This window comes from Flavobacterium sp. KBS0721 (genome assembly GCF_002007065.3).
Taxonomy (GTDB): Bacteria; Bacteroidota; Bacteroidia; order Flavobacteriales; family Flavobacteriaceae; genus Flavobacterium; species Flavobacterium piscis.
Window position 1 is genome coordinate 5,420,960 of the sequence record NZ_CP042170.1, and the last position, 115,343, is coordinate 5,536,302.

A 115,343-nucleotide genomic window follows, 5' to 3' on the forward strand; every position below is an offset into this window, starting at 1 on the left:
TCATTTAAAATTTATCCTAAGACAAGAAAAAGATATAGCTTTGCAGCTATAAATTAAAGTTAATGATTAACCCATCAGCACCAGGTTGGATAGATAAGTTTTTTAGTGAACAAAAATTTTCAGAAGCTATACCTTTTGAGACTACAGATTCGTTTTACTATAAAGTCAGAGAAACTGGTTTTATCTATGGTCACATCATAACTATCGATTCCCGAATTCCAATTCATATAAAAGGCTGGTTTAAAACCGAAATTTCTAAAGTTGCTTTATTAAATACTTTGTACGGCGTTTTTTGTTTAGAAAAAAGAAGCTTTGAACCCAATAACTTTATCAGCGAAGTTTTAAAATTTTATAAAGAAATGAATCCTGAAGGGTTTAATTTGTTCAAAATTTTACTTCCAAAAGACACTCCTTCCCTTTCTTTAGAAAATATAATTGATCAACGCGTTCAGACAAATGACAGCATCATTAGTAAAAACTTTTCGCATTTAGTAACCAATGCGCTTTTGTTTATTGATGTTTTGGCTTTTAGACAATACCTGGAAAAAGGCGCAATTCCTGAAAAATATTTAAAACGAATCGAAGAAACTGTATTGGGCATTGTAGCTTTGGCCTTAAAAACCAAAACTGTCAAATCACAACACGATGATTTATTAATTAAACTTTTTGAAGCTTCTATTCGATATTCGAAATTCTCAAAAGTTACTGTAGATACTTTAGAAACCTTACAGCTCGACTATTTCAGTAATAAACTGGAACATTATTATTTGATTGATATGGCCGGAATGGCTTTATGGAGCGATGGTGTTGTAGAAAATGAAGAAGCTTATTTTTTATACTCTTTAGGATCAATGATGGGGGTTTCTGATGATTTTGTTACCCAAAGTATCGATACAACAAATACTTTTATTACAACTCATAAAAAGAAAATTCCCTATTTTAATTATTCTAACCCAGTCAAGCATTTCTATGATCAAATGACGCACAGCGTTGTAAAACTTATTGTAAGAAACAAAAACAGACTAGTTAAGGAAATTATTCAGAGTAAGGAATTAATGGTTCTTCTGGCTTATTCTACAACCAGGGATCTGGATGCCAAAGAAAAGAAAAAAGTAAAAAAACAGCTTTTGGATATTTGCAAAACGATTCCGTCACTGACCATATTTTTACTTCCGGGCGGAAGTTTACTATTGCCGATTTTAATCAAGTTTATTCCCACTTTATTACCATCTGCTTTCAACGAAAATCTGGACGAAAACGAATAAAAAAATCGCCCTTTTGAGGCGATTTTTTAATTTTTATAGATTACTTAGCTGATATACCTCATCTAATTCATCATTCGAAGCAATATTTACATTCAAATCGGTTACAAAACCTGAATTCAAACCATAAACCCATCCGTGCAGCATTAAATCCTGACCGTTTTTCCATGCACTTTGTACAATCGAAGTTTTTGCCAGGTTGTACACTTGTTCTTTAGCATTGATTTCAACAAAAGCATTAAAACGTTCTGTTTCATCTTCAATTGAGTTTAAGTATTTATCATGCAAACGATACTCATCTTTAATGTGACGAATCCAGTTGTCGATAATTCCCACAGACATATTACCCATTGCTGCTTTTACACCACCACAACCGTAATGTCCGCAAACAATAACATGTTTTACTTTTAGTACATTTACAGCATAATCCAGAACACTCAGCATATTCATATCAGAGTGTACGACCATATTGGCAATATTACGATGCACAAAAACTTCTCCTGGTTTAGCTCCAATAATTTCATTTGCAGGAACACGGCTGTCAGAACATCCAATCCATAATAATGGCGGAGTTTGTCCTTTTGCTAAATCTGCAAAATAATTAGGATCTAATGCTAATGATTTTTCAACCCACTCTTTGTTGTTTTCTAATAACTGCTTATAAAACTCTCTCATTTTTTTGTTTTTTTTGAATGGTATTTCTACATGATTAAACATATTAAAAATAACTAATGTAAAGTTATCTAATTTTTAATATTTCTCACAATGAAGAAATACCTTAATTAATTTAATTTGTTTAAAAATCTTCTTTTATCGTTTCTTTTTTAACCAATGTTCTTTTTGCAACATCATAATAATGTTCGATGGATACATGATTATTAAGATCAGGTGAATTTTCAAGCTCGTAAGCCTCTTTAAATCCTTTTAGTTTTACCTTGATGTTTTCATCAATTGCTCTCGTTTCTTTAAACTCACGAATTAAATCCAGCACATCATGGGCAATATATTCTGTATCCTGCGCATTGATAATTACTTTAGAGTTTTCCGGAATTTCATTCAAGGTTAATTTAATAGCTGCTTTATTCAAGAATGAAACTTCCTGAGCCAAATCGATATGAATTACATCGCCATCTTCGTATTCTTCTTTTTTGAAACTGTAAGCTCTTTTTAGATTTCCTCTTAGTACAAAAATCACACTAATGATAATTCCTAAAGCAACACCTTTAAGTAAATCTGTTGCTACAACAAACACTAAAGTGGCAACAAAAGGTATAAATTGGTATTTCCCTTTCTCCCAAAAATGTTTGAATGTTGCAGGTTTTGCTAATTTATATCCTACCAAAATTAATACAGTTGCTAAAGTAGCCAACGGAATTTTATTTAGCAATGCAGGAATAGACAAAACACTTATTAGTAAAAGCACACCATGAATTATAGCTGACATTTTAGATTTTGCACCTGCATTATTATTAGCTGATGACCTTACCACAACTGATGTCATTGGTAAACCACCCAAAAGTGAACTTACAATATTACCGATACCTTGCGCTCTAAGCTCAACATTGGTATTGGTATAACGTTTTTGAACATCCATTCTATCGGCTGCTTCAATACATAAAAGTGTTTCTATAGAAGCTACAATGGCAATTGTAATAGCAACTACCCAAACTTGCGGATTTGTAACCGCGGCAAAATTTGGCGTAATTAAAATAGATTTAAATTCATCAAAAGACTTTGGAACTGGCAATGAAACCAAATGTTCTTTTGCAATTGCCAATGAGCTTCCTGTAGCTGTAAAAAATTCATTTAAAGCTATACCTATAACAACAGCAACAAGTGCTCCCGGAATTAATTTTAATTTCTTTAAAAAAGGTACTTTATCCCAAGAGATCAATATTACAAGCGAAACCAATGAAACCACTACGGCTCCTAATTGTATATGATTTAGCACATCAAATAAAAATGAAAAGGAGTTGCTTCCGTCGTTTTGAATAAAAGCCTGATCACCTTCAAAATCTGCATCATAACCAAAAGCATGCGGCAATTGTTTCAGGATAATAATAATACCGATACCCGCCAGCATTCCCTCAATAACATTTGTGGGAAAATAATTCGAGATACTTCCGGCTTTTAAAAACCCTAATGCTAACTGAATTAGTCCTGCAATAAAAACAGACATTAAAAACACATCGAAAGCACCAAAATCAGTAATAGCGGTTAAAACAATAGCTGTTAATCCAGCTGCTGGCCCCGAAACACTAATATGTGACTGACTTAGATAGCCAACAATAATACCACCAATAACACCTGCGATAATACCAGAAAACAACGGCGCTCCAGAGGCCATTGCAATACCTAAACACAATGGAAGAGCCACCAAAAAAACCACTAAACCTGAAGCAAAATCAGATTTAAGGTTGGCAAAAAGATTGATTTTTTTTGTCATAATAATACAATACTAAAAAAATTATTCATTAAAGATTTACCACATTTAGTCAAAAATGTAGTGTAGTTCAAATAATCGGAAGTATTATATCAAGTTGGGAGGTGGAGCAAATATGCTCGGAGAAATATTATCTAATTTTACGATGTTTTCAGAAACAATCGTTTTCTTCTGAATATAGACAGGTAATACTACCTCATGTTCTAATACCACAGGATGTACTATAGATTTAAGTTCCTTATGAACTTCTTCTTCTGCACAATTAAAAGATATAGCCGTATTAGTCCCTTTCTTTATCGCCTGAACAATTGTTGGGGTCGATAAGAAAGCAATAAATATAAATAATAATATACGGGCTAGTATTTTCATCGAAGCAAAAATAGTGTTAAACAAATAAAATCAAAGCTTGTGAGCAAAATTTTTATACAAATTTAACAATAACAAAAAAGCAGAATTATCTAATGTGACAATTCTGCTTTTAATTATTTTATAAACAAGGCTTTACAATTCTTCTTCTAACCATGCTCTCATCATCCAGATTGTTTTTTCCTGCTCTGCAATGAAGTCACTCATCATAGAATTTGTTCCCTCGTCATTAATTTCATCAGATTGATTCAAAATTTCTCTTTCAATTTTCAATAAATCAGATAAAGAATTTACAATAAGATGAACTGCTTTTTCATCATTCGAGATATTTTTTCCAACAGCCAATTTGTTATTTTTAATATAATCTTCGAATGTATGTAACGGAGTCCCTCCTATTGTTAATACTCTTTCTGCGATCATATCAATTTTTAATTGGGCATCTGTGTATAATTCTTCAAACTTAACATGTAAATCAAAGAAACGTTTACCACGAATATTCCAGTGTATTCCTCTTAAGTTTTGATAATATACCTGGAAATTTGACAACAGAATATTCAATTCCTTTACTAACAATTCTGACTCTTTTACAGGCAATCCTAAAATATTTGTTTTCATAGTTTTTCGTTTTATAATAAGTTTACTACAAATTTAATATAAGTTCTTTTAAAATAGTATAAAAAAAAATTATATTTTCTTATTTTTGCATCACAAAATACTATCAAAATGACGATTACTCAATTACAATATGTGTTAGCTGTTGCCGAACACAAAAATTTTACGCTTGCTGCCGAAAAATGTTTTGTTACACAGCCTACATTAAGTATGCAGATTCAAAAGATTGAAGAAGAGCTTAATATTTTAATTTTTGACAGAAGTAAGAAACCCATTCAGCTTACAGACATTGGTCAAAAAATTGTAAATCAGGCCAAAAACATTGTTAATGAAGCTGATAGAATCAAAGATATTGTAGAACAGCAAAAAGGTTTTATTGGAGGGGAATTTCGTTTAGGAATTATACCTACCATAATGCCTACTCTTTTACCAATGTTTTTAAACAATTTTATCAAAAAATATCCGAAAGTAAAACTCTTAATCGAAGAGCTCAACACAGATGAGATTATTATTAAATTAAAAAACGGACATCTTGATGCTGCCATTGCCGCAACGCCGCTTGAAGACGAAAAAATAAAAGAGATTGTTTTGTATTTTGAACCTTTTGTAGCGTATATCCCGGAACATCACGCCAGTTTTCAGAAAGACGAAATTGAAGTTTCGGACTTAAACATCAATGAAATTTTGCTTTTGCAGGACGGACATTGTTTTAGAGACGGAATTTTGAATTTATGCAAAAATGGTACTGATATCGACCAGAATAATTTTCAGATACAAAGCGGCAGCTTTGAAACCCTGATAAAATTAGCCGACGAAGGTTTGGGTACAACGTTACTTCCGTACTTGCACACCTTAGACTTAAAAGATTCCGACAAACTGAAGCTACGAAATTTTAAGGAACCAAAACCCGCTCGTGAGGTAAGTTTAATTTACCCAAAAAGCGAATTAAAAATGCAAATCATCGACGCTTTGCGATCTACAATTGCCGGAGTTGTAAAAGGAGCAATTGTTTTTCAGAACGTTCAAATTGTGAGTCCGCTACAAAAGAAATAGACATAAAAAAAGGAGCCAATTTGGCTCCTTTTTTTTATACTTTGATTAGTAGTAAACTTTGTTTTAGTTCTGGTTTTTCGATAATAAAATTCATTAACCATTCTTGTAATTGCTCCATTTCGTATGGTAACAGCGTTTTGATAGCTTTTTCTAATTCTTTACAGAAAAGTATCGGATCGAAACTTACTCTCTCAAGTATTGATTTCGTGTAATCAAACATCATTTTTGACATAATAAAATAAGATTTTCGGGGGTTATCTATATTTCTAAACTCGCACAAATTTAATCAAATATCATTCATATGCGTGTATTTTAACTTATTATTTTAAAAACTTTAGCAACGAATACGTTTTCTTAATATGCATAAATCAATATAGAATCATTCTAAACAACTCATTTAAACCTTTTTAAAGGCTCGAAACATCTCTCGTTTTCCCGGAGGGCCTGCTAATTTTTCGACAGTAAATCCAACTTCAATCATACTTCTTTTAACAACTCCGCGGGCAGCATAGGTTACCAAAACTCCATTTGGCTTTAAACTGTTGTACATTTTCCTGAAAATTTCAGTACTCCACAACTCCGGTTGTACTCTATATCCAAAGGCGTCAAAGTAAATCAAATCAAAAGTTTCAAAATCGTCTATTTCATGAAAAAATTGTTTCCTTTTGGTTAACGAGAATGTGTTGCAAATTTCATTTTTTTTATCCCATTCACATTTATGCATTTCTTCAAAAATGTTCTCAAATTCCAATGCATCAAGTTCACTGACATAATTCATTTCTAAAACTTCTGATGCCTCAACAGGATACGCCTCTACTCCCACATAATCAATTTTTTGATTTTTTTGATTCGATTCTAAAAAAGTGATAAAAGCATTCAAACCCGTTCCAAAACCAATTTCCAGAAGACTTACCGGTTTATCTTCAAATAATGAAAGTCCGTTTTTTATAAATACATGTTTTGCTTCCTGAATGGCACCGTGTTTAGAATGGTAGCACTCATCCCAATCCTGCAAATGAATTGTCGTTGAGCCATCTAGCGTTTTAATTATTTCTCTCTTCACTTTTTAGAAGTTTATAATGGATATCTCTGGAATTTATTTATTTTTAACAGTCAAATTTAGTCAAAACAAATGCGTAAAGCCTTAAAAAACGGCAGTTTTTTCATAAATTCTTTATAAAATCATCTTAATTTTTTCACTTTATTATAAGATAAATAAATCTCAGTTAAACGCCATAAATAATGCAGTTTTACTAAGGAATTTATATATTTTTACTTAATTTTGCATTCAGTAAATTCTATTTAACACCAAATCATTGTTTTAGAATCCTTCTTTACAATGAAAATTACATAAAAACTTTACATAATTATGAGTACAACTCAAACAAGCAAAATTGAAATCAGAAAAGCAACTTCGTCAAAAATAAGCGGAGTAGACTTTCAAAACTTAAGCTTTGGTGCTGTTTTTACAGACCATTTATTCGAATGTGATTTTAAAAATGGAGAGTGGCAAAATCCTGTCATTAAGCCTTATGCTCCAATTTTAATGGATCCTTCTTCAAAAGTCTTTCACTACGGACAAGCTATTTTTGAAGGAATGAAAGCTTACAAAGATGACAATAATGATGTTTGGTTGTTTAGACCTGATGAAAACTTCAAGCGTTTTAATAATTCAGCAGTTCGTATGGCAATGCCGGAAGTACCTGAAGCTATTTTTATGGATGGTTTAAATGAGTTATTGAAAATCGATCAGGAATGGGTTCAAAAAGGAAACGGAAGCAGCATGTATATTCGTCCTTTTATGATTGCTACAGGCGCTGGCGTTGTTGCAAATCCTTCTGATGAATATAAATTCATGATTTTACTTTCTCCTGCACAATCGTATTATGCCGGCGAAGTAAAAGTAATTATTGCTGAACATTATAGTAGAGCTGCAAATGGTGGAATTGGAGCTGCAAAAGCTGCAGGAAACTATGCTGCACAATTTTACCCAACAAATTTAGCAAACAAAGATGGTTTTCAGCAAGTAATCTGGACAGATGATGCAACGCATACAAAACTGGAAGAAGCAGGAACAATGAACGTTTTCTTCAGAATTAATGACACTTTACTAACTGCTCCAACAAGCGAAAGAATTTTAGATGGTATTACCAGAAAAAGTTTGATTGCTATGGCAGAAAAAGAAGGTCTTAATGTAGAAGTTCGCCCTGTTATTGTTTCAGAATTAGTAGAAGCTGCCAAAAACGGATCTTTAAAGGAAATCTTCGGAGCTGGAACTGCTGCAGTTATCAGCGTTATCAAAGGTTTCTCTTATCAGGATGTTTACTATGAAATGGCTCCGGTAGAAAATTCATACGCTGCACTTTTAAAAGAAAAACTAACCAATCTTCAAAACAAACTTTCTGAAGATACTTTTGGATGGACGGTTAAAGTTCAATAACCAAAAGATCGTTTTAAATATAAAAACCCGACAAATCTAAAATTTGTCGGGTTACTTTTTTCCACAATCTTGTCATTTCGACGAAGGAGAAATCCTCGTTAGAAGCTCGACAAAGATTGGATTCTCATTGCGGAGTTACTTGCGAGGATTTCTCCTTCGTCGAAATGACAAAAATTGCGCAAAGCTTTGCGAACTTCTTGTTCTTATTTTACAAGGACTACCCAAAAAAAACTTTGCGTTCTTTGCGGTTAATCTTTTACAAAAGCTTAGAAAAATCAGGTTTAAAATAATTAGGCCCTTTCATTACTTTTCCGTCTTCTCTGTAAATTGGCTGTCCGTCTTCGCCAAGTTTACTCATATTACTACGTTGGATTTCATCAAAAACAGCTTCGATTTTATCTTGCAAACCATGTTCGATAATGGTTCCGCATAAAATATACATCATATCTCCCAGAGCATCAGCAATTTCGACTAAATCATTATTCTGAACTGCTTCGAGATACTCCTCATTTTCTTCTTTCATTAAATTATAACGAAGGATTTTTTTAGTTTCGCCCAAATCAGCAATTGGTGTTTGACTGTGACCTATTTTAAAAGCAGTATGAAATTCAGTAACCGCATTAAGTTGTTTCTTCATGATTTTATTTACTTAAATGAAATGCCAAATTAGCAACTATTCATATACAATTCTCTAAATTTGTCAAAAATAATTTTCAACTATGTTTAGTCAAGGACAATTAATATTCGCACTCTGTTTTTTTATTGCATTTGTAATCGTAATGATATTTGCTTATCGAAAAGATCTCGCATTACACAGAATTTTTTATAAAGGAAATTACAAAGTATTAATAGTGTTCCTTATTTTTATTGCCCTGTTATTTGTGATCAAATTTTTCTTTAAAAGATAATTTCGAAAATTTATTGCTATATTTAGAATCAAATAATTTCAGAAGTTTTACAATTAAACTGCTGAAAAAACGTTTTATTTAAAGCTTTTATTGACCCACATATAATTTTATAAAGTATACTTTTATTGCTACACAATTAGCGTGACTAGTAATAAAATTTATAACTTTACGACACCAAATAAATGACTCCCAATGAAGATTCTAAAATATTTATTCCTTTTATTATTATTAAGCTTAGTTGCGCTAACTGTTTTTGTCGCTACCCAAAAGGGGATTTTTTCTGTAGAAAGAAGCAAGGTGATTAACTCCCCAAAAGCAACCGTTTATAATTATGTAAATGATTTTAGAAATTACGAAGATTTTGAATCGTGGTCAGTAGCAGATACTTCGATGAAAATGACATTCCCTAATAAAACAGCTGGAAATGGCGCCTCTTATTATTGGGCTGGAGCCGAAGGAAACGGAAATGCCATTACCTTAAAAACCAAAGAAGGAGAAAGCATTCAGCAAAAAATGAAATACGACGGAACAGAAGCTGATGTAAACTGGACTTTTAAAGATACTTTGGGAGGAAAAACAAAAGTAACCTGGAAAGCAACAGGAACGATGAGCTTTTTGTTTAAAGTATACACAGCCCTAAACGGAGGTTCTGATAAAGTTATTGGAACTATTTACGAAAAAAGTCTTGCCAACATTGATAAAAACCTGGATTTCGAAACTAAAACATATGCTATAAAAGTAAATGGTGTGGTAAGAAAAACCGAAACTGCTTATATCAGACAAACTTTTACAAGTGAAATTCCAAAAATAACCAAAAACGCCAGAATTGTTATTCCTAAATTGATTGATTTCAGCGAAAACAATGGCTTGTCTACCAACGGAAAACCTTTTATTATTTACCATACGTACGACACCACAACCGGATTGGCAAAAATTTCGATTTGTTTACCTACAAACAAAGAAATCCTGACCACTGCAGGAAGTGATATTTCGGGAGGAAAACTGGATGGTTTTGAAGCAGTAAAAACAACTTTAACAGGTGATTACACGCATCTAAACGAAGCAATGGCAAAAACCACAGCTTTTATAAATAAAGAAAAAATAATGCCGGATTTAAGCTGGTCTCACCTTGAAATTTTAACTATTAGCAAACTGGATGTAAAAAGTCCATCTAAGCTGATGACCGAAGTTTATTATCCTATTAAACCAAAAGTTGTTCCTGTTGTAAAAGCTCCTGTTTACAGAGCCAATACAGAACCAACATCTGTAGAACCTACAGAAACAGATCCTGCACAAACACCAAAAGCAGCACCAAAACCAAAAACGGTTCCTAAAACAACAACTCCTAAAACTACTGAAGAAGAATCAGAATTCTAATTTATTTAGAGCTGATTAAACCTTTTGTTTAAAATTCATTCTAATAAGATAAATCAAGGAATTTGACAGACGAGAAGGAATTTATACAAGAATTATTAAATCCTAAAACGCAGAACACAGCGTTTCAAAAACTCGTGTCTGATTATCAGAAACCTTTATATTCTCATATTCGAAACATTGTTTTGAATCATGATGATGCAGATGATGTATTGCAGAACACTTTCGTGAAAGTTTTTCAGTATTTAAAAAATTTCAAAGGAGAGAGTAAACTCTTCTCCTGGATGTATCGAATCGCCACCAATGAAGCTCTGACTTTTTTAAACCAAAAAGCAAAACTAAGCGGAATAACATCTGAAGCTTTACAAAATAAAACCATCGACAATTTGAAAGCCGATGTTTATTTTGATGGAGATGAAATTCAGATCAAACTTCAAAAAGCTATTGTAACCTTGCCGGAAAAGCAACAATTGGTTTTTAAAATGAAGTACTTTCAGGAATTAAAATACGAAGAAATTGCTGAAATCCTCGGAACTTCAGTTGGCGCTCTGAAAGCATCTTATCATCATGCTGTAAAAAAAATTGAAATATATGTTACATCAAATTAAACCTTTTGTAACAAAACCTGTCTTATAGATATTATGAAAGCATTTAAATTAGAAAACGAACCGAAAATAGCCACTGGATTTAAAACTCCGGAAAATTATTTTGATAATTTTTCGGCAAAAGTTTTACAGCAGCTAAACGAAGAGAAAGAAGTAAAAGTAATTCCGATTTACAAACGTAAAAAGGTACTTTCTATGATTGCTGCCGCTGTAGTTTTTATGGCGTTAATGATTCCAATCATAAACAACTATAATAATACCTCTAAAGAACTTGACGAAGATACTTTGGAAACCTATTTATCCTATCAGTCTAACCTAAATCAGTATGATTTAATTAAAGAACTGGATACTAAAGATATTGACAAACTTAATAAAAGTGTTGCCCTTGAACAGGAAACACTAGAAGATATTTTGGCTTCAAATCCAAACATTGAAAATTTAATTTCAGAATAAATAAAAATATCAAAAGATGAAAATTAAAAATATATTACCAATAATTCTATTCTTTGCTACTTTCTCATTTTATGCCCAAAACGATAAAACAGATGAAAAGCGAGAAAAAATTAAGGCTTATAAAGTTTCTTTTTTAACTACCGAGCTGGAACTTACCTCTACTGAGGCGGAGAAATTCTGGCCTGTTTACAATGCGTACGATGACAAACAATTTGAATTGCGTCACGAAAAAATGAAAGTGTATTTACGCAAATTAGATGATGATAATATTAGTACGATGTCAGAAAAAGAAGCCGCTACTCTTTTATCGCAAATAGAAAGCACAGATAAGGAATTATATCTTTTACGTGATAAATACAATACCAATTTAAAAAAGATACTTTCGGCAAAGAAAATATTAAAGCTTAAAAAATCTGAAGACGATTTTAATCGAAAATTATTAAAACAATACAGAGATAAAGCCGGCAACAAATAAAAAGCCACATTTAAAGAACAACAGCGACAGGAACACTATATAATAATACTTACTTTATTATTTAGGGTTCTTGTTATTTTAAGACTATTTAAAACGAAGTCTTACTACTTTATTATGACCTGCAGCAATCGCAGTATTTCTATTTATAAAACGAATCGTAAAAAATTTTGTATCCGTTGATAATTGCGTCCAGTTTTCGCCACCATTCTGAGAGTACTGAATACCTTCAGAACCCACACAAATAATTTCCTTACCATTTCCGCCCGGAACGTATTGCACGCACGACGCGTATCCAAAACCCATTTCCTGCCCTATTAACTTCCAGGTATTTCCTCCATCAGTAGTAAAAGCTTTGTTGTCTGTTTTTTTGTTTGGAAGTTCATAATCTCCACCGGCAATAAATCCGTGTTTGGCATCGTAAAAATCAGCTGTAAAAATACCGGTCATTGTTTTTCCCTGCACAATAGGAGTTTCGATTACTTTCCATGTTTTAGCTTTATCGGCAGAGTAAAATACTCGTGCTTTTTTTCCTCCTGAAACCAACCATGTATCATTTCCTTTTATCACGATATTCGAATTACTTGCGGCAAAAGCAGCTTCACCCTCAGCATTAGTAGGTAATTTATCCGATAATATTTTTGTCCAGGTTTCTCCTCCGTCACGTGTTACAATAATCGAAAAAGTATCTTCGGTAGGATCACCAATTGCTATTCCTTCCTTATCGTTCCAAAATTGCATGCTGTCGTAAAACACCTTAGCGTTCACTTCTTTATAAACTAATTTTACTTTTTGTGTTTTTTTAGAAACCTGATAAAGCAGTGCAGGATTTCCTACGCTTAGTAAAAATATACTTTGAGAATTTTGAGCAATACTTCTAAATTCCAGATTCAAGGTATCACGATAAATACGATCTTCAAACTTCTCTTTTTTATCTAAATCATAATAGCCAAATCGGGAATTATCAGCTCCGTACCAAACTTTATTCTTGTCTATTGAGATCGCTCTAATACTAATTTTATCCTGAAATAAAGTATCTATTTGTATTGAAGTAAAACCACTGTAAAACGGTCTTTCATCATTATGATTCAGCGCTTTAAAAGACATTAATAAAATTAAAGCACCGAAAAAAAATATTACTTTTCTCATATAAATCAGTTTTTTTTATTGCTAAAATACAATTATTTATAACATATAAAATAAGTTCCTTGTTTTTTTCTGGCACAGTAATTGGATATCTCCCAGTATTAATCTTTAATATGATTTTATCATGAAAACTAATTTACTTTTAATAGCGTTTGCAGCTTTAGTTTTTGGTTCTTGTTCAGCACAAAGCCAAACTACTGTATATGCAAAAAATTCAGATATAAGCGATAACTTAGACTTAAGAGCAGTAGCTTCTATCTTTGGTGAATCAGCCAATCTTCAGGATTTCGAAAGACGTTTGAATGATCCAAAATACCAAATCTCGAATCTTGATTTAAATGGCGATGATCAGGTTGATTATTTACGTGTGATAGAATCTGTAGAAGACAGAACTCACGTTGTAATTATCCAGGCAGTTCTTGATCGTGATGTTTACCAGGATATTGCAACAATCGATGTAGAAAGAGATAATTACAATAAAGTAAGCGTACAGGTGGTAGGTAATACTTATTTATACGGAGACAATTATATTTATGAGCCGGTTTACAGTGTTGCGCCAGTAATATATACCTCATTTTGGGTAAATAATTACAGACCATATTACTCTACCTGGGGATGGAATTATTATCCAACCTACTATGCAGCGTGGAGCCCTTACCCAATTTACAGATATAGAAACAACATTGGAGTTTATATCAATGTAAACAATCATTACAATTACGTAACAACAAGAAGAAGTTACAGAGCTCCGGTTTTATACGCATCAAGACGTACTTACGGTTACGAAACAAGACGTCCTAACTATAGCTTTGCTCAAAGACATGCTAATGTAACAAACAGGTATGATTTAGATCAAAGACGTACTGCAAGCAGAGAATCTAACAGAAATCAAAACACTTACAATACAAACAGATCTAATACAAATAGAACATCTGCAACAGACAATAGAACTACAAACAGAAACTATGCTGAAAACAGAACTAATACTGACAGAAGTTACAACACTAATCGTTCAACTCCTGTAAACAGAGGTAATTCGGCTACGGTAAACAATAACAATGCGGCAAGAGTTGAAAACACAACTAACAGAACCGAAAACAGAAGAGATTACAGTCAGAACAATTCTAATGTTTCAAGAGAAAGTACACCTAGAAATACAAATAATAGAGGAACTTATACTCAAAGAACAGAAACTCCCTCTCCGCAGAGAGCAGAACCAACAAGAAACTACTCCCAAAACAGAGGAAGTTCAGAAAGCAGATCAAGCTCATCAAGAGCTCAAAACACTCAGCGTTCTGAAGCTCCAAGAGCAAGCCAGGAATCAAGAAGCAGCCAGCCACAAAGAGAAAACAGCGCAGGCACAAGAAGTTCAGGCGGAAGAAGAGGTTAATATTAAATTCGCATTTCTAAATAAAAAACTAAAGCACAATTTGACGATTGTGCTTTTTTTTATCTTTTTTCTTATAATTGACTCTAATTTGTTTTAAAACAGTAAATTTGCAACCGTCTTTTATAAAAACATACATGAGCGCATCGCATAAAAACTTACATAGTAAGTTGTCTATAGGGGGTTTATTGATCACATTAGGGATTATTTATGGGGATATCGGTACTTCTCCATTATATGTAATGAAAGCCATACTTGGCGAACATATCATAAACGCGGATATTGTATTAGGAGGTATCTCATGTGTTTTTTGGACTTTGACTTTACAAACTACAATAAAATACGTACTTATTACCTTAAGTGCTGATAATCATGGCGAAGGTGGTATTTTTGCATTATATGCGTTAGTCAAAAAAACAAAAATTCAGTGGCTCATTGTGCCCGCCATAATTGGAGGAAGCGCATTGCTTGCCGATGGAATTATAACGCCGCCTATTTCGATATCATCAGCGGTAGAAGGAATTAGAGCATTTTATCCTAAAATGGAAACCGATACAATAGTATATATTGTAATTGGGATTCTATTTATTTTATTTACCATACAACAATTTGGAACCAAGCTGGTTGGAAAGTTTTTTGCACCAATGATGCTAATTTGGTTCGCTATGCTTGGCACATTAGGATTCATTCAAATTTTACAACATCCTGAAGTTGTAAAAGCCATTAACCCATATTATGCTTATCATTTATTACAAATACATCCTGAAGGATTTTTTGTTCTTGGATTAGTATTTTTATGTACAACAGGAGCTGAAGCATTGTACTCTGATATGGGTCACTGTGGTCGAAAAAACATCAGAATCAGCTGGATTTTTGTAAAACTGACTTTGGTATTAAATTATTTTGGACAGGCTGCGTATTTAACGCACCATGAAGGAAGTACTTTGCAACAATTAGGTGGAGAAAACGGAAATCCATTTTATCTTATTATGCCGCATTGGTTTTTACCATTCGGAATTGTTGTAGCGACTTTAGCAGCGGTTATTGCTTCTCAGGCCCTTATTAGTGGTTCATTTACATTGATCAACGAAGCAATGCGTCTGAATTTCTGGCCAAAAGTAAAAATCAAATATCCTACCGAAGTAAAAGGACAATTATACATTCCGTCAATTAACTGGTTGTTGTTTTTTGGTTGTGTTGGAATCGTTTTGCATTTCGAAAAATCAAGTAATATGGAGCATGCGTACGGTTTAGCGATTGTACTATGTATGATCATGACTACTATTTTGCTTAATTATTACTTAATCATGAAGCGTGTAAAATTATACTTCATGGTGCCGCTTATTACCATTTATTTATTAATTGAATTCAGTTTCCTGATTGCTAATATTACCAAATTTGCAGATGGAGGTTACGTGACTTTAATCATTGCGTCTGTACTTATCTCTATCATGACGATCTGGTATTTGGCTAAGAAAATTAATAAAAGCTATACTAAAATCATCAAAATTGACGATTATAAGAAAGTATTAATGGAGTTGAGCGAAGACTTATCTATTCCTAAATACGCAACACATTTGGTTTATATGACCAATGCTAATCGCGTAGATGAACTGGAGGAAAAGGTAATTTATTCGATATTACAAAAACGACCAAAAAGAGCTGATATCTACTGGTTTGTTCACGTAAATATCTTAACTGAACCATATAAAACACAATATAAAGTTACCGAAATTGCAAAAGATGACATTTACAGAATCGATTTTAATTTAGGATTTAGAGAACCTACCAAAATCAATTTGATGTTTAGAGAAGTAATTCGCGATATGGTAAAACGTGGCGAAGTAGATATTACCAGCCGTTACGAATCATTAAACAAAAACAATATTATTGGTGATTTCAAATTTGTATTGTCTGAGAAATTCTTATCGAACGATAATGATTTAAGATGGCACGAAAATATCATCATGAACTCTTATTTCTTTATCAAGAAACTGAGTTTGTCTGAAGAAAGAGCATTTGGTCTAGATAGTAGTTCAGTTAAAATAGAGAAATTCCCAATGGTGCTTCACGCTCCGGAAAACATCGGACTAACCCGAATTATCAAATAAATCAATTCTAAAATACATTCAAAAAACACTCTTTTAAACTTATTAGAGTGTTTTTTTTCTTTTTAAAGGAAGTTAAAACAACAATCAAAATTAAAAATTTAACTTTCAATCAATTAATAGTACCTTTGCAACTCAAATAATTAAAATGAGATTACACAGAAATTTAGTTTATACTACCATCGATTCTTTAAATGCAATTTTCAATGAAGGAGAATATGCAGACAAAGTGGTAGCAAGAGCATTAAAAAAAGACAAACGTTGGGGAAGTTCTGACAGGAAGTTTGTTGCTGAAACGATATACGAAATTGTTCGTTGGAAACGATTATACGCAGAAATTGCCGAAGTAAAAGAACCTTTCGACAGAGAAAATCTATGGAGAATGTTCGCAGTTTGGGCCGTTTTAAGAGGATACCCAATCCCGGATTGGAAACAACTGGAAGGAACTCCCGAAAGAAAAATAAAAGGACGTTTTGATGAACTATCTAAAGTTAGAGCCTTAAAAGAATCTATTCCGGACTGGATGGATGAATTAGGTGTAAAAGAACTTGGAGAAAAAGTTTGGGCTACAGAAATTGCCGCTCAAAACCAGCCTGCTAAAGTTATTTTAAGAACCAATACGCTTAAAGGAACTAAAGAAAGCCTGAGAAATACGTTGATGGATTTGAATATTGAAACAGAATATTTAAAAGATCAGCCTGAAGCTTTAGTATTAAAAGAAAGAGCCAATGTATTTTTGACTGACGCTTTTAAACAAGGTCTTTTTGAAGTTCAGGATGCCAACTCACAATTAGTAGCCGGTTTTATGGATGTAAAACCAGGAATGCGCGTTGTAGATACCTGCGCCGGTGCCGGAGGAAAAACACTGCACATTGCTTCTTTGATGGAAAACAAAGGACAATTGATTGCAATGGATTTGTACGAAAGCAAACTGAAACAATTGAAATTAAGAGCCAAAAGAAATGGTGCTTTTAATATTGAATACAGAATCATCGATACTACAAAAGTGATCAAAAAATTACACGAAAAAGCAGACCGTGTTTTAATTGATGCACCTTGTAGTGGTTTAGGAGTTCTTAAAAGAAATCCGGATGCCAAATGGAAACTGAAACCTGAATTTATTGATAATATTCGTAAAGTACAGGCAGAAGTTTTAGAAAGCTATTCTAAAATTGTAAAACCAGGTGGAAAGTTAGTTTACGCAACTTGTTCTGTTTTACCATCTGAAAATCAGGAGCAGGTAGAAAAATTCCTGAAAACCGAAATCGGACAACAATTTACTTTCATAAAAGATCGTAAAATTTTAGCTTCTGAATCTGGTTTTGATGGATTTTATATGGCTTTAATGGAACGCAAAGACGCTGTTATAAAAGAATAGTTAAAATTTAAATTCCAATTTTTAAATCCCAAATTCCAATTGTAAGGCTGGAATTTGGGATTTATTTATTTTATCACGAGAGAAGTATAGGGTCTACGGGATATTTTTACTTATTGAGCTCTCTTTTTTTACCAACATTAAATTCCTAACGGAGTCAACTTACAGAGATTGAAACCTTTTTACAAGATAAATATTCAAAAAGAAATATCTCTTAGAGATTAAATATTGGTGAAAAAGCATACCGAAAAAGGCTATTTGTCCCGTAGGGACTAAAAACAGCAACCTATTTTAAATTCATTAAGCCATGCTTGGCTTACGCAACAACTTCCCGTTTTCGTTTTCTTTAAACTTCGGAACAAAAACAATCTCTTTTGGTTTTTCATATTTATCTAAAACATCAAAAAACTCTGGCGCAAATTCTTGTTTCTCGCCTTCGATAACCAAAATTAATTTTTCGCCCAAAGAAGTATCCGGAACTCCTGTTACAAAAAATCTGGTATTTATTTTACCTATCAGTTTTGCTTCTATCTGTTCTGGAATGAGCTTTACTCCTCCACTATTAATAACATTATCAATTCTTCCCAGGAAAATAAATTGATTCTCTCTTATCAATTCGACCAAATCATTGGTCACAATTGGCTCATCAGAAATAGCAGCAACAGTAATCACCAAACATCCGCGATCATCCAGACTAATTTTTGCATTTGGCAAAACAGTAAAAACATTCTCTCCCACTTTTCTCGCAGCGATATGAGTAATGGTCTCCGTCATACCGTATGTCTCATAGACTTCGGTTTTTATCAATGGCAAAACTTTTTCTTCAAGAGCAGTATCCATTTTAGCACCGCCAACTATCAGTTTTTTTACATTTTTTAAATTATCAATCGAATTCTGAACCTGCAAAGGCACCATAGCAACAAAATCATACTCTTTTGTATTTAGCCCTAATGGTTGTGTGCTTGGCGCAACAATATCCAATTCGAGACCTAAAATAATAGCACGAACCAACATCATTTTACCGGCAATAAATTGCACAGGCAAACAAAGTAAAGCCTTATTTCCCGGCTCTAATTCGAAAAAATCTCCAGTGCCTAAGGCAGACTGAATCATGGCTTGTTTTTCTAATCTTACTAGTTTTGGAAGCCCCGTGGTTCCGGAAGTTTTCATCTCGATATAGTCCTTATCATCGAACCAATCGAGCAGAAACTCCCCTATTGCAGCTTCATTTCCGTCGCCTTCTTTTATATAATCATAAGCAACACGGCGCAACTCGTCAGCGTTTAAATGAAAACCATTTATCTTAAAATAGTTGTGAACATTTTTGTGTGTTAATTTTGACATTTTATAATTGATTTGAAATTTCTACAACATTTATTTTACCGGTTAATTTTTCTTTCCAGTTACTCCAATTATATTTTTTACTAAAAATAAAAAGTAAAATAGGATAGATTATGACAACCGGCAATATAACATCAAGGCCGGCAGATGGCTCTGATAAATCTTTAAAAATAGAATGAGTCTGAAAGACAGACCAATCTGAAGTAACTAATAAAGCTCCGATTAAATTATTGGCAGCATGAAAACCAAGAGCCAATTCTATTCCCTCATCCATAAGGGTAATAACGCCTAAAAACAAGCCAGTTCCTATGTAATAAACCATAATAACGTAACCCATTTTAGCAACTTCCGGATTAAAAATATGCATTAGCCCAAATATAAGAGAGGTCATCATTAACGGAAACCATCTATTAAGAGCCAAATTAGCAAAACCCTGCATTAGATATCCTCTGAAAATATATTCTTCGGTACTGGTTTGAATGGGAATCAATATCGCTCCTAAAACCAATAAAATCAAAAAAGGAACCAGTTTAAAATTCCATACAAAATTTTCAGGAGCGTTTAAATACACTACTACAAAACTTAGTATTGTAAAAAAAGACCAAAGAAAGAAGGAGAAAAAAATACGTTTCCAATCGACCGCTTTTCTTGATGTTGTAACCGATAAAAGGGTTTGATGATGCAAATATTTGAGTACAAAATAAATACCGGCAAATGCAAAAGCAAACGAAATCATAACCAAAAACAAGGTAAGATTTGGCTCGAATATTTTCATAACGGCAGCATTATCTGTTGGAATTGCTTGTTTCCCGGTCAAAGTTTTTCCCAACACCGCAACAGAAAAAGGAATCTGACCTATAAATGACGCGATAATAATTAAAACTGATCCAACTAGATACAACCAAAACTTATTTTGAGATTTAATTCCTTGCTCTAAAAACATATTTATAATAATTTAAAAATGAGAATTCGATTTAACAACTAAATCTTACTTTTGGTCTTGCTAAAATACCGAATTTTTAATTTAATTCACTTAACACACTTTAAATATAACAAAATGATACAAATTTACCACAATCCACGCTGCGGAAAATCAAGAAGCTGTGTGGCTTTTATTGAGCAAACCAATCAGGAATACCAAATCATTCCGTACCTGACAGAAACTCCTGATTTTAATGAGCTAAAAGCATTACTCAAAAAATTAAATCTTGAGGCCATTGAATTAGTTCGAACTAAAGAGAAAATATGGATCGAAAATTATAAAGGAAAAGAATTAACCAATGACAAGATTATTCAGGCCATGACAGATTATCCCATTTTAATAGAACGTCCAATTGTTATAAAGGACGGAAAAGCAATTATAGGACGCGATTTAGAGAAAGTTGCTTCTTTTTTAGATTGATTATAAAGAGCATTATTAACATTTTTTTGTGATTTCTCTCTTTAAACCAAAAGGTACATTTGCGGTCTAAAAGAAAAAGAAACCAGAAATTAAAATGAAAAAAATCAAATTTGCTGTATTACTTGTATTCCTATTTACAAGTTTTTACAATTACGCGCAACAACCACCAGGTAAAAACAAAGTAAAAGTTACAGGAAAAGTTTTCGAAAAAATAAGCAAACAACCTCTTGAATATGCCACTATTTCGATCACAGCACCAAATGACACTAAAGTCATTGCAGGCGGAATCACAAATCCTAAAGGGGAATTTGATGTAGCAATTGCTCCTGGAACTTACGATATAAAAGTTGAGTTTATTTCGTTTAAAGCAACCGAGATTAAAGGAAAAAATATTCAGGATGATACTAATTTAGGTGTCGTAAATCTATCTGAAGACGCAGCACAACTGAATGAAGTTGTTGTTCGTGCAGAAAAATCGTCAGTAGAAATAAAACTGGACAAAAAAGTATACAATGTAGGCCAGGATATGATGGTAAAAGGCGGAACTGTAAGTGACGTTTTGGACAATGTTCCATCGGTTTCTGTTGACACTGAAGGAAACGTAAGCTTAAGAGGAAGTGATAATATCAGAATTTTAATTGACGGAAGACCTTCAAACGCCATCAACGTTGCCGAAGCTTTACGCCAGCTTCCGGCAGATGCTATTGATAAAGTAGAAGTAATTACAAACCCATCAGCACGTTATGATGCAGAAGGAGGATCAGGATTGATCAACATCATTCTTAAAAAAGGAAAAAATCAGGGACTAAACGGAACTTTTATTGCCTCAACAGGTATTCCTGAAACGTATGGTGCAAGTGCCAACCTGAATTATAAAACCGAAAAATTAAACTACTTCACAACTGCAGGTTACAACTACAGAACCAATGAAGGTGGAGGATTAACCAATACGGAATATTTTAATGCCGATAAAACACCTAAAGGATATTTAGATGAAGATCGTGACACTAAAAGAACCAACGAAGGATTCAACGGAAGAGCAGGTGTAGAATGGACAGTTGCGCCAAATACATTTTGGACAAATGCTATTAATTACCAAAAAAGTAATGGAAATAGCAGAGATTTAATTAACTACAATAATTTCGACGCTAATCGAGCTTTTACAGGAACTTCTTTCCGTTTGAACAATGGAGATACAGATAGCGAAAATGTAGAGTATACTTCAAATTTAATTAAAAACTTCAACGACAAAGGACACAAACTTACTGCCGATTTATCGGTTTCAAGAAATACAGATGACAGTAATAGTCTTATTACAGCATCACCTAATTTTAATAATACTTTAAACGATCAGGTTCAAAAACAAATACAAGTTCAGGCTGATTATGTTTTGCCTTTAGGCGAAGGAAGCCAGTTCGAAGCCGGATACAAAGGTAATTTTGGTGACTTAAACAACAAATACATAATAACCGACAATAGTGGTATTGCTAATCCCAATCTTTCAAATACTTTAGAGTACAAAGAAAACATAAATGCGATTTACACGCAATACGGTTTCAAAGTAAACAAATTCTCTTATTTATTTGGTTTACGTTGGGAAGACACCAACATTCAGGTGAACTTATTAGATAATAATGATTTCAATACTAAGAAATACAACAACTTATTTCCTAGTGCTTTTATTAGTTACGAAATTTCAGATCAGAGTAATTTTACGGCAAGCTACAGTAAACGTTTGTCAAGACCAAGAGGACGTTTCATGAATCCTGCAACAAATTACTCCAGTAATGTCAATATTTTTCAGGGAAATCCGGATCTTGATCCGTCTCTAACTGATAAATATGATATTGGATATCTTAAACGTTGGGACAAAGTAACTTTTAATACTTCGGCTTATTTCGAAAACACAAAAGACGTTTTTAGTTTCGTAAGAACTCCTACAGGCGACGTTGTAGATTATGATGGTCAGGTCGTAACTCCTACACCAGATAATCCAGTTGAGGGAATTCCGGTTATTTTAAGCCGTCCAATTAACTTAGGAAGAGAGCAAAAATTCGGTTTTGAATTTACATTGAATTATACTCCATTCAAAAAATGGAGAGTAAACAGTAATTTCAATATTTACAACGTAAAAACTACCGGAGAAAACACGTACACTGATACTAAAGGAAACGTTGTTGTACAAAATCTGGACAACCAAGCCACAACCTGGTTTGCCAGAATCAACTCAAAATTAACTTTACCATACAAAATCGACTGGCAGTTAAGCGGAGTCTACAATGGGGAACAAAAAACAGCTCAGGGTAAAAACCTTGGACAATTTGCCATGAATACTGCTTTTAGTAAAGATGTTTTAAAAGATAAAGCTACTATTGCATTCAATATTAGCGATATTTTCAACTCAAGAATCATGAAGTCATACACTTACCTTCAAAATGATACAACTCTTGAAAGCCAGACATCATATGGTGAAATGCAATTTCGTAAACGTCAATTCAACTTATCGTTTACCTATCGTTTCAATAAACCTAAAACCGAAAGAGAAAAACCGGGTGCGCCAAGAAATGATGGTGACGGCGGAGGAGAATTTCCTGGATAACACTTCGTGAAATTCCAAAAATAAAAAATTCCAAATTCCAATCTCATTGGATAAATTCCAAAATTTAAAATCCAAATTCCAATTTAAAAATTGGAATTTGGTTTTTTTTTTGATAAACTGTAAATGTTGTTGAAAACATAATATCTACATTTTTTTACCGCAGAGAATACAAAGATTTTTATCTAAGAATGTTTAAAACACAAAGTTCGCTAAGCTAAATCAACATAAAGCTTGCGAACTTTGCCTTTTATAAAAAGCTGATAGTAAGAAAACCTTGGCGTTCTTTGCGGTAAATTTTTTCTTTCTGTATAGGTTTTGGGATTGGCTTTTTGGATTTTTTTATTTTTGGAATTTCATTTTTTGGAACAAAAAAAAGGACTCGTAAAAACGGGTCCTTTTTTTATAAAGTCAACTTAAAATTAAATTGCTTGTTCTGCTTTTTTCTTTGCTCTTTTCTCTTTGATCATTTCCCAGCTTGCTCCCGTAACCCAATAAGATACGAAACCAACTAAGAAAAACATCAACCAAAACCCTATAGTTAGTATGGTCAAGAAAAGTAAAAAGCCTAAGTACTGTGAAAATTCAAACATGTTTTCCGGAATTTTTGAATGTAAGGACAAATGTATGTTTTATATTTTTCCTTAGCAATAAAAACCAAATCAATTTTCATAAAATCACAATAATCCGTATATTTAAACTCATTTTAAATAAGGGATTTTTTCGAATATTATTTAACTAGCTAAACTATAAGAACATGAGTATTTTCAGGAGCTGATTCCTGCTGTCCACTATATCTTTTGTGTCCGCCGCCGCGGACACAAAAGGATGCCGCTCCCATCAGGGCTCATATCTTTACATTATTATATCAAAATCTTATCTTTGGATATAAACTATTGATAAACAGAACTAAGTTGCAAAATTCTATCGGGGCGAAATACATCATTGATGATATTGTAAACACTAGGTAAATCCTCTTAGTTTTAATTACATTTTAAGTCACAATAGTACTTAAGCACTTTATTTTAGATAAAGATGCTGTATAAAAAATGAGCAAAGACCAGTGTAATTTTTTGTTTATTATTCTAAAATATGGAATTATGAATTTAAAGTATTCTGTGGGACTAGACGTTTCAAGCAAAAAGATCAATGCTTGTATGAGTTGTATTGATGAAAAACAAAAAGTAATTGTAAAATCAAGTACTGTAATTTCCAATAATAAAAAAGGATTTAAAATTTTACAAGATTGGGTATTAAAACACGTAAAGGAAAATGTTCCAGTTGTTGTATGTATGGAAGCTACAGGGATTTATCATGAAAATTGCGCTTATTATTTATTTGAAAAAGGATTTTCGGTTTCTATTATTTTACCCAATAAGGCCAAAAAGTATTTGGAAGCAATTGGATTAAAATCAAAAAATGATAGTATCGATGCCAAAGGATTATCCCAGATGGGAGCCGAGCAATGTTTGGATACCTGGCAGCCTATGGGAACATTTTTTTATGAATTACGACTATATACCAGACAACATCAAAATGTAACCGAATTAAAAACGGTTTTAAAAAATCAATTCGATGCATTAAGTTTTGCCATGCATCAAGTCGATCCAGTAACAAATCAATTAAAAGAAACCATAATTTTATTTGACAAACAGCTGAAAGAATTGGAAAAAGTAATCAACAACCACATAAAATCAGATGCAAAAATAGCTGAACGTGTTGCTAATATTTTAGAAATAAAAGGCATTGGGATTTTAACTTTAGCAACAATTTTAGCCGAAACTAATGGTTTCGAACTCTTCAACAACTACAAACAATTGGTTTCTTACGCAGGTTATGATGTTGTAGAAGCCCAATCAGGAACCAGGGTTGGAAAAACCAAAATATCAAAAAAAGGTAATTCCAGAATTAGAAGAGCAATGCACATGCCATCACTTGTTGTTATAAAATGCGAAGTAAAACCATTTAAGGAACTATTTGAACGAACTTATAATAAGCACGGAATCAAAATGAAAAGCTATGTTGCCGTTCAAAAGAAATTACTGACAATGATTTATTATATGTGGAAGAAAAAGGAACGCTTTGAACCAAATTATATAAAAAGCATCCAAGAAAAGGAGCAGAAGTCTTTCTCTCTGTTTGCCTTTGAAAAAGGCATAAAAAACAGCCCCAATAAAATTGAGGCTGCACAAGGTAAACATCCAGCGAATGATCACAGTAAGTTTCCTCTCTGTTAAAACAAAGATAAAAAATATTAAAATTAATTAGGTAATTAAGATAGTACCTAGGGCAATAGTTTTCCAAAAGAAGTTTTTATTAACTAAAGAAATAGTAAGCATACCAGTAAAAAATGCGTGTAAATCCGCGACTTAACGAATTAAATCTGTTTCATCCGCGTTCCATTTACCATACAAACATTAAACAACAAACATTAAACAACAAACATTAAACAACAAACAATAATCACACATATATAACATCATGAAATACAGAATAGAAAAAGATACCATGGGCGAAGTACAAGTTCCAGCCGATAAATATTGGGGAGCACAAACAGAACGTTCAAGAAATAATTTCAAAATTGGCGCTTCGGCATCAATGCCACAAGAAATCATAGAAGGTTTCGCTTATCTAAAAAAAGCAGCCGCCTACGCCAATGCCGATTTAGGCGTTTTACCAGCCGAAAAACGTGACGCTATTGCAGCCGTTTGCGACGAAATTCTTGCCGGGCAATTAAAGGATGAATTTCCGTTAGTGATTTGGCAAACCGGTTCGGGAACCCAAAGCAACATGAACGTGAATGAAGTTGTCGCCAATCGCGCACAAGTTTTAAAAGGATTTAATATTGGCGAAGGAGAACCTTTTATTAAAGCCAATGACGATGTAAACAAATCGCAATCATCAAACGACACCTTCCCTACCGCCATGCATATCGCAGCGTATAAAATGGTAATTGAAACCACCATTCCGGGAGTCGAAAAATTGCACGCAACTTTAGCTGCAAAAGCAACCGAGTTTAAAGACGTTGTAAAAATTGGCCGTACGCACCTCATGGACGCTACACCATTAACTTTAGGACAGGAAATTTCAGGTTATGCCGCTCAATTATCTTTCGGATTAAAAGCGCTTAAAAATACTTTAGCACATCTTTCAGAAATTGCTCTTGGAGGAACCGCAGTAGGAACCGGACTAAATACACCAAAAGGTTACGATGTAAAAGTTGCCGAATACATCGCAAAATTCACCAACCTGCCTTTCGTTACAGCCGAAAATAAATTTGAAGCGCTGGCTGCACACGATGCGATTGTTGAAACACACGGAGCATTAAAACAATTGGCAGTTTCACTAAACAAAATAGCAAACGACATCAGAATGCTGGCTTCAGGACCACGTTCCGGAATTGGAGAAATTCATATTCCCGAAAACGAACCAGGATCCTCAATCATGCCCGGAAAAGTAAATCCAACGCAATGCGAAGCCTTAACCATGGTATGCGCACAAGTAATAGGAAATGATATGACAATTGCCGTTGGCGGAATGCAGGGACATTATGAACTAAATGTCTTTAAACCTGTTATGGCTGCAAACTTCCTGCAATCAGCAAGACTGTTAGGAGATGCCTGCGTTTCATTCGATGAACATTGCGCTCAGGGAATAGAACCCAACTATAAAAGAATCAAAGAATTGGTAGACAATTCATTGATGTTGGTTACGGCTTTAAACACCAAAATAGGTTATTATAAAGCAGCCGAAATTGCTCAAACCGCTCACAAAAACGGAACAACGCTTAAAGACGAAGCTGTTCGTTTGGGTTACGTAACTCCAGAGGATTTTGATGCGTGGGTAAAACCGGAGGAGATGGTTTAGATAATTATAAATTGTGAATTGTTAATGGTAAATTATTCCAAACAATCGATGCATATACTTTATCCATAGTTAACAAAAAAGAGCTTTCTAAATAATAGAAAGCTCTTTTGTTATATTCAATACTGTACTCTGAAGATTAAAATCAATTAACAATTCATAATTAACAATTTATAATTATGAATTATTTCCCGTCTACATAATCTTGCAAATAGGCAAATCTTTCCGTCAACTTACCATTTTCGGTGATTTTAGCACGTTGTAAAATTCCGTCTTTATCTCCATTGAAGAAAGCAGGAATAACATGTTCCATAAATTGCTCTCCAAAACCTTCGCTGGCATCTTTAGGGATTTCGCAAGGTAAATTATCGACTGCCATAACTACAACAGCTGCAGGATGAAACACCTCAACTTCTCTGTCTTCTAAAGGAAAATAACCATAGATAGGCTCTTCAATTGTCGACGAACGCAAAGTACAGGCAATTGGCCCCTTCACATCACAAGAAATATCAGCCACAACTTTTAGTTTGCAATCACTGGCATTCAACATTTCTCTCGTTAAAATCATTGGAGCGCCAGTAGCATAAAAATGCCCGGCAAAATAAATATCCGAAACTTTAGTAAACTTTTCAAAATCAGAAACGTACTCAGCAGGATGGGCTACAAAATCTCTAAAATCAATAACCTCTCCGTCTATCCTTTTATTATATTCTAAAACATCCAATTGAACATAGACAGGTTGAGCATAGTTTTTAGTCAGATAATTTTCGATTGTAATTTCCTTAACTTTAATAGCATCCAGAATTTCTTTGGCGCCGCTGCCTACTTTTCCGGTTCCGGTCAGGATGAATTTTAATGCAGGCAAATTAAGACGCTTCAAATGCATGATCAAGGCATCTTTTCCGGCAAGAGTTTCTGCTTTGGGCAATTTAAACAATTCAAATTTTATCCCAAAAGCACGAATTCCATTATAAACACCAACCATTCCGGCGTATTTTCCAAAACCAATTAAGCGACGATTTTGATCATCAACAATAGTTTCATGATCGTACAAATCGATATTTTTTTCTAAAATTGCTTTCAATAATTTCTGATTATAAGGCTGTTTCTTTATCGTATGCGAAAAAAAGAAATACGCTTTATTTGGAATCAAATTTTCTACAGGAACTTCTTTTACGCCAAATAAAACATCAGAGCCAGAAACATCGTCTGTCACAGTGATTCCCATACTTTTATATTGAACATCAGAAAAAATCCTAATATCAGAACTTTCTACCTCAACAATAGCATCATGATAGGTTTGTTTCAGTTTTGCAAGTTCATTTGGTGAAAATACAACACGTCGATCCGGTGGATTTTTTCTTTCTTTTATAATTCCAAATTTCATTTATAGCAGATTAAAATAATTATTAATATAACTTTTTTACTTAAATTTGTTTCAAATGTAACAAATTTAGTTAAATTTTTGTTGTGAAAATACAACTAAGAATGTTTTAAAACCGTTAGAAGCTGAATAACAATCAACTAATTAAACTACGTCTTAATATTTTGTTAAAATAGTCTTTTTAAACAGTAAAAAAAGACAAAACATAAATATTGAATTCTATATATTTGTTTTTAAAGAATGATGAAAATGAGCCTCCTTAAAAAAACAAATATACCACAAATACTTTTCTCAATACTAGTTTTAACCTCTTGTGGTAAAGACAAAAAAACACAAACAGATACAACAGCAGAAGTCGAAGATACTTTACCTAAAATGAAACCATTAGCAAATGAAACTAAAATTTCACAAGCTTATATCAATTCAGTTGCCGGAAGAATAAATCACTTTTACACAAAAAACTGGCCGAACAATAGTATGAACGGAAGTTTTTTAGTGGCCAAAAATGGTCAGATTATCTTTGAAAGATATAATGGTTTCGCCAATAAAAATAAAGAAACGAAAATAACAGCAGAAACTCCGGTGCAAATTGCTTCCGTAAGTAAAGTTTTGACTGCAACAGCAGTTTTAAAATTGGTGAATGCCGGTAAAATCGATTTGGACCAAAAAGTAAACACTATTTTAAAAACATTTCCCTATCCGGATTGTACGATTCGAATGTTATTATCTCACAGAAGCGGAATGCGTAATTACGCTTATTTTACAGACAGAGACAAGTCGGTTTGGGACAGACACAATCAACTAACCAATAAAGATATTCTTGATATTTTGGCTACAAAAGATATTGGATTAGAAGCTAAAACCGGAACACGTTTTAGTTACTGCAATACCAATTATGCAATGCTTGCGCTTATTATCGAAAAAATTACAGGTCTGTCATACAAAGAAGCCATGTCTGAAATGATATTCAAGCCTCTTGGAATGACGCATACTTATGTTTTTGATGATGATAAGGACAGAAAAAAAATCGTTCCCTCTTATAAAGGTAATGGTGTCGAAATTGGTTTTGATTATCTGGATAATGTTTACGGAGATAAAAACGTATTTTCGACTGCAAGAGATCTTTTAAAATTTGACCGCGCCAGAAATGCTCCCGGATTTTTAAAACCTGAACTTTTAAAACAAGTTTATACCGGTTATAGTAATGAAAGAAAAGGTACCAAAAACTACGGTTTAGGTATTAGAATGATCAATTGGGAAACGGGCCAAAACTATTACTTTCACAACGGTTGGTGGCATGGTAATACATCATCTTATATTCCGTTAATGAAAGAGCATGTTACCATTATTGCTTTATCGAATAAAATGACAACGAAAACCTATGCAGTTCGTAAATTGGCTCCTATTTTTGGCGATTATCCGTTTAATTTCAAGGATGAAGAATAATATTATTTTTCTGAAAAATTTATTACAAAACTAACTTCAAATAGTATAAATTTGCAAACTCATTTTTGGGGTCGACTGGTTTTGACAGCAAGTCGAATTGAAAAGTAAGCACGTCGAGCATTGAGACCTTGCTCGTAAATATAAGATCTTACAATTTTACACGGCGAAAATAACTACGCTTTAGCTGCATAATCCGAATTATAGTAAGATTAAGCCACGTCCCTATCAGATAGGGAAGCTGGATTCTCCTTGAAAGCCTTGGTTTGTGGCGGTCAGTACAGGGGAACCGTAAAAATAGACCTAGATTTCCATGAGCTTCGGGTGGATTTCGAAATTAAGAAGATAAGTGTTGAGTGGTTGTTCCTGACCTAGCTTAACATCGAAAATTCAATCAGGAAATAAACGCGTAGAAAGCTCTTTAGTTGCTTGTTTGGACCCGGGTTCGATTCCCGGCGACTCCACAAAAAGGAAGATATTTAGATATATCTTCCTTTTTTTTATTTCAGATCAAACCATAAATAATAGCTGCATTAAATTACCAATCCCAAGAACTTTGTTATAGATAAATTAAATTCAAAACTTTTATCTAATATTATTTATACTTTTGCACTTTACTTTCCCATAGAATGAACAATTCCCAACCTACACCCCACAACGAACTTGAACGTCTGGCAGCATTAAAACGCTATAACATTCTTGATACGTTGCCCGAACATACTTTTGATGATGCAACCAAACTGGTTTCTTATATCTGCAGTGTGCCTATCGCTCATATTTCATTTATAGACCGGGATCGACAATGGTTTAAATCTGAAATAGGAATTGGCATATCTGAAGTGCCTCGTGAAATTAGCTTTTGCCGCTATACTATCATGGAATCTGAAATGGTTGAAATAAGCGACACTCATTTAAACGAAAGATTTAAAGACGATCCTAATGTTGTTGAAGGTTTCAAAGTTAGGTTTTATGCCGGGGTTCCGCTTACAACTCCTGACGGATATAATATAGGAACCATTTGCGCCATAGATCATGTCGCTAAAGAACTTAATGAAAGCCAACGAAATGCACTTTCTATTATTGCAAGGCACGTTATCAACCAGTTAGAATTAGGAACAAAGAATAATGAACTGGCTAAGCAGAAAAAAATTGCCGAACGTGCAGTGTTGGCAAAAGATAGTTTTTTGGCCAATATGAGCCATGAAATCAGGACGCCTTTAAACGCGATAATTGGTTTTACAGATCTTTTGGCTCAAACAAAACTAGACGATGTTCAGCGTGATTATATTAATAGTGTTCAGGTTGCAGAAGAAAACTTGCTCTTGATCATTAATGATATTCTGGATCTTTCGAAAATTGAATCAGGTAATTTGATGATTGATGCACAGCCATTCAATTTAAAAAAAACACTTAAACATGTTTATGATTTATTAAAAGTAAAAGTTCCCGCAGCTGTAGAATTTAATCTTTTTCTGGATGCCGATATGCCTGAAATTGCAATTGGCGATCAGGGAAGACTCAACCAAATACTAGTAAACCTTGCCGGTAATGCGCTAAAATTTACTGAAGAAGGGGAAGTAACTATCTCTGTAAAAAAAGTGAATGAAACTGCCGATAATTATTCACTTAGATTTTCTGTTAAAGATACCGGAATAGGTATACCGGAGAAAAAACTTAAAACGATTTTCGAACGATTTACACAAGCAGAAGAAAGTACGACAAGAAAATTTGGCGGTACAGGGCTTGGCCTTAACATTGTAAAACAGCTCATTGAATTACAAAATGCCGAAATTTATGTAAAAAGTAAACAAGGCGTTGGTTCTGAATTTTTCTTTGTAATTACTTATAAAAAAGCAAATTACATTGAGACAGCAGACGAACCATCAGCAGAATATAATCCCGGTAAACTAAAAATACTTCTTTGTGAAGACAATGCTTTAAATCAGAAACTGGCAAAAATCGTTATTCATAATTTTGGTTTTGAATTGGATATTGCCGAAAATGGTGAAATAGGCATCGATCTTTTATCAAAAAATAAATATGATTTAGTTTTAATGGATCTTCAAATGCCTGTTAAAGACGGTTATCAAACTACGCATCATATTAGAAATAAAATGAATTTAAGCATTCCTATTATTGCCATGACCGCACACTCTCTTGTAGGTGAGCAAGAACGTTGTTATAAAGAAGGAATGAATGCTTATGTGCCAAAACCTTTTAAACAGGAAGCACTTTTAGAAGCTATAAAAACAGCACTAAATAAAGACATTTCTCCTGTTTTGAAGAGAAAAATAGATTTGTCATTTCTGGATGAAGTATCGGGCGGGGACCCTAAATTTAAGCAGGATATGATTGGTCTTTTTCTGGAAAAAATTCCCAATGAAGTAATTCTACTAAGCGAGGCATTTCATAACAATAATAATGATGAAGTACTCAGACTTTCTCATATTATGAAATCCAGTTTAGACATCTTTATGCTAAATGACCTTAGCAATTATTTATCGATTATTGAGAAAGAAGCTCAACTTGGGCAATTTAGCGCTGAAACTGTCACTATGATTACTGTCTTAGATCAGGAAATCAGTGAAGCAATTAAATCTTTAAAGGAAATATAAATCCTACTTTAGTACCAACTTAAATAAAGCGTAAAGCAAAAAAGTGGAAAATCAACAAAACAGCTGGACTACTTGTCCGGAATGTCAGGGACGCGGCAAAAAAAGCCGAAGAATCAGCAAGAAAGCGCGACTGCTCTACCAGATTGCTCTCGATCAGTTTGAAAAAACAAAAGAAGGAACGGCTCCGGTTTATCCTAAAGGTAATTTATACGTATGCCTGAACTGTAATGGCTCAGGATTGATTCGGTCAGCTAGCGCACCTGTTGCGGATAAAGAAAATTATCCACATGTTGCTATAATTGGTGGTGGTATTGGCGGTGTGGCTTTGGCCGTTGCCTGCTTACATCGCGGAATTCCTTTTACTCTTTATGAACGTGATCACAACTTCGAGGCACGATCTCAGGGTTACGGACTTACTTTGCAGCAAGCCAGTAAAGCCATAGAAGGATTGGGTATTTTCTCTCTGAAAGATGGTGTGGTTTCAACAAGGCATTTGGTTCATACTACAGAAGGAAAAGTCATTGGGGAATGGGGAATTAGAAAATGGTTACAATCCGATACTAAAACGGCGAATAAACGAACCAATGTGCATATTGCAAGACAATCTTTACGATTGGCATTATTAGAACAACTCGGAGGTCATGATTTTGTAGAATGGGGACATCAATTGGTTGATTTTAAAACAAACAAAAACGAAGGTATTGATTTAAAATTTCAGGTTAATGGTGAAATAAAAAACGTAAAAGCTGATCTTTTGGTTGGAGCCGATGGTATTCGAAGTTCCGTACGAAGATTACTGATTGGTGAAAACATTACACCTTTGCGTTATCTGGAGTGTATCGTGATATTGGGCATTTGTCCATTAAAAGCTCTTGACGGAATTGATAGTGATTTATTGGATTCAGCAACCGTATTTCAGACCGCTAACGGCAATGAGCGTATTTACATAATGCCTTATACGGCAGATTCTGTTATGTGGCAGCTTAGTTTTCCAATGCCGGAAGAAGAAGCAAAAACGCTTAGTGCTCAGGGAACTCAGGCGCTTAAGGACGAAGCAAGCCGAAGAACGCAATGGCACGATCCTATTCCGCAGATTATAGCAGCGACTCAGGAAGCGCAAATTTCCGGTTATCCTGTTTATGATAGGGAATTACTTAATTCTACATTATTATCGAAAGCCAAACAAGTAACTTTGATTGGAGATGCAGCTCACCCCATGAGTCCGTTTAAAGGACAAGGTGCCAATCAGGCGCTGTTGGATGCCCTTGCTCTCGCTCGTGGCATTTCAAAAGGATGCAGACCAGTGTCTGAATGGAGAAAAGTAGGCATAAGAGAAAGTGTCATAAATGAATTTGAATCAGAGATGTTAGAAAGAAGTGCCATTAAAGTAAAAGATTCTGCAGAAGCTGCACAGTTCCTGCATTCAGAAATTGTACTTCATGAAGGTGACGAGCCAAGAGGAAGGTGTATAAAGAAAAAAGAAGATGATTTAAAACAATAAAATCTTAATATAATTCACAAAAAAAAGTGCGGTCGTCTTTTCAGGCAACCGCACTTTTTTAATTATTTAAACTTTCTGTTATTTATAGTCTTTTTCTTTTTGAGCATACCAATCCTTCATGACATAAAAAGCTTTCTTTTTAATTCCCTGATCAGAAATTAATCCTTTACGGTTAAAGAAATCCTGAATATTAGGCAACTGTCTTCTTGGTGATCTAAAATCGACTAAAATCCAAGGAGAAACTCCCGCCAAACCTTCTATACGATTGAACATTTGAGTGTTTTGAACATACAATTCTTCCTGATATTCTTCGTTCCAGCGCTCTTTTTTATCACCATGCAAACCTTGTAAAGCTTCTCCACCAAACTCACTGATAATAACGGGTTTGTTATACGGAATTATCCATTGCATGTCTTTACACGATTCGTTGGTTCCTCTGTACCAGCCCAAATATTGGTTGAAACTTACAATATCTACATATTCGTTCATATTATCGTGAAGTGTATTTACGTTGTTCGGACTTTTGGTTACTTCCATCGCCATGCTTATTAAACGCGAATTATCCTGAGTACGTGCATATTTAGCCAGTTTACTCAAAAAGATATCTCTATCGTCACCATGCGGTGTTTCGTTTGCAATGGACCAAATTACAATGCCACAACGGTTTTTATCCCTGTAAATCATATCATGTAGCTGACGTTCGGCATTGGCGTAAGTATCCGGATTTGTCCACGAAATAGTCCAATACACCGGAACTTCAGACCAGATCATTAAGCCCATTTTTTCGGCTTGTTTTACCATGTTTTCGTTATGCGGATAATGCGCCAGACGTACATAATTACAGCCCAATTCTTTTGCCCAGGTCAATAACGTAACCGCATCTTCTGTAGACCAGGCTCTTCCTGATCGAAATGGAGCTTCTTCATGAATACTGATTCCGCGTAAAAAAACTTTCTTTCCGTTTAACAAAATTTCTTTTCCTTTTGTTTCAATGGTTCTAAATCCTATTTGATCCGCAATACTTTCATCTGCTTTGTCAATGGTTACGTCGTATAATTTTGGTTTTTCAGGCGTCCATAAAATAGGATTGGTTTTAATCTCAAAATACGCCATTCCTTTGGCATCTGTTGTAATGTTTTTCTTAATTTTAAGTTCCGGAATTTTAATCGAAACCGACTGATTTGCCGTTTCACTGTTTAATTTTACCCAGCCTGAGATTTTTGTTTTGTCTTTTTTATCCAGCTGCACCAGATAATCTTCAATATACGTATTCGGAACCTGGGCCAAAGTAACGTCTCTGGTAATTCCGCCATAATTCCACCAATCCATGTTTACCGTTGGCACATTATCTTTATGGCGTTTGTTATCTACTTTTACAACCACAAAATTATTGCCGTCGACCAATAAATCGGTTACATCAAAATTAAATGGTGTATAACCGCCAACATGACTTCCTGCCAATTTTCCGTTTACATACACTTTCGCATCATAATTGACTGCTCCAAAATGAAGAATACCTTTGCTTTGAGAATTCTTTTTATAATTAAAATCTTTCTCAAACCAAACCGTTCCTTCGTAAAAAAACAATCTTTCGTCTTTAGAATTCCAATCAGAAGGAATATCCATAGTAGCAGAAGTTGCAAAATTATATTCGGTCAACTCAGTGGTGTTGAATTTTTTATTTTGGAAAAATCCATTGTCTTTAAAGGGCATAAGACGATAATCGTAATATCCGTTTTCAAGCGGATCTACAATATAACTCCATTTTCCGTTTAGGTTGATGTTGTTTCGTGACGCAATATTCGCAAGTAACGGAATTTCCTGCGCCATCGTTTTCCCAAAAATCAGAAAAGTAAAACACAGCATTATTATTTTTCTCATAGCTTAAATTATTTTTTATTTTTAATTATCTGGCGTAATATTTTAACACATAGAAAAATAGATTTTCTTTGTCTTTAAAAAAGGCGTTTCACTTATTTAAATGCACATAGCTGGATTTCTATTCTCAATTTTATCTGCTAATCTGCTAAATCTGCGGGAAAAATTTTTAGCTCGCAGATTAGGCAGATTGAGCCGATTTTACTTGTTTAGATTCACAAAGCTTAGTCTATATATTAGAAACTAGTTTTTTTTATTATACTTTTTTCAGTCTAAAAAACCTATGTTTCTATGTCTTTAAAAATTTATTTCTTATCAAAATACTGCGTTAATTGATACGCATTATCATTGATGATTTTCATCTCTTTTAGTAAAGGCGTATACGGTTCAAATGCACTGTTTACAATTCCTTTATTCGAATCTCTGTTCGAATAATCAGTCGTTAAATCTTCGGGATCATTATCCATATATTTAAACCAATGCCATCCCACCGAATTTTTATTTTTCAGTAATTCCAACGTGAAATTCTGATAGAAAAGTCCTCTCTCTTTCTGCGTTCGAACGAGCCATCCGGCGCCGGTATTGTTAGGCAATCCAGAATCTTCTCCTTTCGTATACCATTCTGTAATTAAAAAAGGTTTTCCTGACCATTCGCCCCAATTGTTCATTAAATCCTGACTTGGTTCCCATTTCCTGTAATGGTTGATCGAAACAATATCCATGTATTTTCCGGCCACTTTAAAAATCTCCGGATTTGTTAATTCCTGTTCTTTATCCTGATTAAAACGACATCCTAAATAAAGATGATTGGGATCTGCTTTTTTAAGCGCCGCTGTTACCTTTTTCATATAAGTTTCAAAATAAAAAGCAGTAAATGCCATTCTATCTTCCTGATTTACATCTGATATCGAAGCATTAAAACCTTTTCTTTGATCCAGCCATTCTTTTGCAGCGAGATAACCTTGTTCATCTTTGGCCAATGAAGTTAAATGTTTATCTAATGCGTCGTTATACCACGGCAGTTCATTATCAGTAAAATAACCCATCAAATACTTATCATTTTTGTACTGAGAAACGTCTTTGAATGCTTTTTCGATATACGCATCAAATTCTTTGTCAAAAACCATAACCAAATCAAAACGGTAATTTTGCCAGCTGGCTTCTTTGTATTTTCCACCGTATTTTTTAATATGATCAGAATGATACATTCCCATTGGGGAAACAATAACCGTATAAACCAGCGGATTTTCTCCTTTTCGAACTAAGTCTGTATTCGACCACGCGCCTACTCCGTTAAACCCATTATCGCGAAGTAATTTTGATTCTTGTTTGAGCCAATTTTCCTGACTTCCAAACTTTTTATCAAATGCTTTTTGCTGATTTACAGAACGGCCCGCATTAAAAACAGCAACTCCTTTATAGATAAACGGATAACCTTCGGGATCGATAATCCACCATCTGTTGTTTATCTTTTGAGTTCTAAAAAATCCTGTAGCTTCTTTTTGCCAGACTTTTGATCCTCCATAAATCGAAATTGGTTCTTGTTTTCTAGTTTTAAATCCGGGTAGCTTATCAACCGTTTTGGCTTCATACGATATCCATTTGGGATCTAAAGCGTTTTGTCGGGCTTCGACTTTTTGATATTTAATACTATTCTGCGCCTGCAAAGAAATCAGGTTTACTAAACAGAATATGAGATAAAGGAAATGCTTCATTACATTAGTTTTTATTTTTTTAAGAGGTGTTTTTTAGTATTCAGTCGCAGTACTCAGTTCTCAGTCGCAGTCCCAGTTATCAGTCATGTTAAACTGAAAACTGAGACTGAAAACTGAGACTGAGTTCACTCTAATTATTTAGATAAATAGATATGATCAATATCGAAAATGTAATTATTTAAAGCTCTTACATCTTCCGGATCAACGCTTCTTAAAACCAAAATATCTTTAATTTTAGTAAGATCTAATGCCGAATTCTGTTTTTTGTATTCTGCAATTGGGATCTTAACCATATTCCAGCTTCCATCTCTTTTTAATCCGTATAAATTGCTTGTGGCATCAAATTCTACATAACCTGTATTCGAGGCATCTTTCATTCTAAATCTGATTTTTCCCGTGCTAGTTGTTCTTACCGCCATATTGATATAAGTGTAAGAAGTGATATCCGTGAAATTTACAAACGACAGAATTGCCATTGCCCATTTGGCTTCAGCTGCAGGCGGTGTGGCCGGAAGAGAAAAATTTCTATAAGCTCCTTCATAACCATCAGTAGCCACTTCTTTAAGTACAAACTGATTGCTTGAAACCCAATTTAAAACAGGTGCTGTTTTGGTAAAATCAGTATTATCAGAGTAAATTTTAAGCGCATCAGCCGGAATAACAATTGGTGGCGTTGCAGGAGCTTCGACTTCTACAGTAAATGTTTTCTTTTGTATCGTATTATCAACAAAAGTGATTTCGAGAGTTGTTGTAAAAGTTCCTCCTTTAGTATATTTTACCTCAACATTTGGTTCGATTGAAGATCCCGGAGCCCCGCCCTGAAAAGTCCATTTTACAGCACGTACTTTTGTTGACGCATCGGTATAAGTAACTGTTTCTCCTGCTTTAACAGCAGTATTGGTTGAAGTTGCTTCTAATTTTCCCTGATTATAAAGATATACTTCACGTATATCATCATCGCAGGAAAGCAAACCTATCGAAAGTACGAGAAACAAGTATTTTAATTTGGCTATATTATTTAGTTTTATGTTCATGATTTCTTTTTTTGATTATTTTTTTTTAACAGAATAGACGAAAGAGTAGACAGAAGAAAGAAGAAAGAAGAAAGAAGAAAGAAGAAAGAATAAAGAATAAAGAATAAAGAACAAAGAATAAAGAACAAAGAACAAAGAGAATAGACCTCTCAGCAAATCTTGATTCTTGTTTTTTTTAAGAGAATAGAATAAAGAATATACAGAAAGTATTCCTCATCTAATCTTGCTTCTTGTCTCTTGCTTCTATTCTATATTCTCTATATTCTATTCTCTATATTCTATATTCTATTCTCTATATTCTATATTCTATTCTCTATATTCTAAAACTCTATTTTAAACCGTCTAAAAATCCCTGATAAGCCTGTTTCTTATTATAATCAGCATCTAAAAGCAACGGATATTCTTTTGGGTGCCAAAAACTTGTCAGCCAGGTATATTTATCGGTTACACCCCAGGTTGAGATCGCAAATTTTTGATTTTGAGGCAGTTCTTCATACATTGTTGTAATGTATTTATAGGTTTCAGATTGTTTTTGCTGTTCGACATCATTAAACACATACGAATCTGATTTTCCTGTATTTACTTTTATATCCAATTCTGAAATATGAATTAGCAATCCTGTTGAAGCCAGATCTGTAAAACCGGTTTTCATGGTTTGTCGGTTGGTATCGGTCGCATAATGAAACTGATCTCCCAGCCCGTCAATTGGCACTCCGTTGGCTTTGAATCTTGTGACCATTTTTTTAATAGCGGCCCTTTTTCCTCCATCAATAACAACGCTGTAATCATTATAAAATAATTTAGCATCCGGATCTGCTGCTTTTGCGTATCTAAAACATCTTCCGTAAAATCCAATTGGGTCTTTAAAAAGCGAATTAATAACCGTTTCGTTTCTTAAAGCTCCTCCATCTGCAAAAACCTCGTTTACAACATCCCAGCTTTTTACTTTTCCTTTATAATGTCCCACAACATCTGTAATATAAATTTTGACTTTGGCTTCGAATGCAATTGAATCGTATTTGGCATTTTTAAACCATTCCGGAAACGAATCGTACCAAACCAATGTATGCCCGTGAACTTCCAGACTATTGTCTTTGGCAAAATTTACCAAATAATCTCCCGCTGTATAATTGTATGCTGTCGAAGAAGTCCAGATACTTGCCATTTTCATTTCGTATTCGGCTGTAATTTGGCTGTAATGTTTTACGACTGCATTTTTAAAATTGGCTTCGTTTTGCAAATCTTTCATTTTTACTGCAGCGCCAATTTTAAACTTTGCTTTTTCTTTTAAAGTCAATGTTGGAGTCGGATTCACCGGAGCTCCATTATCATCAACATTAATGAAAACTGTTTTTTCGTCGTTGCTGCAAGAAGCAAACAACAAAGCGGTTAACAGACCTAAAATATATTGTTTCTTTATCATCGTGTTATTTTTTATTTGATCTGGAAATCAAAACCAAATTCAATTTCCAGCTCGATTGTTACTAACAAAAACTTGATTCCAATTAATTATATCCCACATTAAATCCTGCAGGTTTTCCCATTAAATCGATCTGAGTTTGCGGTATAGGCATATTGACCATTACTGGTGTCATTTTCAAAGGCACTTCTCCGGCACTCGTTCCGGATGGACTTGAACGGAAATATAGATTTTGTCTTTCTACCAAAAGTCCTAATCGTTTTAGCAAGAACCATCTGTTGTTTTCAAAAGCCAATTCTCTGGCTGATTCATCCAAATAATTATTTAATGTCCAGGCTGTCAAATCAAAAGTGGTTACCGTACTTTCCGGATTTCCGGTGTAACCTCTTCTTCTCACTTTATTCAAATAAGCCAGTGCTTTTGTGTCATTACCCAGATTGTGATATGCTTCGGATGCCAATAAATAAGTTTCGGCCAATCTGTAATACATATAATCTTTGTAACTGTTGGATGTCATAGGCAGTTTTTCTGTATCGTGGTATTTTTTCAAACTCCAGTGCCAGGCTCTGTAGTTTCCGTTTGGAGCCGCAATTGCCGGATTGGTAATCGGCTGGCCAAATTTCGGATTTCCCGGAACATTGATTTTATAATCCTGGTAATTATCTGAGTAATAGTAGGTTTTAAACCTCAAATCGTTGGCCTGATCATAAAGTGATTTCAAATAATTGTTGGGATAAAACCATCCTAAAGACTGACCTCCATAAGCCACATCCTGAATCATTTCACTTGCATTTAATTCATAAGGTCTATGTGTAAAAACGCTTCCCAGCCAGAAACCGCCACCGCCTGCTAAATCATCACTAGGACCTAATAGAAAATCTCTTTGATAGGTAAAAAGTGATTCTTTATGATTTGCATTTTGTCCCCAAACCTCAGCCAGTGGCACTAAACCGTGCGTTCCGTCATTGATAATCGCATCAAATTGTGCTGCTGCTTCTGTCCAGTCTTGCTGCCACAAAGCGCTTTTACCGCGTATGTGTCTTGCAACACCTTGTCCGTAACGTCCTGCATCTACCTTAAAAGGAAGATTTGCTATTGCATAATCCAAATCGCCGTCGATTAATTTGTAAACATCGGCATCGCTGGCAACTTTATATTCTGCTACATCATTAATGTTTTCCGGTGTTGTTGGAATGGTATCAATTAAGATTCCGCCGTACATTTGTTTTAAATCCAAGTACAATTCGCCTCTTATAACACGTGCTTGTGCCACAAGTCTTTTCTTCGCATTTTGATCCATATTGATAGATCTTGCCGAAGTTATAATAGCAGAACATCTGTCGATAATTTTATATCCCTGAATCCATTTTGATCCTGTAAAAGATTGTGGATTATGTCCCGTACCATAAGGTGTATTCCAGGTTCTGTGCAATCCCAAATCTGTTGCAACCATAAAGAATACATTGGCCCACAAATCGCTATTATCTTCGGATGGCGAATTATAATACCTCATCTGGTTGTAAAGTGCATTTACTCCAACTTCTAAACCTGCCGGAGAAGTGTAGATATAATCTACAGAAATCTGATCTTTTACGTTTTCTTCCAGAAACTCTTCGCACGAAGTCAGTCCTAAAGAAAGTCCGAATATCAAAACAAATAGAAAATTTATATTTTTCATAATCTTGTTATTTTTATTTTATTGATGTCTTAAATGTGCTGTTAGAAACCTACTTGTAAGCCTATAACACAAGTAACAGGTTCCGGATAGTCGTTGATATCTTTTTCAGGACTGTACGACTGATAATCTGTAATGGTAATTAAATTACTTCCTGTTACATACAATCTCATATTACTCAATCCTAATGATTTAAGTGTGTTTTCAGGAAACTTAAATCCAAGTGATACATTTTGTAAACGCACATATGAAGCATCCTGCAATCCTAAAGTGTTGATATACGGCGGATCATTTCCGTCTCTTGGTCTTGGCCAGTTTCCACCCGGGTTTTCCGGTGTCCAGTAATCTTGTTTAATACCGTTTTTAACTCCTCTTAAAGACCCTCCTTTTACATAATCGTATAAAAATAAATTGTCTCTGGTAACTCCCTGAACGGTATAAATATCTGCCGAGAAATCGAAACGTTTGTATTCTAAACTCACTGAAAAAGTTCCGAACCAATCCGGCAGTTTTGAAGTAATCACTCTATCCTGATCCGGATTTGGATTTGCACCGTTTGACGGATCTGCATCGTATAGTTTTATATCTCCCGGATACAAAGTCGTTCCTGTAACAATGGGGATATTTTCTCCCTGCTGATAAATCCCAACAGCTTTATAGCGGTAATACACATCAATTGGTTTACCAATGAACCACAGGTTTCCAACAGAATCATCTTCTTTTCCGTCTCCGTTGGCATCTTTACCATAAATGCTTACGATGCTGTTTTTATTTTTAGTGAAAGTTGCGCCAACATTCAATCTAAAATCTTGTTTTTTGATCAAATCTCCATTCAAAGTAATCTCTAAACCTTTGTTATTTACTTTACCAAGATTAGACAATTTGGTTGTATATCCTGTATTGGCATTTAGCGTTTCATAGATCAACAAGTCTGATGTATCAGTATTATACACCTCAACAGTTCCTGTTAATCTGTTTTTGAATAAACCAAAATCAGCAGCAAGGTTTAACTGTGTTGACGTTTCCCAGCGCAAATCCGGATTAGACAATTGTGAACCCGGAACATAACCGGATACTTTTATTCCGTTGATGATATAATCTCTCTGATCTGCCACTGCCATACTTTGGTACGGATCTTTGGGCTGATTCCCTACTTTACCATAACTGGCTCTTAATTTTAAATTGCTCAAAACAGGAACGTGCTCTTTCATGAAACTTTCGTTCGAAACATTCCAGGCAGCATTTACAGCCGGAAAAAATCCCCATTTATTATTTTTACCAAATACTGATGATCCATCGGCTCTGCCTGAAACTGTAAAATAATATCTGTTGTCAAAATCATATTCCAGTTTTCCTGCAAATGAAATTAGCGATCTTTCATTTCCGCCAATTTCAGGTGTATTCAAAAAAGCACTTTCTAAACCGTAAATTCCCAAAATATCACTCGGAATCCTGTTTGATGAATTTTTAAATTCATTGTATTCTGATGATGTTATTTCGTAAACTCCCGTTGCGCTAAAATGGTTTTTCTCTGCCAGTTTAAAATTGTAATTCAAAATATTACTAAACTGATATTCTACATTATCCTTAAAAAGAATACTCCCGCTTCCCTGTCCTGAATTTGCGATTCCTGAAAGTGATCTAGAAGAATTAAAATTCATTGCTTTGTAATTCCACGATCTTCGGCTGGCATTCAATTTATAGGTAAAACCTTTTAAAATGTTGATGTCTAAAAACACATTCATGATGTCGTTTCTGTTTAACTCATTTGTATTGGTTTCGTAAATATCAATTAGCGGATTTGGTGTTTCCTGAATTCCGCCCGGAAGATGGCGGAACGAACCATCATCATTGTAAATTTTACCTAGTGGTGATGTATTAATGGCATTATTTAGAATATTACCCACATTTGGACGATTTGACTCTGAAAACTGAAGCGAAAGATTCATTCCCACTTTAAGCCAGTCGCTAATTCTTTGGTCAACATTAATTCTCATGGCTACTTTTTCGAAGTCGGTATTAGGTACAACTCCCGAAGTATTGATGTAGTTTAAACTCGTAAAAATGCTTGTTTTATCTGTTCCTGATGAAACACTCAAACTATGGTTGTTCGTAACGCCGGTTCTTAAAGCATATTTTTCCCAATCGATATATTTTCCTGATTGAACCGATTCTAGCTCAAGCGGAGAAAAAACCTGATTATCTGGTCTGTAAACACCATTATTGCTTGTTCTATAAGCTTCTCTTTTTAACTGCGCAAACTCTTCGCCGCTATAGATATCAAAATTTCGGTTGATTGTCTGCACTCCGGAAAAACCATTATAAGCAATTTTTGCCTTTCCTGTTTTTCCTCTTTTCGTAGTAATCAAAATCACACCATTTGATGCTCTTGCTCCGTAAATAGACTGCGCGGCGGCATCTTTTAAAATTTCTAAAGAAGCAATATCATTAGCATTAATATCATTGATGTTTCCTATTACGATTCCATCAGCAATTACGATAGGTTCGTTACTTCCGTTGATCGATTTTTTTCCTCTAATTTGTATTGTTGAAGAACTTCCCGGTCCGCCATCAGCCAATGATACCTGAACCCCTGCTGCTTTACCTCTTAACATTTCGGCCACATCAGAAGTGGCAACTTTAGTCATGTCACCTGGCTTTACTGATGCTACAGAACTGATTACGTCACTTTTCTTTTTCGTACCATAACCCACTACTATAATTTCGTCCAGCGCCTGAGAGCTTGCTTTCATCACTACTTTTAGATTCTTTTTATTTTCAGTTTCCACCGAAACCTCATCCATCCCAATAAAAGAGAATACCAATATGCTCTTTGCCGGAACATTGATACTGAAGTTACCATCAAAATCGGTCTGAACGCCTTTTGATGTTCCTTTAGAGAGTACATTTACTCCCGGTAAAGGCAGGCCTTGATTATCGACTACTTTTCCTGTGATTGAAGTTTCCTGTGCATTCGTTGTGGTAGCGAGCATACACACAAATAGCAGTAAAATTAGTTTTAGATAATTTCCTTCAAGAAAAAACATCTTTTCATGTTTGTTTTTTTTCATAAGTTATTTTTTGGTTAGTTAGTGTAAAATCAGTCATGATTTCATTGCAAATGTGACCAATAAATGATGGTTTTAGGGGAGGAAGATATTCGTTTTTAGGGGGATTAATGTGTTTGTTTGCGGTTTTAAGCTTTAAAAAAACGGTATTCGTAATAAAAATCTTAAAAAATTGAAGTTCGATTAATTTGACAAAAAAAATTAACCGCAAAGCGCGCAATGAAGTGAAAACGCAAAGTCCGCAAAGCTTAAATTAAACTTTGCGGACTTTGCGTAAATCGTAGCGAACCTTGCGGTTAAACCTTAGCTGTTAATTTTTCGACCCTTTATATTCAGTAGGCGATAAATTATAAAACTTTTTAAACTCTTTGCTAAAATGTTTTCTATCATTAAAACCCACCATATATGTCACTTCAGACACTGAATAACTGGTATTTGTCAACAAACTGGCTGCTTTCTTTAATCGCATATTTTTTATCAAACCAGCAACAGATTGGTTGGTAAGCGTTTGTACTTTTTTATAAAGAACGGTTCTGCTCATTCCTATTTCCTTAACCAAATCATTGACATCAAAATTAGTATTATCGATATTTAATTCAATGATATGCATTAGTCTTTTTACAAATAAACCTTCGGGCGTGTTGACATTTTCCTGTTCAGCATCTGTAATAAATCCTTCCCCGTATTTCTGACGCATTATCTCTTTGGCTGATAATAAATTTGCAATCGTAAGCTTCAATTCCTCAATACTAAAAGGTTTCGAAATATACGCATCTGCTCCTGTCGAAAGTCCTTCGATCCTGTTTAAAATAGACGATTTTGCGGTTAAGAGAATAACGGGAATATGATTGGTATTGAGATTGGTTTTTAAAATTTTACACAATTCAAAACCGTCCATTTCAGGCATCATAACATCACTTACAATAAGATCCGGAATTTCTTTTTCCATGTATTCCAGTGCTTTTATTCCGTCTGTAAATTTGAGGACTTTGTACTCGGGATATAAAATATCATACACAAAGGACAATACTTCTTCGTTGTCTTCTATAACGAGAATTGTTTTTTTCGCACTGTTTTCCGGTTCCTCATGATCTTCTGCTTCATAGGTTTCAATTTCGGTTTTCACATCCGAAATTGGACTTGCGTTCTCTTCTATTTTTATGGCATTTTCAACGATCTGTGATTTTTTAAAATGATCTTTTCCTTTCTTTAAAGTAATGGTAAATATGGTATTAAAGTTGGCATCGGCTTCTGTTTGTACTTTAATTTCTCCGTGATGCAGTTCTACAATACTTTTGCTTAAAGCAAGACCAATTCCGCTTCCCAAATTCGCGCTTCCGCGATCGTCTAATTGAAAAAAGTTTTTAAAAATTTTCTTTTTCCTGTTTTCCGGAATACCAATTCCGTTGTCTTTTACTTTTATTTCTATACAATCTGAATCTTCTTTTTGTTCTACAGCTAATGTGATTCGGCCATTCTTACTGGTAAATTTAAAGGCATTCGAAAGCAGATTATAAATGACTTTCTCCATCTGATTTTTATCAAAATAAATCAAAGCAGTATTGATATTAAGCACAAATTTGTAATCGATTTTTTTCTCGACTGCAAATCCACGAAACGATTCGTAAATATCAAAACAGAAGGAAACGATATCCTGCTGTTCGCAATAAATTTTCATACTGCCTTTTTCTGCTTTCCTGAAATCCATTAATTCATTGACTAATTTTAATAATCGGTCAGAATTATTTTTGATGACTTTGAGTTTGTGTTCGAGATTCGAATTCTTTTCGGCACTATTTAAAAGTTCCTCAACCGGTCCGCTTATCAGTGTTAACGGCGTTCTGATTTCATGCGAAACATTGGTAAAGAAATCCAGTTTCATTTTATACAACTCTTCTTGTCTTTCTTTTTCAACCTGTTCGAGATAAAATGCCTGTTTTAATAATTCCCTATTTCTAAAAAATCGGAATAATAAAACAGAACCGGCAAACAATAATCCGAAATAGAAAATATATGCCCACCAGGTTTTCCACCACGGCGGCAGCATGATAATTTTTAAGGTTTTTACTGCTGGATTCCATTTTCCGCCGCCATCTGAAGTTTTAATTTTTAAAAGGTACGTTCCTGAATTTAGATTGGTTAGATTGATATAATGCTGTGAACCAATAGTATGCCAGTCATCTTTATTAAAAGAACTTTCCAATTTATAGGCATATTCATTTTTCTCTGGCGTTACAAAGTTCATCGCACTAAATTCAAGACCCACATAACCCTGATCATGACTCAAAGTAATTTCCTGAGTTTCACTGATATCTTCTTTTAAATCTACCTCTTTATTTCCGGGCCTGATTTCTTCATTGTTGACAATCAGTTTTGTTAGAACAATCTCGGCATTATCCGGAGTCTTGATTAGTTTGAACGGATTAAAAACGATCAATCCGTTTGAAGATCCGAAGATCAACTCATTATCATTTAATCTCAAACTACTGTTGTTTGAAAACTGTTTTACCTTTAAACCATCTTTTGAGGAATAAGATGTAATTTCAAAATCTGAAATATTGGGAATCGTTTTAAACTTCTTTGTTCTTATTTTATACAATAAATTGTTATCGCTGACCCAGATATTTCCTTCTCCATCTTCTGAAATGCTTTTTATGGTTTCATCTGTAAAACCCATTGCGCGGTTGATTTCGAAAAAATGTCCGGATTTTTCATTCAACAAATTGATACCCCCGCTTTCAGCTCCTACCCAAAATCTTTTCTTGGAATCGGTAAACATTACGGTAAGACTGTTATTGGGCAATCCGCTCGCTTTACCTGATTTATAGATTTTGGTAACTCTTTTCAGTTTTTTGTCGAAAAAATTCAGACCGTATTGTGTGGCGATCCATAAACCATTTTCGCGATTTGCGATATCTGTAATAAAATTATCGCTGAGTGCATTTGAAGTCCCGTCGGCCATGTAACTTTCAATAGTACCGTCCGGAAGTATTTTTTTTAACCCGTTTCCGTTAGTTCCCACCCACAAATCTGCGTTATCAATCAATAATGAAGTTATGGGTCTGCTTCGTTCTTTTGGATTTGGAGAAAGTACTATTTTACTGAATGTTTTGTTCCTTTTATTGAATTTAAAAAGTCCGTTAAAAGTTCCGCAGAATAAATTCTCATTTTGATTTACTAAAGCAGTAATCATGTTTACGCTTTTATCAAAATCATTAGTATCAATTAAATAAGCAGTATTGCTTTTGCTCCTGAAATCCAGAAAGTTCAAACCTCCGCCATTTGTTGCTACCCAGACAGCATTATTATTTTCCTTGGAAACGGCATTTACGAGTGCACTGTTTAATCCGAAATTAGGTTTTATAACCTCTCTTACATTAGCAAAATTGGTATTGGTTTTCTGGAAAAAGTTCACACCTCCGCCATTGGTTCCAATCCAGATATCGTCGTGTCGGTCTTTTAGAAAACATTTTACATCATCATCAGATAAACTGTAACTTGCAAGCGGATTGTGCTGGTATTTTGTGAATTCATTTTTATCCTTTTTAAAAACGCACAAACCGTTTTTTGTGGCAAACCAAATGGTATTGGCATCTACAGCCACAATATCGTTGACCCAATTTGAAGATAAACTTTTCCCGTTACCAGAATTCTGAAGATAGTTTTTTACGGAATTTGCAGCCGCATTATAATGAAAAACTCCGTTTGCTTCTGTCGCAAACCATAAGTCGTTGTTTTTTTCCTTTATTATCTTCCAAATCTTTGATTTTAGTAATGCTTCATTTTCTTTTAAAGCTTTAGGAAGTTCTTTTTTTGATCCATTTTTGGGATCAAAGCATTCCAATCCTTTTGCTGTACCCACTAAAACGCCGTAATTACGATCGTAAAAGAGTGATAAAACCCTGCTTTTTCTAAAAGGAGAATTATGATCGTTGGAGATTTCTTCTAATAAATATTGTTTTTTATTAAGGCGTTTGACACCACCAAAAGTTCCAATCCAGATGCGGTTTTGATCGTCCTGAATGATCGATGAAATGTAGTTTCTCCCGCCTTTTACTTTTTGAACATCGACTCTTAAAAAATCACGTTCTTTTTTATTAAAAAGGTTTAAGCCGTTATTGGTCCCTATCCAGAGTTGTCTTTCGTTATCTTCTAAAACAACATTGATGTGATTGTTACTTATGGTATTTAAAATGTCTTTATTGTAGGCGTATCGTAAAAAACTGTAACCGTCGTAGCTAATTAATCCGTTTGCAGTTCCTATCCAGATAAACCCTTTTTTGGTTTGATGAATGCTTGAGATCATGCTCTGCGAAAAACTCACATCATAATCGATATGATCAAAATACAAATCTGAACTCTGGGCAAGAGAACTCAACGAAATCGAGTACAATAAAATACAACTTAAAAGATACTTCTTAATGCTTTTCATATATAGAATAAAATAAGAGCTCAACAATAAATTTTGAATGGATTTGATACAAAAGAGGTGTCAAACGTCCTGCAAGGTAAATCTAATACAAAAATCAGCAGTCTCTATATTTTCTTTTTAAGGGGTGTATTTGTACTTATTGTCAAAAACAGCAAACACGCATTAAAACTAAAAAAACCTATAAATCAACAATTTAAAGGTTTTTAGTTTTTATAATTCCAAAATAGCAGAAGCTTTACATCATGGTATTAATACGGATACTTGCTTTTATTAATGCCAATGCAGAAATTTTTGAAATATGAATATCTTTTGGCTGATGATGTGAATTTTGGCTGACTAATTTAACAAAGTCAGATCCTTGGTCTGATTTCTGAACATACTTTACGGTAATATATTCTTCCCAGTCATTTAACTTCACACTTAAAAGATACATCTCACCAAAAAAGATATTTTCAAATTCGGTTTCTTTATATAGAACAATATCTCCTGATTTTAAAAGTGGATACATACTGTCTCCAGTTACAGAAATAGCTCCGTCACATTTAGGCAGATTAGGAATTTTTATAGTATCCAGAACTCTTTGAGGTTTTCCGCTGTTAAATAATTCTCGTAAACCTGCCACAGCTTCTAAGTCATATAAAGGTATTTCCTGACTCACCTGCAGTGAATCTATTGTTTTTCGATCATTATTCATAATTATAATATTAGCATTATCCTCTTTTACCATGGGTCCGTTTCCGGTTAAAAGCCACTCGGAATTAATTTCCGGATAGTGATGTAAAATTTTACACGCTTTATCTGTTCCCATGTTACTGCTGTTATCTAAAAACTTATTAGAAAAGCCTAAATCATTACAGAACTTATATTTAGTAATCCCTTTATAATCAAGGTATTCTCTCATTCTTTCCGTTGACCCCATAAAAAGATGTATTTTTTTTACGTTAAAAATTTGTTTTGATGTATTATTTTACATTATATTTGCAAAGTAAAGAAAAATAAATATTAAAAACAAGATAATCACATACAAATTTATGCAACACCGGAATTTCAAACATAACAAAACAATCAGTTAAACAATTGAATATAAAATATTTGAAATAAATTTAAGATATTAAAAAACAAAAAAAACAGCACTACGCCAAATAAGAATAAAACTACGAATAAGCAGTAATATTAATCACTAACTATAAAAAATTTATTCATTATTAATTAAAATATAAAAAATGGAAACACATCAAATCAAGGAAAAAATTCAGGAACTGGAAAATTGGCTGATTGAAAATCCAAACAGTCCTGAGAGAAATTTAATCGAATCTGATATCAATCAATTAAGAACCTTAATCACTAAAAATCATGAATAGAAATCAAATTGAAGAACGTATTGCTTTATTATATCTGGCATTACAATATTGCTCAGAAAGAACAAAAACTTTCACAGCCGGAGAAAGAATCTGCATTAATCAGGAACGTTTTCAATGGATGCATATCCTGAATGATGAAACGGCCTCATCGCGACCAGTTTCTCCGCAAATTGAAGATAAAATAAAAGAGGTTTTGAAACTTGCTCACTTCTATAATTTCAAACCTTATTATGGTGATCCTTTTAAAGAAGAAATTTTATTACATAACTAAATGCCAATATATTATGAATACTCCCTTAACAAACACAATCAACCCAAATATGGATTTATCTCAGTTTTCTGCACAACAATTAAAAGAGGCTCTAAATCGAATTGAAAATAAAAAAAATGAAGAAAGAGATGCTTATAAAAAACTGGTAGCCGAAACGATTCCCAAAGCACTTTCGAGACTGCATGAAACGTCAGAAATGATGCGAAACGCTAAAACAGAAACTTTTAGATTATTTGAAACTATTCTGGATTTAAAAAATCAGGTTTATGGTTTTAAAGAAAAACAAATGTCGCATACTTTCTCTAATGATAAAGAAGAAATTACGATTGGATACCGCATTAATGAAGGTTGGGACGATACTGTAACCATTGGAATTGAAAAAGTACAAAACTATATTTCGTCTCTTTCTACAAGTAAAGAAACTGCATCGCTGGTAAAAATTGTTTTCAATTTACTAAAGAAAGATGCTAAAGGTAATTTAAAAGGTTCACGAGTTCTTGAACTTCAAAAACTAACGAAAGAATTTAATAATGAAGAATTTACAGATGGAGTTGAAATTATTGCTTCGTCATTTAAACCTATTCGCTCAAGCTGGTTTATCGAGGCCAACAGAATTGATGAAAATGGCGTGAAAATCAATATTCCGCTGTCTATGTCGTCTGTAGATTTTTTACAGGGTTATGCTTTTAATTTTTTTAATCAGCAAAACGAGCAAAGTCATGCAGCCTAATAATGATCTTTATGCCTCTGCTCTCTTAGCGTTACTGCTTATTGCAACCAACTTAAAACCAATACTTTTATTTCGTGAATGGTTTTATTTCAGAATCAAAATAATTTTTAAACAATACTTGAATGAGCGTAAAAATAAAACCAATTACAGACCACGAAATTTACAAGGTTAACGAACATACAATTTTTAAAGACGGACTTGGAAACTGGAACTGCAAAAATGATCTTTCGAATAAAGAACGCCAGGCTTTTAACCAATATGAAAGCGTCGTAATCAAAAATCCAAGATTCAAAAAACATACAACAGCCACTTATAAAGGCTGAAAAAATCCCTCACTATCTGCATAAAAAAAAATTAGCAGACATAAAAAATGGTTCCTGTTTATCACTTTTTTTGAAGGAAAACAGGAACCGAAGATGGGCTCTTTTTACCCAAAAAAGCAGCCAAAAACCATTCTTTCTTTAGAGTTCCCAGTCTTAAGAGCTGCGGAACGAGATCATAATAGGAAGAGTACTGACCTCAATTGTTAAAAAAATCTTTAACAAATATTACCTCAGAACGAGGTTCTAAACAAAATGGCATTTGAAGGAGAAAACCATTACTTAAAAAATTAAATGATTTGGCTGCTGTATATCTTATGTCATCACTTTATTATTCAAATAATTTTTAATCATGATTAAATCTTCATTCTAATACTTCTTTCTCTTTTCAAAATCTTTCTTCATTTTCTCTCACTCCATAAATATTATTATCATGCCTATATCCTCCAACAGAAGCCTCGGAATTCAAAAAAATAAATTACTGCGTTACAAACTAGTTAAAGAGTTGTATCAAAAACATAAAACAGAAGATATTCCTACTACCGTAGTATGGCGAAAATATGTGTATCCTGTTTATCCTATTTCAAGAACTACTTTGTATGAAATTCTTTGTACACCTATTACTTCAGAATTGAAAAAAATAGAAGAACTTATGATTACTCAGAAAAAATCTTCTTAATTATTATAAAAGAAAATCAAATCTTTTAATTGTAAAAAAAACTTGTTTTTACAATGCAAAGATGACTCATTTACCTCTGTAAAAATGAGTTCTGTCCGCTTCCTTTACAACTATGTAAAGCCCTAGAATACAAATGTTCGCAGACCTTGCATTCGTTTTTTTTAGGGCTTTTTTTACCCAATCTTTGCAATCTCAAAAGGAAAGAACCCAACACAATCTCACTGTAATTTACAAGATTGTAAATCCCAAAAAAACAACATCCTACTGTTGTTTCTCAAAAAACATATTTAACCTAACATTCAACATTAACATTCGATGGAGCAATTTCTATACCCCTCACTAACCGCATTTTTTGCCGCCTTTATTACTTGGTTTTTTTCAATGCGAAAATCATTGGCTCAGGACAGAGCCGCAGAACTTGACAATGCCGTAAGTGCCGTAAAATATTACCGTGATCTTTTGGATGACCTTACTGCACGACTTACGGCAGCTACCGATACCATAAAAAAAATGGAAATACAACACAAAGAACTCATGCTTATCAACCAGCAATTGGTTGATGAATTACAAAAATTCAAACAACTAAACGGAAAAAATTCATGACACTAATTCAAAAAACCTTAGAAATCGCTACGGCACAAATTGGTGTCGAAGAAATTCCCAGAAACAGCAACTCCGGTCCTGAAGTCGAGATTTATTTAAGAAGTGTAGGACTTTCAAAAGGATATTCCTGGTGCATGGCTTTTGTATACTGGTGCACCCAAAATGCGGCATTGCAGATTAACGCAAAAAATCCTTTAAAGAAAACGGCAGGAGTTCTGGATCAATACAACTCAAGACCACTTTTGGTAAAAAAAATTCCGCAGGCGGGAGATGTTTTTATTCTGGATTTAAAAAATGGTTTAGGCCATACCGGATTTGTAGAAAAAGTAGCCGGAACCATGATTTACACCATCGAAGGAAATACAAATGATACAGGCGGCCGTGAAGGTTATAAAGTAGCCCGAAGAAAACGAGATATAAAAAGTATAAAGGGCTTTTTGCGCCTGCAAAATTAAATTAAAACCAACTATAATGACGACTAAAAAACTAAAATGCTTTGTTCTCTCCTTATTTATTATCCTGATTGTGGTTTCATGCCGGAGTCCTAAACCGTTGCAAAACGAAAACAAAGTTCAAACCATCACTATTACAGAAACTTTGCATGATACTGTTTTTAAAATTGCTAAAGACAGTAGTTCCTATAACGCTTTACTGGAATGTATTAACGGAAAAGTAGTTCTTAAAAATGTTATTCAGGCCGAACCAGGGCGTACATTAAAAAGCCCAAGGGTTCGACTTGATAACAATAAACTCAGCGTAGACTGCGACCTGAAAGAACAAGAACTCTACGCTTTCTGGAAATCGAAACAAGTAAAGGATGTTCAGGAAAAAACAATCACGATTACCAAGTTTGTCAATCATTTAACTTTTTGGCAAAAGGTGCAAATCTGGATGGGAAGACTGCTTCTGCTTGTACTGCTCTTTCTAATTGGGAGATTCGCGTACAAATCCTATAAGCCTTTATGGTTTAAATAAATCAATTTTTAAATAATACATTAAATAAATATGTCTGCACAATCTCATTTTTTCGTGGAGTCAGGAGGCCTTACGCAAAGTCAGGAACAAGCTTTTGGTCCCGTCTCGAGCACTCAGTTTAACCTCACCTCCAAATTCAATTTAGATACTGCTAAAAAAGCCTATTCTATCTGTAAAGGCGTTGTTTTAATACAGCCTCAAACGGACAATCCTAACAAAGTAAATCTAATTCTTAGACCTTATAAACAGCCTTTTCCGGGATTAAACATCAAGTACTTTATCTATAGAGGATTAAAAAAGAGTGACTTTTTTACAAACGATTCTGAGCCACTAGTTATTAAAAATGAAGGGGAATATTCAGATTTTATCGATAAGATAAATAAAGATTTTAAAGCCTTTCATGAAGGGCGTAAAGTCAAAAACGGTGAAACGGTGACAGAAATTCCTGTTCCTCCGTTTACTGCCGCTTATATTAGCTATGATATCTTAACTCCCGACAGTACTTTACTTTCAAATCTCTTTTTTAAAGAATCTGAATTTGAAGACAAAAACGGCACGCTTAAAGAAAAAGATCCTTTTGAACTGCCTATGATTGATATGGGAAAATCTTTAGGGAATTTTGCTGAAGGCGAATGCGGAATTGATGTTGTCTTAAATTACGGCGACTATAAAAACAACCCGACCAATGGCGAATTTATTTTTGATTTAGGATATGCACGTAAAGCCGATGCAAAGATTATTGCAGATGGTTCTACAGATTATAAGAAAAAACTGCAACGTGAGCAAAGTACACAATTTATTGATATCGCTGCCTTTTATGGCTTATTTGTCCCGGAATATGCTGTAGATGTAGTTTCTGCCGGAAGTAAAACAACTAAAAAAGGTACAGAAATTTACAACAGTATTATCAATAGCTTTTATACAAAAAACAATTGGTATATCTACATTCAAAGTGATCGCACGCGCAGTTATGATTTCTACGGAAATTATAAATTAGGCGAAGGGCCGGAAAACTTAAAAACAGGATTATTAGAAGATCCTGCTACTAAAGTCGTCCCAATGACTGCTGCTGTTTATGGCACTTTTGGATGGCCGGTTTTAGTGAATACTCAGAAACAGGCAACTTCTGTTACAACAAACAATTTGTATTTACAGTTCGCAACCGACAATAATAACAATACTGCTTTTTACGGACAAATCGCAAAAGTAGCCAATGCCCAAAAAGATAATTTCATTAATGCCGACGGTTTACGATTACCCCCGGATGAAACAGGAAACTATAGTAATCTAACTTCAATCATTCAGCTTACAACTCCTGCTGTTCAAGGTAAAAATATTGCTGCGATTAACATTTTGCTTTATCAGGGAAAAGTGAATCAATATACAGCCGGAACAACTCTAGATGAAAACGGAGATCTTGTTATTTTATATGGGCAAGCCAACTTTTTTGATAACGTATTCAGCTTAATAGACGCAAAACCTTTATTAAAACTTAGCTCCGATGAAAGTTATTCCAGAATGACTTCTCAAAAACTGAATCTTATCAATGAGTTTTACGATAAAAAACAGCAGGGAATCTCAATAGTACAAACTCTAACTGTTGATGATGTTATCGAAACCGAACTTGAAGAACCTACAGCCGTTAAACGTGTAACCTACCTTACAGAGCCTATCGATGTTATGAACAATGCTGTCTCTGCTACAGGAAGCACCACGCCAGATACCAAAACAACAGCTTCTGCAAGCGGTGCCGTAACAAAAAGTAAAACTTACGAATTACCGGAACCTTACTACTATAACCTCAAAATGTTTACAGACAGTACTCAAACGATTACCGGACTGGAATTAAAAACACTAGATGGATCTACTCCAACTAAAATTATCTTGGGATTAACTCAAACTGAAAATGATGCTATAAAAGCATTAATCAAAGATGACACAAAAAATCCACGTTTGTTTTTGATTGATTTATTTGAAGATGAAAACGAACTAATTTCTCCTGAAGATATCAAATACCAGAAATACAAGGTTGCAATTGTTGCCGAGAATGCCGAGGGTGAAAATGTATTATCTCAACCTGAGGAAGATGTCTTTGTGTATTCGCTTGATAGGAGATATCATTTTAGTAAGGGGTATAGTGAGTATGTAAAAGAGAATTTGAGAAAAGAATTAATGTTAGACCTAGATTTATCTTTATAATGGAGCAAGCAGCAATATTAAAATCAGGGGATGTTATTAAACTAACTGGTTTAATAAACCCAAAATACACTATATACGGCTTTTTGAATTCTTTCGAAGCAGTCATTGACGGAGTTACTAAAAAATTTAAAGAAACAGTAAAAGAAGACTTTAGGGATGTTGATCTTGTTGGACAAATAGATCAAGATGTCATAGGTGGCTTTTATGAAGAAAATTTTTTCCTGGAATATCTTATAGATAAAAAAAAGCTTTATCAACTAAAGAATCATAAATATGATTTTAAACCAGCATCCGCTGGTGATGAGGTAATTGTTAAAAAATTAAAAGTTTCTGCTCCATATACCGATTTCTGTAAAATTGAAACTTTCAAATGGTCCTATCAACCAAGTATACAGATTGTAGATTACGGAACTTGGCAGATTAAAATTCCAAATGGGATTGCACCAGATCCTCTAGAAGGAATAAATGTTCAATTGCTGAGTACTGCAATGCTATTTTATTCAGACAAAATCAGAAGATTTGTAACACCGATAGAGACAGACAGTAAACAAGAAAAGGCTCTCTTAATTGCTAAAATTGCAATTCTTATAAATTCTATAATAAAAGATTTATTCTCGCAATTTTTAACCGAACCTGAATTTCAAACATATCTAAGCCATCAATCTCTAGAGTGGACAGACAACCCAATATTTGTCAATCCTACTGTAGAAATACTAGAAGATTATTTAGCAAACTTGCGTTCATATTACGAAAGTTTTTATGCAAACCAAATTTTAGTTAAAAATGCCTCTACAAAAGATAAGCTTTATTGGTTAGCAACAGTATTATCTGCCGAAGCTTTAGCTACTGTTCCCGCTATTGATAAATTTGATTTGCTCTATAATTTAAGTAAGCAAAATGTCAAGTTAACGGAACGTAATAATGGTGAATCATTAGTGCTAAAAATTATTGAGTCATTTACTTTTAAATCCGTTTCTTCAGCAGATAGAAACGATTTATTAAATGATTTAGTTAATTTTCATAACTACATTACATTACAAGGAGGGAAAGGTCCACGATCCGTAGAATCTGAAACCACACTTTTTGAAATATTATATAAAGATATTGACGACGACAGGTACTCCAGATATACATTTGGATTATGGAATTCGTATAATAATAGAATGAAATTCATCATACTATTATACAAAATATGGTTTAGTTCAACATATAACCCTATATATTCTGATCCTTCTTACACTAAACAACGCAATGCTTGTGGCGTATATGAAGAATCTGAATATATGAAATTAAAAAATAATCCAGACCCAACTAACAGTATAAAAGTTCCTAAATACTATAATGATACTACTACTCCACCTTTTATTATTTATGAAAGTGTTACAGGTAATCGCAATGGGGCAAAAATTGAAACTGTAACCAATTATAGCTATAAAATGGTTGGCAAATCAATTGAAGTATATGAATCTAAAATTGAATCGCGAAAAGGATATGATGATCATTATTCAGATCCAATACTTTATGGTACTTACGAATTTCTACAACCCATAACAGTTATGGGGCTCAAACCTGATTTAGATTTAGTTGAAACGTTAGCAGACTTTAAAGATGGAGAAAGCTTAGGTGACCAAAAGATCCATACAATACCAGGTTTCTTATTGTTTTATATGGAAGATTACAGCAACTTAAAAAAAATCGATTTTGGAGTAATACTCGCTGCTGAAATTGCTTTAAATTTAACTGGCGTAGGTGCTCTAGCTGATTTACGATATTTAGGATATCTATCTAAAATGAGATCTTTGTGGACAGCAGAATCTGTTGTAGCATCAGATGTAGTTTTAAGCTGGAAAGCAATAAGCGGAGTCATAAATGCTTTTGAATTTTCAGCCATTAATGCAATATCATTAAACAATTATGTAATTCACACAACTAACAATTCATTAACAAAAGAAATTGCTGAGAAAGCGAATACCTATCTTATTTGGGCAACCATTGGTTCTATGCTAGCAAGACCATATATACAATCAAAAGTTATTGATTCTGCTTTTCACTTAAATGGTGTTGTAAAACAATTTAATGATGATGGTATTTCTATTTATAGGCCAGAAATGACATCTGCTCAAATTAATGAATTAGATCAGGCTCTTCTTATTGTTAAAAAAGTAGCTGGTGATAGAGAATTAGTTGTAAACAATATAATAAACACATTAACAGAACAAGGATCTGAATATGAAAACTTTTTACAGAAATTTAATCAAATAGAAAGCGAGGCAGAAAAATATGCTTTCTACTTAGATTATGGGACATTAAAAGATTCAAAAATAAGACAACTATTAAACGCAAATAACAGTAAAGCTTTTGATAATTGGAGGCTTTTTTATTCCAACAATGTAATTGTAGATAGAAAATATATTGAAATATTAACTGATCAGACTTACATAAATGACCTATTTCGATATTATAATGAAGACTCTTTACGAAAAATTATAGAACCATCAAGTTTTAATATCAGATTAAAATTTATACGCAAATTTGGAAAATTAGATCCTATTGCATTTAATAATTTGATACAAACTCCTAACGGTGTTATTTTATTACATGAATCCCCTTCTCTTAGAAGTATGCCTGATCTATTAACTTCTGACGATGTTATAGAATTTTTGAAAACAGGTCCAACAAAAAATGATATTGGGTTTCGAATTGAGACGCAAAGATTGAATTGGAGTACTTCAATGAGAATGTATCAAGAAAACATTTCATTTAAAGGAATGTCTATTCAAGAACTTTCAGATTTTCATAGTATTTTTAAAGATTATTTTAGAAGTGATAAAGAGAAACTTAATAGCTATCTTAAAAGTAATAGAGCGAGAATTAAAATTAACTGTTATAACAATTCCGAATTAATTGAGCCAACAATTGTAGAATTTTATATTTCAGGAACCCCCGAATCATTTGTAGAATTATTTAAAGATGTCCCTGATGAGATCAATGAAATGTTTATTCAAACTTCAAATGCAGAAGGCTACAATGCTTTTGCTAAAAATGCCTTTGATTTCCATGGAAGAGCTAGATCTAACGATACCGAAGTAAAATTTTTATATAATTTTTTTCAAAATCATTTCCATAAAGGTAATAAATTTGTGATTGAAATAGAATCAACATTATACACTTGTACATCTTGCCAAAAATATTTACAGGCAGCACAAAATTATGCAAAGACTGAGGGAAAAATATTAGAAATTAAATTTATTGCTCATCCAAAAGCTGATAATTCAGTAGAAGTATTCAAATTAGTAAAGTCATTAAAAAAGTAAATCATGGACATAAAATTTTTAGAACAATTAAAGAATTATCCATCTAAATATCCAAATGATATAGATTATCAAGGAACAATTGAACCCATTTCTTTACAAGAAATAGAAACTTTAGAACAATTATATAATAATGGTAATACTTTTCCAAAGGCATTACGCGAATTACTCTTTTTGGCAGGTAACTATTGTTATGTTTTGGATTATGGCTGGAATGAAACAGAGGAAGAAATACAGAATGAATTGCAAATCTCTGCCAGGAAATGGCTGCTTAAATATAACAAAAACATATCCAGACCTTTCTTTGTTATTGATGTTTATAATGGACCTGAACAATTTTTATATATTTATTTAGATGAAGGGAATAACCCATTTGTTTATCAGGCTTTTCTTCCTGAACAAAATAACATTAAACATTTTGCAAGTTTAAATAAAAGTCTGTCTGAATATATAAACAGTCTTGTTGATAGAGTAAAACAAGGTTATAATCCATTTTAAGTAAATTTAATTTTATCCACGCTCTACGAAGTGTTCGTAATTGCTGTGCGAAGTCTCCCCGCTGGCGCGAGCGTCCCGCTCGTGAACGCAAAGTATTTCTTACATTAGCTCAAAAATAATAAATGAGCAGAAAATAAATTTGGAGATAAAACTGGAGCTTACTTTATAAGTTTTGCTACAGTTTACTGGATAGATGTTTTTACAAGAGAAGAGTATTTTGGGAGCATTGTTGAGTCATTAGATTACTGCAGAAAGAACAAGGGAATGGAGATTTATGGTTATTGCATAATGCCAAGTCATGTTCATTTAATTTTCAGATCTGAAAATGGAGACCCTTCCAGCCTAATAAGAGATTTTAAAGGTTTTACTTCTCGAAAAATGCTCAAAGTAATTGAAGAAAATCCACAAGAAAGCAGAAAAGAATGGATGCTTTGGATGTTTGAAAGAGCTGGAAAGAAAAACAGCAATGTAAAATTCAGGCAGTTTTGGCAGCAAAACAACAAACCCATTGAAATCTGGTCTTTTAAAGTTTTTGAGCAAAAATTAAATTATATTCATAACAACCCGCGAGAGACTGGTTTTGTTACTAATCCTGTAGATTGGAAATACAGCTCTGCTAGAAATTATGGCGATAATGATCAGACCGTCTTAGAAATTGATATTAATTGAAATGCTTCACGTGCACGAGCGGGACGCTCGCGCCAGCAGGGGGGATGAATGAAGATAAGGTTCTTGTTGAAATAACGTATGCCAGACACAATTTAACTTTAAGTGACTGGATTCCACATCGTAGTCCTGGAAGACCTTCAAATACATGGCAAGGCTGGAGTAGTGAAGGAGTAGAACTTCATATTTGTATAGGTTTAGAACTAATGAATCCCCCAACAATAATGCCTAGTCGAGCATTACCTTACGGAACAGTAATTCCAAAAAATAATTAAACATTTAAACAATATATTATGATTTATGAATATCAGATACTCGTAACAAAATATTCAACAAATAGAGCAGTAATGATTGGAGTAAGTACTTCAGATTTAAATCAGGCATCAGCTCTATCAGATATGAATTTAAGCCATATAACAGAAACTTTAGGCGAATTAAATGCGGTTATTGCAGGACAGTTAGATTATTTGAATTGGGGTACAGATTTATTTTATGTATCTTCCGATACTACAATATCTCGGTACGGAGACTTTGACAAAGTAGAAAGATACGAAGTGTCTACCTTAGGGTTGAGAGATTTTTTAATAGAGCTAAAGAATTTTAAAGAACAATGTTATGCAGGGGATTATTATAAAACCATAATTGGTCAGGCATTTACCGCAATAAAAGCCAATCCACTACAATATAAAAGATGGCCAACATCAGATATATACTATTTAATTACCTTGAATAATATAACATTTACTTTGGTCTTGGAACCTAATGATTTCAATTTAACAGAAAGTCAATACGTTGCTCAATTAAAAAGTGAATTTTAACCCCACCGCTGGCGCGAGCGCAATGTCATTAAGTTAAAGAATGTCTTATTCTAAAATAGATTGACAAAAATAAAAACAACTCAAAGAAAAAAATCTTTGAGTTGTTTTTAAACCGAAAGAGAAAACCAAATCTCTTAAACCAGCCGCTCTACGAAGTGTTCATAATTGCTGTACGAATTATTTCTACTTATTATTCGCTCCTGAACAATCAATATATTTTAAGTACAACAACTCAAAGACAAAAGCCTTTGAGTTGTCTTAAAAGTGAGATAATCTAAAGAAAACTCTAAAAACACATTTCAAAAATCCAATCCGGAAACTTAATCTATAAGCTTCCCCACTCTCCTATTGACTTTTTTTTTAAGCCGTACCCATAATTAGGACCTACTTATTTGTTTTACATCTATACAAAACAATGCACACAAATTATTTTAACCCCATAAAAATTAATTAAAAAATGAGTACAAATCACAACAGAATTAAAGTCGCTGATTTAGAAACAAATCACCCAAATAAAATTTTGAAAACCAACCTCGATGGTAAATTGGAGTTTAGCGATGCAGAAAATGATTCTCAGCCAAATCTTACGGATGAAAATTTTGGAGCATTCCAAGACTCACTGCAAACTGTCAATACAATTGCTGACACAGACAAAATGCCGCTTCTAATTGGTTCTCTAGCCCGAATGATGACATGGGCAAACTTTAAATCTCTCTTTAAAACAGTAGGAGGAAATTCAATATTTGGAAGTGGTAATATTGCTACACCAGACATGGACACAACTACAACTCAAACTGTCTCTGGAGTAAAAACTTTTTTGAACTTAATGTTAGGTTTACGAAACACAGCAAACACTTTTACATCATTTATTACAAATACAGCCACCACATCAAGAACCTGGACTTTTCCTGATAAAAACGGAACTGTTGCAATGACTTCAGATATTACTGGTGTAATCAATGCAGGAACCACTAACCGAATTGCTAAATATGTGGGTTCTACAGTGGTTGGAAATAGCAGGATTCAAGATACGGGAACTTATATAGGTATAGGTACAATTAATACTCCAACAAAGGATATTACGTTAGGCTATCAGACCAATAAAATAATTGGAATTGAAGAATCTGACAGTCTTACTGAAGGAAGAGATTTTACAATACAAGCTGGTCGTACTATTAATTACTCTTCTGGATTATTTACAAGTAGTACTTTAATTTTTGCAATGAAGTCGATAGCATTAGACCCTAATGGAGACCTTTATGGCTACACTCATAGTGGAATCTTTTACAAAAAGAGCCCTGAAAGCTCTACTTGGGCTTTACAAGATTTTACCGTACCTACTTATCCAGGTGCAGTAAATAGTTTTGCGATTAACAATGCTGGAGATATGTTTATAATGTCAAGTGGTCAAATATACAAAAGAACTGGTAGAGCCGGAAATTTCATTCCTATGGGAATTAATGCAGATGGTTTAGCCGCTTCAAAAATTAATAATGATGTATACTACTTTGCAAACGGATTAGGAGTTTTTAAATTAGTTGACGGAGTTGGGCCAGGAATAAACCAATCAGTTGCAGCGGCAACTTATTCAGCAATTACAGTTCAATATAATAATGACGTATTTATCGCTGTTTTATTTTCATCATCAGGTTTTAAACAAACTGGAGGTAATGGAACTTTTGTAAATTTCCCTTTTCCAACAACTTCACATATTACATCATTGGCATCTTCTCCTAATGGAAATTTATATACAGTACAAGTCGATGGAACAGTCAGAATTTTTGATGGTTCATCTTGGTCAGCTATCTACAATGCAGTAAATTCATCATATGATAATCAATTAGCCGTTGATATTAACAATGATGTCTATATAAGCAGCAATTCAGTCACTTTGTATTATCAGCAAAATTACGCGCCAGGTATACCAAATCTCAATGGAGGTACACAAAAAATAAAATCTGGTACAGGAAAAGGAACGGGAAAAAGCCGTGTAGAATTTTACACAGGACAAAAAACAAGTCCAGGAACCGACATGCAAGTTGAAAAAATGCGAGTTTGCCTTGATGAAAATGGCAATTTTATTTACCTCACACCTCCAAGTTATGCAAATGATACAGACGCTGATGCAGATTCAAATCTTCCTTCAAAAGCTTTTTATAAAATAACAGGGAATCGTACCCTTTTTCAAAAACCTTAAAATGTAAAATCATAAATTTTACAACCTAATAATCGACTTTTTTAAAGTCACACTTACCCCACTCCCTATTTGTTTTACAGCAATGTAAAATAAAAATCTATTGTGACGCCACTAACACAATTTTTAAAACAATAATTTTTCTGGTTGCCATTTAACAATCAAAAAAGATTAAGTCTTTTTTGAAGTTACCTCAACCAGCATAAATTACGGTACCCCAAAAAATAACTGAATACACGCCCGTAAATTTTTTAAACCCGTAATAATTAATTAAAAATGAGTACAAATCACAACAGAATTAAAGTGTCAGATCTAGAAACAAGCCAACATGACAAAATTTTAAAAACGAATATGAAAGGTGAATTAGAGTTTAGCGATTTAAGCACTCTAAAAACCGAAAACTACAATGCACTTGATTGCACCAGCGAAGGTAAAGCCCTAGATGCCAGACAAGGAAAGGTATTGAAGGAATTAATTGACAATAAAACCGTAAATCTTGCTTCGGATCCGGAAACACAAATAACAACTGCTGTAACAGAAGACAATAAAGTCATTACCCGATTGAAATTATTTAATTGGTGGATATGGATTAAATCCCAAGTTCAAACCATTTCTGGAGCTTGGAGTTTTACAAATAAAGTTACATTAGCATCTGGTACTATAAATACCCCTCCTTTAATTATACCAAATGGTACTCTGACAAATACAGCACAAAACGGAGCTATCGAGAGAGATACAAATGGTCAACTATGGGAAACTCATAATAATCTTCGATCAAGATTATTCACAACATCTGATGGTTTTCCAATAATTTATAAATCAACAAGAATTATTGAAACAATTTATGGTAACGCTGTTTCGGGAACATCTCAGAACATCTCAACAAGTTTAGCTATAGGTACTTTTTCTGATATTTCAATGTATAGATTTAATACGTTTACACAGATCATCGCAACATTATATGAATTCACTAGCAGTAACAATATTAAACCTACATTAATTAAATCCGAAATTTTCTTAAAAGTTAATAACGGCATATTTGGTACAACTTTCTCAGGAACAAATCCGGTAAATCAAGTCAAAATAGCAGAATATAATGGCCTAAATAATAATGGTTATCAAAACTATCAAAATATATTAATTTTTGATCATCACAATCCTTCTTCCATAGATGCAAGATGGTCAAACATCACTTTTCCTGAACATACAATTGATGGAAATAGCGTCAGACAGGTATCTAAAACTTATTACTTACGAGATGCAGCGAACACAAAAACATTGGGAGCGTCAGAAGCTTCTTTTAGTATTGTTTTTCTAAATTCAGTAGAATATAATGACAAAACTAATAGTGCCGGATTAAATGCAAATACAGTTCTTAGAACAGAAAACCGTACAATTTTTATTGAAAACATGAAATAATAATTTTCGCTAATTAATAAATTGATTTACCAGTTGGCGAGATCTGAAAAAAGATAATTATAAAACAACAAGTCATAGATTTTTCTTTGACTTGTTGTGAATTAAATTTTCTCAAAAGAAAAAAATTAATAAAATTCGAATAATTACATTTTACCCATTAGGAAACTAAAAAATACTAATGTCCTGCTCTTTCATTTAGCTTTTTCAACAATGGATCTCCTACCTGTCCTTTTACTTTACAACTCTGTAAAGCTCCAGAACACCCATGTTAAACCACTAAGCACCTGTTTTTTAAACCCCTATTTTAAGCTGACTTTTACACTACCAAAAGGGATAAACAGTGTTAAAAATCCAAAAAAGAACCTTTTATAAAGTGTACTAAACCTGGACAAATCAATGCAGATTACCAAAACCATTAACCCAAAAATTATGCTTTTTGAGCGCTAAGATTGGTTTGATGCTGCCACAACTTAATCATTCAGAATATGAACAAAATCAAAGTCAAAAACACATTAGAATATGCCAACTAATCCTATTCCTGCGGTTCCAATTCCTGCAGCAAGATATTATCCCCGACTATCGGAGATAATCACTGTAGATGATTTACCTGAATTTTTATCGTTTGTCGAAAATGGTTTAAATGCCATTTTTGATAAAATTCACTACAAAAACTTACAATATTCTAAAGGATATCGCGGCGACTCCGCCTTTTATAGTCTTGACATCGTTACCAGCGAAAGACTGGCTCTTCCGCTTCCATTCGGTTTAGGACTTGTTCTAAACCCGGATCCTGACGGAGATTCTACGATTTCCTCATTTCCTATTACGTTAGAATATCAATGGGAAATTTTAGCTTTCCTAAAAACATTCAGCTCAAGCAGTTTTTCTTTCTCTATGAAAGATTTTTATTCTGTAGGCTTACAGGTTTTTCGCATCAGCGAAGAACAAGTTATAGCCCACATGCTGAACATTTTTGTTGAAGCCGAAGAAGGAAAAACAAAATATGAAACCCTTCTGGAAGATATTAACGGAATACTGAATTTGCCTGAAGCACAAAAACTAGAACTTCCTGAAGGCGCTGAACAATCTATTAGTAGTGTAATTACACTTATCAATACCAGTACGGCTATTACAGAAACAATTCCTTTATTGTTGTTCGCCACTTATATTTTAAATGAAGATTTAAGCGCAACGAAACAAAAATTACAGGAATTCTATAACATCATCGCTCCAAATGGTATCGAAGCTTATATTAAAAGAATCATCACTCCAAAAGCCAAAGCAACTTTAGCTTTGAGTGCCGCTATTGAGTTTCCCCAAAGTATATTAAGACCAATAAATGGAGATGGTACGGCATACCCCGACCCTGCTGCTAAATCAATGTTCTTATTTGGTAAGGCACAATTGTATGCCGATACTGAAGCCGGAATTGGTTATCAGCTGGAATTAGGAGGAAGCTTAAGTCCTTCTACATTTGCAATGATTGGAAATACCGGTTTAATTCTTCAATTAGATACTTTAAAAGTCGATTTAAGCAAAAAAACCAACATTCCTGAAGCGGATGCCGATGGGCGTTCTAATGATTTTGTTGGAGTTTATGCCCGTGCCGTTTCGGTTACACTACCTTCAAGATGGTTTCATGATCCTAAAACAAGCCCTGAAAATGAAAACAAAACACTAAGACTTGGTGCTTCAGATTTATTAGTAGGTTCAGGTGGCCTTTCAGGAAATATTTACCTTGAGACCGTTCGAAGTATGGGAAGTACATTTAATTACTTCAACGACAAATTCAATTTTAATTATCCAATCTCTATGTTTGATAGAGATGAAGATGTTGTTGTAACTAAAAAAGAAATTGCCGATTATGAATCTTTAATTGCCTTTTTACAAGAACTAAACAGCAAAGGAAAACCTTATGCTTTTGATTATCCCTTATCGCTGACAACACTTTCTAATTTAGCCTCTACCTCTATTAAGTCTTCGACAACTTATACTTTTAGTAACGCTAAAGAATACCAAAGTTTTTTATCTGAATTAAATTTAGATAATACACTTTGGAAAACCATTGGATCTCCAGAAAGAGGTTTCAAAATTGGTTTTAACAAATTTGATATTTCCTTTAAACAGAACAAAGTAATAGGTTCGAATATTAAAGGAAAACTATTATTTGAAAAGTTTAAAATAAAACGGCCAAATGAACCAGAAAGACCATTTAGTGCCATTCTTGAAGGACATTTATACGATGACGGAGATTTTAATCTTACTGCTTCATTTCCTAAAGAAACAGCTCCTCGTGCCAATTTACTGAATCTTGTCGATTTTGATTTTTACAGTTTTGAACTGGGAAAACAAGACAAAGATTATTATGTAGGAACTTCATGTTATGTTTCGTTTCCTAGTGTTGTCATGCAGCGATTAATGAAAGGACAGGGAATTAACATTGAAAAACTTCGTATTTACAGCGATGGAAGCATCGAGGTTGAAGGAGGTTCAATCCCAATTCCGATCAACTTTTCATTAGAGCTTGGTCCGGTTAAGATGTCGGTTACGAATGTAAATTTTGGTTCTACCCAAATTAACGGACGTAAATATAATTTCTTTGGTTTTGATGGTGCTATCAGTATCAATCCGCTTGGAGTTGACGCTCGTGGAGAAGGTGTTAAATATTATTACTGTACTGAAGACGGTCACGAAGATTCGTTTATCAGAATTCAAACTATCGAGGTTGATTTAATCATTCCAGGAACAGCCACAGAAGCATCTGCAATGGCTATCATCAATGGTATGATTTCGCTTCCTGAACCTGGAAAATCTCAAGAATTTAAAGGGCAGGTTTCCTTAAAACTGCCAAAAGCAAAAATTTCAGGTGGTGTTGGCATGCGATTTATGCCTAAATATCCGGCATTTTTAGTAGATGCTCATATTGAGCTTCCTACTCCTATTCCGTTAGGGTTTCTTGCTATTTCTGCTTTTAGAGGTTTATTAGGTTTTAGATATGTAGCAACTAAAGAAGCCGCAGGATTAAATAAAGATAATTCATGGTACGAGTTTTACAAACATCCAAAACCTGGAATTAATATTAATAAATTCAGCGGTCCACCTGATTCCATGCAGTACAAATCGCCATTCTCTATTGGTGCCGGAGCGACTTTTGGAACCATTGCTGATGGCGGACATGTATTGTCATTAAGGGCGATGTTGTTATTATCTCTTCCTACTCTATTTTATATTGAGGCAGGATTAAATGTTATTGCCGGACGATTAGGACTTATTGAAGATGATCCTAGCAATCCTCCATTCTTTGCCATGGTAGCATTTGGAGATGATTCGTTAGAATTGGCTGCCGGAGCAGAATTTAGTATTCCTAAAGACAAAGGTGAAATCTTCCAGTTGCATGCTTTGCTGGAAGCAGGTTTCTTCTTTAAAAACCAAAAACCGTGGTATGTAAATATTGGATCTAGAAAAGACCCAATTATGGCCAGAATTCTGACTTTATTTTCTGCAAAAGCTTTTATCATGCTTTCGGCTCAGGGAATTGAGGCTGGAGCCCGATTAGATTTTAAACTCGAAAAAAGCTTTGGTCCTGCTAAGGTAAAACTATGGGCTTATTTAGAATTAGGAGGGAAAATTTCTTTTAAACGTCCGCAAATGGGCGGTTATATTACTGCAGGCGGCGGAATTCAAATTAAAATTTGGATTATAAAAGTTGAAATTGCTCTGGACACCGTTTTCTCAGTTGAATCCTTTAGACCATTCTTAATTTACGCTAAACTGCAATTAAGTGTTCGTGTAAAAATTGGTTTTGTAAGAGTTCGTAAAAACTTTCTTATAGAACTTCAATGGGACATTGACCGAACCGTTGATCGTACGCCATACAGTCCGCTGCCAAAAGGAACACTAGGAGATGACGAAGACAACCGAACATTAGAAAATGTAAAAGGAGTTCACATGCTAACTAATCAGGCTTTTGCTCTTGATTATTTCAAATCGACAGATGAGAAAGATTACAATAAAGAACAGTTTGAGGGTGGTATGCCAAAAGCAGATCTTATTACAAACATAATTCCGCTAGACACGTATATCGATATTAAAATGGCAAAAGGCTTATTGCCAAATCCATCATTATCTAAAAAAATTGGCGGTTATACCGGCGATGCAAAAAACTATACAGATATGATGCCGCCAATTGAAAAAGTTGCCGGAAGACCAATTCGTCAGGTTAAACATAAATATGAAATTAAATCAATTAATTTAAAATCATGGAATGGATCTGTCTGGGAAGATTATCATCCGTTTGAAGCTGTTGTAGAAAAAAATGAACGCAGTAAAGTCACAAATTTACCTTGGGCGCAATGGCAGAAAGCAATTGATCAGTACGACAGTATTCGTGTATTAGCCACAAATCCGTTTTCATTTTTAAGCTCGGGAGAACCAGGATGGCATGCACCGGAGCAATTCGGAATTACACCTTCAAAATTGTTCTGTCCATCTGATAAAATTAAAAAAGAACATACTGATTTCCTTAGGCAAAAAATTGGGCAACGTTATTATGTTCCTACACAATATACCGCAGATAAAATTAGCGGATTGTTTTTTAAACTAATTGGAGAAATTCCGGAAGTTCTTGAAAACAGCCAAACCACAGAAGGTGATTTTATGAGTATCACCGGAGAGAGAAATCCTCATAAATTCATTAAATCACTAGCATTCAAAAACTATAATGAATTAGAAGTTATTTTCCCTCAATCTGCCATTGAGCCGGCATTTAAGCTTACAACGCAGGCCAAAGAAGTAAAAATAAAAGCGTATACCTCTGTTATTAAAGAGGGTGCTAAACTAGCTTCTTATGAAATTGTTAATATAAGAAAAACCGCTGGTGGAGAAATTTCTACAGAGTTAACATACACTAAAGCTGAGCTGTTAAATGAAATAACTTTATATCACAAAGAAATTGATGCTAGCTCAAAAACAAAAATCGATAAAATTGTAATTACACCAATTGCGGCTAAGGCAGAAGCTATTAAAGACGTGAGAAACCAAATTGCGGCATTGTTTGACGATACTTATACAAGTGCAAACGGAGATTTTGTAATGTCCGGGCCGCGCGACCTTGAAAAATATGATTTGTTACATGCAAAATTAAACCAATTAAAAACCAATGCCGGAAATGAAAATATCCAGGAAGAAACGCCAAATGCATTGACTTTTACGCATTATTACGGATATAAAGGAAAAGATTTATATGCTTTTGACAAAGTAATAAAATACAACGACACTTATATTATCTCTTTCCATCCGCAGAAAAATACTACCGTGCTTTTACAAATGAACTCAAATGGGGATATTTTAAGAGAACGTCTATTAAACGGTGTTGTTACTTCGATGCAGGTTGTAAATGATAATTTACTGGTAACTCAGGCTCTAGATGCTGATCAATGTAAAGGAATTGGAGAAGCCGTTATTGATCTTGATTTTATTGTGGGATGTGAGTCTCCTATCGATGCAATGGCTATTGTTGAGCTTGATGACGAACTAAATTTAAAAACAGGGACTCAATACTTAAATAGTTATTCTTTAGGATTTAACAAAGTACTGCCATTAGCCAATAATGAATTGCTTTGGGTTAATACATTAGAAAATGAAACTCAAATTAATTGGGTTAACGGAAGCAGCCGCGATCTTATTAAACGTGTAAAAATAAATGGAACGGCAATAAAAGTTCTTCAGCATAGCGATTCGGAATTTAGTCTAATTACAAAAGACAAGAAAATTATTCGCTTTGATCTTAATTTGAGTACAAAAGTAATTTCTGATGCCTCTATATCTGAAATCATTGATGCTGTTATTTTCAACGGAAAAACTTTGGTTACGGTTCAATTTTCAAACGGAAAATTTGGTCTGGCTCAAATTACAGGAAACTCATTAGATATTGTAAAACAAGATACCATTTTCGATTCGGCAATTTACCTATCTAACAAGACTTTAGCCGACAACTCGATTATTGCCTATAATAAAGATTACTTATTTGTTTTTGGTTCAACATTGGAGCTTATCAGATTAATTAAAAGAGGGACTACGATTGAAAATGCATCGATTATCCATATTCAAAATGAACCTTCTGCAAATGAAATCCTGATGCTTTCCTCTAAACCTAAAGAAAAAGGAGTTTACTTCTCGTTGTTTAATAATCAGTTTAATAATTGTTCTTTATATGCTGCAGAAAATGTTACACTTACTTCGTCTGTTGCAGCATTAACAACCGAAGTTACAAGTTTAACGACACTTTCGCTTACTGCCAAAGTGGATTATAACAAAAGACCTAAAAATTCTAAATTAATTACGGTTAATGAGACGATTTGTTCAAGTGGATATACAGAAGAAGATCCGGAGTTAGATTACACCACCAGCGTTCAGAGTATCGAATGGTTAAGCAAAGAAAGCTATTTCCATAACACAACAATTCCTTCAATCGAGGCGGTACAAGAAAACCGAGAAGCGATGGAAGCTGCAGTACGAAATACTGTTCAGCCAATCTGGAGACCTAATACAACCTATTGTTTAGATTTTACTTTGACTGATACTGTAGATGACAATAAACCACTTGATTTTAACTATTTCTATGGATTTAAAACATTAGGACCTGTTGGACACTTTCCTGTTCCAGATCCTGTTCCAGAACCGGTATTGCCAGGTGAACTGCCTCCGGCAAAGAACGAATTGACAGATTTGTCAAAATCACCATTGACGTCGCTAAGACAATATTTAGATTACAATCGTTCTTATCCAAATGCAGATGGTAGTTTACTGCAGTCTAAACCTGTTTTCTACGGACATGAACAATGTAAGATCTCGATGTTTTTTACAAGTCCTTATGTTTATCACATGTTTAAAGGCTGGTCTGCTTATGGCGCTAAAAGCGAGGAAATCCAGGGATCATTGAATCTTATTATAAAAGATCCTCTTAATGACACGCTTATTCCATATCCGCTTCCAGAAGAGACCGTAACTTATCCAAGAGCAACAGAAGGAGATAATGAAGGAGATGCAAAATGGGTAAGTGATAACGATCCTAGAATTCCACTGGGTATTAAATTGATAAATAACTTTATCGGTGCTCATCCTGAAACAAAATGCGGTATTCTTTTAGGAGATCCTTTAAAACCAAAATCTTATGGATATCAAGTTAACCTAACTGATTTACAACCTTCAAAACTATATACCGTTTTAGCTAATAATTATTACGATGTTAACCAAAACAAAGAAGTAGATGAAAAAGAAAATGTTTTAGTACATCAATACGGATTCCAGACTTCTCGTTACAAAAATTTTGAAGAGCAAATTCAGAGTTACAACATCGATGAAGCCACAGATCGTAAAGCAGTCTTTGATGTAAATGTAAATGTCAATCAGGAACAAATTGATGCCTTATATCATTTAGCCGCAGCAAAAACTGAAGCAAATACATTAAGTGATTCAATTGCAATAAAATATCAGCATTCATTTGATCGCGCCATTGAGGGAGTTTTAAAACTGTCTCCTCTTGATCCGGCTCAAAATACTGAGGTAAATAAAATTATTGATACCAATACAGGTAAGGTAATAGCGCTTTTAATTCGTAATCCGGAGCCATTTAATATTCCGAAAATACCGTTGAAAGAAATCCAGGAGACTATTTCTGTGGTAACGATCACGGTCGAAAACGAAAAGAAAAAATATACTAAAAAAGATGATTATAAGGTATTGCATTCCAAAGATTATTCGCAGGTATTGATAATGCATGATGATAAATTCATTTTAGAGCCTAATGTGGATATCATGTTTGATTACAGAATGTGGAATAACGAAGAAATTGCTGTAAATGCAACTAGAGCATTGACTTCATCAATTGACAGGCAAGACATAAAAGTACAACTACAAGCAGAATCAGAAAATATAAATCTTTAAAAAACAATAAAAAATGAGTTCTATAAATCTTCAGGCAATCCCACTCTCGGACTGCGAAAAATATATAGCAATCGTTGTTGACGAATCCGGTTCGATAAACACCAATGAAGCACAGCAAATTAGAGATGGACTGACTTCTTTTATTAATGCTCAGGCGCAAAGCAATATAACACTTTCATTAATCGGAATGTCTGACAGCGATACCGCTGTCAGAACCGATAATGTTATTCAGAAAAAAATTGCAGGTAACAAACAGGATTTTTTAAGCTGGATTAATCTATATGGCAATGGTAAAGTTACGATCCAATCTGATTATTGGGCTTCTGGTTTAAATGCTGCCAAGAATTTAGCTGTAACTCCTGATATTGTTTTCGTTGTAACAGACGGAATTCAGGTAAACAACTCTGAGTTTTTAAAAGATTTATTCACTGATCTAAATCTAAAATCACAGGTCTTTGTTTATGGTGTTACGAGCACTATGGAAGATATTAAGGAATTAACAACGCCATTAAATACTTTTTTAGGCAGAGCACCAAAACTAAAAGAGGATAAAATCTCTGCTCTGGATTCAGATTACCTTAGGGTTCCTGATTTCAGCACTTTAGGAATAGAATTAAACAGGCTTATTACGGATTTGTCTGCTGCTCAAACGGGCTGTATTTCGAATGTAAGTATTGTTGAAAATAAAATCGCTTATCCTGCTTTAAAGAAAGGTGTAAAAGTAAGCCAGCAAGCCGGAACTCTTGTTCTTAGAAACAAAAGCCGTGTTCCTCTTTCCTTAAGCACAGGAACAAAAATACACACTGCGGGCAGTTTAAATGGCTTAACTTTTAAACTTCAAAATGCTGTTACAATTCCGGGCTCAACACAAATTGAGGTTGTAATTCGAATTGAAGGAAAACCATTAGCGCTTGGAAATTTCTTTACTCCAATTGCTTTAAACAATGTTAAAAATCCTTTAGGTTTTACTATCAGCTTTAAAGTTGGCAAAGAATCATCTATAATTGATATTACTACAGGAAAAACTAATCTGCAGTCTACTTATTTGCAAATTGCCGCTTCAGGTTCTAAAGGAGTTGACAGTACCAGAGGAATTCATCTTCGCTGGCTGCTTGCTGGTAAATTAGGTGAAAAACATCTTCCAAAAGGAGATTTATATAAGGGTGAAAAAATTAATTTTAATAAACCGGAGGACTTTGTAAAACTATACAGGGCTCCTTATACAAAAGTAAGCCACACTTTAGATCTAACCAGAGAACCAAATGTTGTAGATAATCAAAGGGCTTTATGGATTTATAAGACAATGGATTCTAAGAGATCTATTTATGTTAGTTTTCAAAATAAAGCAAAGTATAAATCAGTCAAACTTGGTATAGATCCGTTAGCTAACGCTGCCGCTTTTATGCAGGCATACGGAAACAACTTAATTGAAATTGAAAATAAAACCGAATTGTTTTTTGCTGCAGAATTAAACTTTTCACCACCAACATCTTCAAGTAAGGTAAGGTTAGAAACTTTATCTGTTGCAGAGAATACCATTATTGCTGCTAAGAGAGTTACAAATCGTAAAAGTTATTCTTCGACACAATTAAATAACGTTCGTTTGCTTGCAGAGAACGGAAGAAGCATTCGATTTAAGGCTGATAACTGTACTTTGAATGCTATAAACTTTGAGTTTTATTCAGATTTCATTACACATGCCAATACTAATGGCGATTGGAATTTAAAAGGCAAATATGGTTTAAGCAAAAATGATATCGAAGTTTTTGAGCAATTAGAACCAAAACTCAATGCTGTTCATGGAAAATGGCTAAAATATAATGATGGCGAATATGTAAATATTGCCAATTATAAAAGCAAATGGAACAGACCAACCATTGAAGGAGATGAAAGCGATAAAAACATTAAGTCAATTGTTGAACGCTATATCGAATTAAGCGAAAATCCAAATGACCCAACCGCATTAGAAGCGATCAACTTTGGAGATCTTGACGCAGATAAAGATCCTGAACCGGGAGAAGAACAGGACGATGCAGAAAAAATATCTAATCTTGATTTGTTAAATATTGCGGCAAACGATTACCATATTGCACGTATGTTAGGTTTGGGATGTATTGATATTGACGAAGAAGTGCTTTCCGGAGACTATGTTTATCTAACAGAATACACCACTTTTGGTGATTTGGGAGATGGCCTGGGATCAAGAGAGGTTCAGCATCTTTCTATGAGTATTCCAACTTCTACAGCTACAGAGCGTTTTTCTCTGCCGGTTCAATTAAATAAAATTGTGCCTGGTTTAAATGTGGGTTCAGATGAAAATCAAAATGCTCAAATTACAGATCCAAACGGATATAGTTTTGACGGAAAGAAAAGATACGTAAGTTTGTTTATGGATGACGTCATGGATTATGACATAGCATCTACTAAGGCTGATGATTTCTTTAAATCTTCATTAGAATATGATGGAAGCTCCTTTACATTCCCTGTCTATGTAGGTATTAATTTTAAAATTGATGGCGAAACAAACTGGAGAAAACCAGAAATATCATTTGATTTAGAATATCGCAATGTCAATAAAAACCTTAACGAATCATTTTATGAGCCGGTACCGGTTATTATTCCGGATGCTGGGAAATCAATCTTAAATGTACGTCAGGAAGAAGCAGGTAAAAAAACTTATATCTATCAGGGATATGGCGTTAATATTTTCTCCAGAGCATCTGCCGGAAGAAGAATAAGTATTGAGTCTGATATTAAACCGGCAAACAATTTAATGCCGCCAAGCAATATTAACTCACTTTTAATTACCGAAGAAAACCCATTAATGTTCACCTCTCAATCTGAGCAGGACCGTCTTGGTAAAATTATAGGAGATGATCCAACATTGGTTAGAATTTTATTTGACTATTACTCGGCTCAGGAATTATTAAGTTACACTGTTCCTTCAGAAATATCTGCTCAAAAAGCTGAGTTGGACAAAAACAGTATTTTTCCTGATACAGAAGAAATATTTGCAGATCATTTTAAACTATACTACAAAGACAGACTTCCTGAAGTAGAATATGGTGAAATTGCAAGTATTAATAATGATGATGAACTGACCTCAATTGTTACAATAAGAGAGTATAAAGTTCTTAGCAGCGGCGAAGATGTTAAAGTAACATTAACTGAAAGCAATAAAGCAAGATTTACAGGAGGAATTCTAACCATTGGAGATCAAAATTATGTAATTCAGGATATAAATGTTGTTCTTAAACCAAAACAAAAACCTCAGGATCCTGATGAATTTGGCTATGCTAATATCACTGTACTTAAGAAAGAAGTAAGTGACCGTACTCATGCTGACGGAGATGCCACAATAGACTCTGACCAAATTAAGGGCATAGAGATGCCTGAAAGTAAATTATGCACTTTGGTTCAAAACATGTTAACGGACACGAACTGGCATAAACCGGAAATTGATTTTAAAGTGCAATATCCCGAAAGTTTAAATGTTATTCATCGTGAAGTTATTCAGCCTGAAAGCGAAAACACAACAGAGCTGCAATTAGAGAAAACCAGAGGTATCTGGAAAAATGCCCTAATAGAAAAGGTATTGGAAGATGCATATAAAATGGATAAAAACGGACAATATGAATTGGATAAAGATAAAAAACCAATCAAATTGGCTGACAAAAAACATTTAGGTTTATATCAAATCACTTTTTCTGGTTTTAATTTACCTCAGCACCCTCAGTTTAAAGCAGGAAACGAAAACTCTGTAGAATGGTTTAATGGTATTGTTCGTTTATTTACAAAAAGCTCTGTTAAACAAGGAGTTTCGGTTCCTGTAAAAACCAGAAAAGAATTTAAAGTTGTTCGCACAAAGAATATTGGAGAAACAGGAGATTTGGTTTTATATGTTAATGATACAGATTTCAAATTAGGAGATTATGTAAATCAAACAATGCTCGAAAGCCATGATGAAATCATTATTGGAAATAAAGAAGTAAACTATTATCCTAGTTATAAAGTATATCTGTACAAAGACCAAGCTTCTGGAATTACAAAAGAAAATATTCAGCCAAGAGCAGATGAAAGTACACGCTACTCTATTTTCGGAATTAGTTCGCGTGCTGTTCGTCCTACTTTTGAGTACAAATCCAAGATTAGTATTCCGAGTCCTATGTATGCCGTTAGAGTTGAAAAGGCCGAAAAACCAGAAATTACAGAGGGACATAATCTATATGCTACAAGACCGGATTTTTACAATCGTTCGACTTTTACTTTTACAACTCAATACAAAAAAGATCGTAAACCTTATGGCGCATTGCATTATAGAGCCAATGAACAAGATTTCCTGAATCTTTTGTATAAAACAACGACTATAAATACCATTCGTGAAGAACTAAAAAAAATAGGTGGCAATGAAGAACCTGATTTTGAAAAAAGATGGAAAAACTTTTTAGACTTTAAATACCTTGAAATTAATGGGAATTACAAATCCTTCCCTGAAAATGAATCTGAGCCAAACTACAGATTTCCATTACCGGATAATGACGAATTTGTAAAACTAATTAATGATTTTATCAAATGGCATAATGAAACGCAAAAACCTGAAATTAAAGCCAAAACAATAGAGAACTTAACCTCATTAAATCAAGTATTAATTTCTACAGTTAATGGAGTTAAAACCAATTTACTGGCTGTTTATTTTATTGAAGAAGCTATAAAATCAGCCTACGTTCCATTAACAGAAGTACCGGTTATTTATGAATACATTAAAGACAATACGTATGTACCAACCAATAAAAAGCAGACAATTAAAGATAAAAATGGTCATGCCTTAAAACCAACCGATCCCGATTTTGATATTGCGCCAATGATGAAGATCGTTAATGAAACTGAAAACATAACACAGTTTACTGATTTTAATTTGGATGGAAATTCTCAAAGTTTTTATTTCTATGCGGTTCGCGAAATGGATATTAAAATGAATTTTAGTGAACTTAGTGATCCCTTAGGACCTGTAAAACTGGTTGCTTCAAATCCGCCGCAAACGCCGGAAATTAAGAGAATCATGCCAATTCTTGAAAATCAGGTTTTAGGAATTAAACCATCAATTCAGTTTGAAATAAATGCTTATCAGCCGGAATACAAAATCGGAAAAATCAATATTTATCGTGCCTCTTCAATGTTGGATGCACAATCGATACGAACGATGACACTGGCTAAAGAAATTGTAATTGACGAAGATACTTTATCTAATGAGTTTGATAATGTCTGGACGCTTTATGATGAATTTGAAGATTTAGAAGTTGTTCCGTTTGGCGATGGCCTTTTTTACCGAATTACTGTTTCAAGAAAAATCGAATATGCAGATCCAGGTTCAACTACAGAAAATCCTATCATCAATATTGACTATGCGCCTTCGCAGCCTTCAAAAATTACAGCTACTGTAATTGCGGATACTATTTCGCCTGAATCACCTGTATTAGAAGCATCAGGAAATATAACCGGAACAAATGCTGAAATTCTAAAAACAGTCATCTTCAATTGGAAGAAAACAGTTCACAATGGTAAATATCATTTATATAAAATGACCCGATCTGGGAATTGGGAAAAAATTCATGAAGTTACTTCAAACCTGGATGATGTCATTCTTCCGCTGGAAAATGTAAACTCTTATACAGATGAATTGATTATTAAAAATGATGATGGTGAAAGAATCTATCACCATTTCAAAGTAATCTCTGAAAACTCTTCAGGAATGTTCAGCAGTGAAGAAAAAATCTTAACTCTTTAAAACTAGCAGCAAATACCAATGATTAAACTCATTGGTATTTTATTCCGCCTCATCAAACAAAAATTTATAGCAAGAAATAAAATTAAACAACATGGCAACAAGCAGAAATGACTTTCACAACAAATTCAAAGATGGAGATATTCCGTCACACGTTGACTTCGTCGAAATTTTTGACAATTTCGTTCATAGAGATGACGATAAAGCCGATTTTCAAATGGTGGAAACAGGTACAGACAATGAGCATTATATTACTCCGGCACTTTTAAAAAGCATTTTTCAAAATTCAGGAATTCTTTCCGGTAACTGCTATTCTCCATACAAACAATATGAGGACGATTTTACAGGCACAACAATAGAATTAGAATTTTCTCCTGTTGAAAACAGTGTCAAGGTATTCAAAAACGGACAGTTATTAGAAGAAAATGAAGATTACCAATTAAATTCTGACACAGGAATAATCATTTTTAGTGAAGGGATTACGAGCCGAAATATTGAGGTAAACTATTGGTTTAAAAATACCAATCCAACATCTGGTAATTCTGATTCCATCTTTGGTAAAGCATCGATCCCTTACAAAGAAAACTTTAGCGCCGACACTTTTAATGATGATACTATTACACTAAAAGAAACGCCTCTTAAATACAGTGTGAAAATATATAAAAATGGCCAGCTGCTTCGAGAAGGTAAAGATTATTCTATAGCAGAAGACAGTGCCGTTATTACATTTTCTGCCCCTATAAGCGGCCGTAATATCGAAGTCGATTATTGGTTTCAAAGCTCAATTTCATTAACAGATCCTGAGTTGAATACAAAATATGTTGACTTAACCACAAAACAAACCGTTGCAGGAAATAAAACCTTTACAGAAGCTGTTGAAAGTAAAGGTTTTGTAAAAACTGGCGGCACTTCTAACCAATATTTAATGGCAGACGGTTCTGTGTCTAATTCTACAAGTTCTGATTATGATGCCGGACATTCCCCTTTTGGTATACCGCTGACTGGTGGATATCAAAAATTTAGTAACGGCTTAATATTACAATGGGATTATATAATGAATGGTTCTACTAACTATACTTTCCCTATTGCCTGGCCAAAGAGAGTAGGCAGTGTTGTTCTTTCTACCTATAGAAATTCGTCAGGAAATAAAGGTTTTAATCATGTTTATAATGTTACGAATACATCATACAATGCAATTATTGATGGCAGTACCGGATACATGTTTGCAATTGGTTATTAATAATAAAACTTTAAAATAAAAAATGATGTACAAAGGATCATACAACGAAAACGGAGAATACACAGGCTTTTATGTTGAAGGAATTCATGAGAATATTCAACAACCCAATATTGAACTGACCGAAGAAGAATGGCAGCAAGCTTTATCGAAAAATTACAAAGTAATTAATGGTAAACATACTTATTCTGCTTTTGTTGAAAGTCAGGATAATATTATGGAGAGCTTAAGAGCAATTAGAAATTCATTATTAACTGAAACCGACTGGACCCAAGTAGAAGATTCGCCTCTTTCTCCAGAGAAAAAAGCAGAATGGAAAAATTACAGACAGGCACTAAGAGATTTAACTGATGTCGATGATTTAACGACTATTGTCTGGCCTGTAAAACCATTATAATAAAATAATTATTCAATAACTTTTTAATGGTTTTAGAAAACAAAAAAGCAACATTATTACTCACTAAAACATAATGTATGGAAGAAAACACAACATATAAACCCTTTGCATACGGAGATCATCATACTCCGGTAGAAGGCTTAGAGGTTTATTATAATAATGAAAAAACGTTGACGGTTAAAAAAAATGACTGCTTGAAAGGAACCACTGGAAATCCAGTTACTTTAACTGCAGGAGCCAATAAATTTGTATCGACAATAAGCACTGCCGAAGCTGATGAACAAGCTGAATCTTGGCTAAAAGCAAATACTCAGGCTTATGCTAACAACATTGGAACTTGCAGTATTAGACCTACAGCATGGCGTGGAGCAAACCCTTCATGTGTTTTAGAACCGCCAACAACATTATTACCTTTTGATTATATGGTAATAAAATACAAGTGGGCTCCTGGCGCCGGTGTTGATTTAGATACTTTTACAGGTTTTATAAATACAGGTTTCAGTGCTTTAGATAAAAAATGGGTAGGATTTGGACTCGGAAATGAAATTCCGGCTAGCGCAATTGCACAGGATTCTTACATTATGTGGGGCGGTGACATTCAGGATAGGACAGGTACCGAAACTTGCTTGGTAAACTTTAAAAAAGTAAAAGAAGTTTATTCTAATCTGAATGATGTTCAAATTAGAATGGCTGGAGTTTGGTGGAGTTCTAAGGCTAGCGGAAATATTGATGTAGAAATCACCACTTTCCTTGGCGGTACAATGCTAAAAGAAGGTAAAGACATTATAAATAATGACGGTAACCAAGTACAGCAATTAAACTTTTCAAAAAATATTTTAGTACAGGGTACACATCTCGCAATAGACCAAGTTACTCACATTGGATACATTAACTATTCTAATAACCAATCAACTGCAAAGGTTGTAATAAATTATTAAAAACATGGAAAACACAGGATATAAGTCTTTTGCTTTTTTAGAAAAATACTATACAGATGACAATACCTCCACAGAAGAAACAAAACCAAATGTAACATCAGATCCAGATTATATTGCTCCTATTTTAGATATTACGACCTGCCCACCTGTCACTCGACATTACAATAGCCAACAAACTAAAACCGTTACAAAAAATAATTGTTCCCCGGGAGAAACAGGTACTGAAGTTGGACTTATTGCTTATGCAAATCAATTTGTATCCTATGACAGTATAACTGATGCAAATAATCAAGCACTTGCCTGGTTGGAAAATAATGCTCAAATATATGCGAATAATGCGGGAACCTGCATTGCTGATTCAACTCCTCCTACAAGTCCTTTTTTAAGTGTGTCTTCGATTACTCCAAATTCATTAATATTATCATGGACTCCATCAACAGATAATGGGATACTTGCAGGTTATGATATATATCAAAACGGAATTTTACTTACTTCAACTTCATCTGATGTACTTCACTATCCTATCACAGGTCTATCTGCAGCTAGTACGTACACTTTTTATGTAAAAGCAAAAGATGCCAAAGGAAATTCAAGTAATAGTAATATATTAACTAGCACAACACTTCCTTCTATCCTATCTCTGGCTGCTGTAAGATCGGTAATTTTTGAAAAAAGATCTAGATCTTGGGGTACATGTAGAAATGCCCTTGCCTCAGATTTAGAGTATAACGATAATACGTTTATTGGTGCAGCTGTAAGTGCAGATAATTTATTATATTATCTAAATAGATATAGAGGTGTTATTGATACTTCGTCAATTACTATAAAGCCAAAATCTGCTAAAATAAAATTTAAGTTTGCTGAAAACACTGTTGGAAATGCATTGACTTTTAATTTATTTGGATCCAATATTCAGATTCCACTTAATCAAGAATTTCAACCTGCTGATTGGAATGACTGGGACAATACTACCTTCATCAATAGTATTTCTGTTCCTAGCAATTCTACCGCTTATAACGAAATAAATCTAACTAGTTCTCAATTAGATTTACTCGTTTCAGGACAAGCCTATAATTTTTTCCTAATTTCTAATGGTGATAAAGAATCTTATGAACCTAGTTCAAATAGCAGGCCTGTGTTATCAATAAGCGCTGCAACTGGCCAGATATATTTAGAATGTCAATTTTAATAAAGACAATTTCATAATAGAATAAAAGTGGCTGATTTAGAAATAAATCAGCCAAATAAAATTTCAACTAAAATGAGGAACTAAGTTTCACTTATTATAACAACACGCAGTTGATAGTACCAGAGCGTTAGATAAAAAAATATGTATCTAATACTCCATAGGTCCAGTGTAAAAGACCCAATTAAAAACATTCAAAAGATACTCTTAGAACTCATTTCGAAACATTTTACCAAAAATTTAAAATGATTAAAGTGAATTTTAGAATTAAAACTTTTTTGCTCCCAAATTGCAAATAAGACTTAGGAATAAGCGGTGTCAATAGAACCCAAGATAATACACTATATCAATAATACATCTGATATAAAGACATCAATTTACAATTGTCAAGAAAGATTTCAAATTATTATTACAAATTAAATACCACAAAAATGAACACAAATCACAACAGAATAAAAGTATCTGACTTAGAAACAGATGAGCCGGGTAAAATTTTAGTAACAAACGAAAAAGGAGAATTGGAATTCAGCGAAACCATGCCAGGTAAGCAAGATTTACAATCTGTTTTAGAAGCAGGTAATTATGCAACAAAAAACATGTGGATTGGTAACGGTGATGAAGGCATGCAGATTTTTGTTGGAGCAGAAAGTGAAGATGCGGTTCAATTAGGATCTGGCGGTATGGCTGGTCTAAGTCGAAAATCAACTTTTATTGGTAAAAATGCAGGTAATGGGACGATACAAGAAATGGTTACTGCTTTGGGTTATTATGCAGGAGCTGGAAATCAGTACCCGAGAGCTATTATATTAGGAGCTGCTGGAGCAACGGTATACACAACTGCTCCAAATCAATTGGCGATAGGAACAAATGACTCTTACAAAACTATTCGTTTTAATACAGATGTACAGACTGATTTAGATTTAAATTTTCCATCAACAAGCGGAACTTTAGTTACATCTAATAATTTTAAAACTATAAATGGAGAATCTATCCTTGGAACTGGAAATATTGATTTATCTAAACAAGACATTACAACGCAAATAGAAGTAAGTACAAGTCAATCTATTCCGTCTGATTGGTATGGTAAAACAGTATTATTTACTACTAGTTGTACGATTACCGTTCCTTCTTCAATACTAGAAAGCTTTATTTTTAATGGTATCACATTATCAGGAGTAAATGTAACATGGGCAATTACTGCTCCACACACCTGGTTATTTGGAACACCTTCTGTAACTTCGGAAAAACAAATTTTCACATTTACAAAAAGAGGCAATACAAATGGCATTTTATTATTAGGAGTATAATGAGTGCCCTATTACAAAATACAGTTTTTGGACGAAATAAATTAACTTACAAACCTTTTATTTCTACATGGAAAACGGATAACATTACTACTGGTTCTAGTGCTAATAACCAGATAAGACTACCATTAATGCCAAATGGCAGTTATGATTTTAATATAGATTGGGGTGATGGCACTTCATCTGTTATTACAAATTATGCATCTGCAATACATACCTATAGTGTACCGGGAACATATACGATAACTATTTTAGGTAAATGTAAGGGTTGGTCTTTCTATATTAACTCGGGTGAAAGATTAAAAATATTATCGATACAAAAATGGGGAAGTATTCAATTAGGAATATTAAATAGCATATATGGCTGTTTTTATTCATGTAAAAACTTAACATTAACAACTGTTGAGGATACATTACAAACTACTGGATTCACTTCTTTTTATCTTATGTTTTATGACTGCGCTTCCTTAACAACGATTAATAAACTTAATGATTGGGATGTATCAAAAATCGTTAATCTCTCTAATATGTTTTCTAATTCTCCATCATTTAATGAATATATTGGTGGATGGAACACTTCATCCTGCGTAGGTATGAGCGGAATGTTTATTAATACTCTATTTAATCAGGATATTGGAAATTGGGATACTTCTAAAGTCTCAGATATGAGCTATCTGTTTATGACAGCCAAAGCATTTAATCAGGATATTAGTAAATGGAACACATCAAATGTTACTGATACAACTTCTATGTTTAGCGGTGCGGTGGCATTTAATCGACCTATTGAAAATTGGGACGTCTCCAAATCAAAAAATATGTCATATATGTTTTACGGTGTCACAGCATTTAATCATAGCATTAACAGATGGAATACATCGTCCTGTATAAACATGTTTAATATGTTTGGTAACGCCACATCGTTTAACCAAAATATTGGAGAATGGGATACATCAAAAGTAAACAACATGTCTAATATGTTTAATGGTGCCGCAGCATTTAATCAAGATATCAATAGATGGAATACATCCAGCGTAACTACTATGGCAGCAATGTTTAGCAATGCTTCATCATTTAATAAACCTATAGAAAACTGGAATACTGGTAACGTAACAAGTTTTACAAGTATGTTTCAAAATGCAATCGCATTTAATCAAGATATTGGAAATTGGAATGTTTCAAAAGGGGGTACTTTTAACTTAATGTTTGGAAATGCTCAATCTTTTAACAATGGAGGAAGCAATAGTATTAATGATTGGAATTTTAAAACTACAGGAGAAATAAATATGGCTCAACTTTTTGGCGGGGCCAAAGTATTTAATCAACCAGTTGGAAGTTGGAATGTGACAAGGGCAAATTGGATGAACTCAATGTTTCAAGGTGCCGTTTCTTTTAATCAGGATATCAGTTCATGGGATGTTTCAAATGTTACTTTATTCCAGGATATGTTTTCAATTGCTACCGAATTTAACCAAAATATCGGTTCTTGGAATGTTTCTAATGCACAAAATATGAATTCAATGTTTTCAGGTGCTACAGCATTTGATCAAAATATTGGAAACTGGAATATTTCAAATGTAATAAATTTTGTAAACTTCATGCAACACAAAACTGCTCTGACTTTCTCACGTGCTAATCTAGATGCTATTTATAATGGATGGAGTACGAGACCTGTTAAACCCTCAATTCGCATAACTTTTAATGGTGCAAAGCCAACCTCTGCCTCAAGTGTAGGAAAAGCAATTCTAGCATCTTCTCCAAATAATTGGATTATACAAGATGGAGGAATATAACTCGAAAAAATTAACACAATGAATTCTATAAAAAAGGGAATAGTATATCACTATTCCCTTTTTTATTTTTATTGTACTAAAATTTCCAAACCCTACCTCTCTCTATAAATCAAATACTGCTTTCTCATTTTTTTAAATTCCTGCAAACCTTCTTTCCAGCTGTTTCTTATTTCTTGTTCCGAAATTCCTGCTTCGATTTGCTGTTGCAGTTTTTCATTTCCTGCTCTAATAGAAAATTTTCTTTTATCGAAAAATTTCGATTTATCTGCCGTAGTTTGATACGCTTTAATCAGCCATTTAATTTCGAGTTTATTAATTCTCGGTATTGCCGATAAATCCTCTCCATTACATTCTACACCATTATACAAAGGATCTTTGTCTCCAAAATTAGGTTTTGGCGTAAATGCAAAATCGCTTTTTGGTAAATAAGGCGAACCGTAAATCTGAAATTGCTTTTCGGTTCCGCGTCCCATACTTACGTTTGTTCCTTCAAAAAGACACAAACTCACATATAAATTAATCGATTGATCATTTGGTAAGTTTGGCGAAGGGCGAACCGGCAAACTATACGTCATGCTTCTGTTATAATTCAAGCACGGAATCACGGTCAAATTACATTGAATGCCGTCTTTCAGCCATTTTTGACCATTGATCATTTTGGCCTCTTCACCCAAAGTCATTCCGTGAAGCAAAGGCGTTGGATGCATTCCTATTCCACTTTTAAAAGCAATATCCAAAACCGGACCGTCAACAATCGCAATATTTGGATTTGGTCGGTCTAATACAATTAGCGGAATATTATTTTCAGCACAAGATTCCATAATTCTATGCATCGTAGAAACGTAGGTATACAAACGCGTTCCTACATCCTGCAAATCAAAAACCATGATATCAATTCCTTTCAGTTGCTCTGGAGTTGGTTTATTGTTTTTACCGTAAAGAGAAGTAATAGATAAACCCGTTTTTGAATCAATTTCATCAGATACGTGTTCGCCGGCATCGGCTGTACCACGAAAACCATGTTCAGGCGCAAAAATTGTTTTGATTTTGATGTTTTTCTGAACCAGAAAATCAACCAAATGAGTTTTCGAATCGATAATACCGGTTTGATTGGTGACAATACCAATTGTTTTTCCTTTTAATAAAGGCAGATAAGCGGTATAATTTTCTGCTCCCGTTTTTATTTTTTGCGCAAAAGATACTGCTGAAATTAGTACGCATAGTATAGTTAGTCTTTTCATAAAGTTTATGTTTTTTCGTTTGCGACAGATTATATTTTTTTTTTCGCCACGAATTCACGAATTATTGCGAATACATTAGCTTAATTCACGGTTGCTTTTTTCGCTTTCACTCATAAACTAATTCGTGAATTCTTGGCAGAAAAAATCATTTTAATCCTACAATCCTGATAGCTACCGCGAGTGTTTAAATTTCGCCCACAGATTTTTAAAATTTAATTCGTGAAAATTCGTGCAATTAGTGGCAAACCTTTTTACTTATTAATTTGCCTCCAAATTTTAGCAGTAAAATCATCCTTGTACATTAATCTGTTTGTTCTCGTTGGATTTACGCGATTCGTCAGAATGATTAAAAACCTGTTATTTTCAGGATTCATAAAGAAAAAAGTTCCTGTAAAACCAGTATGTCCAAAATCATTTTTCTTGTAAAATTCATCCGGTTTACGTTTATCAAAACCAAGTCCACGGTAGATTCCTTTTTTTACAAGCGGTGATTTTGTAAACTCTTTTACCACTTTTGACTTTAAAATTTGTTTTCCGTGATATTTACCATTATTCAAAAGCATTTGGCAAATCACTGAGATCGATTGTGCATTGGCAAATAAACCTGCGTTTCCTGAAACTCCTCCCAAAATAGCCGCTGCTTCATCGTGCACATAACCTTTGATCGTATCTTTTCTGAAAAAATTATCAATTTCGGTTGGCATTACATTTTCCTCCGAAGTCCATTTTAGCGGATTGTATCCAATTTTTGAAATCCCCAATTCACTATAAATTCCTTTAGCCAATTGATCGAGTTTCTGCCCTGTTTTTGTCTCTATGATTTGTTGTACCAAAAGCAAATTGAGATCGCTATACAAATATTTACCACGTTCATGTGTATTGGCAACAGCAATTTTACCATAAACTGTTTTGTAAAATTCAGGATTGATCCACATATTTTTATACACCTGAACATACTGATCTTTAGGTTCGAAAGAAAGGTAGTTTGAATCGTAAACAATATTTTTATTTACATACATCGTATCAAACAAATCCGGATAATTCTCAGATTGCTGATTGCTTAACAAAGGCGATCCGTCAGGCGTAGAAAGCAAACTTTGGTAAAAAGTAATACTTGGCGTTAATCCTGATGTGTGCGTTAATAATTCAAAAACAGTTAAATCAGCAATAGCCGTGTTTTTATAGAAAGGAACAGTTTCGCCCAATTTATCGTCTACATTTATTTTATCCTCGCCCACCAAACGCATGATTACCAGTGTTGCGCCTAAAACCTTCGACATAGAAGCCAAATCGTACACGTCATCTGTTTTTACTAATTCTTTTTTTGAGTAATCATGATAACCATAATTTTTCAAAATGAAAACAGAATCTTTACTACCCACAATAATTTGTGCTCCCGGAAAAAATCCTTTTCCTAAGGCATTATTCATCATCGAGTCGATGAAAACTTCATTTTGCTTTGTATCAAAAGACTTATTCGATTTTTTAAGCGACTGGCAACTTATCCCTAAAAAAATCAAAAAGACAACTACAATTCTAACTCCTATTTTTTTCATTTGTTTATGGATTAATTCTTAAATCCTGAGCCGCCATCAAAGGTTCGTTGTTTGTGGCCGTTATCATAATCTTAACGGCTTTTACAGGCTGTTTTGGATAAATCGATGCATTTCCGTAATCAAAACTGTCTCCTTTTTCAAAATCGACACCATTGTATGAATATTCGACATGACCATCATTGACAATAAATCTCGGGTGATGCGGAATCCCTGTTAATACATCAATTTTTGAGGAAACAACAGGATTGGTGAAAGTGTATAAAATCCAGTCGCCATTTGCGCAGGCAACATCCGTACGTAAATACGTTTCTATATTATAATCTTCTAATTTCGAAATAGGGAATTTAGGATTCTCCGCCATCGATGAGGTGACTTTTACTTCTGGCTCTAAATAAGGAGAACAATTAAAATTTACCTTCGCCGAAGATTCTCTAGCTTCTTTATTATCCACTACAAAATCTAAACGATAGGTATTTTTTTCGTTGTAATTTTCGATCACAAATCGCAAACGAGGTTTTGATTTCAGTGTTTTTTCTTCTGCATAAGTTTGTATCAATTGATCATTTTCAAAAAGTGAAACAGATCTGATACTTCCATTCGCACTTGCATCAGTTGTTGGTTCAAAAGTGAGGTACCAAATTCCTTTTTTGTCTACATTTTCAGAAATATTCTCCGAAATGTTTACCACTTCAATTTTAGAAGTATTCCAGTTGGCAACCGGCAGTTTTTCGACTTTTACAGCAGGACTCGCCACATCTTCATTAAAAAAAGTACGGAACATATATTGCTCGTATTCTTTGGTCTGAATTGGATTGGTATACAAAGGCGATTGTCTTGTAGGTTCATTTCCTTGCGCATCATAACGCACAACAGCTCCATCATAAGGCGGAGTTACGGTAATAGTTCCGCTTTTGTAAATTGCCGTTGGCGGAAAATCCCTAAAAGCAATTCCCATATTGGCCAAACGCTGTAAATGACTGTGCGTTAATCTTCCGTAAAAATCATCCCAGTTTTTATCTTCTTTCTTCGTCCATCCAATTTCTGATAAAGCAGCAATTCTCGGGTAACTTTGGTACTCCATAATTCTTGCTGGACGATCCAGATATTCGCTCCATAAAGCACCCTGAACACCTTTTATCAGTTTTTGCTGCTCAGATGTTAACTCATTCTCCGGAATTGGTTCAAACGAATACGCCCTTTTGGTATCTGTAATGGCTGCCCAGCGATGCCCGCGTTCATTTTCAGATTGTGCCATATCAAAATACGTATATTGTCCTGGCATCATAATGGTTTCATGTCCTTTTTTAGCCGATTCAATTCCGTAGCTTATTCCCTGCCACGCACTAATTAAAGTGTTTGGATTTATTTCTCCGCCTTTTAAAATTTCATTCCAGCCATTTGTTTTTTTATGATATTTATCCACAATGGTTTGAACTCTTCTAAAGAAATAATTTTGAAGCTGAAAACTATCTGTAAATCCTTCTTTCGCCATCAAAGCCTGGCATTTTGGACAATGCTCCCAGTTGGCACGATTGACTTCGTCTCCTGCAATATGAATATATTCAAAAGGAAAAATTCCCGAAACTTCTCTAATAATCGAATCTAAAATTTGGTAGTTTTCTTCACGTCCTACACACCAAACATTTTTTACTTCACCCTGAACACTTTTAAGTTCCTGCGTTATAGCGCAACCAATCTCAGGATACGCTGCTGTTACCGCACGCGAATGTCCCGGAATTTCAATTTCGGGCATTACAGCAATACCTCGGGCAGATGCATAAGCAACCACTTCTTTCATATCTTCCTGAGTGTAGAAACCTCCATAACGTTTGTTTCCAGAACCGTAGGATGGCAATAACACTTCGCCCGGTCCTCTCCAGGCTCCTTTTGCAGTCAAATCCGGCATTGATTTTATTTCGGCTCTCCAGCCGTTATCATCAGTAAGATGCCAGTGAAAAACATTCATTTTATGTGCTGCCAGCCAATCAATATAATTTTCAACCGTTTGTTTATCAAAAAATTGTCTGGAACAATCGAGCATCATTCCGCGCCAGTCAAAACGAGGATAATCTTCGATTTTTACAAACGGAATTGTTCCTTTTTTTACATCTTTTGCAGAGCAGATTTGTAGCAAAGTCTGAAAACCATTCAGTACTCCATTTGGCGTTTTTCCTTTTACCAAAACTCCTTTTTTATTGACACTCAATTGATACCCATCATTTGGAAGACTCATTTTTTCATCTACCAAAAGTGCTATTGTATTTTTTTCCTGTTTATTTCCGTTAACAACCGATGCCGTAATTCCAGTAATTTTTGAAAAATCACTTGCAATATAAAGGATACTTTTTTCTATTTTTTTGTCAATAATAATCTTCGGCGATGAAGGAATTATAAACGCTTTATCTTTCTGTTCTATTTTTACAGGCCTCGGGATTATATCCAGTTGCTGAGCCTGTATCGTATTCAGGGAACTCAGGAAAATGGCGATTAGTAAAATACTTTTTTTCATCTTTTTAAACTTTTGTTTTATTAAAATTGTATCGGACTGCTCTCTGTTTGTGTATTACTCAAAGCGGTAATGGCGTAGGTATATTGCTGTAAATTAGCGTTCGGAACCTCTAATTTTGTTGCTGTTGTTACATAATAAATGTTCTCCGGATTAGAGAAATCGGTTATTTTTGATTTAGGAAATCTGTAAATCACATATTTTTGATTGTTTACCCCAGCTTTCCATGTCAGAACTGCAGTGCTGCCTTTTTGAGCAATCGAAGCATTTACCGGTGGTTGAGGTTTTATCCTTGTAACCCTGTTCGCTTCGGGCGTTAAAGCGATGTATTTATATTGTTTTTCCATAAGAGGTTTCCTCAGCGTATCTCCTTTTTTCAGAAAATTGGTTGCTGTAAAATGCATCGAACCATCAATCAAAGGCATTGTACGAATCATTTCTATTTGTTTCACAATTTGATCCGGACTTCTCCACTCTACTTCTTTCGCCGTTTTCGAAAGCTTATAAACTCCATGACCTATATAAACATTGGCTCCATATTTGTGCGATGCCCACCATTTTGCCAAAACTTCAAAATTAGCTCTGTCAAAACCTATGTGCCAATACAATTGTGGCGTAACATAATCGATCCAGTTTTCTTTTTGCCATTTCAAAATGTTGGCATACAAATCGTCATAATTGGTTGCTCCGGCCACGGTATTCGAACCTTGCGAATCTTTGGCAATATTTCGCCAGACTCCAAAAGGTGAAATTCCAAATTCGACATCTGGTTTATTCGCAATTATGGTATCGCGTATTTGCTTGATGATCAAATCGACATTATCTCTTCTCCAATCGTCTTTGTCTTTAAACTCCCGTGGCTCTTTGGCGAAAGCCGCCTGATCAGGAAATTCCTGTCCTGCAATTTTATAAGGATAAAAATAATCATCCATATGAATGGCCTGAATGTTATAATTACGGACTATTTCGCCCACTACAGAAGCTACAAAATCTCTGGTTTCTTTATATCCCGGATTAAAATATCTTGTTTTTCCGTAAGTAAGAAACAGTTCAGGTTTCTTAAAAAACAAATGATTTTTTGAAAGCACTTCGTTAGTAGTATCTTTTTGCACACGATACGGATTAAGCCAAACGTGAACACTCATTCCGCGTTTTCCGGCTTCATCAATCATTAATTGCAACGGATCAAAACCCGGAGCAACTCCTTGTGTTCCTGTAATCCAGTGCGAAGCAGGTTCTTTGGTCGATTTGTAGTAAGCATCTGCAGTAGGACGAATTTGAAAAACGACGGTATTCAGATTATAAGATCGTAAATTATCCAAAATCGTAATCATTTCGGTCTTCATTTCCTTGTCTGACAAGCCAGGTTTCGACGGCCAGTCTATATTGTCTACCGTAGATATCCACGCAGCACGCATTTCTCTTTTTGCTGGTTGCTGGCTAAAAATATTGGTTTGAAACAATACTACTAGAAATATTATTTTTAAACTTTTCATAAATATTATTTTTGGTTAGTTAATATGTTTTTATGTTTTTGGCAGAGAAATCAATCGTAATTCCGATACCTCTTCGAGCAAAGTTTTACTCAATATTGTCATTTCGACGAAGGAGAAATCCTCGCAAGCAGCTCCATTCCTAAAAGCCGATCGTTGTCGAGTTTCTTGCGAGGATTTCTCCTTCGTCGAAATGACAAACTGGACGGAATAATTGCAAATAATCATCATTTATAAATAATTCATTTTATTCTTTAACTTAGTAATTTCTGGAATCTTTTTTCTCTCGCAGATTCGGCAGATTTGGCAGATTCAATTCGCAGAAATTTGTGCAATTTGTGGCGAAAAAAAAATTTTACTCCGTAGCGAAAAAATACCTAACAGGTTTTAAAAACCTGTTAGGATAACTAACAACATAACTACTCTAATAAATAAATACCGCCTTCTATAAGAGATGTCCAAACTTTTCCCTGATCGTCAACCGAGAAGCCATTTACACTGGAACTTCCTAAATTGATTTGTTTTATAATTTCAAATTTTTCAGCATCCACCACAACAACTTCACCTTTTCGGCTGCCTGTATATATTTTGTTTTTATTCTCTACTATTCCCGCAGGATTATGTTCGTATCCTAGTTTTAGATCTAAAACTTTGCTTTGGTTTACCAAATTTTCTTCCGTCAGTTCCAGATCATCATTAAGTGGTAATCTTAAAAGTTCGCCTTCCATTGTTTTGGCATAAAACCATTTTCCGTCCTGACTTTTTCCCATCGATTCCCTTACTTTCCATTTCGAAGTTCTTAAAAGAGTTTTACCGGTTTCTATTTCTACAATCGTCAGAAAACGTTCAGGAGTAACCAGATAAAGTCGGTTTTTTGATGCCGCCATATTCACGTTTCCGGCCGAATATAAAACTTGTTTATTATTACCATTATTCCATTTCCAAATGAGTGTTCCCGTATTTTTATTCAAACAATACACATTGGTATCCCATGCACCAAAAATAATTTTATCACCATGTATCAAAGGAGTTCCTTGTGAATAAGACTCAGGTAATTTATTTTGCCAGATCACTTTTCCGCTAACGGCATCGATACAAATAAATGCATTAGAACTTGCTGTATAAAGTTTATTATTTTCGACAACTGGCGAACCTACCAAAACACCACCAACAAGAATATTCCATTTTTGATTGCCGGATTGTGTATCAAATCCCAGTATATTTCCTTCGATTGTACCAATAATAAGGTTGTTTTTTACCAATGTTGGAGAAAAATAAATGGCATTTCCGGTTTCTTTTTTCCAATTCAGTACTTTATTTTTCAAATTAACGGATTGTATCTCCCCAATCGAATTAGCGAAAAAAAGGCTCTTTTTATCAAAAGAAGGAACACTATAAATAGAAGCAATATCTTTTACAAAAGGAGAAATATCTGTTCCTGAATCTTTTGGAATTTCAATTTTTGAAGGTGTCGACGGAACCGAAAATTTAAAAACACCCGGTTGATCAATTTGTTTCTGATAAATACGAATACTGTCTTTACTGATAATTACTTCGTTGTAACTTTTGGTTTTACCATCGCGTGAGGTAATCGACGTGCCCATAATTCCGCTTAAGCCTGAGAAATCATATTTTTTTAAAGTATGTCCGTGACCGCAAAAACTGGCGACAGTAGGATATTTTTCTAAAACCTGAAGCACTTCTTTATAATTACTTACGCTATTATCTAAAGGGTAATGTGCAAAATTCAGGACTTTTTTATTGTTATTTTTAAGGCTGTCTTTTAGGGTTTTATCCAGCCAAAGCACATCTTCGTGTTTTACAAAACCATCTCCCATTTTCATATAAGGACCACACGGAAATCCTATGAAAAGATATTCTCCTTTCGAAAATACAAAGCGATCGTTGCCCCATATTTTTTTATAGGTTAAACCGGCACTTTCGCTCCAGTTGGTTTCGTGATTTCCGGAAATAACATAATACGGAATTTTTAAATTCGAAAGAATAGCATGGACATTTTTAAGTTCATCATCGGCACCACGATTGGTTAAATCTCCCGTTACCACCACAAATTCATTATCAGATTTATTGATTTCTTTTATAATATTCTGCAACAAAAAATCATTTTCATTTCCCGGAGAAACATGTAAATCTGTAAGTTGTACAAATTTTATAATTCCTGATTTTTCTATTTTTTGACTAAAGCCAGACGCAATTATAAAAATTAATAATATTTTGGATAATAGATATTTCATTGCGCTGTTTTTAAATTATTAAACTATTGTTTAAGTTATTTTGTGGTTACGTTGTGTTAGACGCACTGCTGTGCGCCTCTACGATATATCTTGTGTTATTTTTTTTCACGCAGATTTATTTGTAAAAATTTGTGAAATTTGCGGTAAAAAAATCATTTTAATCCTTCTAATTTGTGGCTAACCTTTTCTCTCGCAGATTTGGCAGATTCGGCAGATTTAATTCGTGTAAATTTGTGAAATTTGTGGCGAAAAAAAACCTTTTTAATCCTTCTAATTTGTGGCTAACCTTTTTTCTAGCAGATTTAATTCGTGAAAATTTGTGCAATTTGCGGCGAGAAAAAACTTTTAAATCTGTGACTGAAAAAATACCTAACAGGTTTAAAAAACCTGTTAGGATAGGTAACCAAACCAATTTTTATGTATTGCTAATGTGTGAATTGCAAAACATAATTTCTTACTTCAATTTGTTTTCTTTGAAAAAATTATCAAAAAATAACAATTGAAATTTTAAGGAATTCTCCCAATATTCAATATTGTGTTTTCCCGGACGTTCTATATAATCGTGATTTATTTTTAGGGTCAGCATATTATTATGAAGTTCACGGTTTACATCCATAAAAAAATCATCTACACCGCAATCTATAATCATTTTCAGCTTGTTGTCTTTTACCAGTTCAAGCATATTGGTAACGGTATTTTTCTCCCAATTTTCAGGAAATTCTGTTAGTGTTCCTAGGCGTTTTTTGATATCCCAGTTTTCAGGAAACGGGCGAATATCGACTCCACCGCTCATACTTCCTGCTGCGCCAAATACATCCTTATGTCTAAATGACAAATACAAAGCGCCGTGTCCGCCCATGCTAAGACCGGATATTGCCCTGCCTTCGCGGCTGGCAATGGTTTTGTAATTTTTATCTACAAAAGGAACTAATTCCTTTATTACGTAAGTTTCGTACTTAAAAGTTGGATCTATCGGACTATCAAAATACCAGCTTGAAAAATTTCCATCAACACCAATTACTATAAAACCATATTGATCGACCTGTCTTGCAAGATCCTTAAAGTCTTTTGCCCAACTGCCATAATTGCCGCTGTAACCGTGAAGCAAATAAACAACAGGGAATTTTTTATTGCTTTTTTTATAATCATCCGGCGTTATCACGCAGGTTTTAATGCTTTTATTCATTGAAGGGCTAAAAACCTGAATTGTATCTGTTTTAGCTGCTTTCGCAGAAAAAAATACAAACATCAGAAATAGGGTGCAGATTGCTTTTTTCATAAAATCTTGTTTTAATTATTATGTCAAAATAAGTATCTTTTTTTTACCATTCAGATATTAATTTCATAAAGCCTTAAATTACTTAATCTCTTAATGGTAAAAAGAAAATTAAGCTTCATTTAAAATTCGTAAAATCATCTTAAACAATCTCTTAAAATAGTTACCGGATGCATTGCTTTTCTATTCGTTCCGTCAAAAATCTGATGACGGCAGCTTGTTCCTGCAGCGGCAATTGCTGTTGTGGCTTCGGTGGTACGAATTTTTGGAAACAATGTATCCTCGCCCATTTGCATACTGATTTCGTAATGCTCTTTTTCGTAACCAAATGAACCCGCCATACCACAACAACCTGAATTATAAATGGTAACCGAACTGTTCTTGGGCAAATTCAGCATTGCAAACGAAGCCTCAATAGTACTTAACGACTTTTGATGGCAATGTCCGTGAATTTTTATTGTTTTCTCCGTATCCGAAAATTGTCCCGAATGTATTTTTCCGTTTGTTATTTCTCTTTTAAAGAATTCTTCGATCGTAAAGGTGTTTTTCGATAACTTTTCGGCACCTTCTTTATCGTAGGCCAATCGAATATATTCGTCTCTAAAAGTTAATATTGCCGAAGGTTCTATTCCGATTAAAGGCGTATTTTCATCAATTAAATCTTTAAAAATAGCCACATTTTTATTGGCAATATCCTGCGCTTCTTCCAGAAAACCTTTCGATATAAAAGCTCTTCCGCTTTCTTCGTGATCAATTATAAGTACTTCATAACCTATTTTGGTTAGTAATTCATAAGCATCAATCCCTACCGAAACATCATAATAATTGGTAAATTCATCACAGAAAAGATAGACTTTTCCGTTTTCGAAAGCATTATTTGCAACTGATTTTTTATTTTTTTCGTACCATTTTCTAAAAGTTGTTGGCGCTAATAAAGGCACTTGTCTTTTTGGTGCGATTCCCATACTTTTTTTAACCAAAGGCAAATTGGCTACAAAATTGGTCATAGATGGCGCGATGCTTCCTAACTTATTGAGTTTTGAATTGAAAGCAAAGATTTTATTTCGAACAGAAAATCCGTTTGCTTTTTGGTATTGGTACAAAAACTCCGATTTTAAAGTCGCTACATCAACATTGCTTGGGCATTCGCTGGCACAGGCTTTACAGCTTACGCACAACTCGAATACTTTATACAATTCTTCATGGTCGAATTTATTGTCTTTTTCAGAATGCGTTAGATATTCTCTCAGTGCGTTGGCTCTGGCACGAGTGGTATCTTTTTCGTTTCGGGTGGCGCGGTAACTCGGACACAAAGTTCCTCCTGCCGATGGCAATTTCCTGCAATCGCCTGAACCATTGCATTTTTCGGCAGCACGTAAAATTCCCATACTGTCTGAGAAATCCTGAATTGTTTTTATCTCTGGTTCTATTCTTCCTGCTTCAAAACGAAGATTTTCATCCATTTTAGAAGCATTTACAATTTTCCCAACGTTTAAAATCGTATCAGGATCAAATGCTTTTTTTATTCGTTTTAGCAGTTCATAATTTTTATCCCCAATCATAAAAGGCAGAAACTCTCCTCGCAAAATTCCGTCACCATGTTCACCGCTTAACGAACCTTTGTATTTTTTTACCAAATGAGCTACTTCCGTAGATATATTTCTAAACTGGTGTAATCCTTCTTTTGTTTTTAAATTGATCTTCGGACGTAAATGCAGCTCTCCGGCTCCGGCATGTGCGTAATAAATGGCGCTTTGACCATGTCTTTCCATCATGGCAGCAAAATCGGCAATATAATTAGGGAGATCGCTTAATTCAACCGCTGTATCTTCAATTGAATCGGCTGCTTTATCATCGCCAACAATGCTTCCTAAAAGTCCCAAACCTGCTTTCCGAACCTCATTTACTTTATCAATATCGGTTCCGTAAATTTTAGGCAAAGCATATCCAAAGTTATTAGCTTCAAGATCTTTAATCAAAGCATCGGCTTGCAATTCGGCATCTTCCATGCTAATATGCGATCCTACTTCGAGCATAATAACCGCTTTTGGTTCTCCTACAATAAAAAATCGGTTTTTAGATTGTTCCCTATTGGTTTTCGTACAATCTAAAATCGTATCATCCATCATTTCGCAGGTGTACAAATGATGTTTCATTGCTACAACAACAGCTTCTAAACTTTCTTGAATGGTATGAAAATGCGCCACAACCATAATATTGTTTGTTGGCGGCAAATCATCTACTTTTAAGGTAATTTCTGTAGTAAATGCCAGAGTTCCTTCGCTTCCGCAAAGTAATTTCCCTAAATTGATTGTATTTTCTGTTCCCGAAAATAATGCTGATTTTAATAAGGCATCAATGGCATAACCTGTATTTCGTCTGTGAATTTCAGGTTTTGGAAACTCTTTGTTAATTTCTTCCTGATTTTCTTTGTTCGAAAGTTCCTCGTAAATCGTTTTATAAATTTTACTTTCTAAAGAATCTCCTTTGGTTTTCTCAATAAATTCTTCAGAAGTTAAATCTTTAAATACCGCAAGACTTCCGTCACTCAAAACCGCTTTTATCTCCACAATTTTATCTCGGGTAACACCGTAACGTATTGATGTTGTTCCCGATGAATTATTCCCGACCATTCCGCCAATCATACATCGATTTGTTGTTGAGGTAGTTGGACTAAAAAATAATCCGTGTGGCTTCAAATACAAATTCAACTCATCGCGAATCACTCCGGGTTGCACTGTTATGGTTTTCTTTTCGGCATCAAAAGCAACAATTTTTGTAAAATGTTTAGAGACATCTACAATTATTCCGTTTCCTACCGTTTGTCCGGCCAAAGAAGTTCCGGCTGTTCGGGGTGTAATTGAAATGTTGTTTTTTGCTGCAAAGCGAATAATTTTAGCAATATCTTCTACTGATTTTGGAATTGCAACTGCTTCAGGCATAATCCTATACGCAGAAGCATCTGTAGCATATAATTTCTTATAAAGCTCATCGTAAAAAAGAGTTCCCTCTAATGAATCTGAAAGTTGCTGTAATGGGAGAAGACTGGACATTTTATTGGTTGGTTTGCTTTTGGTTGGTAATTTGAAATAGGTAACCTTAATTTTATTATGCAAATATTTTTAAACACATAGGAACATAGCCCATGAAACTTATTAAAAGGCGTTTCACTAATTTAAATACACATAGTTTGTATGTGAAAAAATTATAATTTTCTTAAATACTCTTTTGTTTTTGTTTAAATCTATGTTTCTATGTGTTTAAAAAAATTAGATGTATTAATAATCAAAACGTTTAAAGGCTTCGATTGCTTCGTATTCTGCCAATCCTAAATCATCGTATAAAATTGCAGTGTTTTTGTTACGGTCTTCGGCTCTCACCCAGAATTCCCTTGAGTCGTTTCCTTGAAACATAACCCTGTCTTTTTGAGATTGGTGGTATAAAATGGCACTGCGTTTTAGCAATACTTCTGATGGAGAAAGCGGAACGGCCATGTCAATTTCGTGAATGTCCCATTCGTGCCACGCCCCTCTGTACAACCATAACCAGCAATCATCCATGTATTTCTCCGGTTTTAGCTCTTTCATGGCAGCAAAAATCGCATTCAGACAAACTTCGTGCGTTCCGTGCGGATCGGCTAAATCTCCTGCGGCAAATACCTGATGAGGTTTTATTTTGGCTATAATATCTTTTACAATGGCAATATCTTCAGGACCTAACGGATTTTTCTTTACCTGTCCTGTTTCGTAAAATGGAAGATCTAAAAAGTGTGTATTTTCATCTTTTAAACCAATATATCTTGTCGCGGCATAAGATTCTCTTCTTCTGATCAATCCTTTTAATTTTCGAACTTCAAGAGAATCAATTTGATTTTCGGATTTACTATTTAAAAAATCAATCACCGATTTAAAGTTGATTTGTGATTCTGCATCACCTAAAAAATCTTTGGCAACTTCAGCAAATTTCAATGCTTCGTCATCTGTAACGGCTATATTTCCTGAGGTTTGATATACAACATGTACATCGTGACCTTGTTTGATTAATTTTGAAAAAGTTCCTCCCATAGAAATCACATCATCATCAGGATGTGGACTAAAAAGAATTACTCGTTTTTTTGCAGGATTGGCTCTTTCCGGACGGTGAGAATCGTCAGTATTTGGTTTTCCACCCGGCCATCCTGTAATAGTATGTTGCAAAACATTGAACATATTAATATTCAAATCATACGCAGAACCTTCCTGAGCCAAAAGATCCGACATTCCGTTGTTGTTGTAATCTCTGTCGGTCAATTTTAATATTGATTGTTTGGTTTCTCTGCAAAGCCAAACAATAGCTTTGCTTTTTAATTCCTGCGTCCAGGTACATCCGCCCACTAACCATGGTGTTTCAAATCGGGTTAATTCAGATGCAGAAAATTGGTCTAATACAAAAGTTGCATTAGCATGGTTTTGTAAAAAAGTAGCAGGAACATCTGAGGTTATTTCGCCCTGAATTGTTCTTTTTATAATAGAAGCTTTATTTTGTCCCCAGGCCATTAGTACAATCCTTTTAGATCTAAGAATTGTTGAAACTCCCATTGTGATGGCTCTTTTAGGAACATTGTCGATTCCGTTAAAATCTGATGAAGCATCGACTCTTGTAATATGATCCAGTGTAATAATTCGGGTTCCTGAATTGATGTGCGATCCCGGTTCGTTGAAACCTACGTGACCGGTACGCCCAATTCCTAAAAGCTGAAAATCAAGTCCTCCGGCTTCTTTTATTTTCAATTCGTAATCAACACAATATTGGTTCAGTTCTTCGATCGCAACGGTTCCGTCAGGAATATTGATGTTTTCCGGTTTAATATCGATGTGATTAAAAAGATATTGATGCATGAAATAATGGTAGCTCTGACGGTTCTCTTTGGTCATTGGATAATATTCATCCAGATTAAAAGAGATCACATTATAAAAACTAAGACCATCTTCTTTGTGCATGCGCACCAATTCTTCGTATACTTTTATAGGTGATGATCCTGTGGCAAGTCCTAAAACACAAGATTCATTGTTGGCTTGTTTTGAACGGATTAATTCGGCTATTTCCTGAGCAACCATTTTTGAACCCTGAACAGAATTTTCGAAAATCACGTTATGATTTTTTTCAAATCGGGTTTCTTCAAATTTCCCGGGAATGTCGTAAGCCAAAGAAGTATTCGTTTTCATAATATATCTAAGTTAAAAAATTAGTTTTAACAAATATATATACAAAAAAGAGAACAATTACATTATTTTGCGTTATTTAACAAAATAAAATTCAAATAACGCAAAATAACGCAAAAAATAGTAAGAGAATTGGAATTTATAAGATAAAAACACCTGACTTTTTGTATTCTTCCAGTCTTGCATCTTCCGGATTTAATTCGGTTACGATCGTATCCAAAAGATTCAAATCGCACACCACATGCGGCATTTTAGTATTGAGTTTATCCGAAGAAAACATCGACACAACCCTGTCAGAAGCCTCTATCATGGCTTTTTTGACAATTGAGATCTCGTAACCAATCTCGGTAAGACCTTGTTTTATATTAATACTGCTTGCGCCAATAAAACAAATATCAGCTTTAATTTTAGACACCACCTGAATAACATCCATACCAATGGTTACCATTGCATTTTTCTGCATTTTGCCACCAATAAATATTAAATCAATATTGGGATGCTGAGATAATTGCATGGCGATTGGTAAACTATAAGTATATATTGTAGCTTTTAAATCGGAAGGAATCAACTTTGCAAAAACCAAATTAGTGCTTCCGCCACTCATTATAATCACCTGTCCGTCATGCAATAAAGAGAGTGCTTTTGTCACAATCCTTTTCTTTTCTTCTTCGGCAGCTATATTAATATTAAAAACATCAACGGATTTTTCCGAAACCTGCACAGCTCCGCCATACACCTTTTCCAGTAGCTTTTTACTGTCTAATTCGTTTAAATCACGCCTAATTGTATCTTCAGATAAATCAAGAGCCAAAGCTAAATCTGTTGTGACAACTTTCTGCTCTTCAATAAGCTTCGTCATTATATATTGATGTCTTTCGGCTTTCAGCATTTTTTTAAAAAGTTAAAATTCAGGACAAATATATCAAATATTTCAATTGAATAGCAGTGCTTTTGTAGGAAACTGCAATAGTTTGCAGAATTGCATTCAATATTATAAAGCAGAAAGATTTTACATATTAAATATGCGTTATTTTGCGTTATTTGAATTAATTTTCGAAAAAAGATACAAAAAACTGCATTTATATGCAATAAATAAATATATTTGCTCAACAACCATTAAAAAAACCAAATAATCATGAAAAAATTATTCCTTATTTCATTGTTGGTTTTGTTCATTCAAGTAACATTTGGGCAAACAAAAACAATTACCGGAACTGTAAAAAACAAAGCGGATGGGTTTCCTATACCAGGGGTTAGTATCCTTATTCAGGGAACTAAAAATGGTACCACTACCGACTTTGACGGAAACTACAGTATCCCAGCCTCACCAGGGCAAAGCTTAGTTTTTAGCTACATGGGATCTGAGACACAAGTGGTAAAAATTGAAGGGCAGCAAAAAATAAACATTTCTCTTGCTGAGACCACTTCAAAACTAGACGAAGTTGTGATTGTGGGATTCTCTTCTCAGAAAAAAACCAACTTAACCGGAGCTGTTGCCTCAATCGATGTAGCCAAAACTATTGGAAGCAGACCTCTTACAGATGTAAGTAAAGCATTACAAGGTACTACACCCGGTGTAAATGTTAGTTTTAACTCAGGGAATATCAATCGTACGGCGAATATTAACATACGTGGAGCCGGAACTATTAATGGTTCAGACGCTCCTTTAATATTGGTTGATGGGGTCCCTACAGATTTATCGCTTATCAATCCAAATGATATTGCTACAATGACCGTACTTAAAGATGCCGCTTCGGCTTCTATTTACGGTGCACGTGCTGCTTTTGGGGTTGTATTGATTACTACCAAAGGAGGAAAAACCGGAGAAGGAAAAGTGAGATTTTCTTATTCTGCCAATACCGCTTTCGTGAATCCTATTTCTACCTTAAAATTCTTAGATCCAACAGAAGAAATTCCGGGACTAATTGCTGCAGGAACACGTACAGATGGTGCTGTACCGGAAATTTTTGGAGCAAACTACAATACTTTACTTGCCGGAATTAAAAACTGGAAAGAAAAATATGCAAACAATCGTACCAGTCATGAAATGGTTTATGGTGAAGACTGGGAGATTAAAAATGGTACACCTTATTTCTACAGAGTTTGGGATGCTAATAAAGAATTGTATGCAAACAATGCGCTTCAAACTACTCACAATCTTTCGGCACAAGGTAACTTAGGAGACAAAAGTTCTTTCTTTGCTTCGTTTGCCCTTACTAACCAAGAGGGTATGTTGAGAGTAAATCAGGAACAAAGACAAAGAACCAACATCAATTTAGGATTCACTACAAAATTGGCCGACTGGCTTACGGGTGATTTCAAAGTAATGACTATTAACAGTACATACGACCAGCCATTTAACTACTACGGCGGTTCTGGTACTGATGATACAAGTTATGGAGGTTATTTTGGATATGCACTTCGCTGGGGACAATATTTTCCTAATTTTGGAACCTACAGAGGCTATAATTTCCGTACTGCGGGAGGATATATCGCTAATGCATCAAGAAATGAAAACATACAGCGCAACAACAGATTAAGCGCTAAGTTTACAGCAGATATTACCAAAGATTTTAACGTGATTGCTGAAGTAAGCAGCGTAACTAATTTTTACAACAGAAAACAAAATGGTGGTAAATTCTTAGCATGGGACAGCTGGTCTGCAATGCCATACGATGCTACCACAATTCAAACTGCAATTCCTGCAACTCTTGAAGCCGGAAATGATTATGTAGCGCAATCTAAATCAGAGTCTGTTACAAATGTTGTAAATATTTATGCCAACTATAAAAAACAAATCAACAAACATAGTTTCAAGGTTTTAGGAGGTTTTAACTCTGAGTGGCAGGATTTCTCTCGTAACTACGCCAGAAGAAATACACTTTTAGACAAATCAAAACCGGAGTTTAATCTTGCAGTAGGAGAACAATTTGTTTCAGGATCTGCTAATACCTCACTTAATCCGGCCGAAACAACGTATTCTATTGCAGGTTTCTTTGGCCGTATCAACTACGATTATAACGGAATTTATTTATTAGAATTGAATGCTCGTTACGATGGTTCTTCAAAATTTCCTACAAACGAACAATGGGGATTCTTCCCTTCTGCTTCTGTAGGATATAAAATTGTGAATGAAAAATTCATGGAAAGCACACGCGGTTGGTTAAACGACCTTAAAATACGTGGTTCTATTGGTGCAATTGGAAATCAAAACGTAGGAAACAATGCTTTCTTATCGATCCTGAACTCTGCTAATCCTTCATGGGTAAACAGCGGTTCTACATTGCCTCCTTCTACAGGTTTACCAACTAACGTTGATCCTTCATTAACCTGGGAAAAAGTATACACCAAAGATTTGGGTATCGATATTAAAATATTTGACATGCTTGGTGCTTCTTTCGACTGGTACCAACGTGATACAAAAGGAATGTTGGCTCCTGGTATAACACTTCCGGGTTCATTTGGTCAAAATGCTGCGCAAACCAACTCAGGAAACATGAGAACAAGAGGTTGGGAATTGTCTTTGAACTTTAATAAAAACTTAAGCGAAAATGCTTCGGTATTTGTTGATGTAGCTTTGTCTGATTACCAATCTGTAATTACAAAATGGAACAATACTTCTAAATTATTAGGTTTGGTTACTCCTACTACTTATCCTTATTATGATGGTTACGAAATTGGTCAAATCTGGGGTTTAACCAGCGACAGACTTCTTCAGGCTGATGACGTAATTACCAACAACGGAAAAACAGTAAATGGTGTTGATTATTCTAAAACAATGGTAGGTAACTTTAAATACGGAGCAGGAGATGTTCATTACGTAGATCTTGACGGAGACGGAGCGATCACACGTGGTGCAGGAACTGCAGACGATCACGGAGATTTGAAAAAAATTGGTAATACAACGCCACGTTACAAATACGGTATTACATTAGGTGGAAAATACCGCGGATTTGATATTTCAGGTTTCTTCCAGGGAGTTGGAAAACGTGATTACTGGGCTGCTTCAGATGCTGTATTGCCTTTCTATCGTGCACCTCAGCAAATGTATGCGAATCAGGCTGATTACTGGACACCGGAAAATACTCAGGCTTACTGGCCAAATCCATATTATGGAAATGAAGCCAATACTCTTGGCGCAGGTACTTCAGGTTCAAACAACTTTGTCAGCTCAACAAGATATTTATTAGACATGTCTTATTTCCGTCTAAAAAATGTTACTCTTGGATATTCATTGCCAAAAGACTTAGTAAAAAGAGCTTTTTTAGAGAAAGTAAGAATTTATGCTTCAGGCGAAAACTTAGTAACATGGGCAGACAAACGTCTTCCTGTTGACCCTGAAATTGATGAAACAGAAGTGTTCTGGGGAAGAGCGTATCCTTATACCAAAACCATATCTTTTGGTGTTGAGCTTGCTTTCTAATACTAACTATTCAAAACTTTTAAAATGAAAAAATCAATTATAAAATCAAGATTTCTGCTAATGCTTGCCGCAGCTACAGTAGCGATGAGTGCAGTTAGTTGTTCAGACTATCTTACAGATGACCCTGCAGATAAATTTACAAATGAAAACTTCTGGCAATCAGAAGATAACGTAAAAACATTTTCATGGCTTAACTATGATACTTTTTATGGTTACGGAAATGGTACGACAATCGGACTTTCTTTTTTCTATTACCACGGAAGTGATTACAAAGTAGATGATAACTTATCAGCCTTTACTTTTTATCAAATGCCGGTTACAGCAGCAACTACTAATGTTTATTCCTGGAATGAATATTATACGCTTATTCGCCGTTGTAACTTGATGTTGGAAAAAATACCAACAGTGAGTATGTCTGCTGAGAAAAAGAACCATTATATTGGGGTAGCTAAATTCTTTAGAGCTTACACCTACTTTCGTTTAGTGCAAAAAATGGGAGATGTTCCTTATACTGATAAATATTTAATTCAGGGAGATCCGGCAGTTTATGCTCCGGCAACACCAAGGGGTGAAGTTATGGACAAAGTAATTGCAGAATTAGAAGAAGCTGCAAACTTAATGCTTGTTTCTGACGATAAAAATGCTACTGTAAACAAATACACAGCTTATGCAGCATTAAGTAATGCCTGCTTATACGAAGGAACATACAGAAAATATCATTTAGGTCAGGATGGCAGCGCTTATCTTAACAAAGCAAAAGTGGCTTCATTAGCTGTAATGAACAATCCGGCTTATAAATTAAATGCAGACTGGAAATCACTTTACAATTCAGTTGAATTACTTGGAAATACAGAAGTGATATTGGCAAAACGTTATTTAACAAACGTATTGATGCACTCTCTTCAAAACTACACCAATACATCAACTATTCAATACGGCTTAACAAAATGGGCTGCTGACAGTTATGTAACTACAAACGGATTACCAATTCAACAAGCGGGAAATGCACAATATACCGGTGATGATAACGTAACAAAAACTTTTGCAAACAGAGATCCGCGTTTTGGTAAAACTGTAAATCCTGCAAATTATGGTTACAAAGGAAAACCTTTTGGTACAACGGCTTTAGTTTCGATGTCAGGATATGTATTCGAATTGTACAACAATCCTGCTACTACTGGTCCTGATGTTACTACAGGAGGACGAAATTATACTGATGCTCCAATCTTTACCTTAAGCGAAGTATATTTAAATTATGCCGAAGCTTGTGCTGAATTGGGTACCGCTACCAATAACGATCTTGATATTTCGATCAATAAAGTACGTGCACGTGCCGGAATTGCTGCTTTGACTACTGACGGAAATAATGCTTCTGCCGGAAATGTAGCAATCAATGATCCAAGAAGAACTTCAGCTTTAGAGCAAATCTCTGGTGTTGTTAGTCCGCTAATCTGGGAAGTACGTCGTGAGCGTCAAATAGAATTCATGAGCTGGACTACATTAAGACAAGCTGATATTTACCGTTGGAAAAAAGGAGATTATCTTGATACTTCAAAAAATCCTGACGTAAATCTTGGAGCCAGAATTGGTACTCCTGTTGGCTCACAAACTGTAGTTGATGGTAACGGATATGTGAAAATTTATCCTGCAAGTACAAGAACCTTTGAACCAAAACATTATTTAATGAATATCCCAACTAATGATATTGATTTATATAAAGCTCAAGGTGTTACATTAAAACAAAATCCGGGCTGGTAATCCTCAATTACCAAACCCATAAATAATACACTACCTCTGGGTACTAAAACCAGAGGTAGTATTTTAAAATTATTTCTTTGTAAAAAGACATAGCAGCATCTGACAAAAATAAAATACCGGTCTAATAATCATAGACTTCCCTTTCCAGAATACCACACTACATCATCAAATCAAAAAAACTTACACTACCAATCAAATAATAATATAATTTTATTGAGTCAATTTTGTCTTCTCACTACTAAACTGTAATTTAAAATGATAAAATTCATAGCAAAAAGTGTCTTTATAGTAACTTCTATAATTTACACGCCGTCTTATTCTAATTCATTTCAAAAAGCTGCAAAAAATAATCCTCACGAAATTACAGCCTCTTTCATTAAAACCGGAGCTGATAATTACGAAAAGTACCTGCCTTTACTGAAAGATAAAAAAGTTGGAATCGTTACGAATCAAACCGGAATTTTATCTGATAAAACACATGTGGTAGATTTTTTATTAGAAAAGAAAATTGCCGTACAAACCATTTTTGCACCCGAACACGGATTTAGAGGAACTGCCGATGCAGGCGAACATGTAGTAGACGGAAAAGATCCAAAAACAGGATTACCTATCATCTCTCTTTACGGAGACAATAAAAAACCAAAAGCGGCACAATTGGCTGGAATCGATGTTATGATATTCGATTTGCAGGATGTTGGTGCTCGTTTTTATACCTATATTTCTTCTTTGCATTATGTAATGGAAGCTTGCGCAGAAAACGGAATTCCGCTTATTGTTCTGGACAGACCAAACCCAAATGGCGGTATCATAGACGGACCACTTTTAGAAAAAGAATTTACGAGTTTTGTGGGCATGCACCCTATTCCGTTACTTCACGGCCTGACAATTGGCGAATATTCAAAAATGATCAATGGCGAAAAATGGTTGAAAAACGAAGTTCAATGCAAACTAACTGTTATTCCTTGTGTCGATTATAAAAGAGATATGCCATACAGTTTACTCGCAAAACCATCACCCAATTTACCTAATGACCAATCGATAAACCTATACGCCAGTTTGTGTCTTTTTGAAGGAACAAACGTAAGTATGGGACGCGGAACCGAGAAACAATTTCAAATTTACGGCTCTCCTTTTTTAAAGAAAACCAATTTTACTTTTACTCCAAAACCAAATTTTGGAGCCAAAGATCCGCTTTATAACGGAAAAGAATGTTTTGGAGAAGATTTAACTTCCTATCCTAAACTCACTAAATTAGAACTTAAATGGCTGATAAAAGCCTATCAAAATACTAGTGATAAAACAAAATTCTTCAATCCCTTTTTTACCAAACTTGCCGGAACTAAAAAGCTGCAACAGCAAATCGAAAGCGGAGTTTCTGAAAATGAAATAAGAAAGAGCTGGCAGAAGGATTTAGAAGCCTTCAAAAAAATGAGAAAAGCTTACCTAATCTATTAAAACAAGTGTTTTTTCTACGTAGTTCTTATGTGTATTTTAAATAAGTAAAACGCCTTTTTTAAAGTAATAAAAGCTATGTTTCTATGTGTTAAGAAAATCACACCCTGCTTATAAAGACAAACCAATTAATTGCAAAATATCGAAACCGAATTATTCAACCAACTTTGGTTTCAAAAATCAAAAAAAAAGAAAAATGAAAAATAAAAATCCTGAAACTGAACAAGAATCTTTGTACAAAGACTTGGATCAAATGAGCGTGAAAGAACTTCTTACGAATATCAATACAGAAGATAAAAAAGTGCCGCATATTATCGAAGAGCAGATTCCTAAAATTGAGAAACTGGTGAAAGCGATTGTGAAAAAAATGCAGCTGGGCGGCAGATTATTTTATATTGGAGCCGGAACTTCGGGACGAATTGGTATTTTAGATGCATCAGAATGTCCGCCAACTTTTGGCGTGCCGCATGATATGATTATCGGAATAATTGCCGGTGGAGATACTGCCATTAGAAAAGCAGTTGAAAACGCCGAAGACGATACGGAACAAGCATGGAAGGACTTAGCTAAATTTGAAATTTCAAGTCTAGATTTCATTATTGGGATTGCAGCTTCAGGAAACACGCCTTATGTTTTAGGCGCTTTGAAAAAAGCAAAAGAACACAACATCAAAACCGGAAGTATTTCGTGCATCAGCAACGGACTTATTGCGCAGGAAGCCGATTATCCTATTGAATTGATCGTAGGACCTGAGTTCTTAACGGGAAGCACGAGAATGAAAGCCGGAACAGCCCAAAAACTGACCTTAAACATGATCTCTACTTCGGTTATGATTAAGTTAGGAAAAGTAAAAGGCAACAAAATGGTAGACATGCAATTGTCTAACGAAAAACTGGTAAAACGCGGCATCAAGATGATTATGGAAGAACTTGGAATTGAATATGATTTAGCCGAAGAATTACTGCAAAAACACAAAAGCGTAAGAGCTGTTTTATTGTCTCAAAGCAAAAATCAGGAAAACTAGAACCAAACCTGACAGGTTTTAAAAACCCGTTAGGTTTAATCAACCGTTTTATTCATCTTTGATTCACTTTTGATTCACCAAAATTCATTAAGAACCAACCACCAAAACTATACAATGACACCAAGTACCATCCTTCTTCTTATCATCATTTATTTCGGAACTTTATTCTACATCTCGCATCGGGTGAGTAGAAAAGACGGCGGAAATGATGCTTTTTTTACCGCCAATAAAAACTCAAAGTGGTATCTGGTTGCTTTTGGGATGATAGGAACGGCACTTTCAGGAGTAACCTTTATATCTGTTCCGGGAGAAGTTGGCGCACCAAGTGGCGAGCAATTCAAGTATTTTCAGTTTGTTTTGGGTAATGCAATAGGTTTTATAGTAATTACAAAATTATTATTGCCGTTGTATTATCGAATGAATTTAACTTCGATTTATGGCTATATCGAGCAACGAATGGGCTTTTACAGCTATAAAACCGCAGCGTCTATTTTCCTGATCAGCAGAACAGTAAGCTCGGCGTTCAGGCTTTATTTGGTTGTGATTGTATTACAGCGTTTTGTATTCGATTTTTATCATATTCCTTTTGCCGTTACAGTTTTGATTTCATTGTTGCTAATTTTTTCTTATACATATAGAGGCGGTTTAAAAACGATTATTATAACCGATACTTTACAGACATTTTTTCTGGTAACTTCAGTTTTTCTTACCATTTATTTCATCTGCGACCGTATGGATTTAAGTGCGATTAGCGCTTTCGAAGAAGTAAAAAACAGTAATTATTCTAAAATATTTTTCTTTGATGATTTTCTGGGAAGTAAATTCCATTTCGTCAAACAAATATTGGGCGGAATGTTTGTAACCATTGCCATGACAGGATTGGATCAGGATTTAATGCAAAAAAACCTGAGCTGTAAAAACATTGGCGAAGCACAAAAAAACATGTTCACTTTTACAGGAATCTTTGTTGTTATCAATATTTTCTTTTTAAGTGTTGGTGCTTTACTTTATATCTATGCCAACAAAAACGGCATCGCAATCCCGACTGATTTAGTAACTGGCAAACCAAGAACCGATTTACTTTTTCCGGAAATTGCCCTGAATCATTTGGCTACAATTCCGGCCATCGTATTTTTATTAGGAATCATTGCAGCAACATTTGCAACGACAGACTCGGCATTAACAGCTTTAACAACCTCTTTTTGCGTTGATTTTCTAGGAATGGACAAAGCCGAAAACAGCAAGAAAAATACCGTTAGAACAAGACATTTAGTTCACATCAGTTTCTCTGCATTGATTTTCTTTGTCATCCTAATTTTCAATTCGATCAACGATAGTTCAGTGGTTGGAATGATATTCAAGGTGGCGTCTTATACTTATGGTCCATTATTAGGATTATACGCTTTTGGATTGTTCCAGAAATCAAAACATGTAAAAGATAAATTTGTTCCGGTAATTTGTTTATTATCGCCTTTCTTCACGTATTTAATCAATGAAAATTCAGCAATGTTATTTTCAGGATATGTTTTTGATAATGAATTAATTGTACTAAACGGACTCATAACCTATTTAGGATTATACCTGACAAGTTCCCGCAGCACTGAAAAAATAAGTTTTTAAAACCATCTTAAAAACACAACTCTATTGAATAATCAATTGAAATCTTTTTAAACAAGTTTCAATTGTCCAAAAAATAATAAACATGAAAGATTACATCATAAAAATCAGCCTTTGTGCTTCATTTTTATTTTTAATCACCAATTGTGGCGTTTCAAAAAAAAACACTACAATTAAAGATTTAAAAACAGATCCCGTTACTACAGATACAGTCGTTTATACGGCTCCAAAAACATCTGAGAAAAAGACTTTTTTCAAAGATTCAGATAAAGAAACTGCCTGGGTCGACAGCATTTACAACAAAATGTCGCTTCGTGAAAAAGTAGGTCAATTGTTTATGATTTCGGCTTATTCGAATAAAGATTCTGTTCACGTAAACGAAGTCAATAAACTCGTTCAGGATTATAAAGTAGGCGGAGTAATCTTTTTTCAGGGCGGGCCGGTTCGTCAGGCGAAATTGACCAATCTGTACCAATCAAAAGCAAAAGTGCCTTTGTTCGTAGGAATTGATGCCGAATGGGGATTGGCAATGCGATTGGATTCTACTTACCGATATCCGTGGAATATGACTTTGGGCGCGATTCAGGATTTGAATTTAATTGAGAAAGTGGGTCGAAATATGGCCAACGAAAACAAACGAATCGGAATTCATTTTAATTTTGCTCCGGTTTTAGATATCAATACCAACCCTAAAAATCCAATAATTGGAAACCGTTCTTTTGGCGAAGACAAAGTTAATGTAAGCGAAAAAGCGATTGCTTTAATGAAAGGCGTACAAAGTCAGGGCGTTTTTAGTACCGGAAAACATTTCCCCGGACATGGCGATACCGCAACAGATTCTCATCACGCTTTGCCTTTGGTTACTTTTTCGAAAGAAAGACTGGAGCAAATCGAATTATATCCGTACAAAAGAATATTTGATGAAGGTTTAGTTTCGGTGATGGTTGGGCATCTTAATATTCCAAGTTTAGAAACAACTCCAAATATGCCTTCTTCGGCTTCTTATAATGTAGTGACCAACCTGCTTCAAAAAGAGTTAGGTTTTGAAGGTTTAATTTTTACCGATGGTTTGGCCATGAAAGGTGCCAGCAATTTTAAAGGTCCCGGAGATTTAGAAATTGCGGTAATTCTTGCCGGAAATGATGTTTTACTTTGTCCTGAAAATGTTCCCGTAGCCGTGCAAAAACTGGAAGCAGCCTATAATGAAAATGTGATTACTGAGGAACGCCTGGCACATTCGGTAAAAAAAATACTGCATTATAAATTCAAAGCAGGATTAAATCATTACAAGCCTATTGATATGGCCAATATTTATACGGATCTTAATCCGTCGCAAAATGATGCGCTGCATTATCAATTGTATGAAAATGCCATTACTGTTTTAAAAAATGAAAAGGAAATATTGCCTATAAAAGAACTCGATCAAAAAATTGCCTACGTAAAATTAGGCGATGATACGAACAGTACTTTTGTTTCTACATTAAAAAAATATACCGAAATAATAGAAGTTAAAGACACCAATCTTGACAGCCTGAATAAGGAATTGAGAAAATTTGACAAGGTGATTATCAGCTTTCATAAAGTAAATAAACCTTGGGAAAAACAAGAATTTACTTTAACAGAAATGCTTTGGCTAAAAGAAATTGCGAAACACAACGACGTAATTCTCGACATTTTTGCGAAGCCTTATTCGCTATTATCTATTTCTGATTTTGATGATATCGAAGGTCTGGTGGTTTCGTACCAAAATTCAGATATCAGTCAGGTAGTTTCGGCCGAATTACTTTTTGGTGCTATTTCAGCCAAAGGAAAACTGCCGGTATCCATCAATACTTCATTCAAAGTAAATGACGGATTAACAACCGAAAAATTAAATCGTCTTGCTTTTACCGCTCCGGAAAACGTGAATATGAATCCCGCCATTCTATCAAAAATCGATGCTGTGGCGCAAAAAGCAATTGATGGAAAAATGGCGCCGGGAATGCAGGTTTTGGTGGCTAGAAAAGGAAGTGTGATTTTTCAGAAATCATACGGAAATCAAACTTATGAAAACGGAAAAAAAGTGACCAATACCGATTTATATGATGTCGCTTCGATTTCGAAAATGATATCTACATTGCCCAACGTGATGCAATTGTACGATAAAGAAAAAGTAAATCTCGATACCAAATTGAAAGATATGGTGCCGTTTTTTGCCAAAACAAACAAAGAAAACATCATTTTCAAGGATTTACTAACGCATTATGCCGGACTTCAGGCCTGGATTCCGTTTTACAAAGCAACATTAGACAGCAATAATAATCCTTCTGAAAAATACTATCGAAAAATAGCCGAAACTGGTTTTACCACAAAAGTAGCAGACAACCTTTACATTCGAAATGATTATCACGATACGATCATGAAAATCATTGCCGATAGTCCGGTATCGCTTAAAAAAGAATACAAATACAGTGACTTTACTTTTATTATTCTAAAAGAATATCTGGAAAGAAAAACGCATAAAAAACTGGAAGATCTGAGTAAACAGAATTTTTACAGCACACTCGGGATGAACAATACGCTTTACAATCCGTTAGACAAATTCGATAAAAGTAACATTGCCCCTACCGAAGTTGATACGTATTTCAGGCATCAGGTTATTCAGGGTTATGTGCACGATATGGCAGCAGCAATGGAAGGCGGAATTGCCGGTCATGCCGGAATTTTTTCTAACGCTATGGATGTTGCCAAAATGATGCAAATGTATTTGCAAAAAGGAAATTACGGTAATAAAGAATATTTCTCTCCACAAACATTTGATGCCTTTAATACTTGTTATTATGCCAATCAAGGCGTTCAGAGAGGTTTAGGTTTTGATAAACGAATTGGTAAAGACGGGCCAACCTGTGCTTGTGTATCACCATCAAGTTTTGGTCATACCGGATTTACCGGAAAGATCGCCTGGGTAGATCCTGAAACCGAAATTGTTTATGTATTTTTATCCAACAGAACTTATCCGGGAACAAATGGCGATGAGAATAAATTAGCAAAAGGAAAAATTAGAGAAGAAATTCAGCAAATTATTCAGGAAGCTATTATAAAATAAAAAAATACGAGTTGGCTTATAAGTTGGCATTTTTTAAACACATAGAAACATATTTTTCTGTTATTAAAAAGAATTCAAAAAAGAAATACATTTCTTTCGCATAGCTGGATATGTGTATTTTAAACAAGTGAAACGCCTATTTTGAGTTCTAAAATCTATGTTTCTATGTGTTTAAAATAATTATACACAACGAAGAATAATTTATAAAAAAAAAACAATATCATGAATGCAAATCTGGAATCACTGTATAAAATTGCCCAAAAATCGTCCCGAATAATTATCGGATTAATGTCTGGTACTTCATTGGATGGTTTGGATGTGGCTTTATGCGAAATTTCAGGTTCAGGCGACACTACCGAAGTGCAATTAATTCAATTTGACACCGTTGATTATTCTGAAGAAGTAAAAACCGAAATCAGAAACGTATTTGCCAAACCCACTATCGATTTTCAGAATTTGGTT

77 protein-coding genes, 1 other RNA gene and 1 pseudogene (1 of these 79 cut by a window edge) are annotated in these 115,343 nt (G+C 34.3%); 50 read left to right on the forward strand and 29 right to left on the reverse strand.

The window, feature by feature from the left end; translation table 11 throughout:
• The first annotated feature begins 62 nt into the window (after positions 1 to 62).
• Positions 63 to 1,265: an LETM1-related biofilm-associated protein gene (locus tag B0M43_RS22600; RefSeq protein WP_065450551.1), complete on the forward strand. Its 1,203-nt coding sequence runs from the start codon at positions 63 to 65 to the stop codon at positions 1,263 to 1,265.
• A 33-nt stretch (positions 1,266 to 1,298) separates the two neighbouring features.
• Here the strand turns inward: B0M43_RS22600 and can are convergent, their stop codons facing one another.
• The 4 genes from can to B0M43_RS22620 form a co-directional block, all read right to left on the reverse strand.
• Positions 1,299 to 1,937: a carbonate dehydratase gene (gene can / locus B0M43_RS22605; protein ID WP_065450552.1), complete on the reverse strand. Its 639-nt coding sequence runs from the start codon at positions 1,935 to 1,937 to the stop codon at positions 1,299 to 1,301.
• 121 nt (positions 1,938 to 2,058) lie between these two features.
• The gene (locus tag B0M43_RS22610; protein ID WP_078005498.1) at positions 2,059 to 3,708 is read right to left on the reverse strand and encodes a SulP family inorganic anion transporter; all 1,650 of its coding nucleotides are present in this window, start codon (positions 3,706 to 3,708) and stop codon (positions 2,059 to 2,061) included.
• Between the two features lie 84 nt (positions 3,709 to 3,792).
• On the reverse strand, positions 3,793 to 4,074 hold the full coding sequence (locus tag B0M43_RS22615) for a hypothetical protein (RefSeq protein ID WP_065450554.1): 282 nt from the start codon (positions 4,072 to 4,074) through the stop codon (positions 3,793 to 3,795).
• A gap of 132 nt (positions 4,075 to 4,206) precedes the next feature.
• Entirely contained in the window at positions 4,207 to 4,686 is a 480-nt protein-coding gene (locus B0M43_RS22620) for a Dps family protein (protein WP_078005500.1), read from the reverse strand.
• A 108-nt stretch (positions 4,687 to 4,794) separates the two neighbouring features.
• Here B0M43_RS22620 and B0M43_RS22625 point away from each other — a divergent pair, with 108 nt between their 5' ends.
• On the forward strand, positions 4,795 to 5,736 hold the full coding sequence (locus B0M43_RS22625) for a LysR substrate-binding domain-containing protein (protein WP_065450556.1): 942 nt from the start codon (positions 4,795 to 4,797) through the stop codon (positions 5,734 to 5,736).
• Positions 5,737 to 5,770: 34 nt separating this feature from the next.
• On the opposite strand, the gene B0M43_RS22630 is transcribed toward B0M43_RS22625, so the two are convergent.
• Both B0M43_RS22630 and mnmD read right to left on the reverse strand, forming a co-directional pair.
• Positions 5,771 to 5,968: a hypothetical protein gene (locus B0M43_RS22630; protein ID WP_065450557.1), complete on the reverse strand. Its 198-nt coding sequence runs from the start codon at positions 5,966 to 5,968 to the stop codon at positions 5,771 to 5,773.
• A gap of 165 nt (positions 5,969 to 6,133) precedes the next feature.
• Positions 6,134 to 6,799, reverse strand: a complete 666-nt coding sequence (gene mnmD / locus B0M43_RS22635) for a tRNA (5-methylaminomethyl-2-thiouridine)(34)-methyltransferase MnmD (protein WP_078005501.1) — start codon at positions 6,797 to 6,799, stop codon at positions 6,134 to 6,136.
• Between the two features lie 306 nt (positions 6,800 to 7,105).
• Between mnmD and B0M43_RS22640 the strand changes: the two genes are divergently transcribed.
• Positions 7,106 to 8,176 (forward strand): branched-chain amino acid aminotransferase, encoded by a 1,071-nt coding sequence (locus B0M43_RS22640; RefSeq protein WP_065450559.1) that lies wholly within the window; start codon positions 7,106 to 7,108, stop codon positions 8,174 to 8,176.
• A gap of 256 nt (positions 8,177 to 8,432) precedes the next feature.
• Here B0M43_RS22640 and B0M43_RS22645 read toward each other — a convergent pair whose 3' ends face one another.
• On the reverse strand, positions 8,433 to 8,813 hold the full coding sequence (locus B0M43_RS22645) for a nucleoside triphosphate pyrophosphohydrolase family protein (protein WP_065450560.1): 381 nt from the start codon (positions 8,811 to 8,813) through the stop codon (positions 8,433 to 8,435).
• A gap of 82 nt (positions 8,814 to 8,895) precedes the next feature.
• On the opposite strand from B0M43_RS22645, the gene B0M43_RS24785 reads away from it, so the two are divergent.
• The 5 genes from B0M43_RS24785 (at position 8,896) to B0M43_RS22670 (ending at position 11,991) form a co-directional block, all read left to right on the forward strand.
• Positions 8,896 to 9,084 carry a hypothetical protein gene (locus B0M43_RS24785; protein ID WP_065450561.1) on the forward strand — a complete coding sequence of 63 codons (189 nt, stop codon included), beginning with the start codon at positions 8,896 to 8,898 and terminating at the stop codon, positions 9,082 to 9,084.
• Between the two features lie 192 nt (positions 9,085 to 9,276).
• A complete protein-coding gene (locus B0M43_RS22655; protein WP_078005502.1) occupies positions 9,277 to 10,461 on the forward strand; it encodes an SRPBCC family protein in 1,185 nt (394 codons plus the stop codon).
• A gap of 62 nt (positions 10,462 to 10,523) precedes the next feature.
• Complete coding sequence (locus B0M43_RS22660; RefSeq protein ID WP_065450563.1) at positions 10,524 to 11,066, forward strand: RNA polymerase sigma factor; 543 nt, start codon at positions 10,524 to 10,526, stop codon at positions 11,064 to 11,066.
• A 33-nt stretch (positions 11,067 to 11,099) separates the two neighbouring features.
• Positions 11,100 to 11,516 (forward strand): hypothetical protein, encoded by a 417-nt coding sequence (locus B0M43_RS22665; RefSeq protein ID WP_065450564.1) that lies wholly within the window; start codon positions 11,100 to 11,102, stop codon positions 11,514 to 11,516.
• Positions 11,517 to 11,532: 16 nt separating this feature from the next.
• On the forward strand, positions 11,533 to 11,991 hold the full coding sequence (locus B0M43_RS22670) for a sensor of ECF-type sigma factor (protein ID WP_065450565.1): 459 nt from the start codon (positions 11,533 to 11,535) through the stop codon (positions 11,989 to 11,991).
• A gap of 84 nt (positions 11,992 to 12,075) precedes the next feature.
• Here the strand turns inward: B0M43_RS22670 and B0M43_RS22675 are convergent, their stop codons facing one another.
• Complete coding sequence (locus B0M43_RS22675) at positions 12,076 to 13,137, reverse strand: oxidoreductase (protein WP_065450566.1); 1,062 nt, start codon at positions 13,135 to 13,137, stop codon at positions 12,076 to 12,078.
• 121 nt (positions 13,138 to 13,258) lie between these two features.
• Here B0M43_RS22675 and B0M43_RS22680 point away from each other — a divergent pair, with 121 nt between their 5' ends.
• From B0M43_RS22680 to B0M43_RS22690, 3 genes are all read left to right on the forward strand, one after another.
• On the forward strand, positions 13,259 to 14,524 hold the full coding sequence (locus B0M43_RS22680; protein ID WP_078005503.1) for a hypothetical protein: 1,266 nt from the start codon (positions 13,259 to 13,261) through the stop codon (positions 14,522 to 14,524).
• 134 nt (positions 14,525 to 14,658) lie between these two features.
• Positions 14,659 to 16,632, forward strand: coding sequence for a KUP/HAK/KT family potassium transporter (locus B0M43_RS22685; protein WP_065450568.1), 1,974 nt, complete (start codon positions 14,659 to 14,661; stop codon positions 16,630 to 16,632).
• Between the two features lie 145 nt (positions 16,633 to 16,777).
• A complete protein-coding gene (locus B0M43_RS22690) occupies positions 16,778 to 18,007 on the forward strand; it encodes an RsmB/NOP family class I SAM-dependent RNA methyltransferase (protein WP_078005504.1) in 1,230 nt (409 codons plus the stop codon).
• Between the two features lie 297 nt (positions 18,008 to 18,304).
• Here the strand turns inward: B0M43_RS22690 and B0M43_RS22695 are convergent, their stop codons facing one another.
• Positions 18,305 to 19,348 carry an AMP-binding protein gene (locus B0M43_RS22695; protein ID WP_078005505.1) on the reverse strand — a complete coding sequence of 348 codons (1,044 nt, stop codon included), beginning with the start codon at positions 19,346 to 19,348 and terminating at the stop codon, positions 18,305 to 18,307.
• A gap of 1 nt (position 19,349) precedes the next feature.
• Positions 19,350 to 20,288 carry a CPBP family intramembrane glutamic endopeptidase gene (locus B0M43_RS22700; RefSeq protein WP_078005506.1) on the reverse strand — a complete coding sequence of 313 codons (939 nt, stop codon included), beginning with the start codon at positions 20,286 to 20,288 and terminating at the stop codon, positions 19,350 to 19,352.
• A 114-nt stretch (positions 20,289 to 20,402) separates the two neighbouring features.
• On the opposite strand from B0M43_RS22700, the gene B0M43_RS22705 reads away from it, so the two are divergent.
• Together B0M43_RS22705 and B0M43_RS22710 are read left to right on the forward strand one after the other, a co-directional pair.
• Positions 20,403 to 20,747, forward strand: a complete 345-nt coding sequence (locus B0M43_RS22705) for an ArsC/Spx/MgsR family protein (protein WP_078005507.1) — start codon at positions 20,403 to 20,405, stop codon at positions 20,745 to 20,747.
• 94 nt (positions 20,748 to 20,841) lie between these two features.
• Positions 20,842 to 23,346: an outer membrane beta-barrel family protein gene (locus B0M43_RS22710; RefSeq protein WP_078005508.1), complete on the forward strand. Its 2,505-nt coding sequence runs from the start codon at positions 20,842 to 20,844 to the stop codon at positions 23,344 to 23,346.
• A 419-nt stretch (positions 23,347 to 23,765) separates the two neighbouring features.
• On the opposite strand, the gene B0M43_RS22715 is transcribed toward B0M43_RS22710, so the two are convergent.
• Positions 23,766 to 23,936 (reverse strand): hypothetical protein, encoded by a 171-nt coding sequence (locus B0M43_RS22715; RefSeq protein ID WP_089477451.1) that lies wholly within the window; start codon positions 23,934 to 23,936, stop codon positions 23,766 to 23,768.
• Between the two features lie 507 nt (positions 23,937 to 24,443).
• Between B0M43_RS22715 and B0M43_RS22720 the strand changes: the two genes are divergently transcribed.
• Together B0M43_RS22720 and fumC are read left to right on the forward strand one after the other, a co-directional pair.
• Positions 24,444 to 25,580: an IS110 family transposase gene (locus B0M43_RS22720; RefSeq protein WP_065450665.1), complete on the forward strand. Its 1,137-nt coding sequence runs from the start codon at positions 24,444 to 24,446 to the stop codon at positions 25,578 to 25,580.
• Between the two features lie 244 nt (positions 25,581 to 25,824).
• Positions 25,825 to 27,210 carry a class II fumarate hydratase gene (gene fumC, locus B0M43_RS22725; protein WP_078005510.1) on the forward strand — a complete coding sequence of 462 codons (1,386 nt, stop codon included), beginning with the start codon at positions 25,825 to 25,827 and terminating at the stop codon, positions 27,208 to 27,210.
• A gap of 181 nt (positions 27,211 to 27,391) precedes the next feature.
• On the opposite strand, the gene B0M43_RS22730 is transcribed toward fumC, so the two are convergent.
• Positions 27,392 to 28,594, reverse strand: a complete 1,203-nt coding sequence (locus B0M43_RS22730) for an NAD(P)-dependent oxidoreductase (RefSeq protein WP_078005511.1) — start codon at positions 28,592 to 28,594, stop codon at positions 27,392 to 27,394.
• A gap of 240 nt (positions 28,595 to 28,834) precedes the next feature.
• Here B0M43_RS22730 and B0M43_RS22735 point away from each other — a divergent pair, with 240 nt between their 5' ends.
• The 4 genes from B0M43_RS22735 to B0M43_RS22750 all read left to right on the forward strand — a co-directional run bounded on the left by B0M43_RS22735 (position 28,835) and on the right by B0M43_RS22750 (position 34,150).
• Positions 28,835 to 30,037: a serine hydrolase gene (locus tag B0M43_RS22735; RefSeq protein ID WP_078005512.1), complete on the forward strand. Its 1,203-nt coding sequence runs from the start codon at positions 28,835 to 28,837 to the stop codon at positions 30,035 to 30,037.
• Positions 30,038 to 30,104: 67 nt separating this feature from the next.
• Positions 30,105 to 30,501, forward strand: a transfer-messenger RNA (tmRNA) gene (gene ssrA, locus B0M43_RS22740).
• A 162-nt stretch (positions 30,502 to 30,663) separates the two neighbouring features.
• The gene (locus B0M43_RS22745) at positions 30,664 to 32,649 is read left to right on the forward strand and encodes a GAF domain-containing hybrid sensor histidine kinase/response regulator (RefSeq protein WP_078005513.1); all 1,986 of its coding nucleotides are present in this window, start codon (positions 30,664 to 30,666) and stop codon (positions 32,647 to 32,649) included.
• A gap of 43 nt (positions 32,650 to 32,692) precedes the next feature.
• Entirely contained in the window at positions 32,693 to 34,150 is a 1,458-nt protein-coding gene (locus B0M43_RS22750) for an NAD(P)/FAD-dependent oxidoreductase (protein WP_078005514.1), read from the forward strand.
• Positions 34,151 to 34,228: 78 nt separating this feature from the next.
• Here B0M43_RS22750 and B0M43_RS22755 read toward each other — a convergent pair whose 3' ends face one another.
• The 8 genes from B0M43_RS22755 to B0M43_RS22790 all read right to left on the reverse strand — a co-directional run bounded on the left by B0M43_RS22755 (position 34,229) and on the right by B0M43_RS22790 (position 50,291).
• Positions 34,229 to 36,031, reverse strand: coding sequence for a glycoside hydrolase family 2 protein (locus B0M43_RS22755; protein ID WP_078005515.1), 1,803 nt, complete (start codon positions 36,029 to 36,031; stop codon positions 34,229 to 34,231).
• 302 nt (positions 36,032 to 36,333) lie between these two features.
• Positions 36,334 to 37,743 carry a hypothetical protein gene (locus B0M43_RS22760; RefSeq protein ID WP_078005516.1) on the reverse strand — a complete coding sequence of 470 codons (1,410 nt, stop codon included), beginning with the start codon at positions 37,741 to 37,743 and terminating at the stop codon, positions 36,334 to 36,336.
• Between the two features lie 134 nt (positions 37,744 to 37,877).
• Positions 37,878 to 38,777: a hypothetical protein gene (locus B0M43_RS22765; protein WP_078005517.1), complete on the reverse strand. Its 900-nt coding sequence runs from the start codon at positions 38,775 to 38,777 to the stop codon at positions 37,878 to 37,880.
• A 328-nt stretch (positions 38,778 to 39,105) separates the two neighbouring features.
• Positions 39,106 to 40,200, reverse strand: a complete 1,095-nt coding sequence (locus B0M43_RS22770) for an endo-1,4-beta-xylanase (RefSeq protein WP_078005518.1) — start codon at positions 40,198 to 40,200, stop codon at positions 39,106 to 39,108.
• An 82-nt stretch (positions 40,201 to 40,282) separates the two neighbouring features.
• Positions 40,283 to 41,875, reverse strand: coding sequence for a RagB/SusD family nutrient uptake outer membrane protein (locus tag B0M43_RS22775; protein WP_078005519.1), 1,593 nt, complete (start codon positions 41,873 to 41,875; stop codon positions 40,283 to 40,285).
• A gap of 41 nt (positions 41,876 to 41,916) precedes the next feature.
• Positions 41,917 to 44,943 carry a TonB-dependent receptor gene (locus B0M43_RS22780; protein ID WP_078005520.1) on the reverse strand — a complete coding sequence of 1,009 codons (3,027 nt, stop codon included), beginning with the start codon at positions 44,941 to 44,943 and terminating at the stop codon, positions 41,917 to 41,919.
• 307 nt (positions 44,944 to 45,250) lie between these two features.
• Positions 45,251 to 49,372 carry a two-component regulator propeller domain-containing protein gene (locus B0M43_RS22785; RefSeq protein ID WP_078005522.1) on the reverse strand — a complete coding sequence of 1,374 codons (4,122 nt, stop codon included), beginning with the start codon at positions 49,370 to 49,372 and terminating at the stop codon, positions 45,251 to 45,253.
• A 235-nt stretch (positions 49,373 to 49,607) separates the two neighbouring features.
• A complete protein-coding gene (locus B0M43_RS22790; RefSeq protein ID WP_246860166.1) occupies positions 49,608 to 50,291 on the reverse strand; it encodes a S24 family peptidase in 684 nt (227 codons plus the stop codon).
• A gap of 304 nt (positions 50,292 to 50,595) precedes the next feature.
• Here B0M43_RS22790 and B0M43_RS24550 point away from each other — a divergent pair, with 304 nt between their 5' ends.
• The 24 genes and pseudogenes from B0M43_RS24550 (at position 50,596) to B0M43_RS22900 (ending at position 85,994) form a co-directional block, all read left to right on the forward strand.
• Positions 50,596 to 50,733 carry a hypothetical protein gene (locus tag B0M43_RS24550; RefSeq protein ID WP_168199980.1) on the forward strand — a complete coding sequence of 46 codons (138 nt, stop codon included), beginning with the start codon at positions 50,596 to 50,598 and terminating at the stop codon, positions 50,731 to 50,733.
• Positions 50,726 to 51,004 (forward strand): hypothetical protein, encoded by a 279-nt coding sequence (locus B0M43_RS22795; protein ID WP_078005523.1) that lies wholly within the window; start codon positions 50,726 to 50,728, stop codon positions 51,002 to 51,004. Before B0M43_RS24550 ends, B0M43_RS22795 begins: the two co-directional genes overlap by 8 nt.
• A gap of 13 nt (positions 51,005 to 51,017) precedes the next feature.
• Positions 51,018 to 51,734: a DUF3164 family protein gene (locus B0M43_RS22800; protein WP_168199981.1), complete on the forward strand. Its 717-nt coding sequence runs from the start codon at positions 51,018 to 51,020 to the stop codon at positions 51,732 to 51,734.
• A gap of 122 nt (positions 51,735 to 51,856) precedes the next feature.
• Entirely contained in the window at positions 51,857 to 52,057 is a 201-nt protein-coding gene (locus B0M43_RS22805; protein ID WP_078005525.1) for a hypothetical protein, read from the forward strand.
• A 430-nt stretch (positions 52,058 to 52,487) separates the two neighbouring features.
• Positions 52,488 to 52,733 carry a hypothetical protein gene (locus tag B0M43_RS22810; protein ID WP_078005526.1) on the forward strand — a complete coding sequence of 82 codons (246 nt, stop codon included), beginning with the start codon at positions 52,488 to 52,490 and terminating at the stop codon, positions 52,731 to 52,733.
• Between the two features lie 315 nt (positions 52,734 to 53,048).
• Entirely contained in the window at positions 53,049 to 53,336 is a 288-nt protein-coding gene (locus B0M43_RS22815; RefSeq protein ID WP_078005527.1) for a methyl-accepting chemotaxis protein, read from the forward strand.
• Positions 53,333 to 53,791, forward strand: coding sequence for a CHAP domain-containing protein (locus tag B0M43_RS22820; protein WP_078005528.1), 459 nt, complete (start codon positions 53,333 to 53,335; stop codon positions 53,789 to 53,791). The genes B0M43_RS22815 and B0M43_RS22820 overlap by 4 nt, the downstream gene beginning before the upstream one ends.
• 16 nt (positions 53,792 to 53,807) lie before the next feature.
• Positions 53,808 to 54,311 carry a hypothetical protein gene (locus tag B0M43_RS22825; protein WP_078005529.1) on the forward strand — a complete coding sequence of 168 codons (504 nt, stop codon included), beginning with the start codon at positions 53,808 to 53,810 and terminating at the stop codon, positions 54,309 to 54,311.
• Between the two features lie 30 nt (positions 54,312 to 54,341).
• Complete coding sequence (locus B0M43_RS22830; RefSeq protein ID WP_078005530.1) at positions 54,342 to 56,510, forward strand: hypothetical protein; 2,169 nt, start codon at positions 54,342 to 54,344, stop codon at positions 56,508 to 56,510.
• On the forward strand, positions 56,510 to 59,824 hold the full coding sequence (locus tag B0M43_RS22835) for a hypothetical protein (RefSeq protein WP_078005531.1): 3,315 nt from the start codon (positions 56,510 to 56,512) through the stop codon (positions 59,822 to 59,824). The genes B0M43_RS22830 and B0M43_RS22835 overlap by 1 nt, the downstream gene beginning before the upstream one ends.
• A 3-nt stretch (positions 59,825 to 59,827) precedes the next feature.
• Positions 59,828 to 60,319, forward strand: a complete 492-nt coding sequence (locus B0M43_RS22840) for a hypothetical protein (RefSeq protein ID WP_078005532.1) — start codon at positions 59,828 to 59,830, stop codon at positions 60,317 to 60,319.
• Positions 60,320 to 60,441: 122 nt separating this feature from the next.
• Positions 60,442 to 60,988: pseudogene (locus tag B0M43_RS22845) on the forward strand (transposase).
• Positions 60,985 to 61,260: a hypothetical protein gene (locus B0M43_RS22850; RefSeq protein ID WP_078005534.1), complete on the forward strand. Its 276-nt coding sequence runs from the start codon at positions 60,985 to 60,987 to the stop codon at positions 61,258 to 61,260. The pseudogene B0M43_RS22845 and the gene B0M43_RS22850 overlap by 4 nt, the downstream one beginning before the upstream one ends.
• Before the next feature lie 18 nt (positions 61,261 to 61,278).
• A complete protein-coding gene (locus B0M43_RS22855; RefSeq protein WP_078005535.1) occupies positions 61,279 to 61,803 on the forward strand; it encodes a hypothetical protein in 525 nt (174 codons plus the stop codon).
• Positions 61,804 to 62,260: 457 nt separating this feature from the next.
• On the forward strand, positions 62,261 to 64,000 hold the full coding sequence (locus B0M43_RS22860; RefSeq protein WP_078005536.1) for a hypothetical protein: 1,740 nt from the start codon (positions 62,261 to 62,263) through the stop codon (positions 63,998 to 64,000).
• A 273-nt stretch (positions 64,001 to 64,273) separates the two neighbouring features.
• Entirely contained in the window at positions 64,274 to 65,416 is a 1,143-nt protein-coding gene (locus B0M43_RS22865) for a hypothetical protein (RefSeq protein WP_078005537.1), read from the forward strand.
• 519 nt (positions 65,417 to 65,935) lie between these two features.
• The gene (locus B0M43_RS22870) at positions 65,936 to 73,360 is read left to right on the forward strand and encodes a hypothetical protein (RefSeq protein WP_078005538.1); all 7,425 of its coding nucleotides are present in this window, start codon (positions 65,936 to 65,938) and stop codon (positions 73,358 to 73,360) included.
• 13 nt (positions 73,361 to 73,373) lie between these two features.
• Complete coding sequence (locus B0M43_RS22875) at positions 73,374 to 79,145, forward strand: vWA domain-containing protein (RefSeq protein WP_078005539.1); 5,772 nt, start codon at positions 73,374 to 73,376, stop codon at positions 79,143 to 79,145.
• A gap of 91 nt (positions 79,146 to 79,236) precedes the next feature.
• Entirely contained in the window at positions 79,237 to 80,382 is a 1,146-nt protein-coding gene (locus B0M43_RS22880; RefSeq protein ID WP_078005540.1) for a hypothetical protein, read from the forward strand.
• Positions 80,383 to 80,404: 22 nt separating this feature from the next.
• Complete coding sequence (locus B0M43_RS24680; RefSeq protein WP_078005541.1) at positions 80,405 to 80,776, forward strand: tail fiber assembly protein; 372 nt, start codon at positions 80,405 to 80,407, stop codon at positions 80,774 to 80,776.
• Positions 80,777 to 80,853: 77 nt separating this feature from the next.
• A complete protein-coding gene (locus tag B0M43_RS22890; RefSeq protein ID WP_078005542.1) occupies positions 80,854 to 81,714 on the forward strand; it encodes a DUF5977 domain-containing protein in 861 nt (286 codons plus the stop codon).
• Between the two features lie 4 nt (positions 81,715 to 81,718).
• Entirely contained in the window at positions 81,719 to 82,903 is a 1,185-nt protein-coding gene (locus B0M43_RS22895; RefSeq protein ID WP_078005543.1) for a DUF5977 domain-containing protein, read from the forward strand.
• Positions 82,904 to 83,331: 428 nt separating this feature from the next.
• Complete coding sequence (locus tag B0M43_RS24555) at positions 83,332 to 84,207, forward strand: hypothetical protein (RefSeq protein WP_168199982.1); 876 nt, start codon at positions 83,332 to 83,334, stop codon at positions 84,205 to 84,207.
• Entirely contained in the window at positions 84,207 to 85,994 is a 1,788-nt protein-coding gene (locus B0M43_RS22900) for a BspA family leucine-rich repeat surface protein (RefSeq protein ID WP_168199983.1), read from the forward strand. The genes B0M43_RS24555 and B0M43_RS22900 overlap by 1 nt, the downstream gene beginning before the upstream one ends.
• A 92-nt stretch (positions 85,995 to 86,086) precedes the next feature.
• On the opposite strand, the gene B0M43_RS22905 is transcribed toward B0M43_RS22900, so the two are convergent.
• The 9 genes from B0M43_RS22905 to B0M43_RS22945 all read right to left on the reverse strand — a co-directional run bounded on the left by B0M43_RS22905 (position 86,087) and on the right by B0M43_RS22945 (position 102,411).
• Positions 86,087 to 87,235: an exo-beta-N-acetylmuramidase NamZ domain-containing protein gene (locus B0M43_RS22905; RefSeq protein ID WP_078005545.1), complete on the reverse strand. Its 1,149-nt coding sequence runs from the start codon at positions 87,233 to 87,235 to the stop codon at positions 86,087 to 86,089.
• A gap of 251 nt (positions 87,236 to 87,486) precedes the next feature.
• Positions 87,487 to 88,791 carry a serine hydrolase gene (locus B0M43_RS22910; protein ID WP_078005546.1) on the reverse strand — a complete coding sequence of 435 codons (1,305 nt, stop codon included), beginning with the start codon at positions 88,789 to 88,791 and terminating at the stop codon, positions 87,487 to 87,489.
• 4 nt (positions 88,792 to 88,795) lie between these two features.
• The gene (locus B0M43_RS22915; protein ID WP_078005547.1) at positions 88,796 to 91,300 is read right to left on the reverse strand and encodes a beta-N-acetylhexosaminidase; all 2,505 of its coding nucleotides are present in this window, start codon (positions 91,298 to 91,300) and stop codon (positions 88,796 to 88,798) included.
• A 20-nt stretch (positions 91,301 to 91,320) separates the two neighbouring features.
• On the reverse strand, positions 91,321 to 92,793 hold the full coding sequence (locus B0M43_RS22920; RefSeq protein WP_078005548.1) for a glycoside hydrolase family 10 protein: 1,473 nt from the start codon (positions 92,791 to 92,793) through the stop codon (positions 91,321 to 91,323).
• 416 nt (positions 92,794 to 93,209) lie between these two features.
• A complete protein-coding gene (locus B0M43_RS22925) occupies positions 93,210 to 95,045 on the reverse strand; it encodes a PQQ-binding-like beta-propeller repeat protein (RefSeq protein ID WP_078005549.1) in 1,836 nt (611 codons plus the stop codon).
• 454 nt (positions 95,046 to 95,499) lie between these two features.
• Complete coding sequence (locus tag B0M43_RS22930) at positions 95,500 to 96,324, reverse strand: alpha/beta hydrolase family protein (protein ID WP_078005551.1); 825 nt, start codon at positions 96,322 to 96,324, stop codon at positions 95,500 to 95,502.
• Positions 96,325 to 96,458: 134 nt separating this feature from the next.
• Positions 96,459 to 99,374: an FAD-binding and (Fe-S)-binding domain-containing protein gene (locus tag B0M43_RS22935; RefSeq protein ID WP_078006124.1), complete on the reverse strand. Its 2,916-nt coding sequence runs from the start codon at positions 99,372 to 99,374 to the stop codon at positions 96,459 to 96,461.
• 225 nt (positions 99,375 to 99,599) lie between these two features.
• Positions 99,600 to 101,525: a glucosamine-6-phosphate deaminase gene (gene nagB, locus B0M43_RS22940; protein WP_065450620.1), complete on the reverse strand. Its 1,926-nt coding sequence runs from the start codon at positions 101,523 to 101,525 to the stop codon at positions 99,600 to 99,602.
• Positions 101,526 to 101,661: 136 nt separating this feature from the next.
• Positions 101,662 to 102,411 carry a DeoR/GlpR family DNA-binding transcription regulator gene (locus tag B0M43_RS22945; RefSeq protein ID WP_065450621.1) on the reverse strand — a complete coding sequence of 250 codons (750 nt, stop codon included), beginning with the start codon at positions 102,409 to 102,411 and terminating at the stop codon, positions 101,662 to 101,664.
• A gap of 246 nt (positions 102,412 to 102,657) precedes the next feature.
• On the opposite strand from B0M43_RS22945, the gene B0M43_RS22950 reads away from it, so the two are divergent.
• The 7 genes from B0M43_RS22950 to B0M43_RS22980 form a co-directional block, all read left to right on the forward strand.
• Positions 102,658 to 105,945: a TonB-dependent receptor gene (locus B0M43_RS22950; RefSeq protein ID WP_078005552.1), complete on the forward strand. Its 3,288-nt coding sequence runs from the start codon at positions 102,658 to 102,660 to the stop codon at positions 105,943 to 105,945.
• A gap of 24 nt (positions 105,946 to 105,969) precedes the next feature.
• Entirely contained in the window at positions 105,970 to 107,703 is a 1,734-nt protein-coding gene (locus B0M43_RS22955; RefSeq protein WP_078005553.1) for a RagB/SusD family nutrient uptake outer membrane protein, read from the forward strand.
• A 255-nt stretch (positions 107,704 to 107,958) separates the two neighbouring features.
• Positions 107,959 to 109,158: an exo-beta-N-acetylmuramidase NamZ domain-containing protein gene (locus B0M43_RS22960; protein ID WP_078005554.1), complete on the forward strand. Its 1,200-nt coding sequence runs from the start codon at positions 107,959 to 107,961 to the stop codon at positions 109,156 to 109,158.
• Positions 109,159 to 109,351: 193 nt separating this feature from the next.
• Positions 109,352 to 110,179 (forward strand): N-acetylmuramic acid 6-phosphate etherase, encoded by an 828-nt coding sequence (gene murQ / locus B0M43_RS22965; RefSeq protein ID WP_065450625.1) that lies wholly within the window; start codon positions 109,352 to 109,354, stop codon positions 110,177 to 110,179.
• Between the two features lie 114 nt (positions 110,180 to 110,293).
• Entirely contained in the window at positions 110,294 to 111,799 is a 1,506-nt protein-coding gene (locus B0M43_RS22970; protein ID WP_078005555.1) for a sodium:solute symporter, read from the forward strand.
• An 82-nt stretch (positions 111,800 to 111,881) separates the two neighbouring features.
• Positions 111,882 to 114,881: a glycoside hydrolase family 3 N-terminal domain-containing protein gene (locus B0M43_RS22975; RefSeq protein ID WP_078005556.1), complete on the forward strand. Its 3,000-nt coding sequence runs from the start codon at positions 111,882 to 111,884 to the stop codon at positions 114,879 to 114,881.
• Positions 114,882 to 115,103: 222 nt separating this feature from the next.
• Positions 115,104 to 115,343: the 5' portion of an anhydro-N-acetylmuramic acid kinase gene (locus B0M43_RS22980; RefSeq protein ID WP_078005557.1), read on the forward strand. 969 nt of this gene lie beyond the right edge of the window; 240 of the gene's 1,209 nt are visible here — the first part of the coding sequence; it begins with the start codon at positions 115,104 to 115,106; its stop codon lies beyond the right edge, outside the window.

Excerpts from the sequence above, each read along its gene's own strand:
- B0M43_RS22600 (WP_065450551.1), top strand. The coding sequence starts at position 63 with ATGATTAACCCATCAGCACCAGGTTGGATAGATAAGTTTTTTAGTGAA.
- can (WP_065450552.1), bottom strand. The coding sequence starts at position 1,937 with ATGAGAGAGTTTTATAAGCAGTTATTAGAAAACAACAAAGAGTGGGTT.
- B0M43_RS22610 (WP_078005498.1), bottom strand. The coding sequence starts at position 3,708 with ATGACAAAAAAAATCAATCTTTTTGCCAACCTTAAATCTGATTTTGCT.
- B0M43_RS22615 (WP_065450554.1), bottom strand. The coding sequence starts at position 4,074 with ATGAAAATACTAGCCCGTATATTATTATTTATATTTATTGCTTTCTTA.
- B0M43_RS22620 (WP_078005500.1), bottom strand. The coding sequence starts at position 4,686 with ATGAAAACAAATATTTTAGGATTGCCTGTAAAAGAGTCAGAATTGTTA.
- B0M43_RS22625 (WP_065450556.1), top strand. The coding sequence starts at position 4,795 with ATGACGATTACTCAATTACAATATGTGTTAGCTGTTGCCGAACACAAA.
- B0M43_RS22630 (WP_065450557.1), bottom strand. The coding sequence starts at position 5,968 with ATGTCAAAAATGATGTTTGATTACACGAAATCAATACTTGAGAGAGTA.
- B0M43_RS22640 (WP_065450559.1), top strand. The coding sequence starts at position 7,106 with ATGAGTACAACTCAAACAAGCAAAATTGAAATCAGAAAAGCAACTTCG.
- B0M43_RS22645 (WP_065450560.1), bottom strand. The coding sequence starts at position 8,813 with ATGAAGAAACAACTTAATGCGGTTACTGAATTTCATACTGCTTTTAAA.
- B0M43_RS24785 (WP_065450561.1), top strand. The coding sequence starts at position 8,896 with ATGTTTAGTCAAGGACAATTAATATTCGCACTCTGTTTTTTTATTGCA.
- B0M43_RS22655 (WP_078005502.1), top strand. The coding sequence starts at position 9,277 with ATGAAGATTCTAAAATATTTATTCCTTTTATTATTATTAAGCTTAGTT.
- B0M43_RS22665 (WP_065450564.1), top strand. The coding sequence starts at position 11,100 with ATGAAAGCATTTAAATTAGAAAACGAACCGAAAATAGCCACTGGATTT.
- B0M43_RS22670 (WP_065450565.1), top strand. The coding sequence starts at position 11,533 with ATGAAAATTAAAAATATATTACCAATAATTCTATTCTTTGCTACTTTC.
- B0M43_RS22675 (WP_065450566.1), bottom strand. The coding sequence starts at position 13,137 with ATGAGAAAAGTAATATTTTTTTTCGGTGCTTTAATTTTATTAATGTCT.
- B0M43_RS22680 (WP_078005503.1), top strand. The coding sequence starts at position 13,259 with ATGAAAACTAATTTACTTTTAATAGCGTTTGCAGCTTTAGTTTTTGGT.
- B0M43_RS22685 (WP_065450568.1), top strand. The coding sequence starts at position 14,659 with ATGAGCGCATCGCATAAAAACTTACATAGTAAGTTGTCTATAGGGGGT.
- B0M43_RS22690 (WP_078005504.1), top strand. The coding sequence starts at position 16,778 with ATGAGATTACACAGAAATTTAGTTTATACTACCATCGATTCTTTAAAT.
- B0M43_RS22695 (WP_078005505.1), bottom strand. The coding sequence starts at position 19,348 with ATGTCAAAATTAACACACAAAAATGTTCACAACTATTTTAAGATAAAT.
- B0M43_RS22700 (WP_078005506.1), bottom strand. The coding sequence starts at position 20,288 with ATGTTTTTAGAGCAAGGAATTAAATCTCAAAATAAGTTTTGGTTGTAT.
- B0M43_RS22705 (WP_078005507.1), top strand. The coding sequence starts at position 20,403 with ATGATACAAATTTACCACAATCCACGCTGCGGAAAATCAAGAAGCTGT.
- B0M43_RS22710 (WP_078005508.1), top strand. The coding sequence starts at position 20,842 with ATGAAAAAAATCAAATTTGCTGTATTACTTGTATTCCTATTTACAAGT.
- B0M43_RS22715 (WP_089477451.1), bottom strand. The coding sequence starts at position 23,936 with ATGTTTGAATTTTCACAGTACTTAGGCTTTTTACTTTTCTTGACCATA.
- B0M43_RS22720 (WP_065450665.1), top strand. The coding sequence starts at position 24,444 with ATGAATTTAAAGTATTCTGTGGGACTAGACGTTTCAAGCAAAAAGATC.
- fumC (WP_078005510.1), top strand. The coding sequence starts at position 25,825 with ATGAAATACAGAATAGAAAAAGATACCATGGGCGAAGTACAAGTTCCA.
- B0M43_RS22730 (WP_078005511.1), bottom strand. The coding sequence starts at position 28,594 with ATGAAATTTGGAATTATAAAAGAAAGAAAAAATCCACCGGATCGACGT.
- B0M43_RS22735 (WP_078005512.1), top strand. The coding sequence starts at position 28,835 with ATGAAAATGAGCCTCCTTAAAAAAACAAATATACCACAAATACTTTTC.
- B0M43_RS22745 (WP_078005513.1), top strand. The coding sequence starts at position 30,664 with ATGAACAATTCCCAACCTACACCCCACAACGAACTTGAACGTCTGGCA.
- B0M43_RS22755 (WP_078005515.1), bottom strand. The coding sequence starts at position 36,031 with ATGAGAAAAATAATAATGCTGTGTTTTACTTTTCTGATTTTTGGGAAA.
- B0M43_RS22760 (WP_078005516.1), bottom strand. The coding sequence starts at position 37,743 with ATGAAGCATTTCCTTTATCTCATATTCTGTTTAGTAAACCTGATTTCT.
- B0M43_RS22765 (WP_078005517.1), bottom strand. The coding sequence starts at position 38,777 with ATGAACATAAAACTAAATAATATAGCCAAATTAAAATACTTGTTTCTC.
- B0M43_RS22770 (WP_078005518.1), bottom strand. The coding sequence starts at position 40,200 with ATGATAAAGAAACAATATATTTTAGGTCTGTTAACCGCTTTGTTGTTT.
- B0M43_RS22775 (WP_078005519.1), bottom strand. The coding sequence starts at position 41,875 with ATGAAAAATATAAATTTTCTATTTGTTTTGATATTCGGACTTTCTTTA.
- B0M43_RS22780 (WP_078005520.1), bottom strand. The coding sequence starts at position 44,943 with ATGAAAAAAAACAAACATGAAAAGATGTTTTTTCTTGAAGGAAATTAT.
- B0M43_RS22785 (WP_078005522.1), bottom strand. The coding sequence starts at position 49,372 with ATGAAAAGCATTAAGAAGTATCTTTTAAGTTGTATTTTATTGTACTCG.
- B0M43_RS22790 (WP_246860166.1), bottom strand. The coding sequence starts at position 50,291 with ATGGGGTCAACGGAAAGAATGAGAGAATACCTTGATTATAAAGGGATT.
- B0M43_RS24550 (WP_168199980.1), top strand. The coding sequence starts at position 50,596 with ATGGAAACACATCAAATCAAGGAAAAAATTCAGGAACTGGAAAATTGG.
- B0M43_RS22795 (WP_078005523.1), top strand. The coding sequence starts at position 50,726 with ATGAATAGAAATCAAATTGAAGAACGTATTGCTTTATTATATCTGGCA.
- B0M43_RS22800 (WP_168199981.1), top strand. The coding sequence starts at position 51,018 with ATGAATACTCCCTTAACAAACACAATCAACCCAAATATGGATTTATCT.
- B0M43_RS22805 (WP_078005525.1), top strand. The coding sequence starts at position 51,857 with ATGAGCGTAAAAATAAAACCAATTACAGACCACGAAATTTACAAGGTT.
- B0M43_RS22810 (WP_078005526.1), top strand. The coding sequence starts at position 52,488 with ATGCCTATATCCTCCAACAGAAGCCTCGGAATTCAAAAAAATAAATTA.
- B0M43_RS22815 (WP_078005527.1), top strand. The coding sequence starts at position 53,049 with ATGGAGCAATTTCTATACCCCTCACTAACCGCATTTTTTGCCGCCTTT.
- B0M43_RS22820 (WP_078005528.1), top strand. The coding sequence starts at position 53,333 with ATGACACTAATTCAAAAAACCTTAGAAATCGCTACGGCACAAATTGGT.
- B0M43_RS22825 (WP_078005529.1), top strand. The coding sequence starts at position 53,808 with ATGACGACTAAAAAACTAAAATGCTTTGTTCTCTCCTTATTTATTATC.
- B0M43_RS22830 (WP_078005530.1), top strand. The coding sequence starts at position 54,342 with ATGTCTGCACAATCTCATTTTTTCGTGGAGTCAGGAGGCCTTACGCAA.
- B0M43_RS22835 (WP_078005531.1), top strand. The coding sequence starts at position 56,510 with ATGGAGCAAGCAGCAATATTAAAATCAGGGGATGTTATTAAACTAACT.
- B0M43_RS22840 (WP_078005532.1), top strand. The coding sequence starts at position 59,828 with ATGGACATAAAATTTTTAGAACAATTAAAGAATTATCCATCTAAATAT.
- B0M43_RS22855 (WP_078005535.1), top strand. The coding sequence starts at position 61,279 with ATGATTTATGAATATCAGATACTCGTAACAAAATATTCAACAAATAGA.
- B0M43_RS22860 (WP_078005536.1), top strand. The coding sequence starts at position 62,261 with ATGAGTACAAATCACAACAGAATTAAAGTCGCTGATTTAGAAACAAAT.
- B0M43_RS22865 (WP_078005537.1), top strand. The coding sequence starts at position 64,274 with ATGAGTACAAATCACAACAGAATTAAAGTGTCAGATCTAGAAACAAGC.
- B0M43_RS22870 (WP_078005538.1), top strand. The coding sequence starts at position 65,936 with ATGCCAACTAATCCTATTCCTGCGGTTCCAATTCCTGCAGCAAGATAT.
- B0M43_RS22875 (WP_078005539.1), top strand. The coding sequence starts at position 73,374 with ATGAGTTCTATAAATCTTCAGGCAATCCCACTCTCGGACTGCGAAAAA.
- B0M43_RS22880 (WP_078005540.1), top strand. The coding sequence starts at position 79,237 with ATGGCAACAAGCAGAAATGACTTTCACAACAAATTCAAAGATGGAGAT.
- B0M43_RS24680 (WP_078005541.1), top strand. The coding sequence starts at position 80,405 with ATGATGTACAAAGGATCATACAACGAAAACGGAGAATACACAGGCTTT.
- B0M43_RS22890 (WP_078005542.1), top strand. The coding sequence starts at position 80,854 with ATGGAAGAAAACACAACATATAAACCCTTTGCATACGGAGATCATCAT.
- B0M43_RS22895 (WP_078005543.1), top strand. The coding sequence starts at position 81,719 with ATGGAAAACACAGGATATAAGTCTTTTGCTTTTTTAGAAAAATACTAT.
- B0M43_RS24555 (WP_168199982.1), top strand. The coding sequence starts at position 83,332 with ATGAACACAAATCACAACAGAATAAAAGTATCTGACTTAGAAACAGAT.
- B0M43_RS22900 (WP_168199983.1), top strand. The coding sequence starts at position 84,207 with ATGAGTGCCCTATTACAAAATACAGTTTTTGGACGAAATAAATTAACT.
- B0M43_RS22905 (WP_078005545.1), bottom strand. The coding sequence starts at position 87,235 with ATGAAAAGACTAACTATACTATGCGTACTAATTTCAGCAGTATCTTTT.
- B0M43_RS22910 (WP_078005546.1), bottom strand. The coding sequence starts at position 88,791 with ATGAAAAAAATAGGAGTTAGAATTGTAGTTGTCTTTTTGATTTTTTTA.
- B0M43_RS22915 (WP_078005547.1), bottom strand. The coding sequence starts at position 91,300 with ATGAAAAAAAGTATTTTACTAATCGCCATTTTCCTGAGTTCCCTGAAT.
- B0M43_RS22920 (WP_078005548.1), bottom strand. The coding sequence starts at position 92,793 with ATGAAAAGTTTAAAAATAATATTTCTAGTAGTATTGTTTCAAACCAAT.
- B0M43_RS22925 (WP_078005549.1), bottom strand. The coding sequence starts at position 95,045 with ATGAAATATCTATTATCCAAAATATTATTAATTTTTATAATTGCGTCT.
- B0M43_RS22930 (WP_078005551.1), bottom strand. The coding sequence starts at position 96,324 with ATGAAAAAAGCAATCTGCACCCTATTTCTGATGTTTGTATTTTTTTCT.
- B0M43_RS22935 (WP_078006124.1), bottom strand. The coding sequence starts at position 99,374 with ATGTCCAGTCTTCTCCCATTACAGCAACTTTCAGATTCATTAGAGGGA.
- nagB (WP_065450620.1), bottom strand. The coding sequence starts at position 101,525 with ATGAAAACGAATACTTCTTTGGCTTACGACATTCCCGGGAAATTTGAA.
- B0M43_RS22945 (WP_065450621.1), bottom strand. The coding sequence starts at position 102,411 with ATGCTGAAAGCCGAAAGACATCAATATATAATGACGAAGCTTATTGAA.
- B0M43_RS22950 (WP_078005552.1), top strand. The coding sequence starts at position 102,658 with ATGAAAAAATTATTCCTTATTTCATTGTTGGTTTTGTTCATTCAAGTA.
- B0M43_RS22955 (WP_078005553.1), top strand. The coding sequence starts at position 105,970 with ATGAAAAAATCAATTATAAAATCAAGATTTCTGCTAATGCTTGCCGCA.
- B0M43_RS22960 (WP_078005554.1), top strand. The coding sequence starts at position 107,959 with ATGATAAAATTCATAGCAAAAAGTGTCTTTATAGTAACTTCTATAATT.
- murQ (WP_065450625.1), top strand. The coding sequence starts at position 109,352 with ATGAAAAATAAAAATCCTGAAACTGAACAAGAATCTTTGTACAAAGAC.
- B0M43_RS22970 (WP_078005555.1), top strand. The coding sequence starts at position 110,294 with ATGACACCAAGTACCATCCTTCTTCTTATCATCATTTATTTCGGAACT.
- B0M43_RS22975 (WP_078005556.1), top strand. The coding sequence starts at position 111,882 with ATGAAAGATTACATCATAAAAATCAGCCTTTGTGCTTCATTTTTATTT.